Raw genomic sequence first — 111,949 nt, 5'->3', positions numbered from 1 at the left:
AGGCCCAGCGCGCCGCGCAGCTCGGTGATGAACAGCAGCGCGTCGAGCGGGAGGTGCTCCTCGCCGCGGTGGCGGGTGATCGACTCGGCATCGACCTGCCAGTGGTCGAGCGCGTACCGGTCGGCGGTGAAGCGGTACTCGACGGTGCCGTCGTCGCTCAGCACCCGGTAGCGGTTCCCGCCCAGCTCCTGCGGGTTGAGCAGCCGCTCGTGGGCGAACTCGGCGAGGCCCTTGCGGATCAGCGCGCGGTTGGCGTCGGCCCAGCGCTCCGGGGTGAGGTGCGCGACGGGGTCGGCGACGGGGGACGGGCGGCGGCGGCTCATACGGTGGCTCCCACGGCGGCCTCGAACTGGGCGCGGGTGCAGAAGGACAGCAGGGCCTTCTTCTCCGGCTTCTGGATCTCGCGCTCGGGCACGAAGCCGACGGCCTCGTTGAGCGCGTGGACGGCCTTGTTGGCCACGTCCGGCTCGACCACGACCCGCGCGGTGGCCGGGTCGGCGAACAGCTCCCGCATCACGGCGGTGATCACCCGGCGGGTGAAGCCGTGCACCGGGGTGTCGGTGGGCGCGACGAGGAAGTGCATGCCGACGTCACCGGGCAGCGGGTCGTACAGGCCGACCAGCTCCAGCTGAGAGGGGTCGTACCGCTCCATGAGGATCGCGGGCACCTCGTCCACCAGGCCGATGAAGGCCTGGTGGTGCGGGTTGGCGGCGAACGCCATGTACTCGCGCTCGACGTCCTGCAGCGCGGCGTCCTGCATCATCCAGAACGCGGCCTTGGGGTGCGTGACCCAGGCGTGGATCAGCTCGGCGTCCGCGAGCGGGTCGAGCGGGCGGAAGCGGATGGTCGTACTGCTGGTCGTGGCGGTCACGCGGCGAACTCCTGGAACGCGATGGTCTTCTCGACGGGGTAGTACTCGCGGCCCAGCATCGCTCCGATGATGTACGCGTTGCGGTACGCACCCATGCCCAGGTCGGGCGAGGTGATGGAGTGGGTGTGGACGCTCGCGTTCTGCACGAAGACGCGGCTGCCCGTGGTGTCGACGGAGTAGTTGCGGGCCACGTCGAAGCGGCCCTGGGAGTCCCAGCGGAGCCGGTCGCGGACGGGCTCCAGGAACGCGGGGACGGTGTACTTGTAGCCGGTCGCGAGGATCAGGCCCTCGGAGTCGAGCGTGAAGTCCGAGCCCTGCTCCTCCTGGTGGAAGCCGAGCGTGTACGTGCCGCTGGTGCCGTCGTACGCGGCCGAGTGCAGCGCCGAGTTGGTCAGCAGCCGGGTGGGGACGGGACCGGCCAGGTTCTTCTGGTAGAGCAGGTCGAAGATGGCGTCGATCAGCTCGCCGTCGATGCCCTTGAACAGGTTCTTCTGCTGGTTCTCCAGGCGGTAGCGGGTCTGCTCGGGCAGCGCGTGGAAGTAGTCCACGTACTCCGGCGAGGTCATCTCCAGCGTCAGCTTGGTGTACTCCAGCGGGAAGAAGCGCGGGGAGCGCGTCACCCAGTTCAGCCGGTAGCCGTGCACGTCGATCTCGGAGAGGAGGTCGTAGTAGATCTCCGCCGCGCTCTGGCCGCTGCCGACCAGGGTGATCGACCTCTTCTTCTGCAGCGCCTCCTTGTTCGGGAGGTAGCGGGAGTTGTGGATCAGGTCGCCGCCCAGGTCCTGGCAGGAGTCGGGGACGTGCGGCGGGGTGCCGGTGCCGAGCACGATCCGGCGGGCGCGGTAGGTCTCCCCGGCCTCGGTGGTCACCACGTACACGTCGTCGGCCTCGTCGTGGGTGACGGCGGCGACGGTGGTGGAGAAGCGGATGGAGCGCAGCTGGTCGGCGGCCCAGCGGCAGTAGTCGTTGTACTCCACCCGCAGCGGGTAGAAGTTCTCCCGGATGTAGAAGGAGTAGAGCCGGCCCTTCGCCTTCAGGTAGTTCAGGAAGGAGTACGGGGAGGTCGGGTCGGCCATCGTGACCAGGTCCGACATGAACGGCGTCTGGAGGTGCGAGCCCTCCAGGAACATCCCCGAGTGCCACTCGAAGTCCGGCTTGGACTCCAGGAACAGGCCGTTCAGCTCGTCGATCGGCTCGGTCAGGCAGGCGAGGCCGAGGTTGAACGGACCGAGCCCGATGCCGATGAAGTCGTACGTCGTGGTCGTATCAGGCGTGGACAAGGGTCTCTCCCAGGTACTGCTCGGCGTGGCCGGCTATCAGATCGAGGACGGCGGCGATGTCGGCCACGGTCGTCTCGGGGTTGAGCAGGGTGAACTTGAGGTACTGGCGGCCGTCGACCTTCGTCCCGGCGACGACGGCCTCGCCGGAGGCGAAGAGCGCCTTGCGGGCGTAGAGGTTGGCGCGGTCGATCTCGGCGGGGGAGGTGACGGCCTCCGGGATGTAGCGGTAGACGAGCGTGGACAGCTGCGGCTCCACGACCACGTCGTAGCGCGGGTCGGCGGCGAGCAGGTCGAAGCCGTCCCTGGCGAGGTCGCAGACCTCGTCGAAGAGCTCGCCGACACCGTCGGCGCCCATCACGCGCAGGGTCAGCCAGAGCTTCAGGGCGTCGAAACGGCGGGTGGTCTGGAGGGACTTGTCGACCTGGTTGGGGATCCTCCCCCACAGTCCTTCGGACGTGGGAGGTGCCCCCATGTCCCCGGTCTGACGCGGGTTGAGGTAGTCCGCGTGGTACGTGGCGTGTCCCAGGGTGGCGCCGTCGCGGACCAGCAGCGCGGAGGAGCTCACCGGCTGGAAGAAGGACTTGTGGAAGTCCACGGTGACGGAGTCCGCCCGCTCGATGCCGTCCAGGAGGTGGCGGCGCGTGGGCGAGGCGAGGAGGCCGCAGCCGTAGGCGGCGTCGACGTGCATCCAGGCGCCGTACTCCTCGGCCAGCGCGGCGATCTCGTGCAGCGGGTCGATGGAGCCGAAGTCGGTGGTGCCGGCGGTGGCGACGATCGCCATCGGCGTGAGGCCCTCCGCGCGGCAGGCCTCCAGCTCGGCGGCGAGGACGACGGACTGCATGCGCCGGTTCCGGTCGACCGGGATGGAGACGACGGCGTCCGGGCCGAGGCCGAGGAGTCCCGCGGACTTCTGGACGCTGAAGTGGCTGCAGTCGGAGGTGAAGACGCGGAGCTTGGCCAGGTCGGTCGTCTTCGCCTCCTCGCGGGCCAGGAGCAGGGCCTGGAGGTTGGACTGCGAACCGCCGCTGGTGAACACGCCGTCGGCGGAGGGGCCGAAGCCGATGCGGCCGGTGGTCCAGTCGACGAGCTTGCGCTCGATGAGCGTGCCGCCCGCGCTCTGGTCCCAGGTGTCCAGCGAGGAGTTGACCGCCGAGAGGACGGCCTCGCCGAGGACGGCGGGGATCACGACCGGGCAGTTGAGGTGACCCAGGTAGCGCGGGTGGTGGAAGTAGACGGCGTCGCGGAGGTAGACGCTCTCCAGCTCGTCGAGCGCGGCGGAGGAGTCGCCGAGCGGCTTGTCGAGGTCGACGGCGTCGACGGTGGGGGCCAGTTCGGCGGGCGTGACACCGGTGAACGGGCGGCGCGTCGTGGCGAGTTTCCTCGCCACCCGCTCGACTCCTTCGGTGACGGAGCGCCGGTAGCTCTCCGCCGTGGCGTCGTTGAGCAGGTGCGAGCGCATGGGGATGGTCCTCCGGGACGGGAGAGGTGAGGGGTGGGGATGAGGGTGGCGGTGCGTAACTAAGGTTAGCCTAACCTAAGTTTGCGACGCAAAGAACCCCCCACCCTTGAGGGGCGAGGGGTTCCGGCGGGCGAGGAGCGGCCGCTACGGGTCGCCTACTCGTCCTCTGCCTGCGGCGCCTCGCGCAGGGCGTCCTCGGAGAGCCCCTTGCGCCAGTAGCCGACGAACGTCACACGCCTGCGGTCGAGTTCACGATCGCGTACGAAGTGCCGGCGCAGCTCCTTCACCGAGCCGGACTCGCCCGCGATCCACACGTACGGTGCCTCGCCCGGCAGTTCGGCGGCGCGCACCGCGTCGACGGCGGACGGCGCCCCCTCCTCCCGTACGAGCCAGGTGACCGCGGCCTCGGCCGCGGTGGTCAGCTCGATCCGGTCGTCGGAGAACGGGACTTCGAGAAAGACCCGCGCCCGCGTCCCGGCCGGCAGCCACTCCAGGATCGCCGCCGCGGCCGGCAGGGCCGTCTCGTCCGCCCAGATCAGGACGGAGTCGGCGTCGGCGGGGAGCTGGAAGCGGACGGCGGTGTTCTCGGCGACGGCCGGGCCGAGCACGACGACCCGGTCGCCGGGCTTGGCGCCCTGCGCCCAGCGGCAGGCCGGGCCGCCGTCCTCGTGGAGCGCGAAGTCGATGTCGACCTCGTCCGGTCCGGTGCGCTGCTCGCGGACGGTGTACGAGCGCATCACGGCCCGCTCGTCGTCCGGCATCGCGCGCCAGGCGCCCAGGATCGCGTACATGTCCGGGTCGTCCAGCGGCGGCAGGACGGGGGCCTCCTGGCCGGGGTGCGGCAGGAAGAGGGAGAGCGACTGGTCGCGCCCCCCGGAGGCGAAGGACTTCAGTGCGTCCCCGACGAAGGTCACGCGGACCAGCGACGGGCCGAGCCGCCGCGTCCGGTCGACCTGGAGGGGGAAGAACTGGAACGGGGCGGTCTCGGCGTTCGCCATGGGTCAGGCCACCTTCTTCGCGTTCTCCAGGGCCTTGGCCAGGTCCTCCAGGATCGGGGCGCACTTGGCGTAGGAGTAGATCGGCTCGGTCACCCGGGGGATGACCTGGCCGGCCTTGACGGCGGGGAGGGCGGCCCAGGTCGGCTTGGCCTTGAGCGCCTCGGGCTGCAGGGCCGAGGTGCGGTTGTCGAGCATGATGATGTCGGCCTGGTACTTGCCGACGTTCTCCCAGCTGAGCCCCTCGAACCAGCCGCCCTGGTCCAGCTTGTCGGGCGTGACGATGTTGACGCCCAGCTCCTTGAAGTAGAGCGTGTCGGTCGGCCGGACCGGGGTGGAGACGTAGAACAGGTCCGGGGAGCCGGAGCCGATCAGGACCTTGATGTCCTTCTTGCCCTTGGCGGCCTGGCGGACGCGCTCGGCGGCGGCCTCGAAGCGTGCCTTGTCGTCCTTGAGCTTCTGCGTCTTCACGTCGGCGCCGAGGGACTCGGCGAGGTCGACGTGGCGCTGGAGCACGGACGGCATCGACTTGTCCGAGGCCCACAGGGCGACGCTCGGGGCGATCTTGAGGATCTTGTCCTTCTGCTCGGCCGGGACGTACCAGAGGTCGTTCTTCTCCCACATGTCCGTGATGAGGAGGTCCGGGTTGAGCTTCAGGTACTCCTCGATCTTGAACTCGCCCCAGACGTTGCCGATGACCGAGACCTTCGTGATGTCGAGGTCGCCGGCCTGGACGTCCGGCTTCTTTGCCTTGGTCTTCGGGTCCTCGACGTAGGTCGGGCCGAAGACGCCCTTGACCTCGATGCCGAAGTCCTTGAGAGCGGCGGCCATGCCGGTGAAGGCGACGATGTTCTTCGGGGTGGACTTCGCCTCGACCGCGGTGCCGCGGTCGTCGGTGAACTTCCACGGACCGGCCTTCTCGGAGGCGCCGGCGGCGCTGCTCTTGCCGCCCTCGGTCTTGGTGCCACAGGCGGCGAGCGCGGCGCCGAGCCCGAGGGCACCGCCCGCGGTGAGCAGGCCGCGACGGCTGAGGGAGGTGGCTCGGGCGTTGCTGAGCATGGCGGAGTCGCTTTCGGTACGTGCCGGGGACGGCGGTCGGCCTGGGGTAAGTCGAAGGTAGGTTAGCCTAACCTCATGTTGATCTGGAGGGGTGGGGGCGGGTTGGCGCTGGGATGCATGTCACATACCAGTGGCATATGCGGCACCCTGCGCGGGGCTTGGCCGTCCCGAAGGTGAAGTTCCGCCCGCTGGGCCCCGGTTGCGTCCGAGTGCGCCGGAACCTCTCGGCCCCGGCGCGGCGGGGTGCCTGACCGTGGCTCCGCGCTGTCGGGCCGCGGTGCCGGTCCGTGGGGTCAGGTGAGGGCGGTGGCCAGGAAGGTGAAGGCGGCGACGATGACGCCGACGCGGACGTAGTGGTAGCGGTCCCAGCGGTTCTTCTGCTCCTTCCAGTCCTCGGGCCGGTTGTCGGGGGTCCATGTCTTGCCCCGGTTGTTGATCGGGACGAGCAGCAGGACCGACATGATCACGCTGACCAGAAGCAGCGCGCCGGCGGTGACGAGGAGTCCGGCCCCGTCCTGGTGCCATCCGGCGGCGGCCAGGATCGCGACGAGGATGAGCGAGCCGATGTACCAGACCGGCATCACGGCGCCGAGCATCCGGCCCCCGTGGGCGCGGCCGAGTACACCGCTGTCCTCCGGGAGGGCGTTGAGGATCGGGTTGATGACGAAGGCGACGGAGAACTCCACCCCCACCATCAGGCCGACGATCACGGTGGTGAGGACCTCGAGTGCGTCGATCATGGTGACCCCTCCTGGGATCTAGCGCCGCTAGGTGATGAGGCAACGCTAGCTCTGCCGCCGCTCGGTTGTCTAGCGGTGCTAGGATCGAGTCATGTCGGTACAGGAACGGAAGCAACGCGAACGGGCGGACCGCGAGCGGCTCATCGTGGCGACGGCCCGCGAACTCGCCGAGAGCCAGGGCTGGGACGCGGTGACCACACGGCGGCTGGCCGAGGCCATCGAATACAGCCAGCCCGTCCTCTACAGCCACTTCCGCGGCAAGCGCGAGATCATCGGTGCCGTCGCCCTCGAGGGTGCCGCCGAGATGGCCGTGGCGCTCCGGGCCGCGACCTCCGCCGCGGACGGCCCGCGCGCCCGGGTCACCGCCCTCGCCCGCGCCTACCTCGACTTCGCCGAGCGCAACCCGGCGGTCTACGACGCCATGTTCCAGCTCGACGGCGGCCTGGCGTTCGCCCAGGAGGACACACCGGAGCCGCTGAAGGACGCCTTCGCCGCGCTGCTCGAGAGCCTCACGGAGGTCGCCGGTGCCGGCGTCCACCCGGGGATGTTCACCGAGGTGTTCTGGGCGGCCCTGCACGGTCTCGCCACCCTGACCCGGGCGGGACGGCTGCCGCCGGCGGACGCCGAGCGGAGGACGGAGCTGTTGGTGGACCGGCTCGCCGTGCTCTGACGCGCCGTCCCGGCGGGGAGGCCGTCCGCGTGCGGCTGTGCGGAGTTCGCCGCACCGAGGGCCCGACCGCCCACCCGTCCCACGGGCGACGCCCGACCGCCCACCCGTACAAAAGGGCGACGCCCGCCACCCCGATCGGGGTGGCGGGCGTCGCTCGCGCAGGGCGGCAGCGGTCAGGCGGCCGACAGGCCCAACTCGCGGGCGATCAGCATGCGCTGGACCTCGCTTGTGCCCTCGCCGATCTCCAGGATCTTGGAGTCGCGCCACATCCGGGCCACCGGGTACTCGTTCATGAAGCCGTAGCCGCCGTGGATCTGGGTGGCCTCGCGGGCGTTGTCGACCGCGACCGTGGAGGAGTACAGCTTCGCGAGCGCCGCCTCCTTCTTGAACGGCTCACCGAGCACGAGCCGCGAGGCCGCGTCGCGCCAGCCGATCCGGGCCATGTGGGCCCGCATCTCCATGTCCGCGATCTTGAACTGGATGGCCTGGTTTTCGCCGATCGGGCGGCCGAAGGCGTGACGTTCCTTCGCGTACTTCACGGACTCGTCCACACAGCCCTGCGCGAGACCGGTCGCGAGCGCCGAGATGGCGATCCGGCCCTCGTCGAGGATGCGGAGGAACTGCGCGTAGCCACGGCCCTCCTCGCCCAGCAGGTTCCCCACGGGGACGCGGACGTCGTCGAAGGACAGCTCGCGGGTGTCCGAGGCGTTCCAGCCGACCTTGGAGTACGGCGCGGCGACCGTGAAGCCCGGGGTGCCGGACGGGACGATGATCGAGGAGATCAGCGGCCGGCCGTCGGGCTTGCGGCCGGTGACGGCGGTGACCGTGACCAGGCCCGTGATGTCCGTACCGGAGTTGGTGATGAAGCACTTCGAGCCGTTGATGACCCAGTCGTCGCCGTCACGGACGGCGGTGGTGCGGGTGCCGCCCGCGTCGCTGCCCGCGCCGGGCTCGGTCAGGCCGAAGGCGCCCAGGATCTCGCCCGAGCACATCCGCGGCAGCCACTCCCGCTTCTGCTCCTCCGTGCCGAAGCGGTAGACCGGCATCGCGCCGAGCGAGACGCCCGCCTCCAGGGTGATGGCGACGGAGGAGTCGACGCGCGCGAGCTCCTCGAGGGCGATGCCGAGGGCGAGGTAGTCACCGCCCATGCCGCCGTACTCCTCCGGGAACGGCAGGCCGAACAGGCCCATGCGGCCCATCTCGCGGACGATCTCGTACGGGAACTCGTGGCGCTCGTAGTAGTCGCCGATCTTCGGCGCGACGACGTCGTGCGCGAACTCCTCCACGGTGCGGCGGAGTTCCTCGTGCTCTTCGGAGAGCCGGTGGTCGAGGGACATGGCTGAGGTCACTCCTTGTGGGAGAGGGCGCGGACGGTACGGGACGGGCTCGGTCGGCCCAGTTGCTCCGCCATCCACACGCTGGTGGCGGTGAGGGCGGTCAGATCGACACCGGTCTCGATGCCGAGGCCGTCGAGCATCCACACGAGGTCCTCGGTGGCGAGGTTGCCGGTGGCGCTCTTGGCGTAGGGGCAGCCGCCGAGGCCGCCCGCGGAGGCGTCGACGGTGGTCACGCCGTGCTGGAGGGCGGCGAGCGTGTTGGACAGGGCCTGGCCGTAGGTGTCGTGGAAGTGCACGGCGAGGCGACGGGTCGGCACACCGGCGTCGTTCAGACGCCGGAGCAGCTCGGTGACGTGTCCCGGGGTGGCGACCCCGATGGTGTCGCCGAGGCTCAGCTCGTCGCACCCCATCTCGGCGAGCGCCTTGGTGACGCGGACGACCTGCTCGACAGGGACGGCCCCCTCCCAGGGGTCGCCGAAGCACATCGAGAGGTAGCCGCGGACGCGGAGACCGTGCTCTATGGCCCGGGTGACGACGGGCTCGAACACGGCGAGGGCCTCGTCGACGGTCCGGTTGAGGTTGGCCTTCGCGAAGGACTCGGTGGCGGAGGCGAAGACGGCGACGTCCCGCGCCCCGAGGGCGAGGGCGCGGTCGAGCCCGCGCTCGTTGGGCACGAGGACGGGCAGCCGCGCGGGCACTCCCTGGAGCTGCGGGAACAGCGCCTCGGCGTCGGCCAGTTGGGGCACCCACTTGGGGTGCACGAAGCTGGTCGCCTCGACCGTGGAGAGCCCGGCGGCGGCCAGCCGGCGGACGAACTCGGCCTTGACGTCGGTCGGTACGACCGACTTCTCGTTCTGGAGTCCGTCGCGCGGCCCGACCTCGTGGATCCGGACCCGGGCCGGAAGCCCGGACGCGGGCACGTGCATGGGCAGGCCCTCGGTCATGATTCCTCCCTGGGGGTCACCACGGCGAGGATCTGGTCCATGGCGACGGTGGAGCCGGGGGTGACGTCCAGCTCGGTGACGGTGCCGGCGTGCGGGGCGGAGATGACGTGCTCCATCTTCATGGCCTCGACCACGAGCAGGCTCTGCCCGGCCTCGACCTCGTCCCCGACCGCGACCTTCACCACGGTGACCGTGCCCGGCATGGGCGCGGCGAGCGTGTCGGCGCCGCCGTGCCGGACGCCGGTGAGGGCGGCGGCGACCGGGTCGTGGTCCAGGACGTGCCAGGAGTCCCCGTCCCGGCCGAGCCAGCGGCCTTCGGGGGAGCGGGCGAGGCGGAAGTGGTGCATGACCCCGTCGAGGTGGACGGTCACCCGGTCCGCGGAGACCTCGGCCGCTCCGGGCGAGGCCGGCGCGTCGCCGAGCAGCACCTCGGCGCCGGCCGCCGTACCGCGCACGCGGACCGTCACCGGGTCGTGGCCGGGGACCCGGAAGTGGTGGGGGGTCCAGGACGGCCGGCCGCCGAGCCGCCAGCCGGAGGGGGCGTCGAAGGGGTCCGTCCAGGCGCCCGCCGGGGCCGTCGCCGGCGGGTACTGGCGCGCCAGCGCCGCCGCCGCGTACACCTCCGGCGGTACGGACCCGTCGATCAGGCTCTCCGCGTCCCGCTCCACCAGGCCGGTGTCCAGGTCGCCGGTGACGACGTCCGGGTGGGCGAGCAGGCGGCGGAGGAAACCCGCGTTCGTCTGCACGCCCAGGGTGACCGTGTCCGCGAGGGCCGCGCGCAGCCGCCGGAGGGCCGTCGGGCGGTCCGGGGCGTGCACGATGACCTTCGACAGCATCGGGTCGTACAGGCTGCCGACCTCCGTGCCCTCGCTCAGGCCCGAGTCCGTGCGCATCCAGTCCCCCTGCGGCTCCCGCAGGGAGAGGACCGTGCCGCCCGAGGGCAGGAAGCCGCGCGAGGGGTCCTCCGCGCAGATCCGGGCCTCGATCGCCCAGCCGTCCAGACGGATGTCGGACTGGCCGAAGGCGAGCGGCTCGCCCGCCGCCACCCGCAGCTGCCACTCGACCAGGTCCAGGCCCGTGATCAGCTCCGTCACCGGGTGCTCCACCTGGAGCCGGGTGTTCATCTCCATGAAGTAGTACGAGGACGGGTCGCCGCCCGGCACGATGAACTCCACCGTGCCCGCGCCGACATACCCGCACGAGCGGGCCGCCTCCACCGCCGACTCACCCATCTCCGCGCGGAGTTCGGGGGTCAGCAGGACGCTCGGGGCCTCCTCGATGATCTTCTGGTGGCGCCGCTGCAGCGAGCACTCGCGCTCGCCCAGGTGGACCACGTTCCCGTGCGCGTCGGCCAGGACCTGGATCTCGATGTGGCGCGGGCGGTCGATCCACCGCTCCACGAGCAGGGTGTCGTCCCCGAAGGACGAGCGGGCCTCACGGCGCGCCGCCGCGATCTCGTCGTCGAGCACCGACAGGTCGCGCACCAGGCGCATGCCCTTGCCGCCGCCGCCCGCCGAGGGCTTCAGGAGCACGGGCGCGCCCAACTCCCTCGCCGCCGCCGCCAGTTCCGGGTCGGCCGCGCCGGGGACCACCGGAACGCCGGCCGCCTTGACCGTCTCCTTCGCCCGGATCTTGTCGCCCATCAGCGAGATCGCGGACGCCGACGGGCCGATGAAGACCAGGCCCGCGTCCGCGCAGGCCTGCGCGAAGCCCGCGTTCTCCGCGAGGAAGCCGTAGCCGGGGTGGACCGCCTGCGCGCCGGTCCGCCGCGCCGCGTCGAGCAGCGCCGGGATCGACAGGTACGACTCCGAGGCCGGCGGCGGGCCGATCCGTACGGCCGTGTCCGCCTCCCGGACGTGCCGGGCCTCCGCGTCGGCGTCGCTGTACACGGCGACCGAGCGGACGCCGAGCGCGCGCAGCGTGCGGATGACGCGGACCGCGATCTCGCCGCGGTTGGCGACGAGGACCGTGTCGAACATCTTCTGGGGCATCTCCTGAGCCATCTTCTTGGGTCCCCTCACATCCGGAAGACGCCGAACTGGGGGTCACCCAGGGGCGCGTTGGCACAGGCCGTCAGGGCGAGGCCCACCACCTGGCGGGTCTCCATCGGGTCGATGACCCCGTCGTCCCAGAGCCGCGCCGAGGCGTAGTAGGCGCTGCCCTGGGTCTCGTACTGCGCGCGGATCGGGGCCTTGAAGGCCTCCTCGTCCTCCGCGCTCCACTCGTCGCCGAGCTGGTCCCGCTTGACGGTCGCGAGGACGGACGCCGCCTGCTCGCCGCCCATGACCGAGATCTTGGCGTTGGGCCACATCCACAGGAAGCGCGGGGAGTACGCCCGGCCGCACATCGAGTAGTTGCCCGCGCCGTACGAGCCGCCGACGACCACGGTCAGCTTCGGCACCCGCGTGGTGGCCACCGCCGTGACCATCTTCGCGCCGTGCTTGGCGATGCCACCGTGCTCGTACGCCTTGCCGACCATGAAGCCGGTGATGTTCTGCAGGAAGAGCAGCGGGATGCCGCGCTGGTCGCACAGCTCGATGAAGTGCGCGCCCTTCTGGGCGGACTCGGCGAACAGGATGCCGTTGTTGGCGACGATCCCGACCGGGTGGCCGTGGATCCGGGCGAAGCCGGTGATCAGCGTCTGCCCGTACTCGGCCTTGAACTCCTGGAAGCGGGAGGCGTCCACGATCCGCGCGATGACCTCGCGGACGTCGTACGGGGTACGGGAGTCCACCGGCACCGCGCCGTAGAGCCCCGCCGGGTCGACCTTCGGCTCCTCGACCGGCTCGACCGACCAGGGCAGTTCGCCCCGCGCGGGCAGGGTCGCCACGATGTTCCGGACGATCCGCAGCGCGTGCGCGTCGTCCTCGGCGAGGTGGTCGGTGACCCCGGACGTACGGGAGTGCACCTCGCCGCCGCCCAGCTCCTCCGCCGTGACGACCTCGCCGGTCGCCGCCTTCACCAGCGGCGGTCCGCCCAGGAAGATCGTGCCCTGGTTCCGCACGATCACGGCCTCGTCGCTCATCGCCGGGACGTACGCGCCACCGGCCGTGCAGGAGCCGAGGACGGCGGCGATCTGCGGGATGCCGGCGCCGGACATCCGGGCCTGGTTGTAGAAGATCCGGCCGAAGTGCTCGCGGTCCGGGAAGACCTCGTCCTGCATCGGCAGGAACGCGCCGCCCGAGTCGACCAGGTAGAGGCAGGGGAGACGATTCTCCAGCGCCACCTCCTGGGCCCGCAGGTGCTTCTTCACCGTCATCGGGTAGTACGTGCCGCCCTTGACGGTCGCGTCGTTGGCGACGATCACGCACTCCCGGCCCGAGACCCGGCCGATGCCCGCGATGACCCCGGCCGCCGGGGCCGCGTCGCCGTACATCCCGTTCGCCGCGAGCGGGGCCAGCTCCAGGAACGGGGAGCCCGGGTCAAGGAGCGTGTCCACCCGGTCGCGCGGCAGGAGCTTGCCGCGCGCGGTGTGCCGGGCGCGGGCCTTCTCACCGCCGCCCAGCGCGACCTCGGCGAGCTTGGCGCGGAGCGTCGCGGTCAGCTCCTCGTGCGCCGCCTCGTTGGCCTGCCAGGCCGCGGACGCGGGATCGGCCGCGCTCGTCAGCACAGGTGCCTGCTGCATCCCTCGAGCTCCCTTGCTCGGTTAATGAGCGTTAACGTATGTCCTTCAGGTTAACGACCGCTAACCCGGTTGTCTAGAATCGTCTTCATGACCACCACCGCCAGGACCGACGCCCCCACGCGACGCGAGCAGATCCTCAAGGAGGCCGCTCGCCTCTTCGCCGAGCGCGGCTTCCACGGCGTGGGCGTCGACGAGATAGGAGCCGCGGTCGGCATCAGCGGCCCCGGGCTCTACCGCCACTTCCCGGGCAAGGACGCGATGCTCGCGGAGCTGCTCGTCGGCATCAGCGAGCGCCTCCTGGACGGCGGCCGGCTGCGGGTGGGCGACGCCGCCGGTGACCCGCGGGCGCTGCTCGGCGCGCTCATCGACGGACACATCGACTTCGCGCTCGACGACCGGCCGCTGATCACCCTGCACGACCGGGAGCTCGACCGGCTCAAGGACGAGGACCGCAAGCGGGTCCGCCAGCTCCAGCGGCAGTACGTCGAGCTGTGGGTGGCGGTCGTACGGGAGCTGTACCCGGCGGCCTCCGAGAACGAGGCGCGGGCCGCCGTCCACGCCGTCTTCGGGCTGCTGAACTCGACCCCGCACCTCGCCGCCCTCGGCCGCGCGTCGATGGAGGAACTGCTCCGCCGCCTCGCGCACGGCGCCTTCGGCGCCCTGGCGCACGCGTAGGCGCGCGCAACGGGCGCCCCGTACACGGGTCCAGGAGGTGAAACCGGGCGGACGCCCGCCCGGCGGCCCGGCAGAATGTGCACCATGCCGATACTCAGTCGCCCCGCCCTGATCGAGCACCTCGTACGGACCCGGATCGCCGGTGACGTCGCCACCCCGCGCGACAACAACCTGTCCCACTACCGCAAGCTCGCCAACGGCGACCGGCACTACTGGCTCGGCCTGGAGCTCGGCGACCGCTGGGCCGACGAGCAGGACGTGCTCGCGGTGATGGCCGAGCGCTGCGGGGTGAACGACGACCCCGCCCACCGCACCGGCCAGGACACCATCGACCCCGAACTCACCGTCGACGCCCTCGACCGGGCCGCCGCCCGGCTGCGCAAGGCCGCCGCGGGCAAGCAGCGGGTGCTCTTCGCGACCGGCCACCCGGGCGCCCTGATCGACGCCCACAGCCGCGTCGCCGCCGCGCTGCGCGCCCAGGGCTGCGACATCGTGCGGATCCCCGGCGGGCTCACCGCCGACGAGGGGTACGTCGTGCAGTTCGCCGACGTGGCCGTCTTCGAGCGGGGCGCGACCCTCTGGCACACCCACTCGCCGGAACCGATGAACGCGATCCTGGACGGCCTGGAGGCGCTGGGCGAGCCCCGGCCCGACCTCGTCGTCGCCGACCACGGCTGGGCAGGCCGCGCAGGCCAGCGCGGTATCGACTCCGTCGGCTACGCCGACTGCAACGACCCCGCGCTCTTCATCGGCGAGGCCGAGGGCACGATGCAGGTCACGATCCCGCTGGACGACCACGTCATCGACCCCCGGTACTACGAGCCGCTCACCGACTACCTGCTCGACGCGTCCGGCCTGCTCTGACGCCGGCGCTGATCCAGGCCGGGTGTCGGGTCCAGGTACACCCGGCGGACGGCCGGAAAGCGTTCCCGCAGCTGCTCCTCGGCCTCCTCGCAGGCCCATTCGACCTGCTCGGCCGACGACACGTCCCGGAAGTCGACCTTCGCCGCGATCATGACCTCGTCCGGTCCCTGGATCAGCGTCGTCAGGTCCAGGACGTCGATGATGTGCGGGACCGAGAGCAGCTCCTCGCGGATCTCCGCCCGCATGCGCTTCGGCACCGGGCGGCCGATCAGCAGCTCCGCGTTCGACCGGCCGAGCACCCAGGCCACGTACACGAGCAGGGCGCCGATGAGGATCGAGGCGACGCCGTCCCAGACGCTGTCGCCGGTGATCTCCACGCCGAGCAGCCCGCCCGCCGCCAGCATCAGCCCGCACAGGGCGGCCGAGTCCTCCATCACCACGGCCTTGACTGTGGTGTCGGGGGTGAGCCGCAGATAGCGGCCGAAGGGCGCCTTCATCCGCTCCGCCTCGCCCCTGACCTGACGGAGCGCGGTCCGCAGGGAGAAACTCTCCAGGACGAAGGCGACGGCGAGCACGATGTACGAGACGAGCGGGTCGCCGAGCTCCTCGCCGTGGGTGAGGGTGTGGATGCCGTCGTAGACGGAGAAGACCGCGCCGCCGACGAAGGTGGCGACGGCGGCCAGCATCGCCCAGACGTAGCGTTCCTGCGCGTAGCCGACCGGATGGTCCTCGTCGGCCGGCTTCTCGCTCCGCTTCAGCGCGGTGAGCAGCATGACCTCGGTGACGGTGTCGGCGACCGAGTGGGCCGCCTCGGAGAGCATCGCGCTCGAACCGCTGATGACGCCCGCGATGGCCTTGGCGGCGGCGATCCCGAGGTTCGCCACCGCCGCCACGATCACGGTGAAGGTGCTCTCACCGTTGCCCGAGCCGTCGCCCGAGCCGTTCCCGGTGTCCTTCTTCGCGTCGCTCCGCGAGTCTTTCTCCGCCATGAATCGGACGGTATGTCCGGTCGTCAGCGCGGGACGCGAACGACACCCTCCTGGATGACGGAGATCGCGAGCTGCCCGTCCTGCGTGTAGATCCGGGCCTGGCCGAGCCCGCGTCCGCCGGAGGCGGACGGCGACTCCTGGTCGTACAGCAGCCATTCGTCGGCCCGGAACGGCCGGTGGAACCACATCGCGTGGTCGAGCGAGGCCCCGACGACGTCCCCGACCGCCCAGCCGCCGCGCCCGTGGGCCAGCAGCACCGAGTCGAGCAGCGTCATGTCGGAGACGTACGTCGCCAGGCAGACGTGGAGCAGCGGGTCGTCGGCCAGCTTGCCGTTCGTACGGAACCAGACCTGCGAGCGCGGCTCGCGCGGCTCGCCGACCGACCCCCACGGCGGGGTGTCGGCGTACCGCAGGTCCACCGCCGCCCGCGCCTCGACGAGGCGCGCGGCGACGTCCGCCGGGAGGTGCCGGGGCAGCATCTCGGCGGCCGTCGGCAGGGACGCCGGGTCGGGCGCGGCCGGCATGTCGTACTGGTGCTCTAGCCCCTCCTCGTACGTCTGGAAGGACGCGGAGAGGTGGAAGATCGGCCGCCCGTGCTGGACGGCGACCACCCGGCGGGTGGTGAAGGACCGGCCGTCGCGGATGCGGTCCACGGTGTACACGATCGGCGCGCCCGGGTCCCCGGCGCGCAGGAAGTACGCGTGGAGGGAGTGGGCGAGACGGTCTTCCGGGACGGTCCGGCCCGCCGCCACCAGCGCCTGGGCGGCCACCTGGCCGCCGAAGACGCGGGGGACGACGGCGGAGCGGGACTGTCCCCGGAAGAGGTTCTGCTCGATCTGCTCCAGGTCGAGCAGATCGAGCAGAGAGTCGAGAGCCTCGGGCACTTACAGGCCCATCGACTTGGCGATGATCGACTTCATGATCTCGCTGGTGCCGCCGTAGATGCGGTTGACGCGGTTGTCGGCGTACAGGCGCGCGATCGGGTACTCGTTCATGTAGCCGTAGCCGCCGTGCAGCTGGAGGCAGCGGTCGATCACGCGGTGCGCGACCTCGGTGCAGAAGAGCTTGGCGCTCGCGGCCTCGGCCGGGGTCAGCTCGCCCGCGTCCAGGGCCTCCAGGGCGCGGTCGGCGACGGCCTCGGCGGCGTCCACCTCGGCCTGGCAGGCGGCCAGCTCGAACTTGGTGTTCTGGAAGTGCGCGACCGGCTTGCCGAAGACCGTGCGGTCCGTGACGTACTGCTGGGCGAACCGGACGGCGGCCTTGGCCTGCGCGTAGGCGCCGAAGGCGATGCCCCAGCGCTCGGAGGCGAGGTTGTGGCCGAGGTAGTAGAAGCCCTTGCCCTCCTCGCCCATGAGGTCCTCGACCGGCACCTTCACGTCGACGAACGCCAGCTCGGCGGTGTCGGAGGTGCGCAGGCCGAGCTTGTCCAGCTTGCGGCCGATGGAGTAGCCCTCGGACTTGGTGTCCACGGCGAAGAGGGAGATGCCGAAGCGGCGGTCCTCGGCCGACGGGGCGGAGGTCCGGGCGCAGACGATCACGCGGTCGGCGTGGACGCCACCGGTGATGAAGGTCTTGGCGCCGTTGAGGACGTAGTGCGTGCCGTCCTCGGAGAGCTTGGCGGTGGTCTTCATGCCCGCGACGTCGGAACCGGTGCCCGGCTCGGTCATCGCCAGGGCCCACATCTCCTCGCCGGAGACGAACTTCGGGAGGTAGCGCTTCTTCTGCTCGTCGGTGGAGAGCATCTTGATGTAGGGCAGGGCGAGCAGCACGTGCACGCCGGAGCCGCCGAACTGGACGCCCGCGCGCGAGGTCTCCTCGTAGAGGACGGCCTCGAACTTGTGGGTGTCCAGGCCCGCGCCGCCGAACTCCTCGGGCACGTTGATGCCGAAGATGCCCAGCTCACCGAGCTTGTCGTAGAACTCGCGCGGCGCCTGGCCCGCGGCGAACCACTCGTCGTAGACGGGGACGACCTCGGCCTCGATGAAGGCGCGGATGGTCTCCCGGAACGCCTCGTGGTCCTCGTTGAATACGGTACGGCGCACGGTGCGACTCCTCCGGATGTGCGGGCCCAATATGGCTAAGCGCTTGCTCAGTCAAGTTACCCATCAGTTCTGGCCGCTGTCCAGGCCTGTGGACGCATGGTTGTCCACATCACGTCCGGCCCGTCCCGTCGATCAGGAGGACGGGATCCAGCCACGGCTGAGGGTGGTGTCGTACGCGTACACCGGGCCCCGGACCCCGCTCGTCCGGAACGGCCGTCCGCCGTCGTCGATCCGGACCGTGCCGGTCCGGCCGCCGCCGCTCCACTCCAGCTCCAGGTACCAGCGGCAGTCGCAGCCCGCCGTGCGGGCGTTCACCAGGAACTCCTCGGGGGCGGACGCCGTGACCGCGTACGGGAGGGCGACGGCGGGGATCGTCCGGCCCGTGCTCCCCGAGGCGTCGTAGCCCGCCACGGACCGGGCGACCGGGCGGGGCAGGTCGAGGTTCACGTCGAAGAGGCGCGGGGTGACGGCCCCGCCGCACCCGTTGTCCATCCGGTACGCGGGCCGGCCGACGGCCTCCGCGCGGCCGACCACCCGCACGTGCAGGGCCTGCAGCACGACCGCCTCCGTGGCGGACCGGCCCTGGACGGAGATCCGCACGAGCGTGTCCCCGCCGTGCACGGCCTCCTGGGCGCGGGCCCAGGGTTCGGCGTCCTGAGCGGCGGGCGGCGGGGGCACGCGGTCGGGGGCGCGGTCGACGAGGTAGGTGTGGCCGCACCCGTCCTGCCAGACGTGGGAGGCGACGGTCCAGGTCAGCGGCGCCGGTGGTTCGGCGGCCCGCTCCCGGGCCTTCCCGGGCACGAGTACGGCTCCGAGCGTCACCGCCGCCACGACCGCCAGCGCCCCGCAGACCGCGCCCACCCACCCCCACCGGCGCCTCCGCCGCGCGGACGGAAGGCCCGGCACGCGCGGGTGCAAGGGCGCCGTCCCGGACGCGAACGGCGGCTCGGGCTCCGGCTTCTGATCGGGGCCGGACTCGGGCTCCGACTCCGCGCCGGGCTCCGGCACCGCGGGGCGGCGGGCGCGGTCCGCCCGGGTCCAGGCCGCCTCCAGGGCCCGCCGTTCCTCTTCGTCCGCCCCGCACAGCAGGGCGAGGCGGTCGACCACGGCGAACTCCTCGGGGACGGTCCTGCCGGAGCAGTAGCGGTGGAGGGTCGACGCGCTGACGCTCAGGCGCCGCCCCAGCGCCTCGTAGCTCCTCCCGTCCCGCGCCTTCAGCGCGCGCACGAGTCCCGCGAACTCCCCGACGGCGGCGTCCTTCGGCATTCCATCCCCCACGACCATGCGTCCCACCCTTCACGTCCTTGCACGTCAGCGGGGGTGGAATGGTTCCGGGACGGATGGTGGGCGCGTCACCGTTGCAGGTGGCGGGCGCCGGGCCCGACGCTGGTCGAGCACCGACCGAACGACCCGACGGGGGATCCACCACCATGAACAAGCTCCGCACCGCACTCGCCACCGCCGCCGCCGGCGCCCTGGGCCTCGCGGCCCTCGCCACGGCCCCGGCGCAGGCCGCCGCCCAGCCCGCCTTCCTCGCCGCGTCCCAGATGCCGCCGTCGTCGACGCCGTGGACCGCCACCCAGGTCTTCACCGGCATCCCGGAGAACGGCGGCGCCCTCTGCGCCCCGTACAAGATCCCGGCGCAGAACACCCGCTACCGCGAGTTCACCACCGAGCTCGACACCAACGGCGTCCAGATCACCACCGTCGCCCGCACCGAGGCCGACGCTGTGAAGCTGGTCGACACCCTCCGCAAGGCCCTCGCCGGCTGCGGGCCCCTGCTGGAGCGGCAGAACCCGGGCCTGCAGGCCGTCAGCGCCGCCCACGGCAAGGTCGCCGTCGAGGAGGGCGCTTGGGTCTACAGCCTGGACACCGCCGACCCGCAGATCGGCAACACGGACATCCACCTCTTCGCTGTCGGCCGCGACGGCCGCACCGTCACCCTCGTCCGCTGGGGACAGATGGGCGACCTGAAGGACGCCCCGGTGGCCGCCTTCCGCACGACGACGAAGACCGCCGTGAACAAGCTCTGGCCCTGACCTGATCCGACCCGACGCGACGAGACCCGACCTGACCCGACCCGACCTGACCCGAAGGTCAGAGCCGGCCGAGGGCGAACCACAGCTCCATCCGGACGTCCGGGTCGTCAAGATCGGCGCCCAGGAGCGTCGCGCAGCGCGCGATGCGCTGGCGGACGGTGTTGCGGTGGATGTCCAGGGCGACGGCCGTGCGGTCCCAGCTGCCGTGCAGCGAGAGCCAGGTGCGCAGGGTCTCGGTCAGCGGCTCGTGGAGGGGCGCGAGCAGGGTCCGCGCGTACGCCGTCGCCTCCGCCCCGTCCATGAGGCCGCCGAACCCGGCGGGCCGGTGGCGCACCAGGTCCGTACGGCTCGCCTCGGCCCGGCGCAGCGCCCGTGCGGCCTGCGCGTCGCCTGCGGCCAGGTCGCCGGCCTCGACGGGGGCGCTGACCCCGAGGGTCCAGCCGGGCTGGGCGGTCACGGGCGAGGAGGCGGGGAGCAGGAGGCGGACGGACACGGGGGTGCCGTCCGGCCCTCTGCTCCCCGCCTCCACGTCGGCGCGCCCACCCCCACCCCCGCCGCCGTTCCCACCGCCGCCACTCCCGCCCGCGTCCACCAGGGCGGTCCCCAGCGCCGCGCCCAGGCTCGGGGCCGCGAAGGGGGTGCCGTCGCCGCCCCGGGCGTGGACGACCGTCCACGGGCCGGGGCCGAGCGCCCGCGCGGCCTCCTCGACCTCGGCCCCGAGGAGCAGCCGGACCAGGGCCGTGTCACGGCCCGAGACGTCCGCGCCCCGGTGCGGGGCGGTCAGCAGTGAGAGCAGGACCACGGCCACACCCGCGATCGTGTGGTCCCCGGGCTCCCGGCTCTCCGTCGCGACCCCGAGGGTCAGCCCGTCGCCGCCGCCGAGCGCGTACGCGGCGAGCCGCAGCCCGTCGCCCTCGCCGCTCGCCGTGGCCGGGCCGCCGGGCCGGGGGCCCACCACGCCGGCAAGGTCCTTGAGAGCCCGGGACACCAGGCCCGGCAGCTCCCGCCCCGCCGCCGCGTACGGCGTGCCGTCCGCCGCGTACAGCACCGCCCGCCCGCCGAGCCGGGAGGCGAGCGCACCGAGGACCGCGGGGACCGGCGCGGGCCGGGCCGCCGCCGCGGCGAGCGACTGCTGGGCCTCGGTCACCCGCCGCAGCTCCCGGTGGCGGGCCTCCGCCATCAGCCGCCAGACCGCCCGGGCCACCGCCGTGAACGGGGTCTGCGGCGGCACTTCGAGCAGCGGGAGCCCGTGCCGCTCGCACGCGGCGACCAGGGCCTCGGGGACGGTGTCGTAGACCGGCGCGACGCCGAAACCGAGCGCCGCCGCACCCGCCTCCACGACCCGCTCGACGTAGTGCGCCGGGTGGTCGAGCTGTACGCCCGCCGTCATCAGCAGCTCGCCGCCGAGTAGATACGGGTACGGATCGGCCATCTCGGAGGTGTGCACCCAGTGGATGGCGGCGTCGGCCGGGCCCGCGAGGAGCCGCAGCCCGAGGTCCCGCCGGTTCAGCAGGGCCGCGAGCGAGACGGGCGGGGCCGGTGGCGTGGACGTCGGTTCCTGCGCGGCCATCGCTATGGACCTTTCGTACATCGGACCGTGTGAACAGTGGATGAAACTTACGCTTCATCGTCGCTTTCCGGCCACCTAGCCTCGTGCCATCCAGCGGCCGCGGGTACGGGCGGATGTCCTCGCGAAGAGTCACTGGTTGTCACTCCACCGCACGACACGCCACCGAACGAACGAGGGAGGGCCCCATGGCCGTCGACTACACAGTGATCGTCCTGTATTTGGCCGGCATGCTCGCGATGGGCTGGTGGGGCATGCGCCGCGCCAAGTCCAAGAGCGAGTTCCTGGTGGCGGGCCGCCGGCTCGGCCCCTGGATGTACTCCGGGACCATGGCCGCCATCGTCCTCGGCGGCGCCTCGACGATCGGTGGTGTGGGCCTCGGCTACAAGTACGGCCTCTCCGGCGCCTGGATGGTCTTCACCATCGGCCTCGGTCTGCTCGCCCTCTCCATCTTCTTCTCCGCCCGGATCGCCCGGCTGAAGGTCTACACCGTCTCCGAGATGCTCGACCTGCGCTACGGCGGCAAGGCCGGCGTCATCTCGGGCGTGGTCATGTGGGCGTACACGCTGATGCTCGCGGTCACCTCGACCATCGCGTACGCCACGATCTTCGACGTCCTCTTCGACCTGCCCCGGACGGTCGCGATCGTGCTCGGCGGCGCCATCGTCGTCGCGTACTCGACGCTCGGCGGCATGTGGTCCATCACGCTCACCGACATGGTGCAGTTCGTGGTGAAGACCATCGGCGTGCTGATCCTGCTGCTGCCGATCGCCGTCATCAAGGCGGGCGGCTTCGCGGAGATGAAGGCCCAGCTGCCCACCGAGTACTTCGCGCCGCTCGGCATCGGCGGCGAGACGATCTTCACGTACGTGCTGATCTACACCTTCGGCATGCTCATCGGCCAGGACATCTGGCAGCGGGTGTTCACCGCCAGGACCGACAAGGTCGCCAAGTGGGGCGGCACGGTCGCCGGTGTCTACTGTCTCGCCTACGCCCTGGCCGGCGCCGTCATCGGCACCGCCGCCAAGGTGCTCTACCCGAACCTGCCCAGCGCCGACGACGCCTTCGCGACGATCGTCAAGGACGAGCTGCCCATGGGTGTGCGGGGCCTGGTCCTCGCCGCCGCGCTCGCCGCCGTGATGTCCACCTCCTCCGGCGCGCTGATCGCCTGCGCCACCGTCGCCAACAACGACATCTGGTCGCGCCTGCGCGGCCTGAGCGGCGGGAGCGGCGGCGAGGAGCACGACGAGGTGAAGGGGAACCGGCTCTTCATCCTCCTCATGGGCATCGCCACGATCGCCATCGCCATCGCCCTCAACGACGTCGTCCAGGCCCTGACCGTCGCCTACAACCTGCTGGTCGGCGGCCTGCTCGTACCGATCCTCGGCGGCCTGCTGTGGCGCCGTGGCACCGTCCAGGGCGCGCTCGCCGCGGTGGTGGTCGGCGGCGGGTCCGTGATTGGCCTGATGTGGGCTTACGGAATCCTGGCAAATGAGCCTGTTTACTATGGTTTGTTGGCCTCGCTCGCAGCGTATGTGATCGTTTCCCTGGCGACCCGCCCGACGGACGCCACCGTGCTCGCGACCTGGCGAGCCCGGCTGGCCGGCCAGGACACCCCCGAAGCCGACCCGACGACGACGCCGGAGACCGTGCCGGCGCCCGCGACCGGCTGACGGCACCCGACTCCCGGCCGGGGCCCGAGACGACCCTCGGGCCCCGGCCGGACACCACCGACACCCCCAGGAGGACCCGACCATGAGCAGCGACCAGAACGCCTTCCGCGGCCCGACCGACTCGTCCCGCATCCCGCGGTACGCCGGTCCCGCGACGTTCGCCCGGCTGCCGCGACTCGACGAGGTCGGCACCGCCGACGTCGCCGTGGTCGGCATCCCCTTCGACAGCGGTGTCTCCTACCGCCCCGGCGCCCGCTTCGGCGGCAACGCGATCCGCGAGGCCTCCCGCCTCCTGCGCCCGTACAACCCGGCGCAGGACGCCTCGCCGTTCGCCCTCGCGCAGGTCGCGGACGCCGGTGACATCGCCGCCAACCCGTTCAACATCAACGAGGCCGTCGAGACGATCGAGGCCGCGGCCGACGACCTGCTCGGCACCGGCGCGCGCATGATGACCCTCGGCGGCGACCACACCGTCGCGCTGCCGCTGCTGCGCTCCGTCGCCAAGAAGCACGGCCCCGTCGCGCTGCTCCACTTCGACGCGCACCTCGACACCTGGGACACCTACTTCGGCGCCGAGTACACCCACGGCACCCCGTTCCGCCGCGCCGTCGAGGAGGGCATCCTCGACACCTCCGCCCTCTCGCACGTCGGCACGCGCGGCCCGCTGTACGGCAAGCAGGACCTGACCGACGACGAAAAGATGGGCTTCGGCATCGTCACCTCGGCGGACATCTACCGCCGCGGCGCCGACGAGGTCGCCGACCAGCTGCGCCAGCGCATCGGCGACCGCCCGCTGTACATCTCCATCGACATCGACTGTCTCGACCCGGCCCACGCCCCCGGCACCGGCACCCCCGAGGCCGGCGGCATGACCTCGCGCGAGCTCCTGGAGATCCTGCGCGGCCTGTCCTCCTGCAACCTGGTCTCGGCCGACGTGGTGGAGGTCGCCCCGGCCTACGACCACGCGGAGATCACGGCCGTCGCGGCCTCGCACACGGCGTACGAGCTGACGACGATCATGTCCCGCCAGATCGCGGCGAGCCGCGAGGCGAAGTAGCGCGCAGGTCGGGGTGGGAGCGGCGTCCGTGAACGGCGTCCCACCGCGACCACGGCCCGCCCGCCCGACCGACCGAGCCACGCCCAGAGGGACCTCATGACCCACGACCACGACCTGGTACTCCGGCCGACCGCCGCGCAGACCGCCGCCGCCCTCGACCCGCCGGCCGGGCGCAACGGCGGCGACCTCGTCGTCGAGACCCTGACCGGTCTCGGCGCGACGACCGTCTTCGGGCTCCCCGGCCAGCACGCGCTCGGCATGTTCGACGCGCTGCGCCGCTCCTCCCTCACGTACGTCGGGCTGCGCGTCGAGAACAACGCGGGCTTCGCCGCGGACGCGTACGGCCGGATGACCGGCGAGGCGGCCCCCTTGCTGCTCTCCACGGGCCCCGGCGCGCTGATGTCGCTGGCCGCGCTCCAGGAGGCGGCGGCCGCCTCCGCGCCGGTCCTGGCGATCGGCAGCCAGGTCCCGGTGGCGGGCCTCGGCGGCGGGCGGCACGGCTACCTCCACGAGCTGCGCGACCAGCAGGCGTCCTTCCGGGACGTCGTGAAGTCCGTGCACACGGTCCGTACGCAGTCCCAGATCCCGTCCGCGATCGCGGCGGCCTGGGAGTCCGCGCTGACCGCCCCGCACGGCCCGGTCTGGGTGGAGATCCCGCAGGACGTCCTCCTGGCGGAGACCACGCTTCCGGTCGTCACGGCGATGGACGCGACGCCGGAGGAGGTCGTCCCGCGCCCCGAGCTGACGGCGGTGGCGGCCCACCTCCTGGCGAACGCCGAGCGCCCGGCGATCATCGCGGGCGGCGGGGTCGTCCGCTCGGACGCGTCCGGCAAGCTGCTGGCCCTGGCCGAGCGGATCGCCGCGCCGGTCGTCACCACCTTCGGAGGCAAGGGCGCGTTTCCGTGGGAGCACCCGCTGTCGCTGCAGTCCTGGCTGGAGGACCGGCACACCACCGACTTCCTGGAGGACGCGGACGTCCTCCTCGTCGTCGGCTCGGGGCTCGGCGAGCTGTCCTCGAACTACCACACGTTCGCGCCGCGCGGCCGGGTGATCCAGATCGAGGCGGACGCGGGCAAGCTGGAGTCCAACCACCCGGCGCTCGGTATCCACGCGGACGCGCGCCTCGCGCTCCAGGCGCTCCTGGAGACGGTTCCGGTACGGGAGGACGCGACGGCCCCGGACCGCGTGAAGGAGGTCCTGACGAAGGTCAGGGACCGCATCGCGGCGCAGGACCTGGGCCTGGAGCAGCGGATCGTGGCGTCCGTGCGGGAGGCCCTGCCGGACGACGCGCCCAGCTTCTGGGACATGACGATCCTGGCGTACTGGGCCTGGTCGGCCTTCGACGCCCGCCGCCCGAACACCATGCACTCCGCCCAGGGCGCCGGCGGCCTCGGCTACGGCTTCCCCGCCGCCCTCGGCGCCGCGGCGGCCGACCCGACCCGCCCGGTGCTCGCGGTCTCGGGCGACGGCGGCGCGATGTACTCGATCGCGGAGCTGGCGACGGCCAAGCAGTACGGCTCGAACGTCACCTGGCTCATCGTCGACGACGGCGGCTACGGCATCCTGCGCGAGTACATGACGGAGGCCTTCGGCGAGGCCACCGCCACCGAACTGGCCCGCCCGGACTTCGTGGCCCTGGCCGAATCCTTCGGCGTCCCGGCCCTCCGCACGACCCCGGAATCCCTCACGGAGGACCTCACGAAGTCCCTCGCGACCCCGGGCCCGTCGGTGGTGGTCCTTCCGGCGCTCCTCCGTATGTTCGAGCCCACGCACCTCTGAGTGAAGGGCATTGTGGGCGGGACGTGAGCGGGGCCATTCTCCCTACGTCGCATAGGTAGGGAGAACCCCTGATGACGCGCCTGCGCATCGCAGTTGACGACGAAGCCCTCGCCGAGGCCGCCGAGTCGCTGGGTACCGAGACCGTCGAGGAGACGATTCGTGTTGCCCTCCGTGAGGTCGTCGAACGCCACAAGCGGTTGAGGGAGGGCGACGATGACCATGCGCGTCACACACGTCAGTGATGCGTGTGCGTCTCAGACGTCCATCGGGAGGAGCCGGAACGCCTTGTGCCCGGTGAGCGGGCGCATGGCGCGGAAGTCGCGCTCATCGATGGTGAGGAGGCAGTCCGTCCTGTACTCCTCGGCGAGCGCGACGTTCATGGCGTCGGCGAGGTCGACGGCGAGACTCGCGTAGCGAGCCATCACGGCGGCCGCGGTACGCAGCATGCTCTCGTCGATCGTCGGGATGACCATGCGCGTGCGAGCGACTTGGCTGAGGATCCACGACAGTGCGCGGTGCGATTCGGCCGCGCCGAGTTGGCGCACCTCGCTCGGGCGACGCCCGCCGGAACGAAGCTTGACCGCCCGGCGGATCATGTGATCCGTCTCGGTCAGTACCGTCGGCGGGACGACGATGAGCCCGGCCTCCTGCATGGCCGACTGGAGGGCCGCCTGCTGCGGATGGGCCCGGTCAAGAGCGCCGAGGAGTGCGCCCGTGTCGGCGATGAGGATCACGCGGCGTCCTCGTCGCCCTCGCCGTAGAGTTCCTCGCGGACCCGGTGGGCGAACTGGGGGTCACCGCTGTCGAACGTGGGAAAGTCCAGAGGCTCTTCCCAACGACGTTCTCCCATGGCGGCCAGGTGGATACCCCGTCGGATGATCTCGGCCTCGGGGATTCCCTTCCGCGCGGCGGCCTCCTTGATGATCGCGAGATCCCGCTCGTCGACATGTACCGTGGTCCGCTTCAGCGTCATATGCGTATGCTAGCGCATGCATACCTTGCGCGGCCCGAACGCCCAACGGTCCTAGGACCAGAGACCGGTCTTGCCGTTCCCGCCCGCGCGAAGTGTTGCGGCGGGATGAAATCGCACGCCAGCCGCGTTGGAGCCTTCCGGTAGAGCAGGACGAACGGGAGGCACCACGTGGCAGCGGCGGGGCAGAAACAGGCGGAGCGGCAGGCTGCGGCGCCGCAGGGGCAGGGGTGGGCGCGGCGGCTGAGCGCGTACGCCTGGCGGTACAAGGCCAACGTCGTGCTCGCCCTCGGCTCCTCCCTCGCCGGGATGGCCGTCCTCGCGCTCGTGCCGCTCATCACCAAGGTCATCATCGACGACGTCATCGGCGCGAAGACCCGCTCCCTGACCGTCTGGACCGGCCTCCTCATCGGCGCCGCCCTCGCCGTCTACGCCCTCACCTACATCCGCCGCTACTACGGCGGCCGGCTCGCCCTCGACGTCCAGCACGACCTGCGGACCGAGATGTACGCCACCATCACCCGGCTCGACGGGCGCCGCCAGGACGAGCTGTCCACCGGCCAGGTCGTCGGCCGGGCCACCAGCGACCTCCAGCTCATCCAGGGCCTGCTCTTCATGCTCCCGATGACGATCGGGAACTTCCTGCTCTTCCTGATCTCGCTGGCCGTCATGGCCTGGCTCTCCCTCCCGCTCACCCTCGTCGCCCTCGCCGTCGCCCCCGCCCTCTGGTTCATCGCCAAGCGCAGCCGCGCCCGCCTGCACCCCGCCACCTGGTACGCCCAGGCGCAGGCCGCGACCGTCGCCGGGGTCGTCGACGGGTCGGTGACCGGCGTCCGCGTCGTCAAGGGCTTCGGCCAGGAGGACCAGGAGACCGGGAAGATCCGCGAGGCCAGCCGCAAGCTCTTCGCGGGCCGTCTGCGCACCATCCGGCTGAACGCCCGCTACACCCCGGCGCTCCAGTCCGTGCCCGCCCTCGGCCAGGTCGCCGTCCTCGCGCTCGGCGGCTGGCTCGCCACCCGCGGCCAGATCACCCTCGGCACCTTCGTCGCCTTCTCCGCCTACCTCGCCTCCCTCGTCGGCCCCGTCCGCATGCTCGCCATGGTCCTCACCGTCGCCCAGCAGGCCCGCGCCGGCGTCGAGCGCGTCCTGGAGCTGATCGACACCGAGCCCCTCATCGAGGACGGCACGAAGGAGCTGCCGGCCGACGCCGAGGCGACGGTCGAGTTCGACGACGTGACGTTCGCGTACGAAGACGGGCGCCCGGTCCTCGACGGCTTCAACCTGGAGATCCGGGCCGGCGAGACCGTCGCCGTCGTCGGCGCCTCCGGCTCCGGCAAGTCGACCGTCTCCCTCCTCCTGCCGCGCTTCTACGACGTGTCCCACGGCGCCGTCCTCGTCGGCGGCCACGACGTCCGCGAGCTGACCCAGGACTCCCTGCGCGCCGCCATCGGGCTCGTCCCCGAGGACAGCTTCCTGTTCTCCGACACCGTTCGCGCCAACATCGCGTACGGCCACCCGGACGCCACCCAGGAGCAGATCGAGACCGCCGCCCGCGCCGCCCAGGCGGACCGTTTCATCGCCGGGCTGCCCGACGGCTACGACACCAAGGTCGGCGAGCACGGCCTCACCCTCTCCGGCGGCCAGCGCCAGCGCGTCGCCCTCGCCCGCGCGATCCTCACCGACCCCCGGCTGCTCCTCCTCGACGACGCCACCTCCGCCGTCGACGCGCGCGTGGAGCACGAGATCCACGAGGCCCTCGCCTCGGTGATGGCCGGCCGTACCACCCTCCTCATCGCCCACCGCCGCTCCACCCTCGGACTCGCCGACCGGATCGCGGTCCTGGACGACGGCCGGCTCTCCGACATCGGCACCCACGCGGAGCTGGAGGAGCGCTCCGCGCTCTACCGGCGCCTCCTCACCGACCCGGACGAGCTCGGCGGCATCTCACCCGGCCACACGCTCCCGGTGGAAGTACCCGAGGACCGCACCCTCCGCGCCGAGCTGGACGCCGAGTTCGACGCCGAACGCGGTATCACGCCCACCCTCTGGGTCCGCGAGGAGACCGAGAGCGAGGAGTCCCAGGCACCCGGGGCCACCCCCGAGCTGCTCGCCGCCGTCGAGGCGCTGCCGCCCGCCACGGACACCCCCGACATCGACGAGACCCGTGCGGTCACCCCAGAGGACTCGTACGGCCTGCGCCGCCTCCTGCGCGGCTTCAAGGTCCCCCTCCTCATCAGCCTCGGCCTCGTCGCCGTCGACGCCGGCATGGGTCTGCTGCTTCCGGTCCTGATCCGGCACGGCATCGACGACGGCGTGAACAAGCTCGCCATGGGCGCCGTCTGGGCCGCCTCCGCGCTCGCCCTGCTCACCGTCGTCGTGCAGTGGTTCGCCCAGACCGCCGAGATCAAGATGACCGGCCGCACCGGCGAACGCGTCCTGTACGCCCTGCGCCTGAAGATCTTCGCCCAGCTCCAGCGGCTCGGCCTCGACTACTACGAGCGCGAGCTGACCGGCCGGATCATGACCCGGATGACGACGGACGTGGACGCCCTGTCGACGTTCCTCCAGACAGGTCTGGTCACCGCCTTCGTCTCCGTCACGACCTTCTTCGGCATCATGGGCGCGCTGCTCGTGCTCGACCTCCAGCTCGCCCTGGTCGTCTTCGCGACGCTCCCGGTCCTCGCCGTCGCCACGTACTTCTTCCGCCGCTCCAGCGTGAAGGCGTACGAGCTGGCCCGCGAGCGGATCAGCGTCGTCAACGCCGACCTCCAGGAGTCGGTCGCCGGCCTCCGCATCGTCCAGGCCTTCCGCCGCGAGCACTCCGGCGTCGCACAGTTCGCGGCCCGCAGCGACGAGTACCGCGAGGCCCGCGTCCGAGGCCAGTGGCTGATCTCGATCTACTTCCCGTTCGTCACCCTGCTCTCCTCGGTGGCCGCGGCGGCGGTGATGATCGTCGGCGCGAACAGGATCGAAGCCGGCACCCTCACCACCGGCGCCCTGGTCGCCTACCTCCTCTACATCGACCTCTTCTTCGCCCCCGTCCAGCAGCTCTCCCAGGTCTTCGACGGCTACCAGCAGGCCACGGTCTCCCTGAAGCGCATGCAGGAACTCCTCCAGGAGCCGACCTCGACGGCCGAGGCGCCCGAGCCCCGCGAGGTCCTCTCCCTGCGCGGCGAGATCGCCTTCGAGGACGTGACGTTCGCGTACGGAGACGAGGAAGAGGCCCTCAAGGAGATCGACCTCCACATCCCGGCGGGCCAGACGGTCGCGTTCGTGGGCGAGACGGGCGCGGGCAAGTCCACCTTGGTCAAACTGGTCGCCCGCTTCTACGACCCTACTTCCGGCCGGGTCACGGCCGACGGGGCCGACCTCAAGGACCTGGACCTCACCTCGTACCGCCACCGGCTCGGCGTCGTCCCGCAGGAGGCGTACCTCTTCCCCGGGACGATCCGCGACGCCATCGCATACGGCCGCCCCGAGGCGAGCGACGCCGAGGTCGAGGCGGCGGCCCGCGCGGTCGGCGCGCACGACATGATCGCGACCCTGGACGGCGGCTACCTCCACGAGGTCGCCGAGCGCGGCCGCAACCTCTCCGCGGGCCAGCGCCAGCTGATCGCCCTCGCCCGCGCCGAGCTGGTCGACCCCGACATCCTGCTCCTCGACGAGGCCACCGCCGCGCTCGACCTGGCCACCGAGGCCCAGGTCAACCAGGCCACCGACCGCCTCGCAGGCCGCCGCACGACCCTGGTCGTCGCCCACCGCCTGACGACGGCGGCCCGCGCGGACCGCGTCGTCCTGATGGCACACGGCCGCGTCGCCGAGGACGGCACGCACGACGAACTCCTGGCGAAGGGCGGCGCGTACGCGACGCTCTGGAAGGCCTTCATCGGCGAGGAGGAGCCGGCAAGGGCACTCTGAAACCCCCGGACGCAACCACCCGGGCCCCTCCTGCGTCGTACGCATGTACGGCAAGGAGTCGGGAGGGGATCCAGGTGTTGTTTGGGTTCAAGGTGACGAAACACGGCCGCCGCCTGCTCGGCCACGCCTTGGCGGTCCTGCTCACGACCACCACCCTCACCCTCGCCGGCCCGGCCGTCGCGACCGCCGACGCCGCCTCGCTCTGCGTGGGCCGTCCGTCGAAGACCGTCACCTTCCCGGGCGGCGAGCTCCGCCTCTACCGCAGCCGCCAGTACGTCTGCGCCACCACGGTCGCCACCCACCCCGGCGCCCGCCGCGCCATGTCCCTCTCCCTCCAACCCCGAGGCGGCCGCCCGGCGGTCGACTCCGGCCGCTACACCCGCCAGGCCGGCCCCATAACGGTCCACGCCCTCAACCGCTGCGTCCGTGCCTCCGGCTCGATCGCGGGCCGGGGGACGTCCACGGGGTGGGTGCTGTGCTGACGGTGTGACCTGGCTGTTCGCACGAGGCCCCGACGGCTAGATCATCAGGGGCGGTCAGACGGGTGGTTGCCGCTCTTGAGGCTGGAGACGAACAAGGCCCATCCGACAGTCGTGAAGACAAGTGCGGGGCCGGCTGGGGACTTGGAGTCGCGGACCGGAATTCCCGAGGTATGGCCGTCCAGAACCTCGACGCAACTCCCTGACTCGTTCCCGCTGTAGGACGACTTGCGCCAGCCGCTCAGCGTGGAGGAATCCGAGGCTGGACGCCGAGACGCCGGAGAACGTGCGCGAGGTGAGTCAGGTGCGCTTCTCTGAGGTGGTGCGGAACCGCAGAGCGACCTCGGCGGCCTCGGAGAGACTCTTCTCGTCTGCCAGCATCACGTGGCCGGATGTGTCGGAGTCGGTCCATGCGCACACGATCGGGCGTCCGGCGTTCGATGCCATGAAGCCACAGCTCAACTGGCCGCCCCAGGGCCCCGCCTCGAAGGCGGTGACCTCGGTCGCCCGCGCGCCGACGAAGAAGTTGCGCAGCTCTTGCGTCGTAGTGTCCGAGCGCTTCTTCTCGGCCAGCCCCGCGTCCCATTCGACGGCATTGATCTGGAGCACGGCGCCCATCGGCCCCTCACCGGGACCGTCGTAGAACCAGCGCTTGCCCGAGGGCGCCCTCCTCCCGGAGGCCAGCTCAGCGTACTCGGCGGCCTCCGCGCCGGTGAGTAGCCGGTACGCGCCGACGCGCGGGGCGGCGTCGATGACGCGCTTGGGCTCCCGGGGCCCCGCCGCGACGGATGGAGCCTGGGTCGCGGGCTCCTGGACGGCGGGGGCCGCGTCGGCGGCAGGCGGCTCCCCCTCGTAGGTGACCGCCCGCACCAGACCCGCGGCGGCAACGGCCAGCAGTGCGCCGCGGACGATGTTGCCTCGGCGTACGGCAAGCGCACCGGCTCGCTCGGCGTCAACCGCACTGGTCGGCACTGGACCGCGGCGCCAGGTTCGGGTGGCGAACCAGATGACAGCCATGGTCGCGGCGGTGACAAGTAGCGCCCCCAGCGACTGGCCGTCTGCGAAGCTCTGCGAGGTGGTGTCGACGGACAACGTGATCATGCCGGAATCGTAAACGGGCTCGTATGCGCGTTCGCATGGGGGCGTAGTCGCGATCACGCAGCGGCAAACGCCATATGGGGCCAAGGCTTCGGCAAAGTCGCGTGATGTCTGGTTTGTGATCACGTGAGCCCGAGGAGTGCAAGGGGTCGTTGGGGGTCGCGGGCGTTGCGTCGCAGGGCGGCGGCGATGCCGTGGACGCCTGCGAGGCGGGGTGCGCCGATGGCCAGGTTGCGCCAGGTCGGCATTGCTCGGGGAACGTTGCCGGTACGGAGCTGGGAAGCATCCTCGGCGAAGGTCACGTCACGGATGTGGTGCAGTGCCTCGATGGACCAGTGGCCTCGGATCAGGGCGGCGAGCTGTGTGGGGGGCGGCGCCGTCGGCAGGCAGGCTGGTGACCGCGTAGATCGTCTTGATGGTGACCTTCCCGGTCTTGCGGTTCGTTCGGCGGCGTTTGAGCTGGATGGCCTGGCGGGCGTGCGGGAACAGCGGGCTGTTCACGGTGGCCACCTTGATGCGGCGGATCTCCCCGCGGCCGTGAGCGACCTCCCGGGTGCGTCCCTGGAGCGGGATCTGCTGCCAGGGAAGGGATTTGAGCTGTCTGCGGAGCTTCTTCTGGTTGCCCTTGACGATCACGATGTAGTGCGCGGACCGTCCGGTGACCAGGTAGTCGGCGTGCTCGCGCTGGGTGTGCAGCGCGTCGCTGGTCACCACGGCACCTGCGATGCAGGCAATGGTGTCGAGCAGGGGCTGGAAGCAGGTGATCTCGTTCGTCTTCTCACCGACGTCGAGCTGGGCGAGCACCGTGCTGCCGGTGTGGTCGAGGGCGGCGAGCAGGTGGATCTTCCGACCGTTCGCCCGGGCGGCACCACGCAGGCTCTTGCCGTCCACGGCGATCGCCCGCAAAGCTCTGGCCTGGGCCTTCTTCGGTCGACGGTCGGCGAGCCAGCTGCCCACGGCTCGGTCAAGCGCATCGGCGTCGATGCGGCCCGGGACCCGACGGATGGTCGCCTCGCCGGCACCTTGTGATGCGCGATCAGCGGATCGTGCCGGGCTCCCAGCGCGAGGAGGGCGTCCTGAGGGGCGTCGGCGGCCCACTCGCTGATCGCCAGCAGCGAGGCGGGAGCCTCGGGAGCGGGGCAGGACCTCACGTACGGTCTGGGCGGGTGGACGCGGGCGAGTATCCCGATGATCCAGGGAATCGCCGACGCCACCGGTGACCGTATCCCCGATCTGTGGGCCGTCATGGCCGACGGCACACTCCGGTTCTACCCGGGTGGCCCGGACACCCACGGTGCTCCGACCAAGGTCGGAGAGGTCGGCTGGACCGGGTTGCTCGCCCTCGGCTGAGGTCGGGCCGGTACGAGAACGGGCGGACCGGGATGCCCGGTCCGCCCGCTCGCGTTTCTACCATGTCCGATCGCTGCTACGGCGTCACGCTGAACAGCATCCGCTTGCCCGGGTGTTCGGTGACCGTCCAGAGGCGGTTCGGGGAGCCCGGCCAGACCGAGTAGTCCTCGACGCCGATCGCGGACGTGCGGCGGGGGGACGTCTCGACGAGGCGGCCGGTGGCGGTGTCGGGCCTGGCGATGAGCATCCTGCCGTTCGCCTGGCCGCGGCTCTGGCTGAGGTAGTACGTGCCGTTGACGACCGCGGCTCCCTGGATGCCGCCGTTGTCCTGCTCCGAGGCGAGGAACGGGACGCGGTACGCCTCGTTCGCCGCCCAGTAGCCGTTGGCGTTCAGGGCCGGTGTGCCGCCGCTGGTGTTCATCGGCCAGCGGATGACCCGGCCGGTCGTGAACGCGTCGGTGACCTTCGCCTTCTCGCACCACTCACCCGTGGTGATGTGCCGGGTGGCCGAGGAGCGGTCCAGGCTCGCGAAGCTGGTCTTCGGGGTGACGTCCGTGGCCTGGCAGGTCTTGTCCTCGTCCTGCATGTCGCACGGCGTGCCCGGCGGCGGCTCGACCGTGTCGCAGGCGGAGTTCGTCCAGCCGTCGCTCTGCGGGAGGATGTAGCGGTAGCCGTGGGCGTTGTACACGCCGTCCTGCCTGCCGATCGCGGTCTTGGACTTGCCCCACTTCTCGGCCGGCAGCGCGCCCAGGTCGATGATGTTGCGCAGGTCGAAGACGCGGAAGCCGCGGTTGGTGTCCGCCACGTACAGGTAGTAGCCGTACCAGACCATGCCGCCCGCGTGCAGCGAGCCGTACTGCTTCCCACCCGGCGTCGAGTAGTGCTGCGACGTGCGCACGCTCATGTAGCTGGCGTTGCCCGAGTCGTTGATGAACGGGTACACCAGCAGGACGTGGGCGTACTTCCCGGTGCTCGCGTCGATGAAGGAGATCCGGACGCCCTTGCGCTCGGTGTTGGTGCCGCCCTCGTCGACGTCGTCGGCCTTCTTGTCGCCGTTCCAGTCGTCCTTGTTGTACCAGGTGACCAGCATCGGCTTGTGGTCCGCCGGGTTCCAGCCGGTCTCCGGGTCGCCCCAGGTCTGGTCCTCGTCGGCGTCGGCGACCGTGGTCACGCCCTGGGGCCACCACTCGGAGTCGCTGTTGCCGTTGTCGGAGTCGTCGAAGCAGAAGCTCTTGGCGAAGCCCTGCGGGGTGGTGCCGGACTCGACGGCCGCCGGGTTGCAGACGCTGTTGCTCCACTGGCCCGTACGGCCGCTCGTCTGCGCCTCCTTCAGCAGCGAGTTCACGCCGATGTTGGGCAGATCGGCGTTGAGTCTGTCTATTCGGCCCTGGAGCTCCGTCTTGTTGGAGAGCGGGCGGAGCTCGAAGTTGGAGAGGTCGAGCCCGGGGTCGGGCGCGGCCTGCGCGGGTGTCGTGGCCAGCAGTGAGGCGGCGACGGTGGCCATCAGCGCCACCATCGCCCTCACCCGGTAACTCCTCGTCATGTGTCACTCCCGTGTCGTGCCTTGTGCTGCATGGCGTGCGGGAGTTTAGGTGATCGGTACACAGATCCTGAGGGCGGGTAAGGGGCAACTGGGTCTGGCGGTACGCACGTTGACCCCGCTAGGTTCGCGGCACCGTTGTGAATCAAGGGGAGGGTGAATGCGCAAGTCGCTGAGATGGCTGATGTCGCTCACGGTGCTCATAGGCACCGTCGGCGCGAGCGGCGCGGCTACCGCCGCCGAGCCGGCCACCGGCAGCCCGACCGCCGTCGCGGACAGCGCCGTCGGTACGGACATCAAGGACCGCATCCTGGCGATCCCCGGGATGAGCCTCATCGAGGAGAAGCCGTACGCCGGTTACCGGTACTTCGTCCTCGAGTACACCCAGCCGGTGGACCACCGCCGTCCCTGGAAGGGCACGTTCAAGCAGCGGCTCTCGCTGCTGCACAAGGACACCGACCGGCCCACCGTCTTCCACACCAGTGGCTACGGTCTGAGCACCACCCCCAGCCGCCGCGAGCCCACCCGGATCATCGACGGCAACCAGGTCTCCATGGAGTACCGCTTCTTCACGCCGTCCCGGCCGCAGCCCGCCGACTGGACCAAGCTGGACATCTACCAGGCCGCGAGCGACCAGCACCGCATCTTCACGGCGCTGAAGAAGATCTACGGCAAGAAGTGGCTCTCCACCGGCGCCTCCAAGGGCGGCATGACGGCGACGTACTACGAGCGCTTCTACCCCCGTGACATGGACGGCGTCGTCGCCTACGTGGCGCCGAACGACGTCAACAACAAGGAGGACTCGGCCTACGACCGGTTCTTCGAGAACGTCGGCACCAAGGAGTGCCGCGACCGGCTCAACGCGATGCAGCGCGAGGCGCTGATCCGCCGCGAGCCGCTGCAGAAGAAGTACAAGGAGTGGGCGGAGAGCGAGGGCGCGACCTTCAACACCGTCGGCTCCCTGGACAAGGCGTACGAGGCCGTCGTCCTCGACTTCGTCTGGGGGTTCTGGCAGTACTACGGCCAGGACGTCTGCGCCGACGTGCCGGACGCGGCCACCGCGAGCGACGACACCGTCTACCAGACGATCGACGCCTACTCGGGCTGGTCCTTCTACACCGACCAGGGCCTCGACCCGTACACGCCGTACTACTACCAGGCGGCCACCGAGCTGGGCTCGCCCAGCATCAAGCTGCCGCACCTCGACGGCCTGACCCGCTACGGCTACCAGCCCGCGCGGAACTTCGTGCCGAGCGAGATCCCGACCACGTTCAAGCCGTGGGCCATGCGGGACGTCGACACCTGGGTCCGCCACAACGCGCACCAGATGCTCTTCGTCTACGGCGGCAACGACCCGTGGGGAGCGGAGCCGTTCCGCCTCGGCAAGGGCGCCCGTGACAGCTACGTCCTCACGGCCCCCGGCGCCAACCACGGCGCCCAGGTCGCCGGTCTCGTCGAGGCCGAGCGGACCAAGGCCACGGCCCGCATCCTGGCCTGGGCCGGGGTCGAGGCACCGGCCGTCCAGGCCGGACAGCCCCTGGCCCGCTTCGACGCCCGCCTCGACAAGCCGGCGGACGACGAGCTGGAGCGGGAGCGCGGCGTCCGTCCGTAACCAAGGACCTGTGCCCGGCGGTCAGGCTTCACAGCCGCCGGGCACAGCCCACCGGCCGCTCCCCGCCCAGCGCCACGAACAGCGCGGTCGTGGACGGGCAGTGGTCACGGCTCGTGACCGCCGACACGACACGGAAGACGGGCGGCCGTTCCCCCGAACCGTCGCAGGCGGTCTCCTTCACCCGGCCCCCGCCCGAGGGGCCCGGGGACGAGCTGTCCGACGACGAGGGTTCCGAGGGCGCGACGCAGTCCCCGACGACGGTGTTCGGGCCGCCGCCCTCCCCGGGGTCACCCGGATGCGGCGGTTCCAGATTGCGCATGCAGGCGTAGCCGCGCGGCACCGAGCCGTCGCCGTCCTCGTCCGCCGCAGGGCGGCCCTCCGAGACGTGCAGGACGAAGTCGGTGCTCGGCGGGCAGGTCGGGGCACCCGAGGTGAGCCCCTGGTACCGGGTGGTCACCCGGGCGACGGCCTTCTCGCTCGTGCACGGGACCTCGCGGAAGACCGTCCCGCGCGTGGAGCAGTCCCCGGGGCCGAGGAACGACGCCCCGGGATCGTGCGGCGTGCCCGTGCCCGTGCCCGTGTACGTGACGGGGTGCGGCGGCCCGCCGTCCGGGGCCTGCCGGCATCCGGTCAGGGAGAGCAGGAGCAGCAGCCCCACGGTCCATGCCACGGGGCTGGTGAGAGCGCGCATGAAAGACCCCCCGATCTCGGTGTCCAGCGTCGCCCGCCGGAGCGGGCGGACGCCAGGGAGAACGGGGGGCCTGCGTCACTGGTTACGTCTCGTGTAGGACAGGCCGTGGCCGACCGGGTACAGCACCCGCGTGGGATCGTCCGCCCGCTGTACGGGGACGGGCAGACGGCCCTGCGGCCGGGCGTGCCCGGCGATCACCCGGACGGCGGCCCGCAGTTCGACATCGGTCCAGGAGTACGCGGCGAGGGTGGCCCGCTGCCCGGAGAGCCGGGCGATGTCGTACGGGTTGCGGATCGCGACCGTCACCACGGGCACCCCGGTCGCCACGAGCCGGTCGACGAGGGTGCGCTGCGGGCTGGTCGCCGAGACGTTGTACGTGCCGACGACGACCAGGTCCTTGCCTGCGGCGGCCGCCACCGCCTCCTCGATCTTCGCCGCCGTCGGGGTGATCCCGGTCGACAGCGCGGTGGCGGTGAAGCCGAGCGAGGTGAACTCGGCGGCCAGGGTGGTGGTCGGCGGGCCCGTGGTGCCCGAGGGCGAGGCCGGGTCGGCCCCGACGACGAGCACCTTGCCGTGGCTGCGGCGGCTGACCGGCAGGAAGGCGCCCTCGTTGAGGAGCAGGGTCGTGGTGGCCTCGGCGATCCGGTCGGCCCGGGCGAGATGGGACCGGGTGCCGACCGTGCGGTCCACTCCGGCGAGCGTCACGTACGGGCGGCGGAAGAGCCCCAGCTTCGCCTTGAGGCGCAGGATCCGCAGGATCGATTCGTCGAGCCGCGCCTCGGTCAGCTCGCCGTCCTGGACGGCCTTGCGGACCGCGTTCCAGGCGACGTCCAGCTTCGGCGGGTTGAGCAGCTGGTCGACGCCGGCCTTGAGCGCGAGGACCGGCACGCGGTCGTCGCCGTACTTCGTCCGGACGCCCTCCATGCCGAGGGAGTCCGTCACCACGACCCCGTCGTAGCCGAGTTCCTCGCGCAGGATGCCGGTGAGGATGGGGCGGGAGAGGGTCGCCGGGTCCTCGCTCGGGTCGAGCGCGGGGACGACGATGTGCGCGGTCATGATCGAGTCGATGCCGGCGGCGATCGCGGACCGGAACGGCGGGGCGTCGAGTGCGGTCCACTGCTCGCGGGTGTGGGTGATGGTCGGCAGGCCGTAGTGGCTGTCGACGGCGGTGTCGCCGTGCCCGGGGAAGTGCTTGGAGGTCGCCGCGACCCCGGCCGACTGGTACCCCCTGACCTGCGCCGACACCAGGTCGGCGACGGCCTCGGGGTCGGAGCCGAAGGAGCGCACGCCGATGACCGGGTTGGCCGGGTTGACGTTGACGTCGGCGACCGGCGCGTAGTTCTGCCGGATGCCGACGGCCGCCAGTTCGGCGCCCGCGATCCGGGCGGCCTCGCGGGCGTCGGAGCGGGACCCGCCGGCGCCGAGCGCCATCGCGCCGGGGAGCAGGGTGGCAGGCGCGCCGACCCGGCAGACGATGCCGTGCTCCTGGTCGGTGGAGATGAGGGCGGGTACGGGCGTGGGCTGCGCGAGGGCGGCCTGCTGGATGCCGTTGGAGAGGGCGGCGATCTGGTGCGGGTCGCGGGTGTTGTGCGCCCAGGAGAAGTAGATGACGCCGCCGACGTGGTACTTCTCGACCAGCTCGGCGGCGGTGCGGACCCCGATCTCCGAGAGGTTCAGGTCGATGTCGGCCTGGTCGGGGGCGGTGGCCGAGTGGCCGTACACCCGCATGACGAAGAGCTGGCCGACCTTCTCCTCGAGGGACATCCGGGAGATGAGCGCTGCGAGCGTACGGTCGTTCGTCGCGTCGCCGGTCGCCTGGGCGGGGGTGGCGACTCCGGTGACGGCGGCAGCGGCGGCTGCGGCGGACACCGTGAGAAGCGTGCGTCGGGAGGGGGTGGGGGAGGGGGAGTGGGCGCGGTGGTGCAACTGATGCTCCTTCCGGCCGTGCAGGATGGGGAGGGACGTTGGTGAAGGAAACTTCCAAGGAGCACGGATAGCCCGAAAGTAACTGCCAGGTCAAGGATCTGAGCAGGAATCGGCGCTTCAGGTCGTCGCCGACGCCACCTGTGGCCAGTGGTCCTGGAGGGTTCTGACGGTCTCGGTGATCGCCGGGCGACGGGCCGCGCCGGTGCGCCAGAGGGCGTGCAGCCGGCGCCTCGGCACCGGGTCGAGCCGGACCGGGGTCACCTCGGGCGCGCAGCGCCCCGCGCCCGAGGCGCGGCACGAGCGCGATCCCGAGGCCGGCCGCGACCAGGGCGACCTGGGTGTGGTTCTCCTCCGCCTGGTGGACGACGTGCGGCTCGCGGCCGGTCGACCGCAGGGTCTGCATCAGCCAGTCGTGGCAGACCGACCCCGGCGGCTGGGTGATCCACCGCTCCTCCGCCAGCTCCTCCCGCCGCACCGACGCCCGGGCCGCCAGCGGATGGTCGTGCGGTACGAGGACGTCGCACAGGTCGTCGCCGATCACCGCCTGGTCGAGTCCGGGCGGGGACGGCATCGGGGAGATGTCCCAGTCGTGGGCCACGGCCAGGTCGATCACTCCCCGCCCGACCAGCTCGATCGAGAGATGCGGGTCGATCTCCGTGAGGCGGGCGTCGAGCGCGGGGTGACGGGCCGCCAGGTCGGCGAGGACCCGGGGCATCAGGCCACGCGCGGCGCTCGCGAAGCAGCCGATGGAGAGCCGCCCCGCGGGCAGCCCGCGGCGCTCTTCGAGCCGTACCTCCGCCTCCTCGACGAGCGACAGCAACCGCTCGGCCGTGGCCGCCAGTTGGTACGCCTCGTCGGTGAGCCTGACGCCGCGGCCGCGGCGTTCGAGCAGGGTCGTCCGGGTCTCCCGCTCCAGCTTGGCGATCTGCTGGGAGACGGCCGACGGGGTGTACCCGAGGGCGGCGGCCGCGGCGCCGACGGAGCCGTGGACGGAGACGGCGTGGAGGGCGCGCAGGCGGCCGAGATCGAGCATGGTCGGGCGCTCCTGGGGGCTTCTCGGGGTGACTTGGATGAAGCGTTGCTTCATCCAATCATGAAGAGATACGCGCTGGTGCTACACGTTCGCGATGGGTGACGCTCTTCCCATGCGCCCTGCCCACGTCGCCCTGGCCGAGCTCGTCGCCGCCGTCTGGGGAGTCAACTTCGTCGTCATCGAGATCGGCCTCGACCACTTCCCGCCGCTGCTCTTCTCCGCCCTCCGCTTCCTCGTCGCCGCGCTGCCCGCCGTGTTCCTGGTCGGCCGTCCGACGGTCGCGTGGAAGTGGATCGTGGGGGTCGGACTCGCCCTGGGCGTCGCGAAGTTCGGGCTGCTCTTCACGGGCATGGACCTCGGCGCGCCGGCGGGCCTCTCCTCGCTGATCCTGCAGATCCAGGCGGTCTTCACGGCGCTGTTCGCCTTCCTCGCGCTCGGCGAGCGGCCGGGGAAGGTGAAGATCGCGGGCATGGCCGTCGCGCTCGCGGGCATCGGTGTCGCGGCGGTCGACGAGGGCGCGTCAGGACCCCTGGTGGGCTTCGCGCTGTGCGTCGCGGCGGCGGCCTGCTGGGGCGTCTCCAACGTCCTGACCCGCAAGGCGGCCCCGCCCGACGCGCTCAACTTCATGGTCTGGGTCAGCACCGTGCCCGTCCTGCCGCTGCTCGCCCTCTCCCTCCTCCTGGAGGGTCCGGAGCGCGGCCTCCAAGCGCTGCGCGGCCTCGACTGGACCGGCGTGGGCGTCGTCGTCTACTGCGCCTGGGTCGTCACCGTCTTCGGCTTCGGCGCCTGGGGATGGCTCCTGCGCCGCTACCCGGCGTCCTCGGTGGCCCCCTTCTCGCTGCTCGTCCCGGTCTTCGGGATGTCGTCGGCGGCGCTGTTCCTCGACGAGAGCGTCACCCCACTGCGCTGGTGCGCGGCGGCGCTCCTGGTGGGGGGAGTGGCGCTGACGTCGCTGTCGCGGGGGGGCGAGGCGGGGGAGCGGCGGTGGTGGCTCGGCCCCCGCCGCCCGTGTCCGTCAGCGGTCGTCGCGCGGGAACCCGTCCGTCGTGACGACGATCTCGCGCCCCTGAAGCGGCAGGACCAGGTCCTCGCCGAAGGCGATCTGCTCCTGCTCGCCATAGGTCCCGGTGCGGGTGGGGCGGCTGTGGATCGTGCAGGTGCTGTCGGAGGGGTCGATGATCACGTAGAGCGGGATGCCGCACTCGGCGTACATGCGGAGCTTCTTGGTGAAGTCGTTGTCCCGAGTGCTCTTCGAGACGACCTCCAGGACGGCCTCAAGGCTGTGCCACTCGAACCGCCCGCGCGCGTTGCGCTCGGACCCGGGGGCGACGACGGCCAGATCCGGTGCGTAGCCGTAGAGGTGCGACGGGAAATCGATCATGACATCCGAGAGCAGCTTGCCGTGCCCGGCGAGCTGCTTCTTGATCTGAGGCGCGGCTTCCAGAAGGATGTCCGACTGGCTCTCGCCCTGCGGCGTCATGATGATCTTGCCCTCCGTGATCTCCACGCGGTAGCCGCCAGGCAGGTTGACGCCGTCCAGTACGTCCCAGGCGCTCTGAACGTCCATCACTATCGTCGTCATGCGGTCCTCCGTATGCCGTTACTTCCTACGATAGCGGGCACTCACCCCCGCGGCCGGGCCGTCGACGCCCGGACCAGGAGTTCCGCCGGGATCGTCGTCACGCCGCCCGGCGGGGGGTCCTCCGTGCCCACCGCGAGGCGGCCCGCGCGGGCGCCCGCCTCGTGGAGGGGGAGCCGTACGGTCGTCAGGGCCGGGACCGCGTCGATCGAGAACGGCAGGTCGTCGAAGCCCGCCACCGAGACGTCCTCCGGTATCCGCAGACCCCGGTCCCGCAGCGCCGCGCACGCGCCCAGCGCGACCGTGTCGTTGGCGGCGAGGACCGCCGTCAACGCCGGCTCCCTGCGCAGGAGTTCGAGCGTCGCGTCGTAGCCGGAGCGGCGGTCGTACGGGCCGTGCACCACCGGCCCCTCGGGCAGCCCGGCCGCCGCCAGCGCGTCCCGGTGGCCCTCCAGGCGGTGCCGGGTCGTCGTCCGGTCCGCGGGCCCCGCCACGTACCCGATCCGCTGGTGGCCCAGCGAGAGCAGGTGCTCCGTGAGCCGCCGCGCGCCCGCCCGGTTGTCGAAGGTGAGCGCCGCCACGCTCGCGTCCCCCGCCACCGGCGGCCGGCCGCACAGCACGATCCGGGTCCCCGCGTCCGTCAGCTTCGCGAGCTTCGTCGACACCGCCGCCACGTGGTCCGGGTCCTCCAGCGCCCCGCCCGTCATGATCACGGCGGCGGCGCGCTGCCGCTGGAGCAGCGTGAGGTAGGTGAGCTCGCGCTCCGGGGAGCCGCCCGTGTTGCAGACGACGGCCAGTTTCTCGCCACCCGCCCGGCCCGGCGCCCCTTCGCCGATCGCGCTCTGCGCCGCGCCCGCCATGATCCCGAAGAAGGGGTCGGCGATGTCGTTGACGAGGATGCCGATCAGGTCGGAGGTGGCGGCGGCCAGCGAGCTCGCCGGCCCGTTCAGGACGTAGTCCAGCTCGTCCACCGCCCGCAGCACCCGCTCCCGGGTGGAGGCGGCGACCGGGTAGTTGCCGTTCAGGACGCGGGAGACGGTGGCGGGGGACACCTGGGCACGCGCGGCCACATCCGACAGCGTGACGGTCATCGCGTACCTCCGGAAAGCACGGGCGGGAGCCGGGTCGGGAGCCGGGGCGGGGGCGTCGAGGCGAGTCCGGCGGACCCCTTGTCCGGTGTGTTGTCGGCAGGCTAGCGTCTCCGTTCGTAGAAAGCGCTTTCTGTTAGAGCTTGTGTACGTGATGGAGGCACCTTCGTGACACGCAGGACGGTCCGTATCGCCATGAACGGCGTCACCGGACGCATGGGATACCGCCAGCACCTCGTCCGCTCGATCCTCGCCCTGCGCGAGCAGGGCGGCCTCGACCTCGGCGACGGCACGACCCTCTGGCCGGAACCCGTCCTCGTCGGCCGCCGCGAGCACGCCCTGCGCGCGCTCGCCGAGCGGCACGGGCTCACCGAGTGGTCCACCGACCTGGACGCCGTCCTCGCCGACGACTCCGTGGAGGTCTACTTCGACGCCCAGGTCACCTCGGCCCGCGTCGAGGCCATACGCAAGGCCGTCGCCGCCGGCAAACACGTCTACACCGAGAAGCCCACGGCCGGTGACCTCGCGGGCGCGCTCGACCTGGCCCGGCTCGCCACCGAGAAGGGCGTCAAGCACGGCGTCGTCCAGGACAAGATCTTCCTGCCGGGCCTGCTCAAGCTGAAGCGCCTGATCGACGGCGGCTTCTTCGGCCGGATCCTCTCCGTGCGCGGCGAGTTCGGCTACTGGGTCTTCGAGGGCGACTGGCAGGACGCGCAGCGCCCCAGCTGGAACTACCGCGCCGAGGACGGCGGCGGCATCGTCGTCGACATGTTCCCGCACTGGGAGTACGTCCTCCACGAGCTCTTCGGCCGGGTCACGAGCGTCACCGCGCACGTCGCCACGCACGTACCGGAGCGCTGGGACGAGGAGGGCAAGCCCTACGCCGCGACCGCCGACGACGCCGCGTACGGCATCTTCCAGCTGGAGGGCGGCGCGGTCGCCCAGATCAACTCCTCCTGGACGGTCCGCGTCAACCGCGACGAGCTGGTGGAGTTCCAGGTGGACGGCACGCACGGCTCCGCCGTCGCCGGGCTGCGCAACTGCCGCGTCCAGCACCGCTCGGCCACCCCGAAGCCGGTCTGGAACCCGGACATCCCGGCGACCGAGCCCTTCCGCGAGCAGTGGCAGGAGGTCCCGGACAACGCCGCGTTCGACAACGGCTTCAAGGCGCAGTGGGAGCTGTTCCTGCGCCACGTCGTCCTCGACGAGCCGTACCACTGGGACCTGCTCGCGGGCGCGCGCGGCGTGCAGCTCGCCGAACTGGGGCTGCGCTCCTCCGCCGAGGGCGTCCGCCTCGACGTCCCGGAGGTCCACCTGTGATCCGGCTGCCCGACGCGTCCGGCGGGACGCGGGAGTACCACCCGCGCCCCGCCCGCACCCCGGCCCCCGGGCGCGGCGCCCTGACCTCCCGTACGGTCTTCTCCGCGGCCCATGTCGTCGCCGACCCGTACGCCGACACCACCCCCGACGGGCCGGCCGCCGTCGACTGGGACGCCACGCTCGCCTTCCGCCGCCACCTCTGGTCGCACGGCCTGGGTGTCGCGGAGGCCATGGACACCGCCCAGCGCGGGATGGGCCTCGACTGGGCGGGCGCGGCCGAGCTGATCCGCCGCTCGGCGGCCGAGGCGAAGGCGGTCGGTGGTCGGATCGCCTGCGGTGTGGGCACGGACCAACTGACCTGCACCGCCGACCTGGTGACGATCCGCGCGGCGTACGAGGAGCAGCTCGCCCTCGTCGAGGACGCGGGCGCCCAGCCGATCCTCATGGCCTCGCGCGCGCTCGCGGCCGCGGCCCGGGGCCCGGAGGAGTACCTGGACACGTACACCCACCTCCTGCGCCAGGCGGGCGAGCCGGTGATCCTGCACTGGCTCGGCCCGATGTTCGACCCGGCGCTCGGCGGGTACTGGGGCTCGGCCGACCTCGACACGGCGACCGACACCTTCCTGGAGGTCATCGCGGCCCACCCGGACAAGGTCGACGGCATCAAGGTCTCCCTCCTCGACGCCCGGCGCGAGGTCGAGCTGCGCCGCCGCCTCCCGCAGGGCGTGCGCTGCTACACGGGCGACGACTTCCACTACCCCGAGCTGATCGCGGGCGACGACCAGGGCTTCAGCCACGCCCTGCTCGGCATCTTCGACCCGCTGGGCCCCCTGGCGGCGGAGGCCGTGCGGATCCTGGACACGGGCGACGCGAAGGGGTTCCGGGAGCTGCTCGACCCGACCGTGGAGCTGTCCCGGCACCTCTTCGAGGCGCCGACCCGCTTCTACAAGACGGGAGTCGTGTTCCTGGCCTGGCTCGCGGGCCACCAGGACCACTTCACGATGGTCGGCGGCCTGCAGTCGGCGCGCTCGCTGTCGCACCTGGCCCGGGCGTACGAACTGGCCGACGGGCTCGGTCTGTTCCCCGATCCGCAGCGCGCGGAGGCGCGGATGAGGTCCCTTCTGGCGGTGTACGGAGTCGAGCGGTGAGCCTGCTTTCGCGTTTCAGCATCAACCAGATGACCGTGAGGCAACTGTCCCTGCCGGAGCTGGTGGAGCACTGCGTGCGGCTCGGTGTCCCGGGCGTCGGCCTGTGGCGGGAGCCGGTCGCGGAGTACGGCCTGGAGGCGGCGGCGAAGCTCGTGCGCGACGCGGGCCTGACGGTCACCTCGCTCTGCAGGGGCGGCTTCTTCACGACGGCGGACTCGCTGGACGACAACCGCGCCGCGATCGACGAGGCGGCGGCCCTCGGCACGGACACCCTGGTCCTGGTCTCGGGCGGCCTCGCCCCGGGCAGCCGCGACCTGGCGGCGGCCCGCGCCCGGATCACGGACGCGATCGCCGAACTCGCCCCGTACGCGGGGGAGCGGGGCGTCCGGCTCGCGATCGAGCCCCTCCACCCGATGTACGCGGCGGACCGCTGCGCGGTCTCCACCCTGGACCAGGCCCTGGAGATCGCCGAGCGCTTCCCCGCCTCGCAGGTGGGCGTGGTCGTCGACACCTACCACGTCTGGTGGGACGACCGGGCCCCGGCGGCGGTCGCCCGCGCGGGCGCGGCGGGCCGCGTCCACGCCTTCCAACTGGCCGACTGGACCACCCCCTTGCCGGCCGGCGTCCTCACCGGCCGTGGCCGTCTCGGCGCCGGTGCGATCGACCTCCGGCGGTGGCGCACCCTCGTCGAGGCGGCCGGGTACACGGGCCCGATCGAGGTGGAGCTCTTCAACGACGAGCTGTGGGCCGGGGACGGGGTGGAGGTGCTGGAGGAGACGGTGGCCGACTTCGTACGAGAGGTGGGCTGACCTTCCGGGGCGCGTGGGCCCGGGCGGGGGCCGCCGCGGGCTACCTCCTCGGGCCGCTCAGGATGTCGCCCAGGCCGCCGGCGCCGCCCGCCCCGCCGCCCGCGCCCGTCTTCCTGCTCGCCGCGCGCTTGGTGATCACGGCGAGGACCACGGGGACCAGCAGCTCGATCGCGCGGGAGACCGTCGCCGCCGGGATGCCCGTCCGCTTGGCGACCACGGTGGCCGCGGGCTTCGCGAGCTTGCCGAGCACCCCGGCCATCAGGCCGCCGCCCACCAGGCCGCCGAAGCCCGCCACGCCCTGGAGCGGCGGCTCGGCGGAGGCCACCTCCTCGAAGGCCTGCCGTACCTCGTCCGCGCTGGCGGGCTCGGACGCCGCCTGCCGCAGCTCTCCGTCGAGCGCGGAGACCGAGTCGCCCACGAGCTCCTGCGCCCCGGCCGCGTCCGTGCCGAGCAGCGTGGCGATCTCCTGGAGCCGGTCGTCGCCCAGCTCGTGCAGCACGTCGTCCTGGAACGATTCATCACTCATGCCGGAAACGCTACGGTTCCTCGGTCGGCTCGGCACGTCGAAGCCCCGCCCGCCGGAGCGGGCCCGCACACACGCCTTCGGGGCTGTCCGGGCGGGGCTGCCAGGACCACGGCGACCGCGCAACGCATGGTGTGGGTGGTCAGATCCGCTTCCGTGACTCCCGTGGTGGCCAGGCCACACCCCCATCACACGCTGCGTGCCGCCGTCACCGCCCCATTCGACTGCCGCTTGTCCGCCTACCGGGCCGCAGGCGCCGAACTCGGCCCAGGCGCGACGGAGACCCCGCGTGGCCACACTCGGAGAGAGGGCGGCCCGCGGCTCAGAAGCCGACGGAGACCGGTCAGTCGTTGAGCCCCGCGACGAACGTCGCCCATGAGGAGGCCGAGAAGACCAGGGCGGGGCCGGTGGGGTTCTTGCTGTCCCGGACGGGCACGCCGACGTGGCCACGGGCGACCTCAAGGCATTCACCCTGGCTGCCGCCGCTGTAACTGGACTTGAACCACCCGAACAGGACGGACGAGTCGGAGACGGTGTGCTCGCTACTGACCATGTACGTGTTCCTCTGCTGCCGACCTGACGAGGGCCAGTGACTCCTGCTGCGACAACGCGTCGCTCAGTGCAAGAGCGTAGGCCGTGTGGCTGGCGACCACTAGCGCCGGATCATCCATCAGGTTGCCGGTCAGGAATCCTTCCACGTAGGCAACCGGGGCGGAGTCCTGGAAGCTCATGAGAGTCAGCAAGCTCTCCATGAGCGCGTGCGCCCCGGCGCTGTTCGGCAGCACATGCAGCCGGATCCGTCCGGCCTCGGCCAAGTCTGCGATCTTGACGAGCTGTTCCGCCATGACTCGGCGTCCACCGACCCTGCGCCGAAGTACCGCTTCGTCCAGAAGTGTCCAGATGGCTGGCTTCAGCTCCCCGTCGAGCAGGCGGGAACGCCTTGTTCGGATGACAACGGCCTCGTCAAGTTCAGCTGCGGTGTGGTTCGGCCGGTACGCCCGGAACAAGGCGTGCGCGTACTCAGGCGTCTGGAGCACTCCCGGTACCAGCGCGAGCGCGAACTGTTGGATCACGGTGGCCTGTTGCTCCAACTCGGCCACGGAGGCGAAATACTCCTCGTACTTCGACCCCAAGTCCTCCAGCCATCGCGCGAAGAACCCGTCCGTCCCGAGCGCCCGGTCCACCCGTCGCGCGTCGTCGGGCTTGGGGAGTCTTCTGCCCGCCTCGAAGTGACTGATCAGCGTGGGCGAGCAGACGACCAGATCGCCAAGTGCCTCCTGCGTGAGGCCGGCCGCTACCCGCCGCAGCCTCAACTCCTCCCCGTACTTCTCACGCGGTGTACGCGGCTTACGGCGCTGCTCCATGCGACCAACTCCCCAACCTGACGGGTGTGCTGTCAAGCCTCCGGTACTGGAAGCGTAGCCATGCCCGACCCCACTCTGTGAGGAGTTCGACACACAACGCGACGAAAGAGGACTCAAGGTGAAGGACTTCCTCTCCCGGCTCGTCAGCCGGATCCGGCGCCGGACCGCCGACCCGGGGACGTACGTCCACCCGTACTCCTGTCCCTACATCGGTGGGCCGACCCGCCACGGGTCCGGTGAGCGGCCGTTGCGTGGTGAGGACAGTCCGCTCGTCCGCCCGTACCTGCTGGCGCACGAGAAGCGGCAGAAGCGGCGGCGCGTGCTGCTGATCGCCGCGCACGGGCCGGAGATCCGCCCCGGCGTGGAGGTGGCCGCGTGACCGGCGAGGCGCGGTTGCTGCCCTGGACGGGGGAGGAGGGCAAGCCGTGCTACTTGGTCGGCGACGGGGACGGTTACCTGTCGCGGCTCGCGGACGGCATCGAGAGCGTCCAGCTCGGTATGGCGGGCGACCTGTTGGGCCACGCCGACGAGCTGCTCGCCGAGCGGCGGGCGAGCGGCGGCGAGTTGCGCTATCTCGCCCTCCGGCTCGCCGAGTCGCTGCGGGACATCAAGCGGGTCGCGGAGAGCCGAGGGGCCCGTCTCGGAGGGTGATGAGGGTGCGCAGGGCTGTCGCCCCGCCCACCCGCACGCGATGTCCGTGCCCTTCGCTACCTTCGGTCCATGTCCAACGAGGGTCGGGGTCACGGTCACGCGGTGGTCGAAGGGGTGCTGGAGCGGATCACGTACGCCAACGAGGAGAGCGGGTACACGGTCGCCCGCGTCGACACCGGGCGCGGTGGCGGCGATCTCCTCACGGTCGTCGGGGCGCTGCTCGGGGCCCAGCCGGGGGAGTCGCTGCGGATGGAGGGGCGTTGGGGCTCCCATCCGCAGTACGGCAGACAGTTCACGTGCGAGAACTACACGACGGTGCTGCCCGCCACCATCCAGGGCATCCGCCGCTATCTCGGCTCCGGGCTCGTCAAGGGCATCGGTCCCGTCTTCGCCGACCGCATCACCCGGCACTTCGGCCTGGACACCCTCGACATCCTGGAGGCGGAGCCCGCGCGCCTGATCGAGGTGCCGGGCCTCGGGCCCAAGCGGACGAGGAACATCACGGCCGCGTGGGAGGAGCAGAAGGCCATCAAGGAGGTCATGGTCTTCCTCCAGGGCGTCGGCGTCTCCACCTCCATCGCCGTGCGCATCTACAAGAAGTACGCGGACGCCTCGATCTCCGTCGTCCGCAACCAGCCCTACCGGCTCGCCGCCGACGTCTGGGGCATCGGCTTCCTCACCGCCGACCGGATCGCCCAGGCCGTCGGCATCCCGCACGACAGCCCCGACCGGGTCAGGGCCGGACTGCAGCACGCCCTGTCGCAGTCCAGCGACCAGGGCCACTGCTTCCTGCCCGAGGAGCGGCTCATCGCGGACGCGGTGAAGCTGCTCCAGGTCGACACCGGCCTCGTCATCGAGTGCCTCGCCGACCTCGCCGCGGATCCGGAAGGGGTCGTACGGGAGTCGGTGCCGGGGCCCGAGGGCGAGCCCGTCACGGCCGTGTACCTGGTGCCGTTCCACCGCGCCGAGCTGTCCCTCGCCGGACAGGTCCGCCGGCTGCTGCGTGCCGAGGAGGACCGCATGCCCGGCTTCCAGGACGTCGCCTGGGACAAGGCGCTCGCCTGGCTCGCCGACCGCACCGGGGCCTCCCTCGCGCCCGAGCAGGAGGAGGCGGTGCGGCTCGCCCTGACCCGTAAGGTCGCCGTGCTCACCGGCGGCCCGGGGTGCGGCAAGTCGTTCACGGTCCGCTCGATCGTGGAGCTGGCCCGGGCCAAGCGGGCCAAGGTCGTGCTCGCCGCGCCCACCGGCCGGGCCGCCAAGCGCCTCGCCGAGCTGACCGGCGCCGAGGCGTCGACCGTCCACCGCCTCCTGGAGCTGAAGCCCGGCGGGGACGCGGCCTACGACCGGGACCGGCCGCTCGACGCCGACCTGGTCGTCGTCGACGAGGCGTCCATGCTCGACCTGCTCCTCGCCAACAAGCTGGTCAAGGCGGTGGCACCCGGTGCCCACCTCCTCCTCGTCGGGGACGTGGACCAGCTGCCCTCGGTCGGCGCGGGCGAGGTGCTGGGCGACCTGCTGGCGCCCGAGAGCCCGGTGCCGGCCGTCCGGCTGACCCGGATCTTCCGCCAGGCCCAGCAGTCAGGGGTGGTCACCAACGCCCACCGCATCAACGCCGGGCAGGCGCCCGTCACCACCGGGCTGCCGGACTTCTTCCTCTTCGTGGAGGACGAGACCGAGGACGCCGCCCGGGTCACCGTCGAGGTCGCGGCCCGGCGACTTCCCGCCAAGTTCGGCCTCGATCCGCGCCGGGACGTGCAGGTCCTCGCGCCCATGCACCGGGGCCCGGCCGGCGCGGGCGCGCTCAACGGGCTGCTTCAGCGGGCCGTCACACCCGCCCGCCCCGACGTCCCCGAGAAGCGGTTCGGCGGCCGGGTCTTCCGCGTCGGCGACAAGGTCACCCAGATCCGCAACAACTACGAGAAGGGCGAGAACGGCGTCTTCAACGGCACGGTCGGCGTCGTGACCTCGCTCGACACCGTCGAACAGCGACTGACCGTCCGCACGGACGAGGACGAGGAGGTGCCGTACGACTTCGACGAGCTGGACGAACTGGCCCATGCCTACGCCGTCACGATCCACCGCTCCCAGGGCAGCGAGTACCCGGCGGTCGTGATCCCCGTCACCACCAGCGCGTGGATGATGCTCCAGCGGAACCTGCTGTACACGGCCGTCACCCGGGCGCGGAAGCTCGTCGTCCTGGTCGGTTCGCGCAAGGCGATCGCCCAGGCCGTACGCACGGTTTCCGCAGGCAGACGCTTCACCGCACTGGCCCACCGGCTCTCGGCAGCCAGGTGAGCGGCCGTGCGGCGGCCGGGTGGCGACGGTGTGAAAGACCACCCCGGACTTCCCCGAACGGGGCGAAGGGGGCAAGATGAGCAGGTTGACGGCACTGAGTGCCGCCAATTGGCCCAATGGTCGACCCCGAGTGCACTCTCCTGAGCCAAATGGGGGATGGTAGAGACAGTCAGGGCACCTCGAAGAAGAGGCACTACGTCGGTGAGGGATGACGTGAGCGACAACTCTGTAGTACTGCGGTACGCGGACGGTGAATACACCTACCCGGTGGTCGAGAGCACCGTCGGTGACAAGGGCTTCGACATCGGGAAGCTCCGAGCCCAGACCGGTCTGGTCACCCTGGACAGCGGATACGGCAACACCGCCGCCTATAAATCCGCCATCACCTACCTCGATGGCGAGCAGGGCATTCTGCGGTACCGCGGCTACCCCATCGAGCAGCTGGCGGAGCAGTCCACCTTCCTCGAGGTGGCCTCCCTGCTGATCAACGGTGAGCTTCCCAAGGTCGACGAGCTGGCGTCCTTCCAGAACGAGATCACCCAGCACACGCTGCTGCACGAGGACGTCAAGCGCTTCTTCCAGGGCTTCCCGCGTGATGCCCACCCGATGGCGATGCTCTCCTCGGTGGTCTCCGCGCTGTCCACCTTCTACCAGGACAGCCACAACCCGTTCGACGAGACGCAGCGTCACCTCTCGACGATCCGGCTGCTCGCCAAGCTGCCGACGATCGCGGCGTACGCCTACAAGAAGTCGATCGGCCACCCCTTCGTCTACCCGCGCAACGACCTCGGGTACGTCGAGAACTTCCTGCGCATGACCTTCTCGGTCCCGGCCCAGGAGTACGAGCTCGACCCGGTCGTGGTCTCGGCGCTCGACAAGCTGCTGATCCTGCACGCGGACCACGAGCAGAACTGTTCGACCTCCACGGTCCGTCTGGTCGGTTCGAGCCAGGCGAACATGTTCGCCTCGATCTCCGCCGGCATCTCGGCCCTGTGGGGCCCGCTGCACGGTGGCGCCAACCAGTCGGTCCTGGAGATGCTCGAGGGCATCAAGGCCAACGGCGGCGACGTCGACTCCTTCATCAACAAGGTGAAGAACAAGGAGGACGGCGTCCGCCTGATGGGCTTCGGCCACCGGGTGTACAAGTCCTTCGACCCGCGCGCCAAGATCATCAAGGCGGCGGCGCACGACGTCCTCTCCGCGCTCGGCAAGTCCGACGAGCTGCTGGACATCGCGCTCAAGCTGGAGGAGCACGCGCTCTCCGACGACTACTTCGTCTCGCGCAACCTCTACCCGAACGTGGACTTCTACACGGGCCTCATCTACCGCGCGATGGGCTTCCCGACCGAGATGTTCACCGTGCTCTTCGCGCTCGGCCGCCTTCCGGGCTGGATCGCCCAGTGGCACGAGATGATCAAGGAGCCGGGCTCCCGCATCGGCCGCCCGCGCCAGATCTACACCGGCGAGGTCCTGCGCGACTTCGTCCCGGTCGAGGGCCGCTGACGCCTGACCTCGTCACGAGGCGACGAACGAAAAGCGCCCCGCTGTCGATCCCCCCACGGGTCGACGAGCGGGGCGCTTTCCATATCCCCGGTGCGGATTCCCCCCACGGGATCCGGGCCGGGCGTCTGCCGGGTTCAGCAGAAGCTACGCGGGTCTGCGGCGGTCTGCCGGGGTACGTACGTACGGGAGGGCCGCTCAAAGCTCCCCGGTGCACGTGCCCCGGCCAACGCTGCTGCCTGGGACGTCCCCCAAGACATCCCATGAACGTCCCCCAAGACGTTCTTGGCATCGCCCACTTAGACTCGCGAACGGCCCGAATGGTTACCCCCAAATATCTGTGATCTAGGTCTCTTTGTGAAGGTCCTGTGCGTCACGTGTAGGTGAATTCACGTGAAGCGCCGAAGTCGCAGGCTGTTTGTCACGACAAAGACGGACGAAAAGGCCATGGCCAATCCGGCGATCATCGGGTTCAGCAGGCCGAGAGCGGCCAGCGGGAGCGTCGCCACGTTGTAACCGAAGGCCCATCCCAGGTTTCCCTTGATCGTGGCCAGGGTCCGGCGGGCGAGCCGGATGGCGTCCGCCGCCACCCGTAGGTCCCCACGGACCAGCGTCAGATCGCTCGCCTCGATCGCGGCGTCCGTCCCGGTGCCCATCGCCAGGCCCAGATCGGCGGTGGCCAGCGCGGCGGCGTCGTTCACGCCGTCCCCGACCATCGCGACCGTCCGGCCCTCCGCCTGGAGGCGGCGGACCACCTCGACCTTCTCCTCCGGCAGGACCTCGGCGAAGACCCGGTCCGCGTCGATGCCGACCTCGGCCGCCACCGTCTCGGCCACCGTCCGCCCGTCCCCGGTCAGCAGCACCGGCGTCAGGCCCAGGGCGCGCAGCCGCGTGACCGCCTCCGCGCTGGTCTCCTTCACGGCGTCGGCGACCGTCAGCTCCCCGCGCGCCCGTCCGTCCCAGGCGACCAGGACGGCCCCCGGCTCGGTCACCTCCGAAACGCCCTCGACGCCCTCGGCCTCCAGGAGCGCCTGGCGGCCCACCAGGACGGCGTGCCCGTCGACGCTGCCGCGCACCCCGAGCCCGGGCACGTTCGCGAACGAGGTCGGCACGGGAAGCTCGCCGAGCTTCTCGGCGGCGCCCGCCGCGACCGCCCGGGCCACCGGGTGCTCGGAGGCGTGCTCAAGGGCGCCCGCGAGGCGCAGCAGCTCGGCCTCGTCCACGCCCTCGTACGCGTACACCTTCGTCAGCCGCATCCGGCCCGTCGTGACCGTGCCGGTCTTGTCGAGGACGACCGTGTCGACGCGCCGGGTGGACTCCAGGACCTCGGGGCCCTTGATCAGGATGCCGAGCTGCGCACCACGCCCGGTGCCGACCATGAGCGCGGTCGGCGTGGCGAGGCCGAGCGCGCAGGGGCAGGCGATGATCAGTACGGCGACGGCGGCGGTGAACGCGCCGGTGGTGTCCTCGACCACGAACAGCCAGGTCAGCAAGGTGGCGAGGGCGATGTAGAGGACGACGGGCACGAAGACGGCGGAGATCCGGTCGGCGAGCCGCTGGACCTCGGCCTTGCCGTTCTGGGCGTCCTCGACCAGCTTGGCCATCCGGGCCAGCTGGGTGTCGGCGCCGACCCGGGTCGCCTCGACGACGAGACGTCCCGAGGTGTTGAGGCAGCCGCCGGTGACCGGGTCGCCGGCGGTCACGTCGGCCGGTACGGACTCGCCCGTGAGCAGCGAGGCGTCCACGGCGGAGGCGCCCTCGACCACCGTCCCGTCGGTGGCGATCTTCTCGCCGGGGCGGACGACGAAGCGGTCCCCGGCCCGCAGCTCGGCCACCGGGACCCGTACCTCCGTACCTCCCCTGAGGACCGCCACGTCCTTGGCGCCGAGCCGCATCAGGGCGCGCAGCGCCGAGCCGGCCTTCCGCTTGGCGCGGGCCTCCAGATACCGGCCGAGGAGGATGAAGGTGGTGACCCCGGCCGCGACCTCCAGGTAGATGGCCGAGGTGCCGGCGGCGGCGCGGTCGACGGTGAGGTCGAAGCCGTGGCGCATGCCGGGCATGCCCGCGTCTCCGAGGAACAGGGCCCACAGGGACCAGCCGAAGGCGGCCAGTGTGCCGACGGAGACGAGGGTGTCCATGGTCGCGGCGCCGTGCCGCAGATTGGTCCAGGCGGCGCGGTGGAACGGCAGCCCGCCCCAGACGACGACCGGCGAGGCGAGGGTGAGGGAGAGCCACTGCCAGTTGTCGAACTGGAGGGCCGGGACCATGGCGAGCAGGACGACCGGGGCGGACAGTACGGCCGAGACGGTCAGCCGGTGCCGCAGCGCGGTGAGTTCGGGGTCCTCCGTCGGGGTGTCCGACGGCTCGGGGTCCGGGTCCGGCGGCGCGGGTTCCTCGGCGGTGTAGCCGGTCTTGACGACCGTCGCGATCAGGTCGGCGACCGCCGTCTCCGGAGTGTGTGCGATCCGCGCCTTCTCCGTCGCGTAGTTGACGGTGGCCGTGACGCCTTCCATCCGGTTGAGCTTCTTCTCGACGCGGGCGGCGCAGGAGGCGCAGGTCATCCCGCCGATGACGAGCTCGGTGACATGCTCGGTCGTCTGCGTGGCGGGCGCGGGGCTCGGAGTCATGTGCGGATCCAAAGGGGAGCAGGGCCGTACGCGTAACGGTACGGCCCTGCCCGGGTGGTGCGTGAGCCGGTCCCGGCCAGGTGTGGGGCCGGGGTCGTCCCGGCCTCAGGCGTGGCGCCGGGCCGAGGGCCGTCCGGCCTCAGGCCTGGTGCGGGGCCAGGGGCCGTCCGGCCTCAGGCCTGGTCGACCAGCTCGTAGCCGGCCTCGTCGACGGCGGCGCGGACGGCCTCGACGTCGAGGGCGGCCGCGGAGACCACGGTGACCTGGCCGGTGGAGGCCACGGCCTTGACGGAGGAGACACCGGCGATCTCGGAGATCTCGCTGGAGACCGCGCCCTCGCAGTGCCCGCAGGTCATCCCCTTGACCTGGTACACGGTGGTGAGTTCGGTCGTCGTCTCGGCGGTCATGACGGTCTCCTCTTCGAGAGGTCGTGCTGGTGCGGACTCGTACAGAACCACAGTTTATACCCCTAGGGGGTATGACTTCCAGTCGGGCGCCGGTCGCGCCCCGTGCGGGTGGGTGACCCTATGGTAGATACCCCGATATGTCGCATTCGGGGACCACTCTGATCCTGATCATGTCGATCGCCGTCCTGGCGCCGCTCCTCGCCTATGCGGTGGGCCGCAGGCTGCCCGTCCCACTCGTCATCTTCGAGATCCTGCTCGGCATCCTCATCGGCCCCGACGTCCTCGGCTGGGCGCACACGGACGCGCTCATCGACGGACTCTCGGAGCTCGGCCTCGCGATGCTGATCTTCCTCGCGGGGTACGAGATCGAGTTCGGGAAGGTGCGGGGCGACACGCTCACCCGCTCGGTGTGGGCGTGGCTGATCGCCCTGGCGCTCGGCCTCGGGGCCGGCTGGCTCCTCGGCGACGGGTTCCACAACGGCGTCTTCATCGGCGTCGCGCTCACCAGCACCGCGCTCGGCACGGTGCTGCCGGTGCTGCGGGACGCGGGGGATCTGCAGGGCCGGTTCGGCTCGGTGGTGATGGCGTTCGGCGCGGTGGGGGAGTTCGGGCCGATCATCGCGATGGCGCTGCTCCTGAGCGGCCGCGGCGCGGCCGAGTCGACGGCGCTCCTCGCCGTCTTCGCGGCCCTCACGGCGGGAGCCGTCTTCTGGGCGCTGCGGCCGAGTCCGCCGTGGTTCTCGTCGGTCGTCCGCAAGACCCTGCACAGCAGCGCCCAGTTCGCGGTCCGCTTCGTCTTCCTGCTGCTCGCGCTGATGCTGGGCGCCTCGCAGGCGCTCGGGCTCGACGTGCTGCTCGGCGCGTTCGCGGCCGGAATGATCACCCGGCTCGTCCTGGCCGGGGCCGCGCCGGAGGCGGGTCCCGCGATCCTGGAGAAGGTGGAGGCGGTCGGCTTCGGCTTCCTGGTGCCGGTCTTCTTCGTCGTCACCGGTATCGAGTTCGACCTGGCCTCGCTCCTCGACGGCGGTCGGACGCTGCTCCTGCTGCCGCTCTTCCTGCTGCTCTTCCTCCTGGTGCGCGGCGGCCCCGTCTGGTTCCTGGCCCCCGACGACCTGACCCGCAAGGAGCGCGGCGCGCTGGTGCTCTACGAGTCCACCGCGCTGCCGCTCGTCGTCGCGATCACCACCATCGGCGTGGACGACAAGGCGCTGTCGGAGGGCGAGGCCGCGGCGCTGGTGGGGGCCGGCATGGTCTCGGTCCTGGTCTTCCCGCTCGTCGCCCTGAAGATCCGGGCGGGCGCCGGCGAGAAGGCGCTGCCGAAGGAGGCGATCAGGGGGTCGGAGTCGTGGTGAGGGCCTGCCGGGGGGCGAGGGCGGAGCCGACGATCGGGTCCAGGTAGCGGAAGAGCACCCGCTTCAGCTCGGCGGAGGTGGCGTCCCGCTCCGGACCCTCGGGCGCGGCGAGAACCAGGGCGAGGCCGCCCTTGAACACGGCGAAGGTCATGTCGGCGACCAGGGCGCGCTCGGCCTGCGGCATGTCGGGGATGTAGACCCCCAGCAGGTCCCGGATGCGGGCGAGCAGCGAGACGTGCAGGGCGTCGTGCTCCTCGGCGATCCGGCCGGGGACGTCGGAGCCGTGCATCAGGGCGAGGAAGGCCGGGTTCTGGCAGTTGAACTCGATCATCGGGTCGACGACCGCGTCGAGCATCTCGGGCAGCGGCAGCGCGAGGTTCTCCGCGGAGAAGGCCTGGCCGTGGGCCTCCCGCATCTCGTGCATGAGGCGGTCGCCCAGCTCGATCGCGATGGCCTCCTTGTTCGGGAAGTACTGGTAGAGCGTGCCCGGCGAGACGTGCGCCTCGCGGGCGATGGCATTGGTGCTGGCCGCGGTGTAGCCGCTGGTGCAGAAGACGTTCGCGGCGGCCTGGAGCAGCTGCGCGATGCGGCGCTCGCCGCGCGCCTGGCGGCGGCGCGGCTTGGGTTCCTCGGACATGGCTGTCCACAGCCTCCTCGACGCGATTGACAAACGCGAGTGGTCGCTCGCATTCTTGAGAAACGCGAGCGGTCGCTCGTGTTTGCCAGTTTATGGCAATGGTCGACCCATGCGGCCTGCCGGGGAACGGAGCGCATGGGTCAGGTGAAGGGGACACCGCGTCATGGCCGAAGTCAAGAACGCAGCGACCGCCCAGGGCGGCCCGCCGGGTGGTTCACCGGGCGGTGCGCCGGGTGGTCCACCGGGCGGACCGGGGGGTGGTTCACCCGCCGGGGGGTGGACCCGGTTCGTGACGGCCAGGCCGCGCCTGTCCCTGCTGGTCGCGCTCGTGATCACCGCACTGGCCGTGCTCGCGGGCGGCGGCGTCGCCGACCGGATGGGCAGCGGCGGCTGGGAGGACCCGGACGCCGAATCCACGTACGCGACGCGGGTCCTGGAGCGGGAGTTCCCCGCCTCCCAGCCCAACCTGCTGCTGCTCGTCGACGCGGGGGAGCGCCGGGTCGACGATCCGGCCGTGGCCGCCGAGGCCCGGCGGCTCGCCGAGCGGCTCGACGCCGAGCAGGGGGTGAGCGGCATCGGCTCCTACTGGGGGACCGGGGCCCCGGCCCTGCGCTCCGAGGACGGCCGGCAGGCCGTGATCGCCGCCCGCGTGGAGGGCGACGAGAAGGCGGCCGGGGAGATCCTGAAGCGGATCGCCCCGGAGTACCGGGGGACGCACGGGTCGGTCGAGGTCTCCGTCGGCGGGTCGCTGGCCGTGCAGCGCGAGATGGAGACGGTGATCCAGGAGGACCTGCTGCGGGCCGAGCTGATCGCCCTGCCCGTGACGCTCGTCCTGCTCGTCATGGTCTTCGGCAGCGCGGTCGCCGCCCTGCTGCCGCTGGGGATCGGCATCGTGGCCATCCTGGGGACGAACGCGGTGCTGCGCGGTCTCACCGAGTTCACCGACGTCTCCGTCTTCGCCCAGAACCTCACCACCGCTCTGGGGCTCGGACTCGCCATCGACTACGCCCTGTTCGTGGTCCGCCGCTTCCGCGAGGAGCTCGGGACCGGGGCCGACCCCCTGACCGCGATCGGCACCACGCTGCGCACCGCAGGCCGGACGGTCCTCTTCTCGGCGCTCACCGTGGCCGTCTCGCTCGCCGCGATGCTCGTCTTCCCGCAGTACTTCCTGCGCTCCTTCGCCTACGCGGGCATCGCCGTCGTGCTGCTCGCCGCGGCGGCCGCGTTGACCCTGCTGCCGGCCGCGCTGCTGCTGCTCGGCGACCGGGTCAACGCGCTCGACCTGCGCCGCCTGTTCCGCCGCCGCGGCACGACCGGCCCCGAGGCCGAGACCGGCCCCAAGGCCGAGGCCGCCGAGGCGGGGGCGGGCTGGGCGCGCACGGCGGCGCTGGTGATGCGGCGGGCGCCGGTGTTCGCCGTGGCGACGGCGACCGGTCTGATCCTCCTCGGACTGCCCTTCCTGGGCGTGAACTTCGGCACCGTCGACGACCGCCAGCTGCCCACCACCGCCGAGTCCCGGGTGGTCCAGGACGAACTGCGCGCGGGCTTCCCCGGCAACCCCGGCGGCGGGCTCACCGTCCTCGCCGAGGGCGCCGCCACTCCGGAGGCCTACGCCGGGTACCGCGAGCGGATCCAGGCGCTCGACGGGATCATGCGGGTGGACGGACCCGTGACCGCCGGCACGGGCGGCGGGGCCACGACCCACGCCTACTTCACGGTGGTGCCCGAGGGTGAGGGCGTCGGCGAGACCGCCCAGCGGGTGGTGGGCGAACTGCGCGCCGCACCGGCCCCGTTCGACACCTCGGTGACCGGCCAGGCCGCCGTCCTCGTCGACTCCAAGGACGCCATCGGCGACCGGCTGCCCTGGGCGCTGGCGATCATCGTGGTCGTCACCCTGGTCCTGGTCTTCCTGCTGACCGGCAGCGTGGTGATCCCGATCCAGGCCGTCGTCCTCAACGCCCTCAGCCTCACGGCGATGTTCGGCGCGGTGGTCTGGGTCTTCCAGGACGGCCATCTGTCGGGGCTGCTCGGCTTCACACCGACCGGCGACATCGAGACGAACCTGCCGGTGCTGATGTTCTGCGTCGCCTTCGGACTCTCCATGGACTACGGCGTGTTCCTGCTCTCCCGGATCAAGGAGGAGTACGACGCGACGGGCGACCACGACCACGCGGTCCGCTTCGGGCTGAGCCGCACCGGCGGCCTCATCACCGCGGCCGCCGTGATCCTCGCCGTCGTCATGGTGGCCATCGGCACCTCCCGGGTGACCAACACCAAGATGCTGGGCCTCGGCGTCGCGCTCGCCGTCCTGATGGACGCGATGGTGGTCCGCAGCCTGCTCGTCCCCGCGGTCATGAAACTGACCGGCCGCCTGACCTGGTGGTCCCCGCCCCCGCTGCGCCGCTTCCACGCCCGCTTCGGCATAAGCGAGAGCGACACCCCGAAGACACCGCCCTCCACCCCGACACCCGAACGGGAGAGGGAGCCGGTCGGAGGCTGACCCCGAGTTCGCGCCGTCCCGCAGGGCCGGTCCCGCCGACACGCCAGGTGTCGGTGGGACCGTGCGGCGGGCGGGCGGGCGGGCCGGGTGGCGGGGCGGGTCAGTCGCGGCGGTTGCGGTTGCCGGGGCGGTTGGCGACCCAGGAGTGGATCGTGTCCGCGTACCAGTAGGGCTTGCCCGACTCGACGTGGTCGGGCGGCGGCAGCAGGCCGTGCTTCCGGTAGGAGCGGACGGTGTCCGGCTGCACCTTGATGTGCGCGGCGATGTCCTTGTACGACCAGAGCCTTCTGTCCGTCATGTGCGGCACCTCCCTACCCGCCTCGCAGCGGCGCGGCGGGGGTGCCGTTCGGGGGAGCTGCGGGGGCGGACGCTGGCGATCACCCAGCCTGTGCCCCTTGCAACGACCCCTTCCAACGGGAGGGGAGCGGCTGTCGAGCGGCTGTGACGTAAAGCCCGCGTAATGGAGATATGTGTGACGACAGGAGGACGGATGTGACGTAAGTGACGCATGGTCACATCGGCGTGGCGTGCGGCGCTACGGAAGCTCCTACGCTCCGCAGGAGCGCAGGAAGCGGCGGGTGCGGACCGCGATCGGATACGGCCTGTCGGGCTCGCACGGGTACATGTCCTGCTCGACGATGGCGAAGAGGTCCACGTCGAGCGCCTGGGCCGCAGCCAGGACCGGTTCCAGCGCGGGCACCCCCGAGGGCGGCTCGCACATCACGCCCCGGGCCACGGCCGGCCCGAACGGCACCCCGTCGGCGACCACCCCGGCGAGGACCTCCGGGTCGACCTGCTTGAGGTGGAGGTAGCCGATCCGCTCGCCGTACGTCTCGATCAGCTTGACGCTGTCGCCGCCGCAGTACGCGTAGTGCCCGGTGTCCAGGCAGAGGGAGACCAGGTCCGGGTCGGTGGCGTCCAGGAACCGGGCCACGTTCTCCTCGCTGTCGACATGCGTGTCCGCGTGCGGGTGGACGACGATCCGCAGCCCGAACCGGTCCCGCACCTCACGGCCCAGACGCTCGGTCAGACCGGTCAGATCGCGCCACTGTTCGGCGGTGAGCGTGCGGTCCTCCAGGACCTCGCCCGTCTTGTCGTCACGCCAGAAGGACGGGATGACGACCAGGTGCTCGGCGCCCATCGCCCGGGCGAGCGCCGCGTTGTCCGCGACATGGGCCCAGGTCCTGTCCCACACGGCCGGGCCGTGGTGCAGCCCGGTGAAGACCGTGCCCGCCGAGACCCGCAGACCCCGACGGCCCGTCTCCTCGGCCAGAACGGCCGGATCGGTGGGGAGATAGCCGTACGGGCCGAGCTCGATCCAGGTGTACCCGGCGTCGGCGACCTCGTCGAGGAAGCGCTGCCAGGGGACCTGCCGGGGGTCGTCGGGGAACCAGACGCCCCAGGAGTCGGGGGCGGAGCCGATACGGATGCGGGACAGCGGCGACGGCTTCGTCATGGGAGCCACCTTGACCGCGCCCGGAACGGCGCGTCAAGACGCGCCGAGGCGCTCGTCCGAATGTAAGGACATAGCGTTGACAGGGTTCGGGACGGACGACTAGACCTGGGTGCGGGGCCGAGGTGAGAGGTGGCGCGTGTGGATGCGGAGCCGGAGCCGTACGAGCTGATCACGATGGGGCGTCTCGGGGTGGACCTCTATCCGCTCCAGGTCGGTGTTCCGCTCGCCCGGGCGGAGACCTTCGGGAAGTTCCTCGGCGGTTCGCCCGCGAACGTGGCCGTCGCGGCGGCCCGGCTCGGCCGGCGGACGGCGCTGGTGAGCCGGACCGGGGCGGACCCGTTCGGCGAGTACCTGCACACGGAGCTGCGTGGGTACGGGGTCGACGACCGCTGGGTGACGCCCGTGCCGGCGTACCCGACCCCGCTCACCTTCTGTGAGATCTTCCCGCCCGACGACTTCCCGATCCACTTCTACCGGCGGCCCCGGGCGCCGGACCTGGAGATCCGCCCGGAGGAGTTGGACCTCGGGGCGATCCGGGCGGCCCGGGCGTTCTGGGTGACCGGCACCGGGCTGAGCGTCGAACCGAGCCGCGAGGCGACGCTCGGCGCGCTGCGGGAGCGCGGAGAGGCGGGCACCGGCGACCTGACCTTCCTCGACCTGGACTGGCGTCCGGCGCTCTGGCCCGACCCGGCCGAGGCGGGCCCCCTCTACCGGGAGGCCCTGCGCGGCGCCACCGTCGCCGTGGGGAACCTGGACGAGTGCGAGGTCGCGACCGGCGAGCGCGAGCCCTACGCGGCGGCCCGCGCGCTGCTCGCCGCCGGAGTGCGGATCGCGGTCGTGAAGCAGGGCCCCAAGGGCGTCCTCGCGCTGACCTCCGACGGAGAGAGCGCGGAGGTCGCGCCCCTGCCGGTCGAGGTGGTCAACGGGCTCGGTGCGGGCGACGCGTTCGGCGGGGCGCTCTGCGACGGTCTGCTCGCCGGTCGGGACCTGGACAGCGCCCTGCGCCGGGCCAACGCGGCGGGCGCGATCGTCGCTGGCCGGCTCGCCTGCTCCCCGGCGATGCCCTACGCCGACGAGATCGACCTGGCCCTCACCACCGGAACCGGCACGCTCCCGGAGCGCACCCCATGACCCGCCACCCCGCCGACGGTTGGCGCACCCGAGCCGCCCACCGCCGAGCCGGCGGCCCGAAAGCGGCCCCGGCGCCCCCTTCTCCGGAGCCCACATCGCCCCCGGCAGCCCCGGCAGCCCCGGGTGCCCCGCCAGCCCTGGGCGCCCCGACAGCCCCGTCGGCCCCCGCCACACCGTCGGCCCCCGCCACACCGTCGGCCCCCGCCACCCCGTCCGCCCCCGATCCACTGCCAGGCGTTGCCCGCCCCGCGCCGCCGAGGCGGTTCGCGCGGGCCGCCGCCGTCGGCGAGGGGCTCGAGCCCGTCGACGTCGAGTGGCTCGTCGACGTGCGGGCGCGGCGGCCCGAGGCCGTGGCCGAGGCGGCCGCGCGGCGGAGGACAAGGGGGTGGTGGGAGGAGCGGGACCGACTGCTGATCGTCGCCGCCGACCACCCCGCCCGCGGCGCCCTCGGTGTCGGCGCGCGGCCGTACGCGATGGCCGACCGCGCGGACCTGCTCGGGCGGTTGCGGCTCGCGCTGTCCCGGCCCGGTGTCGACGGCGTCCTCGCCTCCGCGGACATCCTCGACGACCTGCTCCTGCTCGGCGCCCTGGACGACCGCCTCGCCGTCGGCTCCATGAACCGCGGCGGTCTCGCCGGCACCGCCTTCGAGCTCGACGACCGCTTCACCGGCCACCGCCCCCAGGACCTCGCCCGGCTCGGCCTCGACGCCGGGAAGCTGCTGCTGCGGATCGACCCGGACGACCCCGGTTCGCTCACCACCCTGCACACCGCGGCCCGCGCCGTCGACGAGATGGCCGCCCTCGGCCTGCCCGTCTTCGTCGAGCCCTTCCTCTGCCACCGCGACCACGACGGCAGGCTCCACAACGACCTCTCCGCCGAGGCCGTCGTCACCTCCCTCGCCATCGCCTCCGGTCTCGGCGGCACCTCCGCCTACACCTGGCTGAAAGTCCCCGTCACCGAGCACCCCGAGGACATGGCCCGGGTCCTCGCGGCCACCACGCTCCCCACCGTCCTCCTGGGCGGAGACCCGGGGCCCGGGCCGGACGCCCAGCACGTCCTGTACGAGAGATGGCGCCGCGCGCTGCGCGCCCCCACCGTCCGGGGCCTGGTCGTCGGCCGCGCCCTGCTCTACCCCGAGGACGGAGATGTGGCCGGAGCTGTCGATACCGCTGCGCGCCTGCTGCGCGAGACGGTAGGAAGGACCCAGCACGCGTGAACGATCACCCCGACGTACCCGAGCACTCCGCGTACCCCGACCGTCCCCCCGCTCACCACCAGCTCCATCTGCCCGCCGGGAGCGCCTCCCGCGGGCCGTACACGCTCCACGTCGACCCCGAGCGGGCCGGCTGGGGGCACTCCGCACTGCGCGTCCTCGACCTCGCTCCAGGGGCCACCCACCTCCTGGACACCGGGGAAAGCGAGTGGATCGTACTTCCGCTCACCGGCGGCTGTACGGTGCACACCGATGGCCAGACGCTTCAACTCCTGGGCCGCGAGAGCGTGTTCGGCGGAGTGACCGACTTCGCCTACGTGCCCCGCGACGCACGGGTCCAGATCGCCTCCGGTGCGGGAGGCCGCTTCGCTTTGGCAGGAGCGAAGTGCGAGCGACGACTCCCCGCCCGCTACGGCCCCGCGCCGGAGGTACCCGTCGAGGCCCGCGGCAGCGGCAACCAGGCCCGGCAGGTACGGAACTTCGCCGCCGCCGGCGTCTTCGAGGCGGACCGGCTGATCGCCGTCGAGGTGATCACCCCCGGCGGGAACTGGTCCTCCTACCCGCCCCACAAGCACGACGAGCACCGGCCCGGCGTCGAGTCCGAGCTGGAGGAGATCTACTACTACGAGATCGCCGGCGACGGAGTCGGCTACCAGCGGATCTCGCCGTCCCGGCCCGGCGGCGCCGACCTCCTCGCCGAGGTCCGCACCGGCGACGCCGTCCTCGTACCGGACGGCTGGCACGGGCCGTCGATCGCGCAGCCCGCCCACGACATGTACTACCTGAACGTGATGGCCGGACCAGGGCCCGACCGCGAGTGGAAGATCTGCTTCCACCCGGACCACACGGAGGGATACAGGTGAGCCGGAACGAGGAGAGCCCCAACCGCGTGAGCCCCCACCACGTGAGCCCCCACCGCGTGGTCAGGCTGACCGTCGCGCAGGCGCTCGTGCGGTTCCTCGCCGCGCAGTACACCGAACGCGACGGCGTCCGCCGCCGGTTGATCGCCGCGACCTGGGGCATCTTCGGCCACGGGAACGTCGCCGGGATCGGCCAGGCCCTCGTCGAGTTCGCCGACGAGATGCCGTACCACCAGGGCCGTAACGAACAGGCCATGGTGCACGCCGCCGTCGGCTACGCCCGCCAGTCCACCCGGCTCTCCACACACGCCGTGACCACCTCCATCGGCCCGGGCGCCACCAACCTCGTCACCGGCGCCGCGCTCGCCACGATCAACCGCCTCCCGGTCCTGCTCCTGCCCGGGGACTCCTTCGCCACCCGGCCCGCCGACCCGGTCCTCCAGCAGCTGGAGGTCCCGTACGCCGGTGATGTGTCGGTCAACGACTGCCTGCGCCCGGTCTCCGTGTACTTCGACCGGATCACCCGCCCCGAGGTGCTGATCCCGGCCGCGCTCGCCGCCGCGCGGGCCCTCACCGACCCCGTCGCGACCGGGGCGGTCACCCTGGCACTGCCGCAGGACGTCCAGGCGGAGGCGTACGACTGGCCGGAGGAGTTCTTCGCCGAGCGGGTCTGGCGGGTGCGCCGGCCGGTGCCGGACGCCGCCGAGCTGGAGGCGGCGGTCGCGGCGATCGGCCGCGCGACCCGGCCGCTGATCGTCGCGGGCGGCGGGGTCAAGTACAGCGGCGCAGAGGAGGCGCTCGACACCTTCGCCTCCCTGACCGGCATCCCGGTCGCCTCCACCCAGGCCGGCAAGGGCGCGCTGCGCCACGACCACCCGCAGGACGTCGGCGGCGTCGGCCACACCGGCACCGCCGTCGCCGACCACCTGGCCCGCACGGCCGACGTGGTCATCGGGGTCGGCACGCGCTGGACCGACTTCACCACCGCGTCCGGAACCCTCTTCACCCACCCGGACGTCCGGTTCGTCAACCTCAACATCGCCGCCTTCGACACCCACAAGATGGCCGCGCTGCCGCTGGTCGCGGACGCCCGCGAGGGGCTGGAGGGCCTGCACGCGCTGCTTGACCCACACCATGTCACCGAGCACTACGCACACGAGTACGCGGAGGAGAAGCTCCGCTGGGAGCGGCGCGTCACCGCCGCGTACACCGCCGCCGACGACGGGGCGGCGCGCCCCACCCAGGCCCAGGTCCTGGGCGCACTCGACACCCTGGTCACCGCGGACGACATCCTGATCAACGCGGCCGGCTCGCTCCCCGGCGACCTCCACAAGCTCTGGCGGGCCCGCTCCGCCGACCAGTACCACGTCGAATACGGGTACTCGTGCATGGGCTACGAGATCCCGGCGGCGATCGGCGTGGCGCTCGCCGCGCCCGGCCGGCCGGTCTGGGCGCTGGTCGGCGACGGGACATATCTGATGAACCCCACCGAGATCGTCACCGCCGTCCAGCAGCGACTGCCCCTCAAGGTGGTGATCCTGCAGAACCACGGGTACGCCTCCATCGGGGGGCTTTCCGAGGCGGTGGGAGGTGAGCGCTACGGCACCGCGTACCGCTTCCGGGCGAGCGACGGCGGATTCACCGGCGCGCCGCTCCCGGTCGACCTGGCGGCCAACGCGGCCTCCCTCGGGATGCGCGTGCTGACCCCCCGTACCGTACGTGACCTGCGAGAAGCCCTGGCCGACGCGCGGTCGGCCACCGTCCCCACATGTGTCTACGTGGAGACCGAAACGGCAGACACAGTGTCGGGCCCGCCCCCGGCCCAGGCATGGTGGGATGTGCCCGTGGCCGAGACCTCGACCCGCCCGTCGGCGGTCAAGGCCCGGGAGGAGTACGACCGGCACGTCACCGCCCGACGCCGCCATCTCTGAAGGAGCATTTCGTCATGACGAACACCGTCAAGACCGTCAACCACTGGATCGGTGGCAAGACCGTCGAGGGCACGTCGGGCAACTGGGGCCCGGTCACCGACCCGGCCACCGGCGCCGTGACCACGCAGGTGGCGCTGGCCTCGGTCGAGGAGGTCGACGCGGCGGTGGCCGCCGCGAAGACCGCCTTCGAGACGTGGGGCACGGCGTCGCTCGCGCAGCGCACCACGATCCTGTTCAAGTTCCGCGCGCTGCTCGACGCCAACCGGGACGCCATCGCCGAGCTGATCACCGCCGAGCACGGCAAGGTCCACTCGGACGCGCTGGGCGAGGTCGCCCGCGGTCTGGAGATCGTCGACCTGGCCTGCGGCATCACGACGCAGCTCAAGGGCGAGCTGTCGACGCAGGTGTCGAACCGCGTCGACGTCGCCGCGATCCGCCAGCCGGTCGGTGTCGTCGCCGGCATCACGCCGTTCAACTTCCCGGCCATGGTGCCGATGTGGATGTTCCCGATCGCCATCGCGTGCGGCAACACCTTCATCCTCAAGCCGAGCGAGAAGGACCCCTCGCCGTCCCTGAAGATCGCGGAGCTGCTCGCCGAGGCGGGCCTGCCGGAGGGCGTCTTCAACGTCGTGCACGGTGACAAGGTGGCGGTCGACCGTCTCCTGGAGCACCCGGACGTCTCGGCGATCTCCTTCGTGGGCTCGACCCCGATCGCCCGCTACATCCACACCACGGCCTCGGCCGCGGGCAAGCGCGTCCAGGCGCTGGGCGGCGCGAAGAACCACATGCTGGTCCTGCCGGACGCGGACCTGGACGCGGCGGCGGACGCGGCGGTCTCGGCGGCGTACGGCTCGGCCGGTGAGCGCTGCATGGCGATCTCGGCGGTCGTCGCGGTCGGCGCGATCGGCGACGAGCTGGTGGAGAAGATCCGCGAGCGCGCCGAGAAGATCAAGATCGGCCCCGGCAACGACCCGACCTCCGAGATGGGCCCGCTCATCACGGCCGTCCACCGCGACAAGGTCGCCTCGTACGTGAAGGGCGCGGCCGACGAGGGCTGCGAGGTCGTCCTGGACGGCACGGGCTACACCGTCGACGGCTTCGAGAACGGCCACTGGATCGGTCTGTCCCTCCTGGACAGGGTCCCGACGTCGGCGACGGCGTACCAGGACGAGATCTTCGGCCCGGTGCTGTGCGTGCTGCGCGCGGAGACGTACGAGGAGGGCGTGGCCCTCATCAACGCCTCGCCGTTCGGCAACGGCACCGCGATCTTCACCCGCGACGGCGGCGCGGCCCGCCGCTTCCAGCTGGAGATCCAGGCGGGCATGGTCGGCGTGAACGTCCCGATCCCGGTCCCCGTCGGCTACCACAGCTTCGGTGGCTGGAAGGACTCGCTCTTCGGCGACCACCACATCTACGGCAACGACGGCGTCCACTTCTACACCCGCGGCAAGGTCGTCACCACCCGCTGGCCGGACCCCTCGGAGGCCCCCGCAGGCGTCGACCTCGGCTTCCCCCGCAACCACTGACACACCCCCTGCACCCCCAGCGACCCCCGTCGGCCCCGGCCGGCGGGGGTCGCTTCGTCGGACGACACCGTGCACGCAAATTGAGTGGCCCCGGGAGCGGGGTGCCCAGCAGGCTGGGGGGATGTCTGTCGTTCCGCCGAAGTATCAGATCCGGGCCGTGTACAGCGAGTCGACCGTGACCGTGTACCAGGCCTACGACCCCGTCATCGGGCTGCCGGCCGCTCGGGACGGGCGGTTTCCGGGGAGTTGGAAGCGGGGGCGGATGACGTGGGTCAAGCCCTCGTTCCTGTGGATGATGTACCGGTGCGGGTGGGGGCTCAAGGAGGGGCAGCAGACCGTGCTGGGCGTGGAGATCACGCGCGAGGGGTTCGAGTGGGCCCTGCGGCACGCCTGTCTGTCGCACTACGTGCGGGGGTTCCACGCGGATCAGGCCGGGTGGAAGAGGGAGTTGAGGGAGTCTCCGGCTCGTGTGCAGTGGGATCCCGAGAGGGATCTGCGGCTGGCCGCGCTGCCGTACCGGTCCCTTCAGCTGGGGCTCTCGGGGGAGGCCTCGCGGCGGTACGCCGACGAGTGGATCGTCGGGATACGGGACGTCACGGCCCTCGCGCACGAGGTGCACGCCCTCATGAGGGAAGGGCGGGTGGACGAGGCTCGGGCCCGGGTGCCCGAGGAGCTGCCCTATCCGGGGGACGGGGCGCTCCTCGGGCGTCTTGTGCGTGAGGGACTGTCCGGCGGATCAGGGCCGGACAGGGCCTAGAAGAGGGAGTGCAGGAGGCGGTTCGGGGAGCCGGTCCTCGGGTCCTGGACCTTGCCCGGGGTCGCGTTGTTCACAAGTGCGCTGCTCACCTGGGCCGGGGTCGCCGTCGGGTTGGCCGACAGGTAGAGGGCCGCCACGCCCGCCGTGTGCGGGGCCGCCATCGACGTGCCCGAGATCGTGTTCGTCGCGGTGTCGTTGTCCTTCCACGCCGAGGTGATCGAGACGCCCGGGGCGAAGAGGTCCACGCACGTGCCGTAGTTGGAGAACGAGGCCCGCCGGTCGGCGGAGTCCGTCGCGCCGACCGTGATCGCCTCGGGGACGCGGGCCGGGGAGTAGTTGCAGGCCCTGGCCGGCAGGCCGAGGAAGTTGCCGTTGCCCGCCGCGACCGCGTACGTCACGCCCGACGCGATCGAGCGCTTCACGGCGTCGTCCAGCGAGGTGTTCGCGCCGCCGCCCAGGCTCATGTTGGCGACCGCCGGCTTGACCGCGTTGGCCGTGACCCAGTCGACGCCCGCGATGACGCCGGCCGTCGTACCGGACCCGTTGCAGTCCAGGACCCGTACCGCCACCAGCTTCGCGCCCTTGGCGACGCCGTACTTCGCGCCGCCGACCGTGCCCGCGACGTGTGTGCCGTGGCCCTGGCAGTCCTGGCCGTTCTGCCCGCCGCCGACGGTGTCGGTGCCGACCGTCGCCCGGCCGCCGAACTCGCTGTGCGAGGTACGGATGCCGGTGTCGATGATGTACGCGGTGACGTTCGAGGCCTGGGTGGTGTACGTGTACGTCGTCGAGAGGGGCAGGTCGCGCTGGTCCACGCGGTCCAGGCCCCAGGTCGCTCCTGGTTGGGTCTCGGCCATCCGGACCGTCGCGTTCTGCTCCACGTACGCCACCCGCGGGTCCTTGGCGAGCGCGGTGGCCTCGGTCTTCGACAGGGTGGCCGAGAAGCCCTTGAGGACCTTGCTGTACTCGTGCTTCGGCGTGACGCCCAGGTCCGCGGCGCGGGTCGTGCCGTCCTTGAGGACGACGATCCAGCTGTTCTCCACGGCCAGGGACGCGGGGGCCAGGCGGAGATCGCCGACGACGGGGGCGCTCTGCGCCGTGGGGGAGACCGCCAGCTGGAGGCCCGCGGCGAGCGCGAGGACGGGGACGACCGCCAGGGCGCGGCGAGATATTCGGGTCATGTGGTGGGGCACCTGAACCTTTCGTTGTCCGGGTTACCGGCAGTACGGGGTGCGTGGTGCGCCACAGGGTCTCGCCTTGTCATGCGTCGTACAAGAGGGCGTCGGCTCCTCTCACCGGTCCTTCACGTCGAACTCCCAGGTCAGCATCGTGAACGCACCGTCGTCACGCGCTCCCGCCGAGCGGTACGTCCGCAGCGCCGCCTCGTTGTCCGGATCCACCCCCACCCACAGGTCGTAACAGCCCCGCGCCCTGGCCTCCGCCGCCAGCGCCTCCGTCAGCGCCCGGCCCACCCCGCGCCGCCGGTACGCCTCGTCCACCGACAGCTCGTAGAGACAGAGCTCCACCCCCTTGTCCGGGTGCAGCATCTCGACGCCCGACACCAGGCCCGCCGGGAAGCCGTCCTCGGCGTACGCGATCAGCATCACGTGCCCCGGCGCCGCCAGGAACGCCTCAGCCCAGCGCTCCCGCGGCGGCCCGTCGTAGAGGTGCGCCGCCGCGAGAAGTTCGGCCACCGTCGTCGCCCGTTCGATCCGCATTCCGGCTCCTTCGCCTCGCCGCGCGTACCGCGCCTGGTGTACGGGGACGGTACGGCGTACGACTGCAGGAGGCCGCCGATTTCCGCCCCTCGGCAGCCGAGTTCCACAGGCGACCCGCCTACGCTCGACACCATGCCATTCCGATTCCCCCGGTGGGCCGCGGTCACGGCCGCCATCGCCGTGCTCGCGGGCGCCGGTACCTGGACCGCCGTCGCCTCCGACGAACCACCGCCCGTGCACCGCGCGGACCAGCAGCTCGACATGGACGGGGCGCGGATCGACACCTCGTACTTCACCTCCGGAGCCTCCGGCGCCGCCGCCGACCGCCGGCCCGCCGTGCTGCTCGGGCACGGCTTCGGCGGCTCCAAGGACGACGTCCGCGCCCAGGCCGAGCAGCTCGCCCGCGACGGCTACGCCGTCCTGACCTGGTCGGCGCGCGGCTTCGGCGCCTCCACCGGGCGCATCGGCCTCAACGACCCCGCCCACGAGGTCAAGGACGTCCAGCGGCTGATCGACTGGCTCGCGAAGCGGCCCGAGGTCCAGCTCGACAGGGCCGGGGACCCGCGCGTCGGCGTCACCGGCGCGTCCTACGGCGGTGCGGTCTCCCTGCTCGCCGCCGGGTACGACACCCGCGTCGACGCGATCGCGCCCCAGATCACGTACTGGAACCTCGCCGACGCCCTCTTCCCGAACGGCGTCTTCAAGAAGCTCTGGGCCGGGATCTTCTTCTCCGCCGGCTCCGGAGAGGGCGAGGGAAGGGGCCAGGAGGCCGGGAGCGGAGCCTGCGGGCGTTTCACCGACGAGCTGTGCCGGCTGTACCAGCGCGTCGCCGTCTCCGGGCAGCCCGACGCCGCCGCCCGGTCCCTGCTCGAAGCCCGCAGCCCCTCCGCCGTCGGCGACCGGATCAAGGTCCCCACTCTCGTCGTCCAGGGCCAGAGCGACTCCCTCTTCCCGCTCACCCACGCCGACGCCATGGCGAAGGCGATCGCCGCCAACGGCGCGCCCGTGGCCGTCGACTGGATCTCCGGTGGTCACGACGGCGGCGACCGCGAGACCGAGCGGGTCGAGGCCCGGATCGGCGAATGGTTCGACCACTACCTGAAGCGGGACGAGGGCGCCTCCACCGGGCCCGCGTTCCGCGTCAGCCGCGCCGGAGGGGTCGACTCCACCGACGGCGAGGCACAGCTGCGCGGCGCGACCGCCGACCGCTACCCGGGACTCACCGGCGGCCCGGTGTCCCTCCCGCTGGACGCCGCCCGGCCGGAGTCCTTCGCCAACCCGGCCGGCGCCAACCCGCCCGCCATCTCCGCCGTCCCGGGCATCGGCGGCGGGCTCTCCCAGCTCTCCTCGCTCGGCGTCGGCCTCTCCCTCGACTTCCCGGGCCAGTACGCCCGGTTCGAGGCGAAGCCGCAGACCGAGCCAGTACGGATCACGGGCACGCCGACCGTGCGCGTCAAGGTCACCTCGGACAGCCCGGACGGCTCGGCCGTCCTCTTCGGCAAGGTCTACGACGTCGGTCCGGACGGCAGGCAGCAGGTGCTGCCCGCCCAGCTCGTCGCCCCCGTCCGCGTCGACGGCGCGGGCAAGGGCGGCCGGAGCGTCGAGCTGACGCTGCCCGCGATCGACCACGAGGTCGAGGCAGGTCACCGGCTGCGGCTGGTGCTCTCGGCCACCGACCTCGGCTACGCCTCGCCGGCCGCCCCGGCCACGTACACCGTCGCCGTCGAGTCGCCGCTGACCGTGCCGACCGCGCCCGCCGTGGCGAACCAGGCCGCCGCGCTGCCCTGGTGGGTGTGGGGCCTGCCGCTCGCGGGCGTGCTGATCGCCGCCGCGCTGCTGCTCACCTCCCGGCGCCGGACCTCGGCGCCCGCCCCCGACCCCGAACTCGCCGCCGTACCGCTGCAGATCACCGGCCTCGCGAAGAAGTACGCCAAGTCCTCCGACCGGTATGCCGTACGGGACCTCTCCTTCCGTGTCGAGCAGGGGCAGGTCCTCGGCCTGCTCGGGCCCAACGGCGCCGGGAAGACGACGACCCTGCGCATGCTCATGGGCCTGATCACCCCCGACGAGGGGGAGATCCGGGTCTTCGGGCAGGCGGTCCGACCGGGCGCCCCGGTCCTCTCCCGGGTCGGCGCCTTCGTCGAGGGCGCGGGCTTCCTGCCGCACCTGTCCGGGCGGGACAACCTGGAGCTGTACTGGAGGGCCACCGGCCGGCCCGCCGAGGACGCGCACATCGAGGAGGCCCTGGAGATCGCCGGCCTCGGCGACGCCCTCGCCCGGGCCGTCCGCACCTACTCGCAGGGCATGCGGCAGCGTCTTGCGATCGCCCAGGCCATGCTCGGCCTGCCGGATCTGATGATCCTCGACGAGCCGACGAACGGCCTCGACCCGCCACAGATCCGCGAGATGCGGGACGTGATGATCCGGTACGCGGCCGGGGGCCGGACCGTCATCGTCTCCAGCCACCTCCTCTCGGAGGTCGAGCAGTCCTGCACCCATCTCGTGGTGATGGACCGGGGCCGGCTGGTGCAGGCCGGGCCGGTCGGCGAGATCACCGGCGCGGGGGACACCCTGCTCGTGACGCTCGGGGACACCGTCCCCGACCCGCTCGTCGACAAGATCGGCGCGCTGCCCGGGGTCGGTTCCGCGGTACGGACCGAGGGCGGACTGCTCATCCGTCTGGACGGCGGTGACGCCACCGGCCTGATCGGCGAACTCGTCCGCCTGGACGTGCCCGTGACCGGTGTGGGACCGCACCGGCGCCTCGAGGACGCGTTCCTGACCCTGATCGGAGGAGGATCCGCATGAGCACGACGACCACCGCCGAACCGGCGGAGCTCGTGGAGACCGCCCCCGGCTACCGGCCGCGGCGCACCCTGCCGCTGCGCGTCGAGGCCGTGCGGCAGCTGAAGCGGCGCCGCACCCTGGTCATGGGCGCGGTGCTCGCCGCGCTGCCGTTCATCCTGATCATCGCCTTCGCGATCGGCGGGGACCAGGACGCCGACGGCAGCAACAGTCGCATCACGCTGATGGACACGGCGACGGCGTCGGCGGCGAACTTCGCCGCCACCTGTCTGTTCGTCTCGGCGGGCTTCCTCCTCGTGGTGACGGTCGCGCTGTTCTGCGGGGACACCGTCGCCTCCGAGGCGAGCTGGTCCTCGCTGCGCTATCTCCTCGCGGCACCCGTGCCGCGCGGACGGCTGCTCTGGTCCAAGCTGGCGGTGGCGCTCGGCTTCAGCGCGGCCGCGCTGGTGCTGCTGCCGCTGGTGGCGCTGGTCGCGGGCACCTTCGCCTACGGCTGGGGGCCGCTGAAGCTGCCCACCGGCGGGGCTCTGCCGGCCGACGAGACCCTGGTCAGGCTGGCCCTTGCCGTCGGCTTCATCTTCGTCTCCCAACTGGTCACGGCCGGGCTCGCGTTCTGGCTGTCGACCCGCACCGACGCCCCGCTGGGCGCCGTGGGCGGCGCGGTCGGCCTGACGATCATCGGCAACGTCCTGGACGCCGTCACGGCCCTCGGCTCCTGGCGGGACTTCGTGCCCGCGCACTGGCAGTACGCCTGGGTGGACGCGCTCCAGCCGCAGCTGGAGTGGGGCGGGATGGTGAAGGGAACGGCGATCTCGGTGACATACGCGGTGATCCTCTTCGCGCTCGCCTTCCGGGGGTTCGCCCGCAAGGACATCGTTTCGTAGCAGGGACGGGTGCCCCGGCCCTCGACCGGCCGGCGGGTCCCTCACAGCCACCCCCTTCGAGCCGCTTCCGCGCCCGCGCGGAAGCGGCTCGTCGTGCCCAGGGCGTGCAGCAGCTCGCCGACCCGGCGGCTGTACGTCCGCCCCGACATGCCGAGGCGGGCGGCGGCCGTCTCGTCGGTGAGCCCCGCGAGCAGGGCTTCGAGGACCGGGCGGAGCTGTGGGGGGAGCCCGGTCCTCCGGGTCGTCGCGCCGGTCAGCTCCTCGCCCGCGTCCCAACTGGCGTGGTGGGCGCGGACCAGGGCCTGCACGACGACCGGATCGCGGATCAGCAGCAGCCCGTTGTAGAGCAGGTCGAGATCGAGCGGGACGGCCGCGACCGTACGGTCGACGACGATCATCTTGAACGGGATCGTGTCCGCGAGCCGCGCCCGCCCCGGCATCCGGACCGCGCCCGCCACCTGGGGGAGGGCGTGGCGTGGCACGATCCGTCTGACCTCCGGGGCCCGCTCCGCCGCGGCCCGCATGCACGCTCCCGCCAACTCCAGGAACGGCTCGGGGATCGCACGGCCCGCGGAGGCGGCCGGGTCGTCGAAGGTCAGCAACTCGTGGCGCGTGGAGGAGGCGAGCGCGGCCAGCGCCGCGCCGATCCGCCGTGCCCCGCGGACGGGACGCCCCGGCGGCCGCTGGGCCTCCGGCGCGGCCCTGTTCATCGCCGATCGCGCGAGCATCACGGATCCCGCAGTCTCACCCACCGTTGACCACCCCCGCCCGATCGGTGTGCCACTCCATGTACGCACGTGACTGCGTACGGTGACAACCCCTGTTGAGGAAGGTGGCGAGTCCATGCCACGGGAGAGTGCCCAGGCCGCCGTTGCCGCATTGAGATCCTTCCGCAACTCCCTCGTCTGCTCCGTCCGCCCTCCTCGGACGTCACATTCACAAGTGACGGACCCTGAGGGGGAGATGGCATGAGACGACACGCATGGGCGGCGCGGACCGCCGCCGGGATACTGGCGGCCGGGCTGGTCCTGACGGGGTGCGCGGGCAACGAGAACGCCAAACAGGCGTCGGACGCGCGCGGGGGCGGCCACTACGCGCCCGGCCCGGGCGGGAGCAACGGCAACGGCGGCACGGGCGGTACCGGCGCGGACCAGGAGGGTGCCCCGGAGGGCGAGCAGCGGGACGCCCGACCGCCGGCCGACTACCTCTCCACGTTCGCCCTGGACGTCGACACCGCCTCGTACGGCTACGCCCTGCGCACCCTCGGCGCGGGCAGCCTGCCGGACCCGGCCTCCGTGCGGCCCGAGGAGTTCGTCAACAGCTTCCGCCCGGACTACCCGCGCCCCGAGGGCGACGGCTTCGGCGTGACCGTCGACGGCGCCCGTACCGGCGAGGACGGCTGGTCGCTCGTCCGGGTCGGGCTCGCGACGGCGGCGGCGGACCGGCAGGGCGAACGGCCGCCGGCCGCCCTCACCTTCGTCGTCGACATCTCCGGTTCGATGGCCGAGACCGGCCGCCTCGACCTGGTCAGGGAGTCCCTCGGCATCCTCGTCGACGAGCTGCGCGACGACGACTCGGTCGCCCTGGTCACCTTCAGCGACGAGGCCGAGACGCGGCTCCCCATGACCCGGATCAAGGGCCAGCGCGAGCGGATCCGGGGCATCGTCCACGAGCTGGCGACGACCTCCTCCACCAATGTGGAGGCGGGGGTGCGCCAGGGCTACGACGTCGCCGTCGAGGGCCACCGCGAGGGCGCGACGAACCGTGTCGTCCTGCTCTCCGACGCCCTCGCGAACACCGGGGACACCGACGCGCAGTCGATCCTGAACAGGATCGAGGAGGAGCGCAGGGAGTACGGCATCACGCTCTTCGGGGTCGGTGTCGGCAGCGACTACGGCGACGCGTTCATGGAGCAGCTCGCCGACAAGGGCGACGGGCACACCACGTACGTCTCCACCACCGAACAGGCCCGCAAGGTCTTCGTGACGCAGCTGCCCACCCATGTCGAACTGCGTGCCCGGGACGCCAAGGCGCAGGTCGCCTTCGACCCGAAGACCGTGGAGCGGTTCCGGCTGATCGGCTACGAGAACCGGGAGGTCGCCGACGAGGACTTCCGCGACGACCGGGTGGACGGCGGCGAGGTCGGCGCGGGCCACACCGTCACCGCGCTGTACGCGGTGAAGACCCGGCCGGGCGGCAGCGGCCCGCTGGCCACGGCCACGGTCCGCTGGCTCGACCCGAAGAGCCGCGCGCCCCGCGAGGCCTCCGGCAGCGTGGGGACCGGGGCCCTCGCCCCCGCGCTCTGGGCGCCGGGCCACGACAGCCTGCAACTGACCGCCGTAGCCGCCTACTTCGCGGACCGGCTGCGAGGCGGAGCCCTGCCGGCCGCGCCGCGTCTCGGGGAACTCGCCGAGCACGCGCAGGCGATCGCCGACCGGTCGGGCTCCAAGGTCGTACGGGAGCTGGCCGAGGCGATCCGGCAGGCGGCGAAGCTCCGGGGCGCCGAGGCCGACCGGGGCACGGGAGCGGAACCGGGCGATCCGTACAGCGGCTGATCACGAGTTGTCCACAGGCGCTGCGCGCGGGGGCCCGGGACGCCATGATGGGCCCATGGCCACCACGCTGCTCGCCCTCGCCATCGCCAGCACCGGGCTGTACGCCGGGTTCATGCTGATCTTCCTGACCGGGATCATGCCCGCTCTGGCGCGGCTGGACGACGGCGCGTTCGTCGACGCGATGCGGCGGATCAACGAGTACGTGCCCAAGGCGGTGTTCCTGCTGGTGTTCCTCGGGGTCGTGGCCTTCCCGGTCGCCGCGTTCCTGGTGCCCGCCGACGGCCGCTCCGAGACCCAGAAGTGGCTGGTCCTGGCAGGCATGGTCTGCGCGGTCCTGAACCACGTGGTGACGGTCGCGGGGAACATCCCGCTGAACAACGCGCTGGCCGCCTCGGAGCGGACGGGGGAGCCCGCCTCCGCCGTCCGGGCGGCCTTCGAGAAGCGGTGGAACGGCTTCCATGTGATCCGTACGGTGCTGATCACGGCCTCGTTCGGTCTGCTGATCGCGGCGGGCCTGAACTGATCTGCCCCGAAGGAGTCGGCGGCCGGCGCCGACAGACCTGACGGACTCCCCGTCCGGTCTTTGACCGTCGCGCGCGCCGGCCAGACCATCTCAGGTACGAGGCGGCCGGGTCGGCGCTGGTTGATGCCCCAGGCCAGGGACCGCGCTTGTCCGCCTCGCTCAATGCCCCCGCTCGGCTGCCGTCGCATAGCCTCTTCCCATGGACTTCCGCGGACAGCTGCCGGTCGTCGGCGCCGTCGCCGTCGGCGGCGCCCTCGGCGCGGCGGCCCGCTACGGCGCGTCGCTCGTCTGGCCCTCCCCGGCCGCGGCGTTCCCCTGGACCATGCTTGCCGTGAACGTGTCGGGATGCGCCGCGATCGGCGTCCTGATGGTTCTGGTCAACGAGGCCGCCGCCGCGCCCCGTCGGCTCGTCCGCCCCTTCCTCGGTACCGGCGTCCTGGGCGGCTTCACCACCTTCTCCACGTACGCCCTGGACGTGCAGCGGCTGTTGAGCGCGGGGGGCGCGGCCCGTGGCGTGGCATACATGGGAGCGACGGTGGCGGCCGCCCTGGCCGCCGTCTGGGCCGCGACCACGGTGACCCGGGGCGCTCTGGCGAGGAGGACACGATGACGAGACTGGCGGGCAGGGCCCTGCGGGTGACGATCCTGCTCGGCGAGAGCGACACGTGGCACCACCGGCCGCTGTACTCCGAGATCGTGCACCGCGCCCACGGCGCGGGCCTCGCGGGCGCCTCCGTCTTCCGGGGCATCGAGGGCTTCGGGGCGTCCTCGCTCGTCCACACCTCCCGGCTGCTCTCGCTCAGCGAGGACCTGCCCGTCGCCGTCGTGATCGTGGACACCGAGGAGCGGGTACGGGACTTCCTGCCGCAACTCGACGTGCTGGTGAGCGAGGGGCTCGTCATCCTCGACGACTGCGAGGTGATCCGGTACGTGGGCCGGGAGAAGCCGTCGCGGAGCCCGGACGGACCGGAGCGGCCCGCGTGAACTGGCTCCTCGTCCTCGCCGGCGCGGCGGTCGGCGCGCCCCTGCGCTACCTCACCGACCGGGCCGTCCAGTCCCGCCACGACTCCGTCTTCCCCTGGGGCACGTTCGCGGTCAACATCGTCGGTTCCTTCGTCCTCGGCATGCTCACCGGCGTCTCCTCCACCCGCGCCCACCTGCTGCTCGGCACGGGCCTCTGCGGGGCGCTGACGACGTACTCGACCTTCTCCTACGAGACGTTGAGGCTGTACGAGAGCGGGGCGAAGGGGTACGCGGCGGCGAATGTGGCGGGGAGCCTGGCCGCCGGGCTCGGCGCCGTCTGGCTGGGTGTGGAGATCGCCGGGTCCTGGTGAGACGCCGCCGCCCGTAGGTTACGACCGCTTCTGTCCACACTTGGTCGGCGAATGTTTCCTTGCCGTCAAGATATGCACTCCTCCAAAAACGAAGTGGTCATTATTATCTTATGGTGGCAGTACGTGAACCATGGAGGGGGCGCTATGGATCTGAAGGTGCTGGGCTTGCTCGCTGTCCAGGAGAGAGGGACGCCGATCGTTCCCACGGCGGCACCGGCCCGTCAGCTGCTGGCGCTGCTCGCGGCGCACGCCGACCGCATCGTGCCGACGGCCGTTCTGACGCAGGAGCTGTGGCCCGACGGCGCGCCGCGGCACGCGCAGGACATGATCGAGACCCATGTCCGCGGGCTCAGGGAGCTGATCGACGACGCGCTGGACGTCGGTCGTGAGCAGGTCGCGGGCGCGTCCGCCGCGCCCGGGCCCCGGAGCGCGCGCGAGGTCGTGGTCTCGCTGCCCGGGGGGTACCTGCTGGCCACCGGGGGCGGCAGTTCCGACGTCCGGATGTTCCAGCGCGCGGTCGGCGCCGGCTACCGGGCCATGGAGGTCGAGGACTATCCGAATGCGGCCGAACGGCTCGGCCAGGCGCTGGAGCTGTGGTCGGCCGACGCGTACACCGGGGTGGTCGTGGGCCCGCACCTGCGGGCGCAGGGCGCCCGCCTCGAACTGTCCCGGCTGCGCGCCCTCGACCTGTGGATCGAGGCGCAGCGCAGGCTCGGCCGACGGCACGAGCTCTACTCCGGTCTGTCCGTGTTCCTCTCCCGCTTCCGCAGCGCGCCGCCGCAGTACGCGGCGCTGGTCGCGGAGGTGGAGCGGGGCGCGGCACAGGGGTACGCGGGGCGGCCGTACGGGCAGTCCCCGGCGCTGCGGATCGGTCCTTTCCTGCACTCTTTGCGTCACTCGCGCACCACCCTTCACCCCCTTCCCGTGGCTGGTTGACCGCAAGATCGCCGTCGAACTAGTTTCGGACCGATAACGGGGCGAAACGTGTACGACGGGCTGGGGGCTCGCACACCATGACGGATCCACAGACCCAGGACACCGGCCTGATGGCCGTCCTCGAACTCCTCGCCGAGCAGGCTCCGGCGGGGAGGTTCGACGCGCTGCTGCAGCGGGCCCGGCGCGAGGGGCTCTCCGGCGAGGCCCTGGCCGGGCTGGAGCGGGCGGTGCACCTGGCCCGGGGGGTGCAGGCCTGGCAGGGGCAGCGCCGCCAGCGCGAGGACGGCCTGGCCGATCTGGTCGACACGGCACGGGACCTGACGTCACCCCATGACGTCGAGTCCCTCCTGGAAGTGGCCATCCGCCGGGTCAAGCGGCTGCTCAACTTCGACATGACCTCCATCGCCGTCCTGGACCCGGAGGGCGGCCTGCGGGTGGCCGTCTCCAACGGCTCGACCACGGCCCTCGTCACCGGCCACTCCGTCCCCGCCGGATACGGCCTGGGCCACCGGAGCCTGCTGTCCAGGGCGCCGCTGTGGACGGCCGACTACCTCGAGGACGAGACCGTCGAGCACGACCCGAGCGCCGACGCCGTCGTCCGGGCCGAAGGACTGCACGCTCTGATGGCCGTGCCGATGTGCAACGGCGACCAGACCATCGGCGTGCTCTACGGAGGCAACCGCTCCGTACGCCACTTCTCCCCGGACGAGATAGGCCTGGTCGCCTCCCTCGCCGCGCTCGCCGCCGTCGCCGTCGAGCGGGCCGGCAGCTACGAACAGGCGCAGGGCGAGGTCGGCCGCCTCGAACGGGACGGCTTCCGCACCCGGACGAGCCTGGTCCGGCTGCAGCAGCTCAACGAAGCCCACAGCCACACCCTCGGCCTGGTCCTCGCCGGGGCCGACCTCACCACCGTCGCGAAGGCCGCGGGAGACGCGCTCGACTCGGCGCTGCAGCTGCGCGATCCGGCCGGCCGGCCGCTCGCCACCAGCGGCGACCTCGGCGAACCCGACGAGGCCGCTGTCGCCGAGGCGGCCCTCGACGCCCACGCCCATCTGCGCCCCGTCGTCACCGCCGACGGCACCTGGGTCGCCCCGGTCACCGCGGGCGCCGAGGACCTGGGCGTGCTGGTGCTCCGCCCGGGCACGGCGCTCGTCGGAGAGGACGAGGGCCTGCTCCAGCTCACCGCGCAGACCTTCGCGATCCAACTCCTGCTCCGACGGAGCACGGCCGTCGCCGAAGGGCCCGTCCGCGACGACCTCTTCGACGAACTCCTCGCCGCCCACGCCCGCAGCGGCCACCAGACGCACTACCTCGTCCAGCGGGCGCGCGGCCTCGGGATCGACCTGGAGGCGCCCCACGTCCTGCTCGTCGCCCACCCCGAGGGCGGCGAGCAGGGCCGCGCCGTGGTGTGGGCCTCCTCGTACGCGCACCGGATGACCGGGCTCAAGACCGTCCACAGCGGTCACATCGTGCTGCTCCTGCCGGGTACGGACGCGTCCGCCGCCGCCCGCGCGGTCGCCGACCAGCTGTCACCGCTGCTCGGCCACCCCGTGTCGGTGGGCGCGGCAGGACCCGGCCGGGGCGCCGCCGACATCGGCCGGATGCACCGGGAGGCGATGCGCTGCCTGGACGCACTGACCGCCCTCGACGGCACCGGCGGCACGGCCTCGGCGAAGGACCTCGGCTTCCTCGGGCTGCTGCTCTCCGACGACCACGACGTCGACGGCTACATCAGCTCCGCGATCGGCCCGGTCCTCGACTACGACCGCGACCGGCTGACCGACCTCATCGGCACCCTGGAGTCGTACTTCGCCTCCGGCGGCAGCCAGGCCCACGCGGCCGACCTGCTCAACGTGCACCCCAACACCGTGTCACGCCGCCTCGACCGGGTCACCGACCTGCTCGGCGACGCCTGGCAGCGGCCGGACAGGACCCTGGAGGTGCAGCTCGCCCTGAGGCTCCACCGCTCCCGCGAGGTCCTGCGCCGACAGCGCCGAGCGGGCACGGCTGCCCCTCACGCCGAGGCGAGTTCGGCCGGCCGGTCCGTGTCGTAGCCGACGCGGGACAGCACCCTGGCCGCGTGCGCGGCGGAGGCCAGCGTCATGTGCCGGTGCCAGCCGGGGAAGGACCGGCCCACGTAGTCCCGCAGCCCGATCTCCTCGCCCACGTGCGCGTAGTCCGCCTCCACCCGGCGGGTCAGCTTGGTCAGCCGCAACAGCGGTCCGGGACCCGGCTGGGTCATCCCGGTCAGCCACAGCGCGGACGGCGGACGGGTCGGGTCGCTCCACTCACCGAGCAAAGAGAGCCCGATCGGGGCCGCCGAGCGGCCCGAGAGCACCACCGGCACCATCGCGGCCAGCGACATCCGCGGGGCGAGCCCGGCGGCCGCGTCCTGCCAAGGCACCGGCCGCCGCACGCCCTTGACCAACTGCAGGATCTGCTGCGCCGGCAGCGGACCGCTCCGGAAGCCCGGCATCGCGCGGTCCGCGACCGCGAGCCGCTGCCCGCCGCTGATCCGGACCAGGAACGGCACCCGGGCGGCGGCCAGCGGGGCCACCGCCGACGGCGCGTCCCCGCCTCGCAGATCGATCAGGACCGGCCGGCGCGGGCCCCAGTGCCGGCCGGCCTCCAGGGCGACCGCGACGGCGCACTCCTCCGGGCTCTCCGCCCCCGCCTCCTGGGGCACGCCCGCCCGGTCGCGCAGCGCGTGTTCGTGGACCCACTGGTCGGGCAGGACGAGCCGCCAGTCGACGGGCGCGCTCAGCTCCTGAGAGGCGAGCCACACCCCGGCGGACTGCTGGCCCCGGAACGACTGCCGCAGGTGCGGGGCCAACCCCCGGTCGACGCCGACCGAGTGCTCCCCGGTCTTCGGTACCGACATCTGCCGTACGACCCAGGCCTGGGGGGCCGCCTTCCGCTCCAGATGGGCGGCGAGCGCGGCCCGCAACGGGCGCCAGCTCCACGTGGAGTCGGCGATGAAGTGATGCAGCGTCTGTTCCGTGGCGGGCGCGCCCAGCTGGGCGGCGATGTTGCGGGCGGTCTTGCGGCCTTCGGTGGTGAGCAGTCCGCGCAGGTACTGCTCTCCGCGCTGCCGCTGGTCCTTGCGGGGGAACGAGGAGAACAGGGTCGCGCAGAGTTCGGAGACGGTGTCGTCGGACACGTCGGGTCCGGCGGGGCGCCGGCCCTGGCGCGGCACCGACAGGGGTCGGACCGCGTCCCGTCGTCTGCTGACTGCTGTGTTCACGACACTCCAACCATGGGGGGTGGCCTGCTTGAATGCACCTCCACGATCGCTTCGGGCGGGTGCCCCGGACGAGGTGTCCACGGCACCCACCCGCCGTCGATCGTGGTACCCCGACCACTGCTCCGCCGGGCGTCCGGTACGGAACCGGCCACCGCGCCCCACGTTCTACGGGCCAGGTGTGGCCGAACCACCACCCAGGGCCCGACGGATGCGCGGTCGGACACCGGTGAAGACCGGAAAACGGTGAAGGTCCGGTGCGGGTGGAGGTCGGACACGGTGAAGCTCGGACACCGCCGGCGGGTCAGACAGCGGTGAAGGTCGGACACCGTCGGCGCTCAGACAGCGGTGAAGGCGCGCTCTCCGTGCAGCCAGGACACCTGGTCGTACAGCTCCTCCTGGGTGAAGGCGGAGAGCATCCGGTTGCGCTCCACCGCCCGCTCGCCCGCCGGGTGGTACAGCTCGGAGCCCATCAGCCGGGCGACCTCCTGCGTACGGCCGGTCCGCTCGCGCCGTGCCGCGTTGAACTTCTCCAGACCCGCCGCGACGGCCGTGCCGTCCACGTCGGCAAGCAGCTCCGCGAGGACGACCGCGTCCTCCAGGGCCTGGCAGGCGCCCTGCGCCGCGTACTGCAGCATCGGGTGCGCCGCGTCGCCGATCAGGCCGACCCGGCCGTCGGTCCATCCGTCCACCGGGTCACGGTCGCAGAGCACCCATTCGCGCCAGTCGTCGCCGAGTTCGAGCAGCCGCCGGGCGGTCGCGCCGATGCCGGGGAACTGCTCCAGGACGTGCGAACGGTCCGTGGCCCGGCCCGTCACGGGGACGGTCGCGCCGTTGTCGCGGGTGACGGCCAGGTTGAGGTACTCGCCCCCGCCGATCATGTAGTGCACGAAGTGCCACTTGGGCCCCGCCCACAGGGTGACGGTGTTCCAGCGCAGCTCCTCGGGGACCTTCCCGATCGGGATCACCGAGCGGTAGATGGTGTGCCCCGACACACGCGGCTCGCCGTCACCGAGCATCTGGGCGCGGACCGTCGAGCGGATGCCGTCCGCGCCGATCAGCGCGGCGCCCGAGAAGCTCCGGCCGTCGGCGGTGTGCACGGTGACGCCGTCCGCGTCCTGCTCGTACCGCTCGACCGCCGCGTCGGGGACGAGGGTCACGCCCGGCAGCTCCTGGCAGGCGGCGAGCAGCGGCTGGTGCAGGTCGCCGCGGTGCACGACGGCGTACGGGTTGCCGAACCGCTCCCGGTAGGCGCCGGTCAGCTCCATCGCGGCGACCTTCTCGCCCGTGGTGCCGTCCATGAACCGGAGTTCGTCGATGAAGACGGCCCGGGCGCGCACGGCCTCGCCGACGCCGAGCCGGTCGAGGGCGTGGAAGGCGTTGGGTCCCAGCTGGATGCCCGCGCCGATCTCGGCGAAGGCGGGCGCGCGTTCGAGGACGGTGGTCCGGTGCCCGCGCCGGGTCAGCGAAAGGGCCGTGGCGAGCCCTCCGATGCCACCGCCGGCGATGAGTATGTGAGCCATGTCGTTCCTCAGGTTGTCGGTACGGAGTGCCGGGGGAAGAGCCGGTGCAGCTCCTCGTGGAAGCCCGGGAAGGTCTTGGCGACGCAGCCGGGGTCGTCGAGGGTGATGCCCTCGGCGCGCAGGCCCAGGACCGAGAACGCCATCGCGATGCGGTGGTCGCGGTGGCAGACGATCCGGGCCGGCCCGGGCGCGCCGGGGTGAACGGTGATCCGGTCCGGTCCGGTCTCGGTCCGGATGCCGAGGGCGCGCAGATTGCCCTCGACGGCGGCGACCCGGTCCGACTCCTTCAGCCGGGCGTGCGCGACGCCGGTGATGGTGATCGGGGCGTCGGCCAGCGGCGCGATCGCGGCGAGGGTCATGAAGGTGTCCGAGATCTCGCCCATGTCCACGGAGAACCCGCCCCGCAGCGCCCCGGTCCCGGTGACCGTGGTCGCCTCGTCGGTGGTCTCCACCCGGGCGCCGGCGCGGGCGAGGACCTCGGTGAAGCGCAGGTCGCCCTGGAGGCTCGCGCGGCCGAGACCGGCCACACGCACGCTCGTCCCGGTGACCGCCGCCGCCGCGAAGACGTACGAGGCGGTGGAGGCGTCGGGCTCGATCGGCAGGTCGACGCCCTTGTAGCCGGTGGGCCGGACGGCGAACGCGCCGGGCGTCGCCTCCTGCACGTCGGCGCCGAAGTGCCGCATCAGGGCGAGCGTCATGTCGATGTACGGCCGGCTGACCAGCTCCGGCACGCGCAGCGTCAGCGGCCCGCGCATCAGCGGGCCCGCCATCAGCAGACCGGTCAGGAACTGGCTGCTGAGCGAGGAGTCCACGGTCAGCTCCCCGCCGTCGAGCCCCCGCGAGCGGACCCGCAGCGGAAGCCGCCCGCCGGGCCCCGTGGTGACGTCGGACCCGAGGAGCCGCAGGGCCTCGGCGAGCGGCGCCACGGGACGGGCGGTGAGCTGGTCGGAGCCCTCGAAGCCGAAGTCGCCGTGCCCGGTCGCGGCGAACGGCGGCAGGAAGCGGGCGGCGGTGCCCGCGTCGGCGCACCAGACGGTCGCGGCGCCGGCCGGGCCCCGACCGAGCCCGTGCACGGTCCAGACACTGTCGTCCCCGGCATCCGGATCGTCCTCTGCGGTGTCGATCCGGACCCCGAGGCCGCGCAGGGCCTCGCGGAACGCCGTCGTGTCGTCGCTGACCAGCGGCGCGCCGAGGGCGCTCGGCCCGTCCGCGGCGGCCGCGAGCAGCAGGGCCCGGTTGGTCAGTGACTTCGAGCCCGGTATCCGGGCGTTCAGGGCGGGAGTCGCCGGTACGGCGAAGGTCATGGCAGTCCTTTGCGAGTACGGCCGCCGCGTGCGCGGCGGTCCGGGGGAGGAGCGCCGCACACGGAGGCTTCCGGCGGCCGTCCCCCGCCCGGTGCGGCCACGGGGAGGCGAGAGGCCGCCCGGTCAGCCGCCGACGGCCTCCAGGGCCGCGCCGCGGCCGGCGAGCGCGGCGACGGCGAACGCGCCCTCGACCGTCGCCTCCACGTCGAAGGAGTGCCGCTCGGTGGGCGGGTAGCCGATGAGTTCGGCCGCCCGCTGGGGGATCGCGGCCTCGGCCGTCTCCCAGAGCAGGACGGCCCCCCACCGGTTCGTCGCCGCGTCGGAGATCCAGAACTTCAGCCGCAGACCGGGCACCTGGGAGAACCGGTCCACCGCCTCGTCGCGCAGGAAGCCCCGCAGCGACTCGACGGTCTGCTCCGACCGCGCCAGGTCCCACCAGACGATCACCGCACGCACGAGCCGGCCACCTCCGCGAGCAGCTCCCCGATGATCCGGGGGCCGTCCACCGTCAGGACTGACTCGGCGTGGAACTGCATGGAGACGAAGGCCCCCGCGCGCAGCCCGTGCACCTCGCCCGTCGCCGGGTCCCGGCTGACCTCGACCGTGCCGTGCACCGGGTGCTCGAAGGAGTCCCCCTCGGAGCGGGCGGCGAACGTGTTGTAGAAGCCGACCCGTTCGCGCCGGCCGAAGAGGTCGATCTCGTGCTGCGCGCCCTGGTTGGGCACCGGCCGGCGCACCAGGTCGAGCCCCACCAGGGTGGAGAGCACCTGGTGGCTCAGGCAGACCGCCATGAACGGCCTGCGCTCCTCCAGGAGCTGGGCCACCGCCGCCCGCAGATGCGCGATCTTGGGGTCGCCCGTCTCGCGCGGATCCCCGGGCCCGGGGCCCATCACGACCAGGTCGTGCTCGTCGAAGCTGTACCGCTCGTCGAAGCGCCGGACGCGCACCTCGCCGCCGAGCGAGCGGATCTGCTGGGCGATCATCTCCGTGAAGGTGTCCTCCGCGTCGATCACCAGGATCCGCCGGCCGGTCAGCGGACCGGCCGCGCCGAGCCGGTCCTCCTGGTCCCTGAGCCAGAAGTCGGCGATCCGCTCGTTGCGTTCGTCGAGCGCCTCGCGGACCGCCGGGTGGGCCCCGAACCGGATCGGCTCCGGGTCGCCGAGCGCGGCGAGCAGCCCGGCCGCCTTGGCGCGGGTCTCCTGCACCTCCGACTGCGGGTCGGAGTGGCGCACCAGCGTCGCGCCGACCCCGATCCGCATCAGGCCCTCGTGGTCGATGTCGGCGGTACGGATCAGGATCGAGGAGTCCAGGGTGCGCTCGCCGGCGGCGTCGCGGCCGATCAGCGCGGCCACCCCGCTGTAGTAGCCGCGGCCCTGCGGCTCGTACCGGCTGATCACCCGGGCCGCGCTCTCCAGCGGGGAGCCCGTCACCGTCGGGGCGAACAGCGTCTCGCGCAGGATGTCCCGCACATCGCGGTCGGTACGGCCCTCGATGAAGTACTCGGTGTGCGCGAGCCGGGCCATCTCCTTCAGGTACGGGCCCACGACCCGGCCGCCCCCGGGGCAGATCCGGGCCATCATCTTCAGCTCCTCGTCGACGACCATGTACAGCTCGTCGGCCTCCTTCTGGTCGGCGAGGAAGTCCATGACCCCGTCGAGCTCGGGGCCGGCCGCCGGATAGCGGTACGTACCCGAGATCGGGTTCATCACGGCCGTGCCCTCGCGGACGCTGATGTGCCGCTCGGGCGTCGCGCCCACGAAGGTCCGCTCGCCGGTGTGGACGAGGAACGTCCAGTACGCCCCGGCCTCCCGCTGCACCAGGCGGCGGAAGAACGACAGCGCCGTGGTCAGGCCGAAGCCGGGCAGCCGGGCGGTGAAGGAGCGCCGCATCACGAAGTTGGCCCCCTCACCGGTTCCGATCTCGTCCGCGACGACCCGCCGCACGATCTCCGCGTACGCCTCGTCGTCCACGTCGAAGTGGCCGTCGGCCAGCTTCACCGGCTCGTCGGGCAGCAGCGGAAGCGTCGCGCGCAGCGGCACCGCCGCCTGCTCGCGCACCGTCATCGCGAGCAGCGGCGCGCCGTCGTCGGGGGCGGCGAAGCCCCGCTCGGCGAGCTGGCGGTAGGGGATCAGGGTGAGGATCTCCGAGCGGGCGCCGGGGCCGTCCCGCTCGGGCAGGTCGAGGTCGGCGAGGGACGGGATCTCCGCCACGCCGCCGACGAGCAGTTCCAGGGTGTCCGGGTCCACCGTCTCGGGCCGGTGCATCAGCGCGAACGCGCCGGCCGAGCCGTCGAGGATGCGTGCCAGCAGGTCGTGCCCGCTGTCCTGCGTAGCCATGGGGGTTCCTTTCGGCGGTGGGCGCGGCTCAGCGCGGCGCGCCGCCCGCGTCGAGTTCGCTGAGCACCTGCTTGGCGGACACGACGCGGGCCGCGCGCTGTGCCGCGTAGTCGAGCGCGAGCCGGTGGTGTCCGGCCGAGAAGTCGGCGACGGCGTCCGCCACCAGGAAGGGCTTGATGTCGTTGGTGAAGGCCTCCACCGCGGTCATCAGGACGCCCACGTGGGCGTACACACCGCAGACGATCAGCTGGTCGCGCCGGTGGAAGCGCATCCGCTCCAGCAGGTCGGACTTGAAGAAGGCGCTGTATCGCCACTTCGTGAACTGCCAGTCCGCGGGCCCAGGTTCGAGCGGCTCGACCACCTTGCGGTGCTCGGGCGTGGCCTTCATGCCGGGGCCCCAGAAGTCCTTCAGGAGCCCGCGCTGGTCGGGCGTCATGTCGCCGGGCTGCGCGGTGTACGCGATCGGTACGCCCAGCTCCACGCACCGCTCGCGCAGCAGCGCCGAGTTGGCCACCAGGGCGTCGCCGGGCGCCTCGGAGCGCGGGAACGGCTTGAGGAAGAACTCCTGCATGTCGTGGAGGAGCAGCACCGCCCGGCGCGGATCCACCGGCCAGTCCACGATGTTCTCCGGCAGTTCGCCCTCGGTGGGCATGGGGTACGACTCGATCGGGGGGATACCGGGCATCGGCCGGCCGTTCCTCTCTTGGCTAGACACCGAGCGTGGCACCGCCGTCCACGGTCAGCTCGTGCAGGGTGACGTGGCCCGCGTCGTCGGACAGCAGGAAGGCGACGGCCCGCGCGACGTCCTCGGGCCGGGCGACCTTGCCCAGCGGGATGCCGACCCGGTACGCCTCGGGGGAGCCGGCGATCGACGCCTTGGCGGCGGTGTCGGCGGTGTGCATCCCGCGCAGCATCGGGGTGTCGGTGGAGCCGGGCGCCACCACGTTGCAGCGGATGCCGTACTCCGCCACCTCAAGGCCCAGGCACTTGGTGAACGCGGTGGCGGCCGCCTTGGACGCCGCGTACGCCGCCATCTGCGCCCGGGCCGTGCCCGCCGCGTTCGACGCGACCGTGACGATCGCGCCGCGCCGGCGCGGGATCATGCGGTTGACCACGGCCCGCGAGGTGTGGAACACCCCGTTCGCGTTGACCGCGAACGTGGTCGTCCAGTCCTCGTCGCTGAGGGCGTGCGCCCCGGCCAGGCGGAGCACGCCCGCCGCGTTCACCAGGCGTTCCACCGGGCCGAGTTCGCGCTCGACCCGGTCGACGGCGGCCTCCACGTCCGCGCTCGACGTGACGTCGGCCGGGAAGCCGGTGACGTCGAGGCCGTCGGCGCGCAGCCGCGCCACCGTGTCGGCGAGCCGGTCCGGCACCAGGTCGACGGCGGCGACCCGGGCGCCGCGCTCGGCGAGCAGCCGGACGACGGCCTGGCCGATACCGCCCGCCGCGCCCGTCACCAGGGCGACTGTTCCTGCCACGTGCACAACCTCCGTGTCCACCGCTGTCGTCGGTCCGGTCCGCGCGTCGTCCCGCCCGGTCATCCGCGCCATGCCGAGACGGCCGCGACGGCCTGCTGCGGGTTGAGGCGCGGGTCGCAGAAGCTCAGGTACTTGTCGCCGAGGCTGCCGAGCCCGTCCGCGTCGGCGACGCACTCGGTGACGCTCTCCGGGGTGGTCTCCAGGTGCAGGCCCGCGGCCACGCCGCCGCCCGCGCCGACCGCGCCCTGGAACGCCTCGATCTCCTTCACGACGGTGGTCAGGAGGCGCGTCTTCAGGCCGCCGGGGCCGCTGACGGTGTTGCCGTGCATCGGGTCGGACAGCCAGAGCACCGGGTGGCCCGCCCGGTCGACGGCCTCGACGAGGGCCGGCAGCTTCGTGGCGGCGTTCTCGGCGCCCATCCGGGCGATCAGGGTGAGCCGGCCGGGGCGCCGCTGGGCGTCGAGCCGCTCGCACAGGGCGAGGAGTTCGTCCGGGGTCATGGACGGCCCGACCTTGACCGAGACCGGGTTGGAGACCGCGGCGAGCAGGGCGATGTGGGCGCCGTCCGGCTGCCGGGTGCGCTCGCCCACCCAGGGCCAGTGCGTCGAGGTGAGCAGCAGCGAGCCGTCGGGCTCGCGGCGCAGCATGGGCAGTTCGTAGTCGAGCAGCAGGGCCTCGTGGCTGGTCCACACCGGCACGTCCAGCTCGGGCCGGACGGCGGTGCCGCGCCAGCCCAGGTAGTGCATGGTGTCGCTGGCGGCGCGGTAGCCGGTGAGCAGATGGCCCGGGTCGGCCTCGCGCTGCTCGGGGTCCGGCTCGGGCCGGTTCACCATGTGGCCCCGGTAAACGGGGAGTTCGGTGCCGCCGACCGTCTCGGTGGGCCTGGAGCGCGGCTTGGCGTACTGGCCGGCGATCCGGCCCACCCGCAGGACGGGCTTGCCGGAGGCGAGCTTCATCGTCCCGGCCAGGACGTCGAGGAGCGCGGTCTTCTTGTGGACGTCACCGGGGTTCGCCTCGGCGGGGTCCTCGGCGCAGTCGCCGGTCTGGATCACCTGGACGTGTCCGGCGGCGGCCTCCGCGAGGAGGGAGCGCAGCCGGCGCACGGCCTCGGCGTCCACGAGGGCAGGCATCCGGCCGAGGTCCGTGCGGACCTCGGCGAGACGCGGGTGGTCCTGCCAGTCGGGCTGTTGGAGGGCGGGAAGGGAACGGAGGTGGGACAGAATGTCGGTCATCGTTTTCCCTCGGCGGGCGTGCCGGATGGACTCCGGCTGATGGGGGCGTGGAGGCGGGCGGACGACACGGACGCGTGCGCGTCGACGTGATGTCCCGCCCGGCGTCTTCCGTCCTGCGGCGGCGGCTCGGCTGGCAGCATCGGCATGCCGGAGCGTCGACGAGTGTGAACGGCGCGGGCCTCGACAAGGCGCGCCGATTCGTACGAAATCCACTATCACCAGGCCCCCCGCCGGACCGCAACGGCGGCCCGCCGAGTCCGTCAAGTGGCGCGGATACGGGATGGACCGGCGCTCTCCACGGCCTGTTCGAGTGGGCTCACCTGGTCGTGGAAGACGGTCAGGCGGGCGAGCGCGACGCGGCTGGAGATGCCCAGCTTGATGAAGATGTGGCGCAGGTGACTGTCCACCGTGTGCGGTGAGACGACCAGGTGGGTGGCCACGGCGCGGTTGGTCAGACCCTCGGACACCAGGCGGGCCACCCGCAGTTCGGCCGGGGTGAGGCTCGCCCAGCCGAGGGCCTGTACGGACGGATTCTTCCGGTACGAAGCGTGGGCTGTATTCACGCGGCAGACCCTGACGGGACGCCCGGAGGGGTCGCAACGGCGCCCCGTCCACTCTGTCATGTCGTCCGTCAGGTTCCCCGGCCCCCGCGGAGCGGGCCGGCTACAGCGCGGTGAGGGCGCTTTCGACGACGCTGAGCAGGGCGTTCCGGTCCTTCTGGACCCGGGCGAGAACGCGCAATCCGTAGTAGGTGCTGAGTACTTGGCGGGCGAGCGTCCGGGTGTCCCGACCGGCGGTGATCTCGCCCGAGCGCTGCCCTCGCGCGAGGGTCGCCGCGAGCGCCTCCTCCACGGTGGAGAAGTGCCGCAGGACCTCCGCCCGGACCGCTTCGTCCGAGTCGGCCTTCTCGACCGAGGCGTTGATGGCGAAGCATCCGGAGCCTTCGGGGTCCGACAGATCGTCGTCGATCGCGTGGACCATCAGGTCCCGGAGCCGGTCCTTCACCGGTCCCGGCTGTTCGAGGAGGGCGGTCTGCTCGGCGGTGTGCGTCTCGTAATAGCGGCGCAGGGCCTTCAGATACAGCTCGCGCTTGTCGCCGAAGGCGTTGTACAGGCTCGACTGGCCCATGCCCGTCGAATCGGCCAGGTCCCGGGTGGACGTGGCCTCGTACCCCTGCCGCCAGAACGTGTTCATGGCGGCGGTGAGGGCGTGCGTCTCGTCGAACTTCCTGGGCCTGGCCATGACCGCAGTCTAGGGTTTTTGGAGCGGTCGCACTGAAATTCGTCGGACGACCGTACGGATCACGCCGTCACCGCGCCCTCCGCCACCGCGATCGCCTCGATCTCGATCAGCCAGTCCGGATCGGCGAGGGAGGAGACCTCGACGAAGGACTCGGCGATCGTGTGCGGGGCGAAGTGCTCGGCCCTGACCCGCGCGAACACCTCCTGGTCCCGGGCGATGTCGGTGACGAACACGGTCGCCTTGACGACCTGGTCGAGGCCCGATCCGGCGTTCTTCAGGACGAGCCCGAGATTGGCCAGAGCCTGTCGGGCCTGGGCCTCGAAGTCGCCCGCGCCGACCGTGCCGCCGTGCGGGTCGATCGGGCCCTGACCCGAGGTGAGGACCAGGTTCCCGACCCGGATGCCGAGCGCGATGCCGGCGGGCGCGTACCAGTCGGGATCCGCGGTGACCCGGACGCGGTGGGGCGCGCCGTGGGATGCGTCGCGGGACACGTCGGTCATGCCGCGTCGCCCAGCGCCTCGTGGACGGCGAGCACCAGCTCGTCGATCGAGCGCCCGCCGCTCTCCGTGCCGAACGAGTCGAAGATGTGGAACGCCCCGGCCCACTGGTGCAGCGTGACCGGCACGCCCGCCTCCAGGAGACGCCGGCCGTAGTCCAGACCCTCGTCGCGCAGCGGGTCGTACTCGGCGGTGACGATGTGGGTCGCCGGGAGCCCCCTCAGGTCCTCGGCGCGGTTGGGCGCCGCGTACGGCGAGGTCTCCCGCTGCTCGTGGCCCTCGCCGAGGTAGTGGCGCCACATCGACACGGACTGCGGGGTCGACCACACGGGCGTGTCGTGGAAGGCCCGCGCGGACGGGGTGTCCATGCGGTCGTCGGTCACCGGGAAGGTCAGCACCTGGAGCGCCAGCCCGGGCCCCTGCCGGTCGCGGGCCATCAGGGCGACGGAGGCGGAGAGCGCGCCGCCCGCGCTGCAGCCCGCGACGCCCAGGCGCGCCGGGTCGACCCCGAGCTCCTCGGTGTGCGCGGCGAACCACTCCAGGGCCGCGTAGCAGTCCTCGGCGCCCGCGGGGAACGGGTTCTCGGGCGCCAGCCGGTACTCGACGCTGACGACGACGACGTTCGCGCGGGAGGAGAACCAGACGCACTGGTTGTGCTCGGTCTCCAGGCTGCCCATCACGAAGCCGCCGCCGTGGATCCACAGCAGACCGCCGTGCGGGCCTTCGGTACGGGGGGTGTAGACGCGCACGGCGACGTCGGGGGCGCCCGCCGGGCCGGGTATCAGCCGCTCGGTCACGGTGATGGCGCTGGTGTCGGCCGGCTCCCACTGGGCCTCGAGGTCCTTGAGGGTGCGGCGGGCGACGGCCGGCTCCGCGACGTCCAGGTAGGGGATCTGGTCGACGAGCGGGGCCAGGTCGGGGCGGAGCCGCATGCGGGTGGGCGCGGGCGCGGCGGAACGGTGGGTGGCGTCACTCATGCGGTCATCGTCCCCCGCGGGCGGGGCCGCGCGCCGCCGCCGCCCGTCGCATGTTGGCGCCCCCGGAGCACCGATTGGTGCGCCGACCTGACGGAGTGTCGCCGCGGCCGGGAAGGCGCCGGGCGCCCCGCACTAGCCTGCGCGGATGTACGGACTCACGTCGAGCCCCGCGCACCCGTCCTCGGAGGCGGAGACGGCGCCGGCTCTCCTCGCCCGTTTCGACGCGCTCTTCGCCGGCGTCGCGGACGCCGACGAACTGGTCCGCGCCGCGGCGCGGGTCGCGGGCTGTACCGCCGGGATGGCGGACCGCGGCCGGGTGCTGCGGCGATGTCCGGCGGGCGGTGTGCCGGAGGCGGCCGGGGAGGTGGTGCCGTCGACCCGGCGGCTGATCACCGTGGGCGGACGCGCGGCGGGTGAGGTGTGGGTCGAACGCCCGGGGGAGCCGCTGCCCTTCGACGCGCTCCTCACCGAACGCATGGCCCTCGCGGCCGCCATCCTGGTGGCCAGGGGAGCGGGCGTACCAGCCGGGGGACCGGGCGGTCACATCGGATCAGCGGGCGGTCACGCCGGATCAGCGGGCGGTCACGCCGGATCCGCGGGCGGCGTCGCGTCGTTCGCGCGCCCGCGCCGCCCGCGCGACGCCGGACGAGGGCCCTGCGAGCACCCGGTGTGGGCGCCCGCCGGGCTCGGGGATCCCGCGCTCGTGCAGGCGGCGCTGTCCCCGTCGATGCCCGAGACACAGCGCTCCCGCGCGCTGCACCTGCTCGGTCTTCCGCCCGCCGGGCCGATGCGCGCCGTCGCCGTGGTCGTCGCCGAACCGCAGTCCCTCCAGGGCGCGTTGCGTGCCTGCGCGGCCGAGTTGTCGGCGCCGCCGTCGGCGCGTACGGGCACCGTGGCGCCGCACGGCGTGCTCTGGCCCCGGGTCGGGGCGCTCGTCCTGCCGGGGCCCGGGCCCGGGCCCGCAGCCGCCGTGCGCCCCGGCCCCGGCGTGGCCGTCGGCCTCGGGCCCGCGGTCGCGCCGGAGCGGCTTCCGGAGTCCTGGGCGCAGGCCCGGCGCGCGGCCCGGTTCGCGGGCCTCGGGCCCACGTGGCCCCGCCTGGTGGACGCCGCCGGGCTCGGCGCGCAGGTCCTGCTCGCCGACATCCCCGAGGAGGCGGCGCTGGCTCACCCGGACGTGAGCGCGGTCGCCCGCCTGGAGGCCGAACCGGACGGCCCGCAGATGCTGGCGACCCTGGAGGCCGTCTGCCGTACGCGCTCGCTGCGCGAGGCGGCCAAACTCCTCTCGCTGCACCACAGTTCGGTCGCGCACCGGGTGGCCCGCGCCGAGCGCGCCCTCGCGATGTCGCTGAGCGACCCCTCCGACCGGCAGCGGGTCCACACCGCCGTACTGCTGTGGCGGCTGAACGCACCCGACAACTGGCGCAACTGAGGCCCGAATTCGGCCGCGGCACGCCGTGCCTTCATTTTGAAGCGGTCGCTCCAAAATATGCTAGCGTCACCACGTGGCCGGCGCGCTCCGCTCGCGACCGGACCCCAACACCGCGCCACACCCACGCCCTTGGAGGCACTCCATGCCCCTCGCCGTCTACATCCTCGGCCTGGGAATCTTCACCCAAGGCACATCGGAGTTCATGCTCTCCGGGCTGCTCCCCAACCTCTCCGACGACCTGGGTGTCTCCATCCCCGATGCCGGTCTGCTGATCTCCGCGTTCGCCATCGGCATGGTCGTCGGCGCCCCGCTGCTCGCCGTCGCCACCCTGAAGTGGCCCCGCCGCACCGCCCTGGTCGCGCTCCAGGCCGTCTTCATCGCCGCGCACATCGTCGGCGCGCTGGCCCCCGGCTACGGCGTCCTGTTCGCCACCCGGGTCATCAGCGCCCTCGCCTACGCCGGCTTCTGGGGCGTCGCCGTCGCCACCGCCGTCGCCCTCGTCCCGGCCAACGCCAAGGGCAAGGCCGTCGCGGTGGTCGCCGGCGGACTCACCCTCGCCACCATCGTGGGCGTGCCCGCGGGCACCGTCCTGAGTCAGTTCGCCGGCTGGCGGGCCGCCTTCTGGGGCGTGGCCGTGCTCACCCTCGTCAGCCTCGCGTGCTCGGTGTTCGCCATTCCCGGCGGCAAGGGCTCCGCCGACGAGGCCCGGACCGTCCGCGCCGAACTGCGCGCCATGGCACGGCCCCAGCTGTGGCTGTCGTACGCCGTGACGGCCTTCTCCTTCGGAGCGGTCATCGTCACCTTCAGCTACCTCGCCTCGCTGCTCACCGACGTCACCGGCCTCGCCGAGGGCTGGGTGCCCGTCCTCCTCGCGCTCTTCGGCGTCGGCGGCCTGCTCGGCATGGTCATCGGCGGCCGGACCGCCGAGGCCTACCCGATCCGCACCCTGGCGCTCGGCACCGGAGTCCTCGCCGTCGCCTCCGCGCTGCTCGCGGTCCTCGCGGAGAACACCGTCGTCACCGTCGCCCTGATCTTCGTCCTCGGTCTCGCCGGGTACGTGACCAACCCGATCCTGCAGTCCCGGGTGTTCGTCGTGGCGCCCGGCGCCCCGACCCTGGTGGGCGCCACCAACACCTCCGCCTTCAACGTCGGCAACACCCTGGCCCCGGCCCTCGGCGGCATGACCATCAGCGCCGGGTTCGGCTTCGAGTCGGTGGCCTGGGTCGGCGCCGCGCTGGCCGCCGCCGGTCTGCTCGGCACGCTGTGGGCGGGCCACCTGCAGTACCGGAACCGGCCCGCCGCCGAGGGCGCCGTGGTCGCCTCCGGCGGGGGCGCAGGGCGCAAGGAGCTGGACCAGGACGGGCAGCCCGCCCGCGCCGGCCGCGCCTGAGCCGCACGAGCGCTTGAGCCGTACGCGCTTGAGCCGTACGCGCTTGAGCCGTACGAGCGCTTGAGCCGTACGCGCCTGAGCCGCACCCCCCGGGGCCGAACGGCCCCCACCCCGAGAACGCCGTGCCCCGGTCCGCTGACTCCCCCCTGCGGACCGGGGCACGGTTCCGTCTGCGACGGGGCCGCTCAGGCCGTGATGCCGCCGTCTATCACGAGGTCGTGGCCGAGCGCGAAGCCCGACTCCTCGGACGCCAGGTACAGCACCGCCGCGGCGCCCTCCTCCACCGAGCCGATCCGCCCCAGCGGGAACATCCCCTTGGCGCGCTCCACCCGCTCCTCGGGCGTCTCGTTCTCCAGGAGGGACATCGGCGTGTCCATCGAGGACGGGCTGAGGGTGTTCACCCGGATGCCGTCGGCCGCGTACTCCCGCGCCGCACTGCGCCCGAGCGCGGCGACGGCCGCCTTGCTCGCCCCGTACGCGCCCGCCCCGGGAATCGTCAGGTGCGCGCCGACCACGGAACCCACGTTGACGATGGTGCCGCCGCCCTGCTCGCGCATCTGCCGGATCTCGTGCTTCAACGACCGCCAGGTCCCCAGCAGGTTGATCTCCAGGGTCCGCAGGAAGTCCGCCTCCGCGAGCTCCGTGAGACCGGCCGGCTCCGGCAGGTACCCCGCGTTGTTGACGGCGACGTCCAGCCGGCCGTGGCGCTCCACGACCGTCCGCACCAGCGCCTCCACCTCCGCCTCGACGGCGATGTCGGCCGTGACGTGACCGGCCGTACCGCCCTCCTTCTCGATCAGCCGGACCGTCTCGACCAGGCGGTCGGCGGTGCGCCCGGCGACCACGACGGTGGCGCCCTCCCGGCCGAAGGCCAGGGCCGTGGCGCGCCCGATCCCGGACCCGCCCCCGGTGACGAGCACCACCTTGCCGGTGAAGCGACCAGTCATGTTCCTCATCCCATCCTCGGTGCCTACGCGCGTCCGCGCGCACGCACCACGATGGCCGCGAGCGCCTGGGAAACCATCACGTATTCACGGGAGTGACCAGGGAAAACCCCGTGAACACGGGATGCCTGAAACGGACTTCGTCCGGTGGGGTGGAACGCGTACGTACGCGCACACCCGCGAGAAAGGGAAAGCCTTGAGCTTCGAGGAGTCCGAGGGCATCGTCTACATCCCGCCGAAGGCGGGCCCGGCGCGCTGGGTGTTCGGCGACCACTACACCCTCAAGGCGGACAAGGAGAACACGCACGGATCCCTCGGCCTGATCGAGGCCATGGTGCCCCCCGGCGGCGGCCCGCCGCTGCACATCCACCACGACGCCGACGAGGCCTTCTACCTCATCGAGGGCGAACTGGAGATCTCCAACGAGAAGCGCCGCGCGGTCGTCGGCGCGGGTGCGTTCATCTTCGTGCCCAAGGGCAAGGTCCACGCGTTCAAGAACGTCAGCGACGAGCCCGCCAAGATGCTCATCATCTTCACGCCCGCGGGCTTCGAGCACTTCTTCACCGAACTCGGCGTGGCGGCCGAGGAGGGCATGCCCGCGCCCGAGGCCGAGCAGTACGCCGCCGACGTCGAGAAGGCCCAGGCCATCGTCGCCAAGTACGCGGCGGAGTACGTCTGATGCTCGACGCGACCACCGTGGACGCCTACCTCGACCGGATCGGCGCCAAGCGCCCCGAACGGCTCGACGGCGAGGCCCTGGCCCATCTGCACGAACGGCATGTCCTCAGCATCCCGTTCGAGAACATCGACTTCGCCTTCGGCCGCCCGAGCCTGCCGATCGGACTCGGCGAACCCGCCCTCGAGAAGATCGTCGGACGCGGCCGGGGCGGCTGCTGCTACGAACTCAACGGCGCCTTCTTCACCCTCCTCGCCACCCTCGGCTTCGACGTGGAGCCACTCGGCGCCCGCGTCCTGGAGGACGGCGTGTTCGGCCCGCTCCTCGGCCACCTGTGCCTGCGCGTACGGACCGAGGACAGCGCGGACCCGTGGCTGGCCGATGTCGGCTACGGGCACGCGTTCCGCTCCCCGCTGCCGCTGCGCCCGGGCACGCCCCACGAGGACCCGCAGGGCACCTTCGAACTCGTCGAGGCCCCCAAGGGCGACCTCGACCTCCACCGCGACGGCGAACTGCAGTACCGCCTCGAACTGCGCGGCCGTGAACTGGCGGACTTCGCCCCCACGATGTGGTGGTTCCGCAGCGCCGACGACTCGCCGTTCCTGGCCCGCCAGGTCTGCTCCATGCCCACCCCCGGCGGGCGGGTCACCCTCGCCGGCCGGACCCTGACCCGTACCGAGAACGGGGTCAGGACCAAGGAGGAGCTTGCCGACGACGACGACGTCGTCCGCGCCGCCTACCGCACCTGGTTCGGCATCGAACTCGACGCACTGCCGGACCGCCCGACCGACGGAGAACACTGATGCACGACGTGACCGACGGACTCATCGACGTCCACCACCACGCGATCCCGCCGACCTACCGCGCCGCACTCGGCGACAAGGTCGCCATCCCCGGCGTCGACTACCCGACCTGGAGCCCGGAGGCGTCCCTCGAGGTGATGGACCGGCACTCCATCGCCGCCGCCGTCCTCTCCGTCACCGCGCCGGGCGTCACCTTCGCCCAGGGCGCCGAGGCCCGTCGGCTGGCCCGCGAGGTCAACGAGTACTACGCCGCCCTCATCGCCGAACACCCCGCCCGCTTCGGCGCGTTCGCGATCCTGCCGCTGCCCGACGTGGCCGCGGCCAAGGACGAACTGACCTACGCGATCGACGAGCTCGGCCTCGACGGCGTCGGGCTGCTGACCAGCTACGGCAACCGGTACCTCGGCGACCCGGAGTTCGAGCCGCTGCTCGCCGAGATCGCCGACCGCGGCCTGCCCGTGCACGTCCACCCCGGCACCCCGCCGGCCAAGGACGTCGCCACCTTCGACCTCCCGCCCTCGCTCTACGACTTCACCTTCGAGACCACCCGCACGGTCGTCGACCTGCTCTTCAGCGGCACGCTGGAACGGCTGCCGCACCTGAAGCTGATCGTCTCGCACGCGGGCGGCACGCTGCCGTTCCTCGCGCAGCGGCTCACCTACGGGCCGACGATCGGGAAGTACCTGACCGAGCGGGCGCCCAAGGACGTCGTCGGGGCGCTGCGCGGGCTGTACTACGACATCGCGATGTCCGCCAACCGCTTCGCCCTGCCCGCGCTCACCGAACTGGCCGCTCCGGACCGGATCCTGTTCGGCAGCGACTTCCCGTTCATGCCGGCCGCGCACACGACGGAGAACGTCGAGGGTTTTGGCGCGTACGCGGGCTGGAACGCGGAGCGGCGCACGGCCATCGGCCGTGAGAACGCGCTGAAGCTCTTCCCGCGCCTCGCCGGAAAGTAGCGCCGGCCGTACCGCGGCCCGTACCGCGCGCACGAAGGAGCCGGCCGCCTCGGGGGAGGTGGCCGGCTCCTTCGCCGGGTGCGACCTGCCGCGGTCAGCAGACGCCGTCGACACCGCACGCGGCGCCGAACGACTCGTCCCGCTGCTCCCGCTGCCGCGCCTGGGCGTCCAGGATCGCCTTGCGCAGCTGGGGCGCCGAGGGCACCCCCTCCACGCGGATGTCGCCGATCAGGAAGGTCGGGGCGACCTGGACCCGGTGGGCGGCGGCCTCCCTGAGCGCGTCCTGGTGCCGGGCGGTGTACGTGCCCTTCTCCAGGGCCGTACGGAACTCCGCCTGATCCAGGTCGAGTTCACCGGCGAGCCGGGTCAGGATCTCGATCTCGCCGAGGTCCAGGTCCTCCTGGAAGAAGGCCCGGAACATCCGCCGGGTGTACGCGTCGCCCTTGCCGTGCTCCTGCGCGTACTGGAAGCCCTCGAACGCGAGCCGGGTGTACGGCTGCGGCGAGACGGTCGGCAGCGTGATGTCCACGCCCATCCGCCGGGCCATCGGGTAGACGGCCCGCTTCCAGATGTCCGGCAGGTACGGGTCCTCCGGGCGGAGCGTGGGCTTCGGGTGCTCCCGCAGCTCGAACGGCTTCCACTCGACCTGGACGTCCAGGCCCTCGGTGGCCTCCTCCAGCGGCCCCTCCGCGAGCATGCAGAAGGGACACACGTAGTCGGACCAGATCTGGATCTTCACCTGCTCGGTGACCTGTTCGGTGACCTGCTCGGTGGACTGCTCGGTCATCGGACGCCGCCCTTCTGCGCGGTCAGGAACTCCTGGAACGGCACCTCGTGGCCCTCGACCGGGGCGTGCGTGACCCGGATCGGCCACTGGGTGGGGTCGGTCGCGAAGATCCCGTACGAGCTGCCGTAGTCGAAGCCGTACGCGCCGGCGGTCTTCCGGTCGGCGGCGAAGACGATGTGTCCTACGCCGAAGTAGCGGGCCACCATGTAGCACATGGCGCAGGGCTCGCCGGAGGCGATCAGGGTCGAGCCGGCGACGGCGAACACCCCGGCCCGCCTGGCCGCCTCGCGCAGCGCGACGACCTCCGCGTGCGCGCTGGCGTCGTGGTCCTCGCGGACCCGGTTGAACCCGGTGCCGAGCACCCGGTCGTCCTGGACGACGATCCCGGAGAACGGGATGCCGCCCTTGGCCACGTGCTCCCGGCTGATCCGTACGGCCTCGTGGACGTGCGGCAGCAGGGCGTCGATGTCGGTCATGACGTGCGCGCCGGTCAGACGGCGGTCAGGCGGAGCAGGACGGCGCCGCCGATGATGGACGCGAACGAGATCAGCCGGGCGGGGGTGATCTTCTCCTTGAAGATGATCGCGCCGCAGATGACCGTGCCGACGCCGCCGATGCCGGTCCAGATCGTGTAGCCGACCGAGACGTCGAGCTCCCGCAGGGCCAGCGACAGGGTGTAGATGCCGCCGGCGGCGGCGGAGAGCGTGAGCACGGACGGCCACAGGCGGGTGAATCCCTTGGTGGCGTTGGTGCCGAGGGCGAAGAGGACTTCGAAGACGATGGCGATGCCGAGGTAGACCCAGGTCATGGTGGTGACTCTTTCGGGAAGGTGGGACGGAGCGGAGGAAGTCGGGGAGGGGTGCCGAGGGTCAGCCGACGGGCTGCGCGGCGGGGGCGCTCTCGGCGTCGGCCGCGGCCTGCTTCTTCGCGGCGACGTTGTCGGAGATCCGCAGGCCGAGGGCGCCGCCGATGATCAGGATGAAGGCGAGCACCTTCCAGATGGTCATCTTCTCGTCGTAGATCAGCGTGCCGAAGACGACGGTGCCGACCGCGCCGATACCGGCCCACACGGTGTAGCCGACGCCGACGTCCACGGTCTTCAGGGCCATGGAGAGCGTGAAGATGCCGCAGGAGGCGGCGGCGACGGTGAGCAGGGACGGGCCGAGCTTGGTGAACCCGTCGGTGGCCTCGGTCGAGAGCGCGAAGGTGATCTCGAACAGCGAGGAGAACAGCAGCCAGGCCCAGCCGACGTTGGCGTTCTGCGGCTTTGCCTGCGGGGAGGGGGACGTCATGGAACTCACTCTCCAGGAAGTTGTTTGTCCGTGCAAGTTCTTAGAAGGCGTAGCCGGCCGGTGACGGACTGACGCGGCGCCCATGAGGTTGCATGAGCATGTACCCTGTTGTCAACGTCTCCATGAAAGGTGCGTCACCTTATGGCCGCTACCCACACCGCGTCGTCCGACCAGGTGGTCTGGAGCCGCCTCCTCGTCCTGCACTCCCGCGTGGAACGGGAGTTGGCGCAGGCGCTCCAGCGGCGCCACGGGATCGGCCTGTCCGAGTTCCGCGCGCTGGAATCCCTGACCCACGCCGAGGACAGCGAGCTGCGCATGCAGGACCTGGCCGAACGGGTCGGTCTCGGCCAGTCCTCGGTGACCCGCCTGGTCGCGCGGCTCGAAGTGGCCGGATTCGCCTTCAAGGACCTGTGTCCGTCCGACAAGCGCGGCGTCTACGCGGTGATCACGGACGAGGGGCGCGAGCGGGTCGCCGCGGCCCGTACGACCTACGCGGACGTGCTCTCCTCGGCGCTCAACGCGCTGACCGCCGACCCCGAGTACGCCTCCACGGTGCAGTCGCTGCGCGCCGCCGGCGCCTGACGGGCGCCACGTCCGCGCCTGCGGACAGAGTCGGTTCGGCACTCTCCCCCAACCCCTGACGCGCTGTCAATCGCGGGATCTCGGCATAGCGCGACAGGGGTGGTTTCGTTGCATGATCAAGCGTAACGAGAACGCGGTTCCCGCTTCTCGCATCGTCCGCCGCAGAGTGATTTCCATGCATGACGATGCAAGCACGTGCTCCACGAAGCACTGGATCGCACGTGATCTCGTTCGATCTCGCTTTATCTCGCTTGATCTCAACGACTCGACCGTCTCGGGGGAGAGACCGCCGTGCCATCGACACATCTCGCCGCATCCATCGACGCCCACAGCCGGGACCGCGCCGACCGGGTCGCCCTCTCGTACGACCGGCGCACCCTCACCTACGCCGAGCTGGGCGACCTCACCACGGAGCTCCGCGCGCAGCTGCGCCGCCTGGAGCTGCCGGCCGGCAGCACCGTCTGCGTCCCCGCCCACAAGACACCGGAGACCATCGCCCTGCTGACGGCGGTCTTCCACGAGGGCCTGATCGCCCTCGCACCCTCGCCCGACCTGGGCATCGCCGCCCGCACCCGGCTGGCCCAGCAGGCCCGTGCGTCCCACAGCCTCACCGTCGCCGCCGACGGCGCCCTGACCGCCGAGGCGGTCGTCGCCAACGCGGTGGAGGCCGAGGGCTTCGACCGGGCGGACGCCGGCCGCACCCGCCTCCTGCTGACCACCTCGGGCTCCACCGGCACCCCGAAGATCGTGCCGATCCCCGCCGAGGGCTTCGACGCCTTCGCCGACTGGGCCACCGCCGAGCTCGCCCTCACCGGGGACGACGTGGCGCTCTCCTACGCCCCGCTCAACTTCGACCTCGCCCTGCTCGACGTCTGGACCTTCCTGCGGCTCGGCGCCCAGGTCGCCCTGGTCCCGAAGGACCGGGCCACCGAAGCCCCGTACCTGCAGGGCCTGGTGGGCGGCCGCGAGGTCACCTTCGTCCAGGGCGTGCCCATGCTGCACCGCCTCCTGGTCACGGGCGGACCGGAGTTCACCGCCGTCCGCACCCTCATCACCACGGGTGACTCGCTCGCCCCCGAGCTCCTGGAGCCGATGACCCGGACGTTCCCGAACGCCCGGTTCCACAACATCTTCGGCTGCACGGAGACCAACGACTCGTTCGTCCACGCCATCGACCCGCACACGGCCGCCGCGCCGCCGATCGGCCGCCCGCTCGCCGGCGTGCGCGCCCTCGTGGTCGACGCCGACGGAGGGACCGTCACGGGCGCCGGAACCGGCGAACTCCTCGTCTCCACCCCGTTCCAGACCGCCGGCTACCTCAGGTCGGCCCTGAACGAGCAGGCGTTCACGGTCCGCGAGGGCCATGTCTACTACCGCACCGGCGACATCGTCTCCCGTACGGACGAGGGCCTGTTCACCCTCGAAGGCCGGGCGGACTGGCAGGTCAAGGTGCGCGGCGTACGCACCAACCTCCAGGAGGTCGAGACCGTCGTCGCCGCCCACCCGGACGTCGCCGAGGCCGTCGTCGTGGCGCTGCCCGACGAGCAGACCGGCGTCCGCCTGCACGCCCACGTCACCCGGCACCCGGCCACCGCGCTGACCGGTCTGCGCCTGCGGACCCACATCAGCAAGCACCTTCCGCGCCACGCGATCCCGTCCTCGGTGCACGTCACGGAGGCCCCGATGCCCCGGACGTCGACGGGCAAGCCCGACCGGAACCTCATCAGGAACAACCGCATGAAGGAGACCCAGACCGCATGAGCGAGACCGGCGCCACCCACGTGACCGCGGAGATCCGCACGTACCTCGTCACCGAGTTCCTGGCGGGCGAGGACTCCTCGGACCTCACCGACGACTACGACCTGATCGACTCCGGGGTGATCGACAGCCTCGGCCTCGTCCGGCTGATCTCCCACATCGCGAGCCGTTACGGCGTGCCCGTGGACGACATCGACTTCGGCCCGGACGACTTCCGGACCCTCACCGCGATCACCCGCCTCGTCCGGGAGAACGCCCCGGCCACGGCGGCCTGACACCACCACGGCACATCCGCTCATCACGGCACATCCGCGAGCCGCACGCGCACCGCACACCGCACGCGCAGCGCACACCGCACCCGCACCGCCCACCACACCACACCTGAGGGAGTACCCGCATGTTCACCCGCAGCGTCGACGACGTCGTTCCCGTCCAGTGGGGCAACGGCACCAGCCACCGCCTGCTCACCAAGGCCGACGGCATGGGCTTCGCCGTGGCCGTGACCCTCGTCCGGCAGGGCACCACCAGCGCGCTGCAGTACCGCGACCACCTGGAGGCCTGCTACTGCGTCGCCGGCTCCGGTGAGGTCGTGGAGAAGGACGGCACCCGGCACAAGATCACGCCCGGCACGATCTACGCCCTGGACGAGCACGACCCGCACTACCTGATCGCGTCGGACTACGAGGACCTGCACCTCATCTCGGTCTTCAACCCGCCGATCGTCGGCGACGAGAAGCACAAGCTGTCGGCCGACGGCTTCTCCCAGTACTGAGCCGCCCCGCCCCCGGGGCGGCACCCGCCCCCGCCGCCCCGGGGCACCCCTTCCCACCCGATGTGACAAGGACCAGGCTGTGACCGACGACCTCTTCCACCTCGCCACCCCGTGGGCCGACAAATTCAACGCCGACCTCGGCGACCTGGACCGCGCCGGCGCGTTCCCGTCCGACAAGTGGCCCGCCGTCCAGGACTCCGGGATCCTGCGGACCCCCTTCCACCCCGACTACGGAGGCCACGGCCGGTCCCTGACCGAGACCATGCGCGTACTGGAGGGACTCGGTCACACCTCCCGCGACGCCGGCCTGTCCTTCTCCACGTCCACCCAGATCGTCTCCGTGGGCGTCCCGCTCCAGCAGTTCGGCAGCGAGGAGCTCAAGCGGCGCCACCTGCCCCGGATCATGGCCGGTGACGTGATCACCGCCCACGCCATCACCGAGGAGTCCGGCGGCTCGGACGCCATGAACTCCACCACGACCGCCGTCCTCGACGGCGACCACTACGTCGTGGACGGCAGCAAGATGTTCATCACCAACGCCCCCGTCGCCGGCCTCTTCCTGCTGTACGTGCGCACCGGCGCCCCGGGCCCGTTCGGACTGACCACCCTGCTCGTCGAGGCGGACACGCCCGGACTGACCGTCGGTCCCGCCATGGACAAGATCGGCCTGCGCACCAGCCCGATCGGCACGCTCGCCTTCGACGGGCTGCGCGTCCCGGTGTCCCAGCGGGTCGGCCGTGAAGGCGCCGGCTTCCGCGTCCTGGACTACGTCATGAAGCGCGAGGTGCTCTTCGCCTTCTCGATCACGCTCGGCGAGATGACCCGCCGCCTCGAGGACACCATCCGCTTCGCCAAGTCCCGTACCCAGTTCGGCCAGACGATCGGTTCGTACCAGGCCGTCTCCCACAAGATCGCCGACATGAAGATCAGCCTGGAGACGGCGCGCAAGTGGCTGCGCGACACCGGCGCCAAGGTGGAGGCCGGCCAGGACGCGGCCATCGACCTCGCCGCCACGAAGACTGTCGTCTCCGAGGCCAATCTGAGGCTGGCGCTCGACGCCGTCCAGATCCACGGCGGACGCGGCGTCCTCACCAGCCACGGCGTCGAGCGCGAGCTGCGCGACTCCGTCGCCGGGACCATCTACTCCGGCACGAGCGAGATCCAGCGCAACCGCATCGCCGCCCTCCTCGGCCTCTGACCCGGCCTACGACCGGGCCTACGACCGGGCCTCTGCCCCGGATTCCGACCGGGCCTCTGCCCCGGGCTCTGCCCCGGGCCTCCGCCCCGGCCTCTGACGATCCCAAGGGAACCGACTGTGATGACCCTCGACCTGTACGACTGGCTGACCCGGCCCACCGAGTTCCTCGACTACGAGACCGACGCCGTCCAGACCTTCATCGACGGCGTGGTCAAGGACCGCGCGTCCGACAAGCGCACCATGGCCGTCGAGCTCTACTACGCCGTCCGCGACGGCGTCTTCTACGAGGTCTACGGCGCGGACCTGTCCCCCGACGGACTGAAGGCCTCCCACACCGCCACCACCAAGTCCGGCTTCTGCCTGCACAAGTCGGCCCTCTACGCCGCCGCCGTCCGTGCCCTCGGCATCCCCTCCCGGCTCGTCTACGGCGACGTCCGCAACCACCTCGCCTCGCCCCGGCTGATCGAGCACATCGGCGGCGACGTCTTCTTCCACGGCCTCACCCAGGTCTACCTGGACGGCAAGTGGATCAAGGCGACCCCGGTCTTCAACAAGATGCTCTGCAAGCTCTACGGCATGGAGGCCCTGGAGTTCGACGGCCTCGAGGACAGCCTCTACCACCCGTACGAAGGCGGCGCGGGCGCCATGGAGTTCCTCACCGACCACGGCGCCTTCGACGACGTCCCGTACGACTTCGTCATCGGCTCGATGCGCGCCCGGCACCCCAAGTTCCTCAGCGACACCGGTACGGGCACCAGCACCGTGGCCGGCGGCCGGCTGGCCGACGAAGCCAAGTAAGGAGAGTCACGACCATGACCCAGGCCACCGAGCCCCCCCGGGCCACCACGCCCACCGACGGCTGGGACGCCGCCATCCGGATCGGCGTCGTCGTCCCGCACGCCGACGTCGGCCCGGAGGCCGAACTCCAGGCCATGGCCCCCGCGTCGGTCTCCATCCACGGCTCCCGCGTCCACTTCGGCGCGATGCGCGCCGGCGGCGAGATGGACGAGAAGATTCCGCACGACCCGGTCCGCGCGTTCGTCGAACCGCCCTTCCTGGACCAGGCCGTCGAGCAGCTCGCCGCCTCGCCCCTGCACGCGCTGACCCTCGGCTTCACCTCCTCCAGCTACGTGCTGAAGGCGGCCGGGGAGCGCGAACTGTACGAGCGGCTGCGCCCGGTGACCCGGGAGCTGCCGATCACCGGCACGACCCGGGCCGCCCGGGCCGCGTTCACGGCGCTCGGCGCCCAGCGGATAGCCCTGGTCAACCCGCCGTGGTTCGACGACGAGCTCTCCGGCCAGGGCGCCGACTACTTCCGGGAGTTCGGCTTCGACGTGGTCCACCACGGGCCGTGCGGGCTGCCGTCGAACCAGAAGGCGATCACTCCGCAGAACCTCTCGGAGTGGCTCCGCACCACCGTCGCCGCCCACCGGCCGGACGCCGTCCTGGTCGCGGGCAACGGCATCCGCGCGGTCGGCACCATCAAGCCGCTGGAGGCGGAGCTGGGCTTCCACGTCGTGACCGCCAACCAGGCGATCTTCTGGCACGCCCTGCACCTGGCCGGCGCGACGGCCATCAGCGAGGGTGTCACCGAGTACGGCGCCCTCTTCGCCCGCCCGGCGCCGGTGGACGCGGCCTGATCCACGGGGGGGCTGATCCACGCGCGGGGCTGATCCACGCGCACGCCTGGTCCACCCGCACGCCTGGTCCACCCGCACGGCTGATCCACGCGCGGGTGAGCCCGGACGGCCGACGGCCGCCCGGGCTCACCCCCGGGGATCGGGTCCCCGCGAGGACCCGATCAGAGCGCGGCGGGCACCTCGTACAGCGCGACGACCGCGGTGAAGATCTCCTCGTCGTTCTGCTCCGCCGTCACCAGCACGTGCGGCCGCCCGGCCGGATCGTCCGGCAGCGTCCTGGTGATGATCCAGCACGGCGCGTCCAGTTCGGCGTACCGGGTGAAGTCGCAGCTCATGCCGGCGACCAGGGTCTGCCGCGGGTGGGTCGCGGCCTGCGCCGCCTGGCGCGCGGCCTCCAGGAGCAGCATGCCCGGGGCGTGGTCGACGGGGTGGTCGAACAGGACGGGGTGCGAGGTGTCCGTCCGCAGCTGCCAGCGGCCGGGGACGTCGGTGCAGGAGAGCACGACGTCCTGGAACCGGGTCCGGCCCGTCTCGTTCGTCGGGGACGGCGGCGGCAGCGGAACGGCGCGCGCGTTGGCGCTCGCGATGTCGGCGTACGGTCCGCGCAGCCGCTCGTAGACCGCCCGGTCCTGGATGGTGAACCGGGTCCTGGCCCTGGCGAGACGGCGTCCCGCGCGGGTGGCCTCGACGGAGAGGGTGAGGGCGGTCGCCCGCCCCTTGCGGTACTTCACGTCCGAGCAGCTGATGTGGAGCTCGACGTACGCGTCCTCGCCGTCGGCCCACAGCTCGTCCGGGGCGATGTCCCAGCCGAAGTCCTTCCACAGCAGCTGGTGCCCGAACGGGACGTCGTACGCGGCGTGGGAGAGCATCGGCAGCGTCTGACGCACCGTCTCCGTCATGAACAGGGGGTCGAACCTGCCGTGCCGCGCCAGATAGAAGGCGTGCTCGCGCGGCCAGCGCGCGGTGACGGTGAAGGTGTCGTCCCCGGTGCGGCACCAGCTCACGAGGAGCACCTCGGCCGGGTTCGTCTTGTGGGTGTACGACATCGGAACGGGCACGGTGTTGGTGGTCGTCCGGTCCTGTGCGAGTTCTATCGGAGGCACAACAGTTCTCCCCTGACTGTTTCCAGATATTCGCGGACCTGCACACTGGTGTGGTGGCTGGCCGCTCACATAAGATAGTGGTCACTCTTTTTCTTTGTCGATGTATTCGGGGTAACGGCGCAGTGGCGGAACACAGGCAGGAACGGGCGGTCCGCACGAGGGAGCTGGTGCTCCGAGCTGCGGCGGAGGTGTTCGACGAGTCCGGGTACATCGGCGCGAGCATCACCAAGATTCTCGATCGGGCGGGCGTCACGGCGGGCGCCGTGTACTTCCATTTCCGGTCGAAGGAGGGACTGGCCCGTGCGGTCATCCTGGAGCAGGCGGCCGATCTGCAGTTCCCCGAGGGGGAGGGCGGCCTCCAGCAGCTTCTGGACATGACCGGCTACCTCGCCGTGGAGATGCAGCACAACACCCTGCTGCGGGCCGGCGTCCGGCTCGCCGTCGAGCAGGGCGTCGTCGGCCCGCAGGAGTACACGATCTACGAGTGGTGGGCCGACCGGTTCCACCAGGAGTTCGTCCGGGCCCGGGAGATGGGCCAGTTGCTCGACGACGTGGACGTGGCCGCCTTCTCGCAGCTCCTCGTCGCCGCCTACACCGGTACGCAGGTCATGTCCCAGCTCGCCACCGGCCGCGCCGACCTGCCCCGCCGGATCAGCGACATGTGGCGATGTCTGCTGCCCGCGCTGGCCCCCGCCGAGGTCATCGCCGAGCTGCGGGTACCCGTCGACGGCACCGTGGCCGCCACGTGAGCGCTCTGCGCGTCGTACTGACCGGGGCGACCGGCTTCGTCGGCTCCCGCGTCCTGCACACCCTCACCTCCACCGCCCAGGCCGCCGGCCGCCCCCTCTCCGTCCGGGTCCTGGGCCGTTCCACCGCCGCTCCCGCCGCCGTGACCGCTGCCGCCACGGCGGACGTGACCTGGACGTCCGTGGACCTGACGGACCGTGACTCGCTGCGGAAGGCGGCGAGCGGCGCGGACGTCCTGATCCACCTCGCCTCCCGGATCTCCGGCGACGAGGCCCAGTGCGCGGCGGTCAACATCGAGGGCACCACCGCCCTCGTCGAGGAGTCCGTCCACTGGGGCGTGGACCGGATCGTCCACCTCTCCACCGCCGCGGTCTACGGACCGGGCCCGCACCGCGGCATCGCGGTCGACGAGATCGTTCCCGCCCCCGTCTCACCCGCCAGCCGTACCCGTCTGGCCGGCGAGTCCCCGGTCCTTGCGGCCGGCGGAACGGTTCTACGCCCGGGCCTGGTGCTCGGCGCCGGCGACCGCTGGGTGGTGCCCGCCCTCGCGGAGCTGCTCGCCCGCGTCCCGGCCCGCTGGGACGGTGGCCGCGGCCTGCTCTCCGTCGTGGATGTCGACGACCTCGCCCGCCTCGTCGTCGGCCTGGCCACGTCCGAGGCCGCCCCACCACCGGGCGTCCACCACGCCAGCCACCCCGTCCCGGTGAGCAACGGCGACCTGATGGCGGAGCTGGCCGCCCTGGACATCCTGCCCAAGGCCGACGACGACTGGTCCTGGGACGCCTGCCTGGACCGGCTCCGCGCGGCGCCCGGCCGGACGAGCGAGCGGCAGTTCTCCCTGCTGGCCCAGGACCACTGGTACGCGAGCGAATCCATCTGGCGGACCGCCTCCTGCCCCCCGGGCCCCGGCCCACTGACCCGCCTCGCGGCGGCGGCCCCCTGGTACCGCTCGTTCCTGGCGGGGTGACGCGAGCGCGAGAGGCCACGAGCAAGGGCGGCGCACTCCGACCGATGGTCGGTGTACGCCGCCCTCTCGTGCGTGGCGGGTGGTCGCGGGTTCCGGCCCGCGTGGTCACGGCGACTACTTCGGGTCGTCGTTGAACTTCGAGGTCGACCAGAAGTAGCCGAGCACCGCGAGGCCGACGCACCAGGCGACCGCGAGCCAGCCGTTGTGGCCGATCTCGGTGCCGAGCAGCAGACCGCGCAGGGTCTCGATGGCCGGCGTGAAGGGCTGGTACTCCGCGATCGGCTGGAACCAGCCCGGCATCGAGGAGAGCGGGACGAAGGCGCTGGACAGCAGCGGCAGCAGGATCATCGGCATCGCGTTGTTGCTGGCGGCCTCCGCGTTCGGGCTGATCAGGCCCATGCCGACGGCGATCCAGGTGAGCGCGAGGGCGAAGAGCACGAGCAGTCCGAAGGCCGCGAACCACTCCAGGAGGGTGGCGTCGGTGGAGCGGAAGCCGATGGCCACGCCCACCGCGCCGACGAGCACGACGCTGATCACGGACTGCAGGACGCTGCCGACGACGTGCCCGACGAGCACCGAGCCGCGGTGGATCGCCATGGTGCGGAAGCGGGCGATGATGCCCTCGGTCATGTCGTTGGCGACGGAGACCGCCGTGCCGATCGTGGTGGAGCCGATCGTCATCAGGAGCAGACCCGGGACGATGTAGGCGATGTACCTGGCCCGGTCCGGCTCGCCGCCGCCGATGCCCACGCTCATCGTCTCGCCGAAGATGTAGACGAAGAGCAGCAGCAGCATGATCGGCGTGAGCAGCAGGTTCAGGGTGAGCGACGGGTAGCGCCGGGCGTGCAGCAGGTTCCGCCGCAGCATGGTGGAGGAGTCGCGCAGGGCGAGGGAGAGGGAGCTCATCGGACAGCCTCCTTGGGCTGGTCGGGGATGCCGGCGGTGGAGCCGGTGGAACCGGTGGCGGTCAGGGCGAAGAAGACGTCGTCGAGATCGGGCGTGTGCACGGTCAGTTCGTCGGCCTCGATGCCGGCCGCGTCCAGGCGGTCGAGGATGGAGCGCAGTTCGCGCTGGCTGCCGTCGCTCGGGAGCTGGAGCGCCAGGGCCTCGTCGTCCCGGGTGGCGTCCTCGCCGAGCGCGGTGCCGGCCGCCCGGTACGCGGACGGGTCGGCGAAGCGGAGCCGTACGTGCCCGCCCGGGATGAGCCGCTTGAGCTCCTCCGCGGTCCCCTCGGCGACGATCGTCCCGCCGTGGAGCACGGCGATCCGGTCGGCGAGTTCGTCGGCCTCCTCCAGGTACTGGGTGGTGAGGAAGACGGTGACGCCGTCGGCTACGAGCGTGCGGATGATCTGCCACATGTTGT

General features: G+C 72.1%; 108 protein-coding genes and 2 pseudogenes (2 of these 110 cut by a window edge). 51 read left to right on the top strand and 59 right to left on the bottom strand.

What is annotated here, in order from left to right; translation table 11 throughout:
• The 7 genes from ACF09C_RS19295 to ACF09C_RS19265 form a co-directional block, all read right to left on the bottom strand.
• Positions 1–323, bottom strand: the beginning of a protein-coding gene (locus tag ACF09C_RS19295; RefSeq protein WP_392092690.1) for an IucA/IucC family protein. 1,477 nt of this gene lie to the left of the window's left edge; 323 of the gene's 1,800 nt are visible here — the first part of the coding sequence; it begins with the start codon at positions 321–323; its stop codon lies off the left edge, out of view.
• Positions 320–871 (bottom strand): GNAT family N-acetyltransferase, encoded by a 552-nt coding sequence (locus tag ACF09C_RS19290; RefSeq protein WP_392092688.1) that lies wholly within the window; start codon positions 869–871, stop codon positions 320–322. Before ACF09C_RS19290 ends, ACF09C_RS19295 begins: the two co-directional genes overlap by 4 nt.
• Positions 868–2,151, bottom strand: coding sequence for a lysine N(6)-hydroxylase/L-ornithine N(5)-oxygenase family protein (locus ACF09C_RS19285; protein WP_392092686.1), 1,284 nt, complete (start codon positions 2,149–2,151; stop codon positions 868–870). Before ACF09C_RS19285 ends, ACF09C_RS19290 begins: the two co-directional genes overlap by 4 nt.
• Positions 2,138–3,610, bottom strand: coding sequence for a pyridoxal phosphate-dependent decarboxylase family protein (locus ACF09C_RS19280; RefSeq protein ID WP_392092684.1), 1,473 nt, complete (start codon positions 3,608–3,610; stop codon positions 2,138–2,140). The genes ACF09C_RS19285 and ACF09C_RS19280 overlap by 14 nt, the downstream gene beginning before the upstream one ends.
• Before the next feature lie 155 nt (positions 3,611–3,765).
• The gene (locus ACF09C_RS19275) at positions 3,766–4,608 is read right to left on the bottom strand and encodes a siderophore-interacting protein (RefSeq protein ID WP_392092682.1); all 843 of its coding nucleotides are present in this window, start codon (positions 4,606–4,608) and stop codon (positions 3,766–3,768) included.
• A gap of 3 nt (positions 4,609–4,611) precedes the next feature.
• Positions 4,612–5,664, bottom strand: coding sequence for an ABC transporter substrate-binding protein (locus ACF09C_RS19270; RefSeq protein ID WP_392092681.1), 1,053 nt, complete (start codon positions 5,662–5,664; stop codon positions 4,612–4,614).
• 293 nt (positions 5,665–5,957) lie between these two features.
• On the bottom strand, positions 5,958–6,404 hold the full coding sequence (locus ACF09C_RS19265; protein WP_392092680.1) for an anthrone oxygenase family protein: 447 nt from the start codon (positions 6,402–6,404) through the stop codon (positions 5,958–5,960).
• Between the two features lie 91 nt (positions 6,405–6,495).
• Here ACF09C_RS19265 and ACF09C_RS19260 point away from each other — a divergent pair, with 91 nt between their 5' ends.
• A complete protein-coding gene (locus tag ACF09C_RS19260; protein ID WP_392092678.1) occupies positions 6,496–7,074 on the top strand; it encodes a TetR/AcrR family transcriptional regulator in 579 nt (192 codons plus the stop codon).
• Positions 7,075–7,247: 173 nt separating this feature from the next.
• Here the strand turns inward: ACF09C_RS19260 and ACF09C_RS19255 are convergent, their stop codons facing one another.
• The 4 genes from ACF09C_RS19255 to ACF09C_RS19240 are packed head-to-tail and all read right to left on the bottom strand — an operon-like array spanning position 7,248 to position 12,980.
• Positions 7,248–8,411, bottom strand: a complete 1,164-nt coding sequence (locus ACF09C_RS19255; RefSeq protein ID WP_392092676.1) for an acyl-CoA dehydrogenase family protein — start codon at positions 8,409–8,411, stop codon at positions 7,248–7,250.
• Between the two features lie 8 nt (positions 8,412–8,419).
• A complete protein-coding gene (locus ACF09C_RS19250) occupies positions 8,420–9,355 on the bottom strand; it encodes a hydroxymethylglutaryl-CoA lyase (RefSeq protein ID WP_392092675.1) in 936 nt (311 codons plus the stop codon).
• Complete coding sequence (locus tag ACF09C_RS19245; RefSeq protein ID WP_392092998.1) at positions 9,352–11,334, bottom strand: acetyl/propionyl/methylcrotonyl-CoA carboxylase subunit alpha; 1,983 nt, start codon at positions 11,332–11,334, stop codon at positions 9,352–9,354. Before ACF09C_RS19245 ends, ACF09C_RS19250 begins: the two co-directional genes overlap by 4 nt.
• A gap of 38 nt (positions 11,335–11,372) precedes the next feature.
• A complete protein-coding gene (locus ACF09C_RS19240; protein WP_392092673.1) occupies positions 11,373–12,980 on the bottom strand; it encodes a carboxyl transferase domain-containing protein in 1,608 nt (535 codons plus the stop codon).
• Between the two features lie 87 nt (positions 12,981–13,067).
• Between ACF09C_RS19240 and ACF09C_RS19235 the strand changes: the two genes are divergently transcribed.
• Both ACF09C_RS19235 and ACF09C_RS19230 read left to right on the top strand, forming a co-directional pair.
• Entirely contained in the window at positions 13,068–13,655 is a 588-nt protein-coding gene (locus tag ACF09C_RS19235; protein ID WP_392092672.1) for a TetR/AcrR family transcriptional regulator, read from the top strand.
• 84 nt (positions 13,656–13,739) lie between these two features.
• Positions 13,740–14,519: a phosphatase gene (locus ACF09C_RS19230; protein WP_392092670.1), complete on the top strand. Its 780-nt coding sequence runs from the start codon at positions 13,740–13,742 to the stop codon at positions 14,517–14,519.
• Here ACF09C_RS19230 and ACF09C_RS19225 read toward each other — a convergent pair.
• The 4 genes from ACF09C_RS19225 to ACF09C_RS19210 form a co-directional block, all read right to left on the bottom strand.
• Entirely contained in the window at positions 14,489–15,508 is a 1,020-nt protein-coding gene (locus ACF09C_RS19225) for a cation diffusion facilitator family transporter (RefSeq protein WP_392092668.1), read from the bottom strand. The two genes, ACF09C_RS19230 and ACF09C_RS19225, sit on opposite strands and share 31 nt — an antisense overlap.
• Before the next feature lie 23 nt (positions 15,509–15,531).
• The gene (gene tesB, locus ACF09C_RS19220; RefSeq protein WP_392092666.1) at positions 15,532–16,392 is read right to left on the bottom strand and encodes an acyl-CoA thioesterase II; all 861 of its coding nucleotides are present in this window, start codon (positions 16,390–16,392) and stop codon (positions 15,532–15,534) included.
• Positions 16,393–17,550 (bottom strand): acyl-CoA dehydrogenase family protein, encoded by a 1,158-nt coding sequence (locus ACF09C_RS19215; protein ID WP_392092665.1) that lies wholly within the window; start codon positions 17,548–17,550, stop codon positions 16,393–16,395.
• Between the two features lie 132 nt (positions 17,551–17,682).
• Positions 17,683–18,816, bottom strand: a complete 1,134-nt coding sequence (locus tag ACF09C_RS19210; protein ID WP_392092997.1) for a helix-turn-helix domain-containing protein — start codon at positions 18,814–18,816, stop codon at positions 17,683–17,685.
• A gap of 164 nt (positions 18,817–18,980) precedes the next feature.
• On the opposite strand from ACF09C_RS19210, the gene ACF09C_RS19205 reads away from it, so the two are divergent.
• Positions 18,981–19,589 carry a hypothetical protein gene (locus ACF09C_RS19205; protein ID WP_392092663.1) on the top strand — a complete coding sequence of 203 codons (609 nt, stop codon included), beginning with the start codon at positions 18,981–18,983 and terminating at the stop codon, positions 19,587–19,589.
• Between the two features lie 58 nt (positions 19,590–19,647).
• On the opposite strand, the gene ACF09C_RS19200 is transcribed toward ACF09C_RS19205, so the two are convergent.
• Entirely contained in the window at positions 19,648–21,159 is a 1,512-nt protein-coding gene (locus tag ACF09C_RS19200) for a PucR family transcriptional regulator (RefSeq protein ID WP_392092662.1), read from the bottom strand.
• A gap of 185 nt (positions 21,160–21,344) precedes the next feature.
• Here ACF09C_RS19200 and ACF09C_RS19195 point away from each other — a divergent pair, with 185 nt between their 5' ends.
• From ACF09C_RS19195 to ACF09C_RS19180, 4 genes are all read left to right on the top strand, one after another.
• Entirely contained in the window at positions 21,345–22,829 is a 1,485-nt protein-coding gene (locus tag ACF09C_RS19195; RefSeq protein WP_392092660.1) for a sodium:solute symporter, read from the top strand.
• Between the two features lie 82 nt (positions 22,830–22,911).
• Entirely contained in the window at positions 22,912–23,886 is a 975-nt protein-coding gene (speB, locus tag ACF09C_RS19190; RefSeq protein WP_392092659.1) for an agmatinase, read from the top strand.
• A gap of 96 nt (positions 23,887–23,982) precedes the next feature.
• Positions 23,983–25,665: a thiamine pyrophosphate-binding protein gene (locus ACF09C_RS19185; RefSeq protein WP_392092657.1), complete on the top strand. Its 1,683-nt coding sequence runs from the start codon at positions 23,983–23,985 to the stop codon at positions 25,663–25,665.
• A gap of 71 nt (positions 25,666–25,736) precedes the next feature.
• Positions 25,737–25,907 (top strand): type II toxin-antitoxin system VapB family antitoxin, encoded by a 171-nt coding sequence (locus tag ACF09C_RS19180; RefSeq protein ID WP_392092655.1) that lies wholly within the window; start codon positions 25,737–25,739, stop codon positions 25,905–25,907.
• Between the two features lie 12 nt (positions 25,908–25,919).
• Here ACF09C_RS19180 and ACF09C_RS19175 read toward each other — a convergent pair whose 3' ends face one another.
• Positions 25,920–26,399 carry a PIN domain-containing protein gene (locus tag ACF09C_RS19175; RefSeq protein WP_392092653.1) on the bottom strand — a complete coding sequence of 160 codons (480 nt, stop codon included), beginning with the start codon at positions 26,397–26,399 and terminating at the stop codon, positions 25,920–25,922.
• The gene (locus tag ACF09C_RS19170) at positions 26,396–26,638 is read right to left on the bottom strand and encodes a ribbon-helix-helix protein, CopG family (RefSeq protein ID WP_392092651.1); all 243 of its coding nucleotides are present in this window, start codon (positions 26,636–26,638) and stop codon (positions 26,396–26,398) included. The genes ACF09C_RS19175 and ACF09C_RS19170 overlap by 4 nt, the downstream gene beginning before the upstream one ends.
• Positions 26,639–26,806: 168 nt before the next feature.
• Between ACF09C_RS19170 and ACF09C_RS19165 the strand changes: the two genes are divergently transcribed.
• Both ACF09C_RS19165 and ACF09C_RS19160 read left to right on the top strand, forming a co-directional pair.
• A complete protein-coding gene (locus ACF09C_RS19165) occupies positions 26,807–30,553 on the top strand; it encodes an ABC transporter ATP-binding protein (protein WP_392092649.1) in 3,747 nt (1,248 codons plus the stop codon).
• Between the two features lie 77 nt (positions 30,554–30,630).
• Positions 30,631–31,035, top strand: coding sequence for a hypothetical protein (locus ACF09C_RS19160; protein WP_392092996.1), 405 nt, complete (start codon positions 30,631–30,633; stop codon positions 31,033–31,035).
• 44 nt (positions 31,036–31,079) lie between these two features.
• On the opposite strand, the gene ACF09C_RS19155 is transcribed toward ACF09C_RS19160, so the two are convergent.
• The 4 genes from ACF09C_RS19155 to ACF09C_RS19140 form a co-directional block, all read right to left on the bottom strand.
• On the bottom strand, positions 31,080–31,277 hold the full coding sequence (locus ACF09C_RS19155) for a DUF397 domain-containing protein (RefSeq protein WP_392092994.1): 198 nt from the start codon (positions 31,275–31,277) through the stop codon (positions 31,080–31,082).
• Between the two features lie 55 nt (positions 31,278–31,332).
• Positions 31,333–32,133, bottom strand: a complete 801-nt coding sequence (locus tag ACF09C_RS19150) for a hypothetical protein (RefSeq protein ID WP_392092647.1) — start codon at positions 32,131–32,133, stop codon at positions 31,333–31,335.
• A 119-nt stretch (positions 32,134–32,252) separates the two neighbouring features.
• On the bottom strand, positions 32,253–32,432 hold the full coding sequence (locus ACF09C_RS19145; protein ID WP_392092645.1) for a hypothetical protein: 180 nt from the start codon (positions 32,430–32,432) through the stop codon (positions 32,253–32,255).
• Position 32,433: 1 nt separating this feature from the next.
• The gene (locus ACF09C_RS19140; protein ID WP_392092643.1) at positions 32,434–33,087 is read right to left on the bottom strand and encodes an ISAs1 family transposase; all 654 of its coding nucleotides are present in this window, start codon (positions 33,085–33,087) and stop codon (positions 32,434–32,436) included.
• Positions 33,088–33,318: 231 nt separating this feature from the next.
• Between ACF09C_RS19140 and ACF09C_RS19135 the strand changes: the two genes are divergently transcribed.
• On the top strand, positions 33,319–33,480 hold the full coding sequence (locus ACF09C_RS19135; RefSeq protein WP_392092641.1) for a hypothetical protein: 162 nt from the start codon (positions 33,319–33,321) through the stop codon (positions 33,478–33,480).
• Positions 33,481–33,556: 76 nt separating this feature from the next.
• On the opposite strand, the gene ACF09C_RS19130 is transcribed toward ACF09C_RS19135, so the two are convergent.
• Positions 33,557–35,023, bottom strand: coding sequence for a hypothetical protein (locus ACF09C_RS19130; RefSeq protein ID WP_392092639.1), 1,467 nt, complete (start codon positions 35,021–35,023; stop codon positions 33,557–33,559).
• Positions 35,024–35,180: 157 nt separating this feature from the next.
• On the opposite strand from ACF09C_RS19130, the gene ACF09C_RS19125 reads away from it, so the two are divergent.
• Positions 35,181–36,632: an aminopeptidase gene (locus ACF09C_RS19125; protein WP_392092638.1), complete on the top strand. Its 1,452-nt coding sequence runs from the start codon at positions 35,181–35,183 to the stop codon at positions 36,630–36,632.
• A gap of 28 nt (positions 36,633–36,660) precedes the next feature.
• Here ACF09C_RS19125 and ACF09C_RS19120 read toward each other — a convergent pair whose 3' ends face one another.
• The 3 genes and pseudogenes from ACF09C_RS19120 to ACF09C_RS19110 form a co-directional block, all read right to left on the bottom strand.
• Positions 36,661–37,323, bottom strand: a complete 663-nt coding sequence (locus ACF09C_RS19120) for a hypothetical protein (RefSeq protein WP_392092636.1) — start codon at positions 37,321–37,323, stop codon at positions 36,661–36,663.
• Positions 37,324–37,398: 75 nt separating this feature from the next.
• Positions 37,399–39,192 (bottom strand): glycoside hydrolase family 3 protein, encoded by a 1,794-nt coding sequence (locus ACF09C_RS19115; RefSeq protein WP_392092635.1) that lies wholly within the window; start codon positions 39,190–39,192, stop codon positions 37,399–37,401.
• Between the two features lie 174 nt (positions 39,193–39,366).
• A pseudogene (locus ACF09C_RS19110) lies at positions 39,367–40,282 on the bottom strand (LysR family transcriptional regulator).
• A gap of 112 nt (positions 40,283–40,394) precedes the next feature.
• Between ACF09C_RS19110 and ACF09C_RS19105 the strand changes: the two are divergent.
• A pseudogene (locus ACF09C_RS19105) lies at positions 40,395–41,312 on the top strand (EamA family transporter); the annotation flags it as partial.
• Here ACF09C_RS19105 and ACF09C_RS19100 read toward each other — a convergent pair.
• Entirely contained in the window at positions 41,298–41,762 is a 465-nt protein-coding gene (locus ACF09C_RS19100; RefSeq protein WP_392092992.1) for a Uma2 family endonuclease, read from the bottom strand. The pseudogene ACF09C_RS19105 and the gene ACF09C_RS19100 sit on opposite strands and share 15 nt — an antisense overlap.
• 143 nt (positions 41,763–41,905) lie before the next feature.
• The gene (locus tag ACF09C_RS19095; RefSeq protein ID WP_392092633.1) at positions 41,906–42,952 is read right to left on the bottom strand and encodes a LacI family DNA-binding transcriptional regulator; all 1,047 of its coding nucleotides are present in this window, start codon (positions 42,950–42,952) and stop codon (positions 41,906–41,908) included.
• Between the two features lie 165 nt (positions 42,953–43,117).
• Here ACF09C_RS19095 and ACF09C_RS19090 point away from each other — a divergent pair, with 165 nt between their 5' ends.
• The 3 genes from ACF09C_RS19090 to ACF09C_RS19080 are packed head-to-tail and all read left to right on the top strand — an operon-like array spanning position 43,118 to position 46,226.
• Entirely contained in the window at positions 43,118–44,269 is a 1,152-nt protein-coding gene (locus ACF09C_RS19090) for a Gfo/Idh/MocA family protein (protein ID WP_392092631.1), read from the top strand.
• Positions 44,266–45,417 carry a dihydrodipicolinate synthase family protein gene (locus ACF09C_RS19085; protein ID WP_392092629.1) on the top strand — a complete coding sequence of 384 codons (1,152 nt, stop codon included), beginning with the start codon at positions 44,266–44,268 and terminating at the stop codon, positions 45,415–45,417. Before ACF09C_RS19090 ends, ACF09C_RS19085 begins: the two co-directional genes overlap by 4 nt.
• A 29-nt stretch (positions 45,418–45,446) precedes the next feature.
• The gene (locus ACF09C_RS19080; protein WP_392092627.1) at positions 45,447–46,226 is read left to right on the top strand and encodes a sugar phosphate isomerase/epimerase family protein; all 780 of its coding nucleotides are present in this window, start codon (positions 45,447–45,449) and stop codon (positions 46,224–46,226) included.
• 40 nt (positions 46,227–46,266) lie between these two features.
• Here the strand turns inward: ACF09C_RS19080 and ACF09C_RS19075 are convergent, their stop codons facing one another.
• From ACF09C_RS19075 to ACF09C_RS19065, 3 genes are all read right to left on the bottom strand, one after another.
• Positions 46,267–46,752 carry a DUF937 domain-containing protein gene (locus ACF09C_RS19075; RefSeq protein ID WP_392092625.1) on the bottom strand — a complete coding sequence of 162 codons (486 nt, stop codon included), beginning with the start codon at positions 46,750–46,752 and terminating at the stop codon, positions 46,267–46,269.
• A gap of 340 nt (positions 46,753–47,092) precedes the next feature.
• Positions 47,093–47,302, bottom strand: coding sequence for a DUF397 domain-containing protein (locus tag ACF09C_RS19070; protein WP_392092624.1), 210 nt, complete (start codon positions 47,300–47,302; stop codon positions 47,093–47,095).
• Complete coding sequence (locus ACF09C_RS19065; protein WP_392092623.1) at positions 47,292–48,113, bottom strand: Scr1 family TA system antitoxin-like transcriptional regulator; 822 nt, start codon at positions 48,111–48,113, stop codon at positions 47,292–47,294. The genes ACF09C_RS19070 and ACF09C_RS19065 overlap by 11 nt, the downstream gene beginning before the upstream one ends.
• A 118-nt stretch (positions 48,114–48,231) precedes the next feature.
• On the opposite strand from ACF09C_RS19065, the gene ACF09C_RS19060 reads away from it, so the two are divergent.
• From ACF09C_RS19060 to ACF09C_RS19045, 4 genes are all read left to right on the top strand, one after another.
• Positions 48,232–48,492 (top strand): hypothetical protein, encoded by a 261-nt coding sequence (locus ACF09C_RS19060; RefSeq protein ID WP_392092621.1) that lies wholly within the window; start codon positions 48,232–48,234, stop codon positions 48,490–48,492.
• A complete protein-coding gene (locus ACF09C_RS19055) occupies positions 48,489–48,764 on the top strand; it encodes a hypothetical protein (protein WP_392092620.1) in 276 nt (91 codons plus the stop codon). Before ACF09C_RS19060 ends, ACF09C_RS19055 begins: the two co-directional genes overlap by 4 nt.
• 69 nt (positions 48,765–48,833) lie before the next feature.
• Complete coding sequence (locus tag ACF09C_RS19050) at positions 48,834–51,059, top strand: ATP-dependent RecD-like DNA helicase (protein WP_392092618.1); 2,226 nt, start codon at positions 48,834–48,836, stop codon at positions 51,057–51,059.
• Positions 51,060–51,272: 213 nt separating this feature from the next.
• Positions 51,273–52,562, top strand: coding sequence for a citrate synthase (locus tag ACF09C_RS19045; RefSeq protein ID WP_392092616.1), 1,290 nt, complete (start codon positions 51,273–51,275; stop codon positions 52,560–52,562).
• A gap of 386 nt (positions 52,563–52,948) precedes the next feature.
• Here the strand turns inward: ACF09C_RS19045 and ACF09C_RS19040 are convergent, their stop codons facing one another.
• On the bottom strand, positions 52,949–55,186 hold the full coding sequence (locus ACF09C_RS19040) for a heavy metal translocating P-type ATPase (RefSeq protein ID WP_392092614.1): 2,238 nt from the start codon (positions 55,184–55,186) through the stop codon (positions 52,949–52,951).
• 173 nt (positions 55,187–55,359) lie between these two features.
• Positions 55,360–55,593, bottom strand: a complete 234-nt coding sequence (locus ACF09C_RS19035; RefSeq protein ID WP_362424088.1) for a cation transporter — start codon at positions 55,591–55,593, stop codon at positions 55,360–55,362.
• Between the two features lie 137 nt (positions 55,594–55,730).
• On the opposite strand from ACF09C_RS19035, the gene ACF09C_RS19030 reads away from it, so the two are divergent.
• Positions 55,731–56,945 carry a cation:proton antiporter gene (locus tag ACF09C_RS19030; RefSeq protein WP_392092612.1) on the top strand — a complete coding sequence of 405 codons (1,215 nt, stop codon included), beginning with the start codon at positions 55,731–55,733 and terminating at the stop codon, positions 56,943–56,945.
• Here ACF09C_RS19030 and ACF09C_RS19025 read toward each other — a convergent pair.
• Positions 56,923–57,582, bottom strand: coding sequence for a TetR/AcrR family transcriptional regulator (locus tag ACF09C_RS19025; RefSeq protein WP_392092610.1), 660 nt, complete (start codon positions 57,580–57,582; stop codon positions 56,923–56,925). The genes ACF09C_RS19030 and ACF09C_RS19025 overlap by 23 nt on opposite strands.
• A gap of 163 nt (positions 57,583–57,745) precedes the next feature.
• On the opposite strand from ACF09C_RS19025, the gene ACF09C_RS19020 reads away from it, so the two are divergent.
• Positions 57,746–60,082, top strand: a complete 2,337-nt coding sequence (locus ACF09C_RS19020; RefSeq protein WP_392092609.1) for an MMPL family transporter — start codon at positions 57,746–57,748, stop codon at positions 60,080–60,082.
• Between the two features lie 100 nt (positions 60,083–60,182).
• Here the strand turns inward: ACF09C_RS19020 and ACF09C_RS19015 are convergent, their stop codons facing one another.
• Both ACF09C_RS19015 and ACF09C_RS19010 read right to left on the bottom strand, forming a co-directional pair.
• Complete coding sequence (locus ACF09C_RS19015; protein ID WP_392092607.1) at positions 60,183–60,380, bottom strand: helix-turn-helix transcriptional regulator; 198 nt, start codon at positions 60,378–60,380, stop codon at positions 60,183–60,185.
• 249 nt (positions 60,381–60,629) lie between these two features.
• Positions 60,630–61,538: a sugar phosphate isomerase/epimerase family protein gene (locus ACF09C_RS19010; RefSeq protein ID WP_392092605.1), complete on the bottom strand. Its 909-nt coding sequence runs from the start codon at positions 61,536–61,538 to the stop codon at positions 60,630–60,632.
• Between the two features lie 138 nt (positions 61,539–61,676).
• Between ACF09C_RS19010 and iolC the strand changes: the two genes are divergently transcribed.
• The 6 genes from iolC (at position 61,677) to ACF09C_RS18980 (ending at position 68,957) form a co-directional block, all read left to right on the top strand.
• Positions 61,677–62,669 (top strand): 5-dehydro-2-deoxygluconokinase, encoded by a 993-nt coding sequence (iolC, locus tag ACF09C_RS19005; RefSeq protein WP_392092604.1) that lies wholly within the window; start codon positions 61,677–61,679, stop codon positions 62,667–62,669.
• A gap of 326 nt (positions 62,670–62,995) precedes the next feature.
• Positions 62,996–63,886 carry a deoxyribose-phosphate aldolase gene (locus ACF09C_RS19000; protein ID WP_392092991.1) on the top strand — a complete coding sequence of 297 codons (891 nt, stop codon included), beginning with the start codon at positions 62,996–62,998 and terminating at the stop codon, positions 63,884–63,886.
• Between the two features lie 68 nt (positions 63,887–63,954).
• Positions 63,955–64,746 (top strand): 5-deoxy-glucuronate isomerase, encoded by a 792-nt coding sequence (gene iolB / locus ACF09C_RS18995; RefSeq protein ID WP_392092989.1) that lies wholly within the window; start codon positions 63,955–63,957, stop codon positions 64,744–64,746.
• 26 nt (positions 64,747–64,772) lie between these two features.
• Complete coding sequence (gene iolD / locus ACF09C_RS18990; protein ID WP_392092602.1) at positions 64,773–66,674, top strand: 3D-(3,5/4)-trihydroxycyclohexane-1,2-dione acylhydrolase (decyclizing); 1,902 nt, start codon at positions 64,773–64,775, stop codon at positions 66,672–66,674.
• Between the two features lie 14 nt (positions 66,675–66,688).
• The gene (mmsA, locus tag ACF09C_RS18985) at positions 66,689–68,200 is read left to right on the top strand and encodes a CoA-acylating methylmalonate-semialdehyde dehydrogenase (protein ID WP_392092600.1); all 1,512 of its coding nucleotides are present in this window, start codon (positions 66,689–66,691) and stop codon (positions 68,198–68,200) included.
• Between the two features lie 121 nt (positions 68,201–68,321).
• Positions 68,322–68,957, top strand: coding sequence for a DUF4291 domain-containing protein (locus ACF09C_RS18980; RefSeq protein ID WP_392092598.1), 636 nt, complete (start codon positions 68,322–68,324; stop codon positions 68,955–68,957).
• On the opposite strand, the gene ACF09C_RS18975 is transcribed toward ACF09C_RS18980, so the two are convergent.
• A complete protein-coding gene (locus tag ACF09C_RS18975; protein WP_392092596.1) occupies positions 68,954–70,135 on the bottom strand; it encodes a S8 family peptidase in 1,182 nt (393 codons plus the stop codon). The two genes, ACF09C_RS18980 and ACF09C_RS18975, sit on opposite strands and share 4 nt — an antisense overlap.
• Before the next feature lie 111 nt (positions 70,136–70,246).
• Complete coding sequence (locus ACF09C_RS18970) at positions 70,247–70,672, bottom strand: GNAT family N-acetyltransferase (protein WP_392092594.1); 426 nt, start codon at positions 70,670–70,672, stop codon at positions 70,247–70,249.
• Positions 70,673–70,804: 132 nt separating this feature from the next.
• Between ACF09C_RS18970 and ACF09C_RS18965 the strand changes: the two genes are divergently transcribed.
• Both ACF09C_RS18965 and ACF09C_RS18960 read left to right on the top strand, forming a co-directional pair.
• Positions 70,805–73,480 (top strand): alpha/beta fold hydrolase, encoded by a 2,676-nt coding sequence (locus ACF09C_RS18965; RefSeq protein WP_392092592.1) that lies wholly within the window; start codon positions 70,805–70,807, stop codon positions 73,478–73,480.
• Complete coding sequence (locus tag ACF09C_RS18960; RefSeq protein ID WP_392092591.1) at positions 73,477–74,361, top strand: ABC transporter permease; 885 nt, start codon at positions 73,477–73,479, stop codon at positions 74,359–74,361. Before ACF09C_RS18965 ends, ACF09C_RS18960 begins: the two co-directional genes overlap by 4 nt.
• A gap of 41 nt (positions 74,362–74,402) precedes the next feature.
• Here ACF09C_RS18960 and ACF09C_RS18955 read toward each other — a convergent pair whose 3' ends face one another.
• Positions 74,403–75,089, bottom strand: coding sequence for a DNA-binding response regulator (locus ACF09C_RS18955; RefSeq protein WP_392092589.1), 687 nt, complete (start codon positions 75,087–75,089; stop codon positions 74,403–74,405).
• A gap of 240 nt (positions 75,090–75,329) precedes the next feature.
• Here ACF09C_RS18955 and ACF09C_RS18950 point away from each other — a divergent pair, with 240 nt between their 5' ends.
• From ACF09C_RS18950 to ACF09C_RS18920, 7 genes are all read left to right on the top strand, one after another.
• A complete protein-coding gene (locus ACF09C_RS18950) occupies positions 75,330–76,916 on the top strand; it encodes a von Willebrand factor type A domain-containing protein (protein ID WP_392092587.1) in 1,587 nt (528 codons plus the stop codon).
• A gap of 55 nt (positions 76,917–76,971) precedes the next feature.
• Positions 76,972–77,439 carry a DUF1772 domain-containing protein gene (locus tag ACF09C_RS18945; RefSeq protein ID WP_392092585.1) on the top strand — a complete coding sequence of 156 codons (468 nt, stop codon included), beginning with the start codon at positions 76,972–76,974 and terminating at the stop codon, positions 77,437–77,439.
• 199 nt (positions 77,440–77,638) lie between these two features.
• Positions 77,639–78,049, top strand: coding sequence for a fluoride efflux transporter CrcB (gene crcB / locus ACF09C_RS18940; protein WP_392092583.1), 411 nt, complete (start codon positions 77,639–77,641; stop codon positions 78,047–78,049).
• A complete protein-coding gene (locus ACF09C_RS18935; protein WP_392092581.1) occupies positions 78,046–78,423 on the top strand; it encodes a DUF190 domain-containing protein in 378 nt (125 codons plus the stop codon). Before crcB (ACF09C_RS18940) ends, ACF09C_RS18935 begins: the two co-directional genes overlap by 4 nt.
• Positions 78,420–78,773: a fluoride efflux transporter CrcB gene (gene crcB / locus ACF09C_RS18930; RefSeq protein WP_392092580.1), complete on the top strand. Its 354-nt coding sequence runs from the start codon at positions 78,420–78,422 to the stop codon at positions 78,771–78,773. Before ACF09C_RS18935 ends, crcB (ACF09C_RS18930) begins: the two co-directional genes overlap by 4 nt.
• 144 nt (positions 78,774–78,917) lie before the next feature.
• Entirely contained in the window at positions 78,918–79,709 is a 792-nt protein-coding gene (locus ACF09C_RS18925) for a BTAD domain-containing putative transcriptional regulator (protein ID WP_392092579.1), read from the top strand.
• Positions 79,710–79,786: 77 nt separating this feature from the next.
• Positions 79,787–81,763, top strand: a complete 1,977-nt coding sequence (locus ACF09C_RS18920) for a GAF domain-containing protein (RefSeq protein ID WP_392092577.1) — start codon at positions 79,787–79,789, stop codon at positions 81,761–81,763.
• Here ACF09C_RS18920 and ACF09C_RS18915 read toward each other — a convergent pair.
• The 12 genes from ACF09C_RS18915 to ACF09C_RS18860 form a co-directional block, all read right to left on the bottom strand.
• Positions 81,724–82,953, bottom strand: coding sequence for an IS701 family transposase (locus ACF09C_RS18915; RefSeq protein ID WP_392092575.1), 1,230 nt, complete (start codon positions 82,951–82,953; stop codon positions 81,724–81,726). The two genes, ACF09C_RS18920 and ACF09C_RS18915, sit on opposite strands and share 40 nt — an antisense overlap.
• A 335-nt stretch (positions 82,954–83,288) precedes the next feature.
• Complete coding sequence (locus tag ACF09C_RS18910) at positions 83,289–84,473, bottom strand: 3-hydroxybenzoate 6-monooxygenase (protein WP_392092574.1); 1,185 nt, start codon at positions 84,471–84,473, stop codon at positions 83,289–83,291.
• A gap of 8 nt (positions 84,474–84,481) precedes the next feature.
• Positions 84,482–85,777 carry a 3-phosphoshikimate 1-carboxyvinyltransferase gene (gene aroA, locus ACF09C_RS18905; protein ID WP_392092573.1) on the bottom strand — a complete coding sequence of 432 codons (1,296 nt, stop codon included), beginning with the start codon at positions 85,775–85,777 and terminating at the stop codon, positions 84,482–84,484.
• A gap of 123 nt (positions 85,778–85,900) precedes the next feature.
• A complete protein-coding gene (locus tag ACF09C_RS18900; RefSeq protein ID WP_392092572.1) occupies positions 85,901–86,233 on the bottom strand; it encodes a hypothetical protein in 333 nt (110 codons plus the stop codon).
• Positions 86,221–88,113 (bottom strand): anthranilate synthase family protein, encoded by a 1,893-nt coding sequence (locus ACF09C_RS18895; protein WP_392092570.1) that lies wholly within the window; start codon positions 88,111–88,113, stop codon positions 86,221–86,223. Before ACF09C_RS18895 ends, ACF09C_RS18900 begins: the two co-directional genes overlap by 13 nt.
• Positions 88,114–88,141: 28 nt before the next feature.
• Positions 88,142–88,798, bottom strand: a complete 657-nt coding sequence (locus tag ACF09C_RS18890; protein WP_392092568.1) for an isochorismatase family protein — start codon at positions 88,796–88,798, stop codon at positions 88,142–88,144.
• Positions 88,799–88,820: 22 nt separating this feature from the next.
• The gene (locus tag ACF09C_RS18885; protein WP_392092567.1) at positions 88,821–89,591 is read right to left on the bottom strand and encodes a 2,3-dihydro-2,3-dihydroxybenzoate dehydrogenase; all 771 of its coding nucleotides are present in this window, start codon (positions 89,589–89,591) and stop codon (positions 88,821–88,823) included.
• Positions 89,592–89,650: 59 nt separating this feature from the next.
• Complete coding sequence (locus tag ACF09C_RS18880) at positions 89,651–90,823, bottom strand: 3-deoxy-7-phosphoheptulonate synthase (protein ID WP_392092565.1); 1,173 nt, start codon at positions 90,821–90,823, stop codon at positions 89,651–89,653.
• Positions 90,824–91,083: 260 nt separating this feature from the next.
• Complete coding sequence (locus ACF09C_RS18875; RefSeq protein ID WP_362426798.1) at positions 91,084–91,386, bottom strand: helix-turn-helix transcriptional regulator; 303 nt, start codon at positions 91,384–91,386, stop codon at positions 91,084–91,086.
• A 100-nt stretch (positions 91,387–91,486) separates the two neighbouring features.
• Complete coding sequence (locus ACF09C_RS18870; protein ID WP_392092562.1) at positions 91,487–92,065, bottom strand: TetR/AcrR family transcriptional regulator; 579 nt, start codon at positions 92,063–92,065, stop codon at positions 91,487–91,489.
• 59 nt (positions 92,066–92,124) lie between these two features.
• Positions 92,125–92,565: a RidA family protein gene (locus tag ACF09C_RS18865; RefSeq protein ID WP_392092560.1), complete on the bottom strand. Its 441-nt coding sequence runs from the start codon at positions 92,563–92,565 to the stop codon at positions 92,125–92,127.
• Positions 92,562–93,539, bottom strand: coding sequence for an alpha/beta hydrolase (locus ACF09C_RS18860; protein WP_392092558.1), 978 nt, complete (start codon positions 93,537–93,539; stop codon positions 92,562–92,564). Before ACF09C_RS18860 ends, ACF09C_RS18865 begins: the two co-directional genes overlap by 4 nt.
• A 145-nt stretch (positions 93,540–93,684) precedes the next feature.
• Between ACF09C_RS18860 and ACF09C_RS18855 the strand changes: the two genes are divergently transcribed.
• Both ACF09C_RS18855 and ACF09C_RS18850 read left to right on the top strand, forming a co-directional pair.
• Positions 93,685–94,968 (top strand): helix-turn-helix domain-containing protein, encoded by a 1,284-nt coding sequence (locus ACF09C_RS18855; RefSeq protein WP_392092556.1) that lies wholly within the window; start codon positions 93,685–93,687, stop codon positions 94,966–94,968.
• Positions 94,969–95,110: 142 nt separating this feature from the next.
• Entirely contained in the window at positions 95,111–96,358 is a 1,248-nt protein-coding gene (locus ACF09C_RS18850; RefSeq protein WP_392092555.1) for a Cmx/CmrA family chloramphenicol efflux MFS transporter, read from the top strand.
• Between the two features lie 185 nt (positions 96,359–96,543).
• On the opposite strand, the gene ACF09C_RS18845 is transcribed toward ACF09C_RS18850, so the two are convergent.
• Positions 96,544–97,305 carry a glucose 1-dehydrogenase gene (locus ACF09C_RS18845; RefSeq protein WP_362425911.1) on the bottom strand — a complete coding sequence of 254 codons (762 nt, stop codon included), beginning with the start codon at positions 97,303–97,305 and terminating at the stop codon, positions 96,544–96,546.
• A gap of 193 nt (positions 97,306–97,498) precedes the next feature.
• Here ACF09C_RS18845 and ACF09C_RS18840 point away from each other — a divergent pair, with 193 nt between their 5' ends.
• Genes ACF09C_RS18840 through ACF09C_RS18830 form a run of 3 tightly spaced genes read left to right on the top strand, consistent with a single transcriptional unit; the run spans position 97,499 to position 99,740 of the window.
• On the top strand, positions 97,499–97,981 hold the full coding sequence (locus tag ACF09C_RS18840) for a cupin domain-containing protein (RefSeq protein ID WP_392092553.1): 483 nt from the start codon (positions 97,499–97,501) through the stop codon (positions 97,979–97,981).
• The gene (locus ACF09C_RS18835; protein ID WP_392092551.1) at positions 97,981–98,781 is read left to right on the top strand and encodes an arylamine N-acetyltransferase; all 801 of its coding nucleotides are present in this window, start codon (positions 97,981–97,983) and stop codon (positions 98,779–98,781) included. Before ACF09C_RS18840 ends, ACF09C_RS18835 begins: the two co-directional genes overlap by 1 nt.
• Positions 98,781–99,740: an amidohydrolase family protein gene (locus tag ACF09C_RS18830; protein WP_392092549.1), complete on the top strand. Its 960-nt coding sequence runs from the start codon at positions 98,781–98,783 to the stop codon at positions 99,738–99,740. Before ACF09C_RS18835 ends, ACF09C_RS18830 begins: the two co-directional genes overlap by 1 nt.
• 94 nt (positions 99,741–99,834) lie before the next feature.
• Here ACF09C_RS18830 and ACF09C_RS18825 read toward each other — a convergent pair whose 3' ends face one another.
• The 4 genes from ACF09C_RS18825 to ACF09C_RS18810 all read right to left on the bottom strand — a co-directional run bounded on the left by ACF09C_RS18825 (position 99,835) and on the right by ACF09C_RS18810 (position 101,819).
• A complete protein-coding gene (locus ACF09C_RS18825; protein ID WP_392092547.1) occupies positions 99,835–100,527 on the bottom strand; it encodes a DsbA family protein in 693 nt (230 codons plus the stop codon).
• A complete protein-coding gene (locus ACF09C_RS18820) occupies positions 100,524–101,003 on the bottom strand; it encodes a nucleoside deaminase (protein ID WP_392092546.1) in 480 nt (159 codons plus the stop codon). Before ACF09C_RS18820 ends, ACF09C_RS18825 begins: the two co-directional genes overlap by 4 nt.
• A 14-nt stretch (positions 101,004–101,017) precedes the next feature.
• A complete protein-coding gene (locus ACF09C_RS18815; RefSeq protein WP_392092544.1) occupies positions 101,018–101,335 on the bottom strand; it encodes a DMT family transporter in 318 nt (105 codons plus the stop codon).
• A gap of 61 nt (positions 101,336–101,396) precedes the next feature.
• On the bottom strand, positions 101,397–101,819 hold the full coding sequence (locus ACF09C_RS18810) for a DMT family transporter (RefSeq protein ID WP_392092543.1): 423 nt from the start codon (positions 101,817–101,819) through the stop codon (positions 101,397–101,399).
• 141 nt (positions 101,820–101,960) lie between these two features.
• Here ACF09C_RS18810 and ACF09C_RS18805 point away from each other — a divergent pair, with 141 nt between their 5' ends.
• The 7 genes from ACF09C_RS18805 (at position 101,961) to ACF09C_RS18775 (ending at position 107,769) form a co-directional block, all read left to right on the top strand.
• Positions 101,961–102,401 (top strand): MarR family transcriptional regulator, encoded by a 441-nt coding sequence (locus ACF09C_RS18805; RefSeq protein ID WP_362425935.1) that lies wholly within the window; start codon positions 101,961–101,963, stop codon positions 102,399–102,401.
• Between the two features lie 291 nt (positions 102,402–102,692).
• A complete protein-coding gene (locus ACF09C_RS18800; RefSeq protein WP_392092542.1) occupies positions 102,693–104,162 on the top strand; it encodes an AMP-binding protein in 1,470 nt (489 codons plus the stop codon).
• On the top strand, positions 104,159–104,434 hold the full coding sequence (locus ACF09C_RS18795) for a phosphopantetheine-binding protein (RefSeq protein ID WP_362425941.1): 276 nt from the start codon (positions 104,159–104,161) through the stop codon (positions 104,432–104,434). Before ACF09C_RS18800 ends, ACF09C_RS18795 begins: the two co-directional genes overlap by 4 nt.
• Before the next feature lie 122 nt (positions 104,435–104,556).
• Positions 104,557–104,931 carry an ectoine synthase gene (locus tag ACF09C_RS18790; protein WP_392092541.1) on the top strand — a complete coding sequence of 125 codons (375 nt, stop codon included), beginning with the start codon at positions 104,557–104,559 and terminating at the stop codon, positions 104,929–104,931.
• Positions 104,932–105,010: 79 nt separating this feature from the next.
• Positions 105,011–106,129 carry an acyl-CoA dehydrogenase family protein gene (locus ACF09C_RS18785; RefSeq protein WP_392092540.1) on the top strand — a complete coding sequence of 373 codons (1,119 nt, stop codon included), beginning with the start codon at positions 105,011–105,013 and terminating at the stop codon, positions 106,127–106,129.
• A 120-nt stretch (positions 106,130–106,249) separates the two neighbouring features.
• Complete coding sequence (locus ACF09C_RS18780) at positions 106,250–106,927, top strand: transglutaminase family protein (protein ID WP_392092539.1); 678 nt, start codon at positions 106,250–106,252, stop codon at positions 106,925–106,927.
• 14 nt (positions 106,928–106,941) lie between these two features.
• On the top strand, positions 106,942–107,769 hold the full coding sequence (locus tag ACF09C_RS18775; RefSeq protein ID WP_392092538.1) for a maleate cis-trans isomerase: 828 nt from the start codon (positions 106,942–106,944) through the stop codon (positions 107,767–107,769).
• A 161-nt stretch (positions 107,770–107,930) separates the two neighbouring features.
• Here ACF09C_RS18775 and ACF09C_RS18770 read toward each other — a convergent pair whose 3' ends face one another.
• Entirely contained in the window at positions 107,931–108,872 is a 942-nt protein-coding gene (locus tag ACF09C_RS18770) for a ScbA/BarX family gamma-butyrolactone biosynthesis protein (RefSeq protein WP_392092537.1), read from the bottom strand.
• Between the two features lie 122 nt (positions 108,873–108,994).
• Here ACF09C_RS18770 and ACF09C_RS18765 point away from each other — a divergent pair, with 122 nt between their 5' ends.
• A complete protein-coding gene (locus tag ACF09C_RS18765) occupies positions 108,995–109,621 on the top strand; it encodes a ScbR family autoregulator-binding transcription factor (protein WP_392092536.1) in 627 nt (208 codons plus the stop codon).
• Positions 109,618–110,586, top strand: a complete 969-nt coding sequence (locus ACF09C_RS18760; protein WP_392092535.1) for an NAD-dependent epimerase/dehydratase family protein — start codon at positions 109,618–109,620, stop codon at positions 110,584–110,586. The genes ACF09C_RS18765 and ACF09C_RS18760 overlap by 4 nt, the downstream gene beginning before the upstream one ends.
• 114 nt (positions 110,587–110,700) lie before the next feature.
• Here ACF09C_RS18760 and ACF09C_RS18755 read toward each other — a convergent pair whose 3' ends face one another.
• Together ACF09C_RS18755 and ACF09C_RS18750 are read right to left on the bottom strand one after the other, a co-directional pair.
• Positions 110,701–111,492, bottom strand: coding sequence for an ABC transporter permease (locus ACF09C_RS18755; protein WP_392092534.1), 792 nt, complete (start codon positions 111,490–111,492; stop codon positions 110,701–110,703).
• Positions 111,489–111,949 carry the 3' end of an ATP-binding cassette domain-containing protein gene (locus ACF09C_RS18750; protein WP_392092533.1) on the bottom strand. 517 nt of this gene lie beyond the right edge of the window, so the window shows 461 of its 978 coding nt (coding positions 518–978); the start codon falls outside the window, past its right edge — the gene reads right to left on this strand; the stop codon is at positions 111,489–111,491. The genes ACF09C_RS18755 and ACF09C_RS18750 overlap by 4 nt, the downstream gene beginning before the upstream one ends.

Source organism: Streptomyces sp. NPDC014870, from assembly GCF_043081505.1.
Lineage (GTDB): Bacteria > Actinomycetota > Actinomycetes > Streptomycetales > Streptomycetaceae > Streptomyces.
Note: the sequence above shows the minus strand (reverse complement) of the source record. Positions and strands in the feature narration are given on the sequence as shown.

Bases quoted from the DNA above. Each gene is read 5' to 3' on its own strand.
- ACF09C_RS19265 (WP_392092680.1), bottom strand. From the start codon at position 6,404: ATGATCGACGCACTCGAGGTCCTCACCACCGTGATCGTCGGCCTGATG.
- ACF09C_RS19030 (WP_392092612.1), top strand. From the start codon at position 55,731: ATGTCGCATTCGGGGACCACTCTGATCCTGATCATGTCGATCGCCGTC.
- ACF09C_RS19150 (WP_392092647.1), bottom strand. From the start codon at position 32,133: ATGATCACGTTGTCCGTCGACACCACCTCGCAGAGCTTCGCAGACGGC.
- crcB (WP_392092583.1), top strand. From the start codon at position 77,639: ATGGACTTCCGCGGACAGCTGCCGGTCGTCGGCGCCGTCGCCGTCGGC.
- ACF09C_RS18850 (WP_392092555.1), top strand. From the start codon at position 95,111: ATGCCCCTCGCCGTCTACATCCTCGGCCTGGGAATCTTCACCCAAGGC.
- ACF09C_RS18895 (WP_392092570.1), bottom strand. From the start codon at position 88,113: ATGGCTACGCAGGACAGCGGGCACGACCTGCTGGCACGCATCCTCGAC.
- ACF09C_RS19275 (WP_392092682.1), bottom strand. From the start codon at position 4,608: ATGGCGAACGCCGAGACCGCCCCGTTCCAGTTCTTCCCCCTCCAGGTC.
- speB (WP_392092659.1), top strand. From the start codon at position 22,912: ATGAGCAGCGACCAGAACGCCTTCCGCGGCCCGACCGACTCGTCCCGC.
- ACF09C_RS19185 (WP_392092657.1), top strand. From the start codon at position 23,983: ATGACCCACGACCACGACCTGGTACTCCGGCCGACCGCCGCGCAGACC.
- ACF09C_RS19120 (WP_392092636.1), bottom strand. From the start codon at position 37,323: ATGCGCGCTCTCACCAGCCCCGTGGCATGGACCGTGGGGCTGCTGCTC.
- ACF09C_RS18980 (WP_392092598.1), top strand. From the start codon at position 68,322: ATGTCTGTCGTTCCGCCGAAGTATCAGATCCGGGCCGTGTACAGCGAG.
- ACF09C_RS19015 (WP_392092607.1), bottom strand. From the start codon at position 60,380: ATGACGGACAGAAGGCTCTGGTCGTACAAGGACATCGCCGCGCACATC.
- ACF09C_RS18955 (WP_392092589.1), bottom strand. From the start codon at position 75,089: ATGCTCGCGCGATCGGCGATGAACAGGGCCGCGCCGGAGGCCCAGCGG.
- ACF09C_RS18960 (WP_392092591.1), top strand. From the start codon at position 73,477: ATGAGCACGACGACCACCGCCGAACCGGCGGAGCTCGTGGAGACCGCC.
- ACF09C_RS18945 (WP_392092585.1), top strand. From the start codon at position 76,972: ATGGCCACCACGCTGCTCGCCCTCGCCATCGCCAGCACCGGGCTGTAC.
- ACF09C_RS18935 (WP_392092581.1), top strand. From the start codon at position 78,046: ATGACGAGACTGGCGGGCAGGGCCCTGCGGGTGACGATCCTGCTCGGC.
- ACF09C_RS18825 (WP_392092547.1), bottom strand. From the start codon at position 100,527: ATGACCGAGCAGTCCACCGAGCAGGTCACCGAACAGGTCACCGAGCAG.
- ACF09C_RS18790 (WP_392092541.1), top strand. From the start codon at position 104,557: ATGTTCACCCGCAGCGTCGACGACGTCGTTCCCGTCCAGTGGGGCAAC.
- ACF09C_RS19025 (WP_392092610.1), bottom strand. From the start codon at position 57,582: ATGTCCGAGGAACCCAAGCCGCGCCGCCGCCAGGCGCGCGGCGAGCGC.
- ACF09C_RS18920 (WP_392092577.1), top strand. From the start codon at position 79,787: ATGACGGATCCACAGACCCAGGACACCGGCCTGATGGCCGTCCTCGAA.
- ACF09C_RS19260 (WP_392092678.1), top strand. From the start codon at position 6,496: ATGTCGGTACAGGAACGGAAGCAACGCGAACGGGCGGACCGCGAGCGG.
- ACF09C_RS18890 (WP_392092568.1), bottom strand. From the start codon at position 88,798: ATGCCCGGTATCCCCCCGATCGAGTCGTACCCCATGCCCACCGAGGGC.
- ACF09C_RS18780 (WP_392092539.1), top strand. From the start codon at position 106,250: ATGACCCTCGACCTGTACGACTGGCTGACCCGGCCCACCGAGTTCCTC.
- ACF09C_RS19040 (WP_392092614.1), bottom strand. From the start codon at position 55,186: ATGACTCCGAGCCCCGCGCCCGCCACGCAGACGACCGAGCATGTCACC.
- ACF09C_RS18970 (WP_392092594.1), bottom strand. From the start codon at position 70,672: ATGCGGATCGAACGGGCGACGACGGTGGCCGAACTTCTCGCGGCGGCG.
- ACF09C_RS19280 (WP_392092684.1), bottom strand. From the start codon at position 3,610: ATGCGCTCGCACCTGCTCAACGACGCCACGGCGGAGAGCTACCGGCGC.
- ACF09C_RS18830 (WP_392092549.1), top strand. From the start codon at position 98,781: ATGCACGACGTGACCGACGGACTCATCGACGTCCACCACCACGCGATC.
- ACF09C_RS19245 (WP_392092998.1), bottom strand. From the start codon at position 11,334: ATGTTCGACACGGTCCTCGTCGCCAACCGCGGCGAGATCGCGGTCCGC.
- ACF09C_RS18880 (WP_392092565.1), bottom strand. From the start codon at position 90,823: ATGACCGACATTCTGTCCCACCTCCGTTCCCTTCCCGCCCTCCAACAG.
- ACF09C_RS18845 (WP_362425911.1), bottom strand. From the start codon at position 97,305: ATGACTGGTCGCTTCACCGGCAAGGTGGTGCTCGTCACCGGGGGCGGG.
- ACF09C_RS18855 (WP_392092556.1), top strand. From the start codon at position 93,685: ATGTACGGACTCACGTCGAGCCCCGCGCACCCGTCCTCGGAGGCGGAG.
- ACF09C_RS19135 (WP_392092641.1), top strand. From the start codon at position 33,319: ATGATCCAGGGAATCGCCGACGCCACCGGTGACCGTATCCCCGATCTG.
- ACF09C_RS19240 (WP_392092673.1), bottom strand. From the start codon at position 12,980: ATGCAGCAGGCACCTGTGCTGACGAGCGCGGCCGATCCCGCGTCCGCG.
- ACF09C_RS19010 (WP_392092605.1), bottom strand. From the start codon at position 61,538: ATGACGAAGCCGTCGCCGCTGTCCCGCATCCGTATCGGCTCCGCCCCC.
- ACF09C_RS19080 (WP_392092627.1), top strand. From the start codon at position 45,447: ATGACCGTGAGGCAACTGTCCCTGCCGGAGCTGGTGGAGCACTGCGTG.
- ACF09C_RS18860 (WP_392092558.1), bottom strand. From the start codon at position 93,539: ATGAGTGACGCCACCCACCGTTCCGCCGCGCCCGCGCCCACCCGCATG.
- ACF09C_RS19050 (WP_392092618.1), top strand. From the start codon at position 48,834: ATGTCCAACGAGGGTCGGGGTCACGGTCACGCGGTGGTCGAAGGGGTG.
- ACF09C_RS18965 (WP_392092592.1), top strand. From the start codon at position 70,805: ATGCCATTCCGATTCCCCCGGTGGGCCGCGGTCACGGCCGCCATCGCC.
- ACF09C_RS19255 (WP_392092676.1), bottom strand. From the start codon at position 8,411: ATGTCCCTCGACCACCGGCTCTCCGAAGAGCACGAGGAACTCCGCCGC.
- ACF09C_RS19075 (WP_392092625.1), bottom strand. From the start codon at position 46,752: ATGAGTGATGAATCGTTCCAGGACGACGTGCTGCACGAGCTGGGCGAC.
- ACF09C_RS19210 (WP_392092997.1), bottom strand. From the start codon at position 18,816: ATGCCGAAGGACGCCGCCGTCGGGGAGTTCGCGGGACTCGTGCGCGCG.
- ACF09C_RS18805 (WP_362425935.1), top strand. From the start codon at position 101,961: ATGGCCGCTACCCACACCGCGTCGTCCGACCAGGTGGTCTGGAGCCGC.
- ACF09C_RS19070 (WP_392092624.1), bottom strand. From the start codon at position 47,302: ATGGTCAGTAGCGAGCACACCGTCTCCGACTCGTCCGTCCTGTTCGGG.
- ACF09C_RS19020 (WP_392092609.1), top strand. From the start codon at position 57,746: ATGGCCGAAGTCAAGAACGCAGCGACCGCCCAGGGCGGCCCGCCGGGT.
- ACF09C_RS18775 (WP_392092538.1), top strand. From the start codon at position 106,942: ATGACCCAGGCCACCGAGCCCCCCCGGGCCACCACGCCCACCGACGGC.
- ACF09C_RS19225 (WP_392092668.1), bottom strand. From the start codon at position 15,508: ATGGCGGAGAAAGACTCGCGGAGCGACGCGAAGAAGGACACCGGGAAC.
- ACF09C_RS18820 (WP_392092546.1), bottom strand. From the start codon at position 101,003: ATGACCGACATCGACGCCCTGCTGCCGCACGTCCACGAGGCCGTACGG.
- ACF09C_RS18795 (WP_362425941.1), top strand. From the start codon at position 104,159: ATGAGCGAGACCGGCGCCACCCACGTGACCGCGGAGATCCGCACGTAC.
- ACF09C_RS19100 (WP_392092992.1), bottom strand. From the start codon at position 41,762: ATGACGCCGCAGGGCGAGAGCCAGTCGGACATCCTTCTGGAAGCCGCG.
- mmsA (WP_392092600.1), top strand. From the start codon at position 66,689: ATGACGAACACCGTCAAGACCGTCAACCACTGGATCGGTGGCAAGACC.
- ACF09C_RS18870 (WP_392092562.1), bottom strand. From the start codon at position 92,065: ATGGCCAGGCCCAGGAAGTTCGACGAGACGCACGCCCTCACCGCCGCC.
- ACF09C_RS19095 (WP_392092633.1), bottom strand. From the start codon at position 42,952: ATGACCGTCACGCTGTCGGATGTGGCCGCGCGTGCCCAGGTGTCCCCC.
- ACF09C_RS19270 (WP_392092681.1), bottom strand. From the start codon at position 5,664: ATGCTCAGCAACGCCCGAGCCACCTCCCTCAGCCGTCGCGGCCTGCTC.
- ACF09C_RS18815 (WP_392092544.1), bottom strand. From the start codon at position 101,335: ATGACCTGGGTCTACCTCGGCATCGCCATCGTCTTCGAAGTCCTCTTC.
- ACF09C_RS18925 (WP_392092579.1), top strand. From the start codon at position 78,918: ATGGATCTGAAGGTGCTGGGCTTGCTCGCTGTCCAGGAGAGAGGGACG.
- ACF09C_RS19235 (WP_392092672.1), top strand. From the start codon at position 13,068: ATGACCACCACCGCCAGGACCGACGCCCCCACGCGACGCGAGCAGATC.
- ACF09C_RS19130 (WP_392092639.1), bottom strand. From the start codon at position 35,023: ATGACGAGGAGTTACCGGGTGAGGGCGATGGTGGCGCTGATGGCCACC.
- ACF09C_RS18950 (WP_392092587.1), top strand. From the start codon at position 75,330: ATGAGACGACACGCATGGGCGGCGCGGACCGCCGCCGGGATACTGGCG.
- ACF09C_RS19035 (WP_362424088.1), bottom strand. From the start codon at position 55,593: ATGACCGCCGAGACGACGACCGAACTCACCACCGTGTACCAGGTCAAG.
- ACF09C_RS19065 (WP_392092623.1), bottom strand. From the start codon at position 48,113: ATGGAGCAGCGCCGTAAGCCGCGTACACCGCGTGAGAAGTACGGGGAG.
- ACF09C_RS19205 (WP_392092663.1), top strand. From the start codon at position 18,981: ATGAACAAGCTCCGCACCGCACTCGCCACCGCCGCCGCCGGCGCCCTG.
- ACF09C_RS19250 (WP_392092675.1), bottom strand. From the start codon at position 9,355: ATGACCGAGGGCCTGCCCATGCACGTGCCCGCGTCCGGGCTTCCGGCC.
- aroA (WP_392092573.1), bottom strand. From the start codon at position 85,777: ATGACCTTCGCCGTACCGGCGACTCCCGCCCTGAACGCCCGGATACCG.
- ACF09C_RS19170 (WP_392092651.1), bottom strand. From the start codon at position 26,638: ATGACGCTGAAGCGGACCACGGTACATGTCGACGAGCGGGATCTCGCG.
- ACF09C_RS19125 (WP_392092638.1), top strand. From the start codon at position 35,181: ATGCGCAAGTCGCTGAGATGGCTGATGTCGCTCACGGTGCTCATAGGC.
- ACF09C_RS18755 (WP_392092534.1), bottom strand. From the start codon at position 111,492: ATGAGCTCCCTCTCCCTCGCCCTGCGCGACTCCTCCACCATGCTGCGG.
- ACF09C_RS18975 (WP_392092596.1), bottom strand. From the start codon at position 70,135: ATGACCCGAATATCTCGCCGCGCCCTGGCGGTCGTCCCCGTCCTCGCG.
- ACF09C_RS19195 (WP_392092660.1), top strand. From the start codon at position 21,345: ATGGCCGTCGACTACACAGTGATCGTCCTGTATTTGGCCGGCATGCTC.
- ACF09C_RS19230 (WP_392092670.1), top strand. From the start codon at position 13,740: ATGCCGATACTCAGTCGCCCCGCCCTGATCGAGCACCTCGTACGGACC.
- ACF09C_RS19200 (WP_392092662.1), bottom strand. From the start codon at position 21,159: ATGGCCGCGCAGGAACCGACGTCCACGCCACCGGCCCCGCCCGTCTCG.
- ACF09C_RS18810 (WP_392092543.1), bottom strand. From the start codon at position 101,819: ATGACGTCCCCCTCCCCGCAGGCAAAGCCGCAGAACGCCAACGTCGGC.
- ACF09C_RS19180 (WP_392092655.1), top strand. From the start codon at position 25,737: ATGACGCGCCTGCGCATCGCAGTTGACGACGAAGCCCTCGCCGAGGCC.
- ACF09C_RS18910 (WP_392092574.1), bottom strand. From the start codon at position 84,473: ATGGCTCACATACTCATCGCCGGCGGTGGCATCGGAGGGCTCGCCACG.
- ACF09C_RS18865 (WP_392092560.1), bottom strand. From the start codon at position 92,565: ATGACCGACGTGTCCCGCGACGCATCCCACGGCGCGCCCCACCGCGTC.
- ACF09C_RS18835 (WP_392092551.1), top strand. From the start codon at position 97,981: ATGCTCGACGCGACCACCGTGGACGCCTACCTCGACCGGATCGGCGCC.